The sequence below is a fragment of the Pseudomonas chlororaphis genome, assembly GCA_001023535.1.
Classification (GTDB): domain Bacteria; phylum Pseudomonadota; class Gammaproteobacteria; order Pseudomonadales; family Pseudomonadaceae; genus Aquipseudomonas; species Aquipseudomonas chlororaphis_E.
Genome location: CP011020.1, coordinates 288,357 through 400,800, shown reverse-complemented (window position 1 = coordinate 400,800; position 112,444 = coordinate 288,357). Strand labels below are relative to the sequence as shown.

Annotated in this window: 110 protein-coding genes and 4 pseudogenes (2 of these 114 only partly in view); 53 read left to right on the top strand and 61 right to left on the bottom strand. The window is 62.9% G+C overall.

From position 1 onward, the window contains the following. The 3 genes from VM99_01645 to VM99_01635 all read left to right on the top strand — a co-directional run. Positions 1–327, top strand: the final stretch of a protein-coding gene (locus VM99_01645; GenBank protein AKJ96813.1) for an amino acid ABC transporter substrate-binding protein. It extends 495 nt beyond the left edge of the window; the window shows 327 of its 822 coding nt (coding positions 496–822); its start codon lies off the left edge, out of view; it ends in the stop codon at positions 325–327. Further along, positions 324–1,160, top strand: coding sequence for an amino acid ABC transporter permease (locus VM99_01640; protein AKJ96812.1), 837 nt, complete (start codon positions 324–326; stop codon positions 1,158–1,160). The genes VM99_01645 and VM99_01640 overlap by 4 nt, the downstream gene beginning before the upstream one ends. Positions 1,161–1,368: 208 nt before the next feature. After that, positions 1,369–3,498: an autotransporter gene (locus tag VM99_01635; GenBank protein ID AKJ96811.1), complete on the top strand. Its 2,130-nt coding sequence runs from the start codon at positions 1,369–1,371 to the stop codon at positions 3,496–3,498. A 153-nt stretch (positions 3,499–3,651) separates the two neighbouring features. Here VM99_01635 and VM99_01630 read toward each other — a convergent pair whose 3' ends face one another. The 3 genes from VM99_01630 to VM99_01620 all read right to left on the bottom strand — a co-directional run bounded on the left by VM99_01630 (position 3,652) and on the right by VM99_01620 (position 7,129). After that, positions 3,652–4,857 carry a transposase gene (locus tag VM99_01630; GenBank protein ID AKJ96810.1) on the bottom strand — a complete coding sequence of 402 codons (1,206 nt, stop codon included), beginning with the start codon at positions 4,855–4,857 and terminating at the stop codon, positions 3,652–3,654. 212 nt (positions 4,858–5,069) lie between these two features. Further along, positions 5,070–6,422: a histidine kinase gene (locus VM99_01625; protein AKJ96809.1), complete on the bottom strand. Its 1,353-nt coding sequence runs from the start codon at positions 6,420–6,422 to the stop codon at positions 5,070–5,072. Continuing rightward, complete coding sequence (locus VM99_01620) at positions 6,419–7,129, bottom strand: chemotaxis protein CheY (GenBank protein AKK01666.1); 711 nt, start codon at positions 7,127–7,129, stop codon at positions 6,419–6,421. Before VM99_01620 ends, VM99_01625 begins: the two co-directional genes overlap by 4 nt. A gap of 226 nt (positions 7,130–7,355) precedes the next feature. On the opposite strand from VM99_01620, the gene VM99_01615 reads away from it, so the two are divergent. From VM99_01615 to VM99_01600, 4 genes are all read left to right on the top strand, one after another. Then, the gene (locus tag VM99_01615; GenBank protein AKJ96808.1) at positions 7,356–8,144 is read left to right on the top strand and encodes an ABC transporter; all 789 of its coding nucleotides are present in this window, start codon (positions 7,356–7,358) and stop codon (positions 8,142–8,144) included. Next, positions 8,137–8,364 (top strand): hypothetical protein, encoded by a 228-nt coding sequence (locus VM99_01610; GenBank protein ID AKJ96807.1) that lies wholly within the window; start codon positions 8,137–8,139, stop codon positions 8,362–8,364. The genes VM99_01615 and VM99_01610 overlap by 8 nt, the downstream gene beginning before the upstream one ends. 151 nt (positions 8,365–8,515) lie before the next feature. Next, positions 8,516–9,817 (top strand): Mn2+/Fe2+ transporter, encoded by a 1,302-nt coding sequence (locus tag VM99_01605; GenBank protein AKJ96806.1) that lies wholly within the window; start codon positions 8,516–8,518, stop codon positions 9,815–9,817. Positions 9,818–9,887: 70 nt separating this feature from the next. After that, positions 9,888–10,367: a 3-demethylubiquinone-9 3-methyltransferase gene (locus tag VM99_01600; GenBank protein AKJ96805.1), complete on the top strand. Its 480-nt coding sequence runs from the start codon at positions 9,888–9,890 to the stop codon at positions 10,365–10,367. A gap of 59 nt (positions 10,368–10,426) precedes the next feature. On the opposite strand, the gene VM99_01595 is transcribed toward VM99_01600, so the two are convergent. Further along, positions 10,427–10,831: an endoribonuclease L-PSP gene (locus tag VM99_01595; GenBank protein AKJ96804.1), complete on the bottom strand. Its 405-nt coding sequence runs from the start codon at positions 10,829–10,831 to the stop codon at positions 10,427–10,429. 141 nt (positions 10,832–10,972) lie between these two features. Between VM99_01595 and VM99_01590 the strand changes: the two genes are divergently transcribed. The 3 genes and pseudogenes from VM99_01590 to VM99_01580 all read left to right on the top strand — a co-directional run bounded on the left by VM99_01590 (position 10,973) and on the right by VM99_01580 (position 12,880). Next, positions 10,973–11,899 carry a LysR family transcriptional regulator gene (locus VM99_01590; protein ID AKJ96803.1) on the top strand — a complete coding sequence of 309 codons (927 nt, stop codon included), beginning with the start codon at positions 10,973–10,975 and terminating at the stop codon, positions 11,897–11,899. A gap of 39 nt (positions 11,900–11,938) precedes the next feature. Further along, positions 11,939–12,682 (top strand): abortive phage infection protein, encoded by a 744-nt coding sequence (locus VM99_01585; GenBank protein ID AKJ96802.1) that lies wholly within the window; start codon positions 11,939–11,941, stop codon positions 12,680–12,682. Positions 12,683–12,727: 45 nt separating this feature from the next. Beyond that, a pseudogene (locus VM99_01580) lies at positions 12,728–12,880 on the top strand (aldehyde-activating protein). Positions 12,881–12,884: 4 nt separating this feature from the next. On the opposite strand, the gene VM99_01575 reads toward VM99_01580, so the two are convergent. The 4 genes from VM99_01575 to VM99_01560 form a co-directional block, all read right to left on the bottom strand. After that, positions 12,885–14,333 carry an aldehyde dehydrogenase gene (locus tag VM99_01575; protein ID AKJ96801.1) on the bottom strand — a complete coding sequence of 483 codons (1,449 nt, stop codon included), beginning with the start codon at positions 14,331–14,333 and terminating at the stop codon, positions 12,885–12,887. 216 nt (positions 14,334–14,549) lie between these two features. Continuing rightward, entirely contained in the window at positions 14,550–15,734 is a 1,185-nt protein-coding gene (locus VM99_01570) for a sarcosine oxidase subunit beta (protein AKJ96800.1), read from the bottom strand. Next, positions 15,731–15,916, bottom strand: coding sequence for a hypothetical protein (locus VM99_01565; GenBank protein AKJ96799.1), 186 nt, complete (start codon positions 15,914–15,916; stop codon positions 15,731–15,733). The genes VM99_01570 and VM99_01565 overlap by 4 nt, the downstream gene beginning before the upstream one ends. Then, positions 15,906–17,042, bottom strand: a complete 1,137-nt coding sequence (locus VM99_01560) for an alanine racemase (GenBank protein AKJ96798.1) — start codon at positions 17,040–17,042, stop codon at positions 15,906–15,908. Before VM99_01560 ends, VM99_01565 begins: the two co-directional genes overlap by 11 nt. A 94-nt stretch (positions 17,043–17,136) precedes the next feature. Between VM99_01560 and VM99_01555 the strand changes: the two genes are divergently transcribed. The 13 genes from VM99_01555 (at position 17,137) to VM99_01495 (ending at position 32,787) form a co-directional block, all read left to right on the top strand. Further along, positions 17,137–18,021 carry a LysR family transcriptional regulator gene (locus VM99_01555; protein AKJ96797.1) on the top strand — a complete coding sequence of 295 codons (885 nt, stop codon included), beginning with the start codon at positions 17,137–17,139 and terminating at the stop codon, positions 18,019–18,021. A gap of 444 nt (positions 18,022–18,465) precedes the next feature. After that, on the top strand, positions 18,466–19,134 hold the full coding sequence (locus tag VM99_01550; GenBank protein ID AKJ96796.1) for a dehalogenase: 669 nt from the start codon (positions 18,466–18,468) through the stop codon (positions 19,132–19,134). A 35-nt stretch (positions 19,135–19,169) separates the two neighbouring features. Further along, positions 19,170–20,444, top strand: coding sequence for an FAD-dependent oxidoreductase (locus tag VM99_01545; protein ID AKJ96795.1), 1,275 nt, complete (start codon positions 19,170–19,172; stop codon positions 20,442–20,444). An 85-nt stretch (positions 20,445–20,529) separates the two neighbouring features. Then, positions 20,530–22,173 carry an ABC transporter substrate-binding protein gene (locus tag VM99_01540; protein ID AKJ96794.1) on the top strand — a complete coding sequence of 548 codons (1,644 nt, stop codon included), beginning with the start codon at positions 20,530–20,532 and terminating at the stop codon, positions 22,171–22,173. A 45-nt stretch (positions 22,174–22,218) separates the two neighbouring features. Then, positions 22,219–23,175 (top strand): ABC transporter permease, encoded by a 957-nt coding sequence (locus VM99_01535; GenBank protein ID AKJ96793.1) that lies wholly within the window; start codon positions 22,219–22,221, stop codon positions 23,173–23,175. Continuing rightward, a complete protein-coding gene (locus VM99_01530) occupies positions 23,172–24,047 on the top strand; it encodes a DNA-directed RNA polymerase subunit alpha (GenBank protein AKJ96792.1) in 876 nt (291 codons plus the stop codon). The genes VM99_01535 and VM99_01530 overlap by 4 nt, the downstream gene beginning before the upstream one ends. Position 24,048: 1 nt before the next feature. Continuing rightward, positions 24,049–25,893 (top strand): ABC transporter, encoded by a 1,845-nt coding sequence (locus tag VM99_01525; protein ID AKJ96791.1) that lies wholly within the window; start codon positions 24,049–24,051, stop codon positions 25,891–25,893. Beyond that, entirely contained in the window at positions 25,890–26,198 is a 309-nt protein-coding gene (locus tag VM99_01520) for an NAD(FAD)-dependent dehydrogenase (protein ID AKJ96790.1), read from the top strand. The genes VM99_01525 and VM99_01520 overlap by 4 nt, the downstream gene beginning before the upstream one ends. Further along, positions 26,195–27,571, top strand: coding sequence for a (2Fe-2S)-binding protein (locus tag VM99_01515; protein ID AKK01665.1), 1,377 nt, complete (start codon positions 26,195–26,197; stop codon positions 27,569–27,571). The genes VM99_01520 and VM99_01515 overlap by 4 nt, the downstream gene beginning before the upstream one ends. Next, positions 27,568–28,722, top strand: coding sequence for a sarcosine oxidase subunit beta (locus tag VM99_01510; protein AKJ96789.1), 1,155 nt, complete (start codon positions 27,568–27,570; stop codon positions 28,720–28,722). Before VM99_01515 ends, VM99_01510 begins: the two co-directional genes overlap by 4 nt. Then, positions 28,719–29,876, top strand: a complete 1,158-nt coding sequence (locus VM99_01505) for an acetylornithine deacetylase (GenBank protein AKJ96788.1) — start codon at positions 28,719–28,721, stop codon at positions 29,874–29,876. Before VM99_01510 ends, VM99_01505 begins: the two co-directional genes overlap by 4 nt. Before the next feature lie 324 nt (positions 29,877–30,200). Further along, entirely contained in the window at positions 30,201–31,658 is a 1,458-nt protein-coding gene (gabD, locus tag VM99_01500; protein AKJ96787.1) for a succinate-semialdehyde dehydrogenase, read from the top strand. A 40-nt stretch (positions 31,659–31,698) separates the two neighbouring features. After that, on the top strand, positions 31,699–32,787 hold the full coding sequence (locus tag VM99_01495) for a tartrate dehydrogenase (GenBank protein ID AKJ96786.1): 1,089 nt from the start codon (positions 31,699–31,701) through the stop codon (positions 32,785–32,787). A 102-nt stretch (positions 32,788–32,889) separates the two neighbouring features. Here VM99_01495 and VM99_01490 read toward each other — a convergent pair whose 3' ends face one another. The 4 genes and pseudogenes from VM99_01490 to VM99_01475 all read right to left on the bottom strand — a co-directional run bounded on the left by VM99_01490 (position 32,890) and on the right by VM99_01475 (position 36,926). Then, positions 32,890–33,597 carry a cupin gene (locus VM99_01490; GenBank protein AKJ96785.1) on the bottom strand — a complete coding sequence of 236 codons (708 nt, stop codon included), beginning with the start codon at positions 33,595–33,597 and terminating at the stop codon, positions 32,890–32,892. A 41-nt stretch (positions 33,598–33,638) separates the two neighbouring features. Beyond that, positions 33,639–34,496 (bottom strand): GNAT family acetyltransferase, encoded by an 858-nt coding sequence (locus tag VM99_01485; GenBank protein AKJ96784.1) that lies wholly within the window; start codon positions 34,494–34,496, stop codon positions 33,639–33,641. A 253-nt stretch (positions 34,497–34,749) separates the two neighbouring features. Then, a pseudogene (locus VM99_01480) lies at positions 34,750–35,238 on the bottom strand (hypothetical protein). A gap of 761 nt (positions 35,239–35,999) precedes the next feature. Next, the gene (locus tag VM99_01475) at positions 36,000–36,926 is read right to left on the bottom strand and encodes a 2-hydroxyacid dehydrogenase (GenBank protein ID AKJ96783.1); all 927 of its coding nucleotides are present in this window, start codon (positions 36,924–36,926) and stop codon (positions 36,000–36,002) included. Positions 36,927–37,213: 287 nt separating this feature from the next. Between VM99_01475 and VM99_01470 the strand changes: the two genes are divergently transcribed. From VM99_01470 to VM99_01460, 3 genes are all read left to right on the top strand, one after another. Further along, on the top strand, positions 37,214–38,506 hold the full coding sequence (locus VM99_01470; protein AKJ96782.1) for a 4-aminobutyrate aminotransferase: 1,293 nt from the start codon (positions 37,214–37,216) through the stop codon (positions 38,504–38,506). Positions 38,507–38,568: 62 nt separating this feature from the next. Beyond that, positions 38,569–39,225 carry a 2-haloalkanoic acid dehalogenase gene (locus VM99_01465; GenBank protein AKJ96781.1) on the top strand — a complete coding sequence of 219 codons (657 nt, stop codon included), beginning with the start codon at positions 38,569–38,571 and terminating at the stop codon, positions 39,223–39,225. 45 nt (positions 39,226–39,270) lie between these two features. Beyond that, a complete protein-coding gene (locus VM99_01460) occupies positions 39,271–39,759 on the top strand; it encodes an AsnC family transcriptional regulator (protein AKJ96780.1) in 489 nt (162 codons plus the stop codon). Position 39,760: 1 nt separating this feature from the next. Here VM99_01460 and VM99_01455 read toward each other — a convergent pair whose 3' ends face one another. The 5 genes from VM99_01455 to VM99_01435 all read right to left on the bottom strand — a co-directional run bounded on the left by VM99_01455 (position 39,761) and on the right by VM99_01435 (position 46,633). Continuing rightward, the gene (locus VM99_01455) at positions 39,761–41,926 is read right to left on the bottom strand and encodes a histidine kinase (GenBank protein ID AKJ96779.1); all 2,166 of its coding nucleotides are present in this window, start codon (positions 41,924–41,926) and stop codon (positions 39,761–39,763) included. A 230-nt stretch (positions 41,927–42,156) separates the two neighbouring features. Beyond that, positions 42,157–43,110 (bottom strand): chloroperoxidase, encoded by a 954-nt coding sequence (locus VM99_01450; protein ID AKJ96778.1) that lies wholly within the window; start codon positions 43,108–43,110, stop codon positions 42,157–42,159. 187 nt (positions 43,111–43,297) lie between these two features. Further along, complete coding sequence (locus VM99_01445) at positions 43,298–44,212, bottom strand: LysR family transcriptional regulator (GenBank protein ID AKJ96777.1); 915 nt, start codon at positions 44,210–44,212, stop codon at positions 43,298–43,300. Positions 44,213–44,309: 97 nt separating this feature from the next. After that, positions 44,310–45,227, bottom strand: a complete 918-nt coding sequence (locus tag VM99_01440; protein ID AKK01664.1) for a beta-lactamase — start codon at positions 45,225–45,227, stop codon at positions 44,310–44,312. Positions 45,228–45,811: 584 nt separating this feature from the next. Beyond that, positions 45,812–46,633 (bottom strand): AraC family transcriptional regulator, encoded by an 822-nt coding sequence (locus tag VM99_01435; protein AKJ96776.1) that lies wholly within the window; start codon positions 46,631–46,633, stop codon positions 45,812–45,814. 94 nt (positions 46,634–46,727) lie between these two features. Here VM99_01435 and VM99_01430 point away from each other — a divergent pair, with 94 nt between their 5' ends. Both VM99_01430 and VM99_01425 read left to right on the top strand, forming a co-directional pair. Beyond that, positions 46,728–47,939, top strand: a complete 1,212-nt coding sequence (locus tag VM99_01430; GenBank protein AKJ96775.1) for a Fosmidomycin resistance protein — start codon at positions 46,728–46,730, stop codon at positions 47,937–47,939. Between the two features lie 82 nt (positions 47,940–48,021). Next, positions 48,022–48,456 carry a hypothetical protein gene (locus VM99_01425; GenBank protein AKJ96774.1) on the top strand — a complete coding sequence of 145 codons (435 nt, stop codon included), beginning with the start codon at positions 48,022–48,024 and terminating at the stop codon, positions 48,454–48,456. A gap of 894 nt (positions 48,457–49,350) precedes the next feature. On the opposite strand, the gene VM99_01420 is transcribed toward VM99_01425, so the two are convergent. The 4 genes from VM99_01420 to VM99_01405 all read right to left on the bottom strand — a co-directional run bounded on the left by VM99_01420 (position 49,351) and on the right by VM99_01405 (position 51,438). After that, complete coding sequence (locus VM99_01420; GenBank protein ID AKJ96773.1) at positions 49,351–49,638, bottom strand: hypothetical protein; 288 nt, start codon at positions 49,636–49,638, stop codon at positions 49,351–49,353. 96 nt (positions 49,639–49,734) lie between these two features. Beyond that, positions 49,735–50,376, bottom strand: coding sequence for a lysine transporter LysE (locus VM99_01415; GenBank protein AKJ96772.1), 642 nt, complete (start codon positions 50,374–50,376; stop codon positions 49,735–49,737). Between the two features lie 47 nt (positions 50,377–50,423). Further along, positions 50,424–50,732 (bottom strand): branched-chain amino acid transporter, encoded by a 309-nt coding sequence (locus VM99_01410; GenBank protein ID AKJ96771.1) that lies wholly within the window; start codon positions 50,730–50,732, stop codon positions 50,424–50,426. Further along, positions 50,722–51,438: a branched-chain amino acid ABC transporter permease gene (locus VM99_01405; protein AKJ96770.1), complete on the bottom strand. Its 717-nt coding sequence runs from the start codon at positions 51,436–51,438 to the stop codon at positions 50,722–50,724. The genes VM99_01410 and VM99_01405 overlap by 11 nt, the downstream gene beginning before the upstream one ends. Positions 51,439–51,683: 245 nt before the next feature. On the opposite strand from VM99_01405, the gene VM99_01400 reads away from it, so the two are divergent. Then, the gene (locus tag VM99_01400) at positions 51,684–52,568 is read left to right on the top strand and encodes a LysR family transcriptional regulator (protein ID AKK01663.1); all 885 of its coding nucleotides are present in this window, start codon (positions 51,684–51,686) and stop codon (positions 52,566–52,568) included. Positions 52,569–52,592: 24 nt separating this feature from the next. Here the strand turns inward: VM99_01400 and VM99_01395 are convergent, their stop codons facing one another. Further along, positions 52,593–53,654, bottom strand: a complete 1,062-nt coding sequence (locus VM99_01395) for an aldo/keto reductase (protein AKJ96769.1) — start codon at positions 53,652–53,654, stop codon at positions 52,593–52,595. Between the two features lie 233 nt (positions 53,655–53,887). Then, positions 53,888–54,379, bottom strand: coding sequence for a hypothetical protein (locus VM99_01390; protein ID AKJ96768.1), 492 nt, complete (start codon positions 54,377–54,379; stop codon positions 53,888–53,890). 104 nt (positions 54,380–54,483) lie between these two features. Here VM99_01390 and VM99_01385 point away from each other — a divergent pair, with 104 nt between their 5' ends. From VM99_01385 to VM99_01375, 3 genes are read left to right on the top strand one after another with little or no spacing between them, the layout of a single operon-like run. Further along, a complete protein-coding gene (locus tag VM99_01385; GenBank protein ID AKJ96767.1) occupies positions 54,484–55,023 on the top strand; it encodes a periplasmic protein in 540 nt (179 codons plus the stop codon). A 2-nt stretch (positions 55,024–55,025) separates the two neighbouring features. Continuing rightward, positions 55,026–55,562, top strand: a complete 537-nt coding sequence (locus VM99_01380) for a lipoprotein (protein AKJ96766.1) — start codon at positions 55,026–55,028, stop codon at positions 55,560–55,562. Beyond that, positions 55,559–55,864 (top strand): metal ABC transporter ATPase, encoded by a 306-nt coding sequence (locus tag VM99_01375; protein AKJ96765.1) that lies wholly within the window; start codon positions 55,559–55,561, stop codon positions 55,862–55,864. The genes VM99_01380 and VM99_01375 overlap by 4 nt, the downstream gene beginning before the upstream one ends. 12 nt (positions 55,865–55,876) lie before the next feature. Here the strand turns inward: VM99_01375 and VM99_01370 are convergent, their stop codons facing one another. The 7 genes from VM99_01370 to VM99_01340 form a co-directional block, all read right to left on the bottom strand. After that, positions 55,877–56,365, bottom strand: coding sequence for a membrane protein (locus tag VM99_01370; GenBank protein AKJ96764.1), 489 nt, complete (start codon positions 56,363–56,365; stop codon positions 55,877–55,879). Then, positions 56,365–57,627, bottom strand: coding sequence for a cyclopropane-fatty-acyl-phospholipid synthase (locus tag VM99_01365; protein AKJ96763.1), 1,263 nt, complete (start codon positions 57,625–57,627; stop codon positions 56,365–56,367). The genes VM99_01370 and VM99_01365 overlap by 1 nt, the downstream gene beginning before the upstream one ends. Next, the gene (locus VM99_01360) at positions 57,602–58,411 is read right to left on the bottom strand and encodes a hypothetical protein (protein ID AKJ96762.1); all 810 of its coding nucleotides are present in this window, start codon (positions 58,409–58,411) and stop codon (positions 57,602–57,604) included. Before VM99_01360 ends, VM99_01365 begins: the two co-directional genes overlap by 26 nt. Beyond that, positions 58,408–59,655: an FAD-dependent oxidoreductase gene (locus tag VM99_01355; GenBank protein ID AKJ96761.1), complete on the bottom strand. Its 1,248-nt coding sequence runs from the start codon at positions 59,653–59,655 to the stop codon at positions 58,408–58,410. The genes VM99_01360 and VM99_01355 overlap by 4 nt, the downstream gene beginning before the upstream one ends. Before the next feature lie 6 nt (positions 59,656–59,661). Beyond that, positions 59,662–60,414 carry a short-chain dehydrogenase gene (locus VM99_01350; GenBank protein AKJ96760.1) on the bottom strand — a complete coding sequence of 251 codons (753 nt, stop codon included), beginning with the start codon at positions 60,412–60,414 and terminating at the stop codon, positions 59,662–59,664. Further along, complete coding sequence (locus tag VM99_01345) at positions 60,411–60,833, bottom strand: transcriptional regulator (protein AKJ96759.1); 423 nt, start codon at positions 60,831–60,833, stop codon at positions 60,411–60,413. Before VM99_01345 ends, VM99_01350 begins: the two co-directional genes overlap by 4 nt. Positions 60,834–60,937: 104 nt before the next feature. Next, complete coding sequence (locus tag VM99_01340) at positions 60,938–61,384, bottom strand: histidine kinase (protein ID AKJ96758.1); 447 nt, start codon at positions 61,382–61,384, stop codon at positions 60,938–60,940. A gap of 147 nt (positions 61,385–61,531) precedes the next feature. Between VM99_01340 and VM99_01335 the strand changes: the two genes are divergently transcribed. Next, positions 61,532–62,419, top strand: a complete 888-nt coding sequence (locus tag VM99_01335; GenBank protein AKJ96757.1) for a MerR family transcriptional regulator — start codon at positions 61,532–61,534, stop codon at positions 62,417–62,419. A 132-nt stretch (positions 62,420–62,551) separates the two neighbouring features. Continuing rightward, on the top strand, positions 62,552–63,187 hold the full coding sequence (locus VM99_01330) for a hypothetical protein (GenBank protein AKJ96756.1): 636 nt from the start codon (positions 62,552–62,554) through the stop codon (positions 63,185–63,187). Positions 63,188–63,231: 44 nt separating this feature from the next. On the opposite strand, the gene VM99_01325 is transcribed toward VM99_01330, so the two are convergent. The 8 genes from VM99_01325 to VM99_01290 all read right to left on the bottom strand — a co-directional run bounded on the left by VM99_01325 (position 63,232) and on the right by VM99_01290 (position 70,264). Next, complete coding sequence (locus VM99_01325; protein AKJ96755.1) at positions 63,232–63,777, bottom strand: hypothetical protein; 546 nt, start codon at positions 63,775–63,777, stop codon at positions 63,232–63,234. 173 nt (positions 63,778–63,950) lie between these two features. After that, a complete protein-coding gene (locus tag VM99_01320) occupies positions 63,951–64,721 on the bottom strand; it encodes an alpha/beta hydrolase (GenBank protein ID AKJ96754.1) in 771 nt (256 codons plus the stop codon). A gap of 76 nt (positions 64,722–64,797) precedes the next feature. Further along, positions 64,798–65,217, bottom strand: coding sequence for an organic hydroperoxide resistance protein (locus VM99_01315; GenBank protein ID AKJ96753.1), 420 nt, complete (start codon positions 65,215–65,217; stop codon positions 64,798–64,800). A 327-nt stretch (positions 65,218–65,544) separates the two neighbouring features. Next, complete coding sequence (locus VM99_01310; protein ID AKJ96752.1) at positions 65,545–67,563, bottom strand: sulfatase; 2,019 nt, start codon at positions 67,561–67,563, stop codon at positions 65,545–65,547. Then, the gene (locus VM99_01305; GenBank protein ID AKJ96751.1) at positions 67,563–68,162 is read right to left on the bottom strand and encodes a membrane protein; all 600 of its coding nucleotides are present in this window, start codon (positions 68,160–68,162) and stop codon (positions 67,563–67,565) included. The genes VM99_01310 and VM99_01305 overlap by 1 nt, the downstream gene beginning before the upstream one ends. Next, complete coding sequence (locus VM99_01300; GenBank protein ID AKJ96750.1) at positions 68,162–69,430, bottom strand: BNR/Asp-box repeat-containing protein; 1,269 nt, start codon at positions 69,428–69,430, stop codon at positions 68,162–68,164. Before VM99_01300 ends, VM99_01305 begins: the two co-directional genes overlap by 1 nt. A 22-nt stretch (positions 69,431–69,452) precedes the next feature. Further along, complete coding sequence (locus VM99_01295) at positions 69,453–69,998, bottom strand: cytochrome B561 (GenBank protein ID AKJ96749.1); 546 nt, start codon at positions 69,996–69,998, stop codon at positions 69,453–69,455. Then, positions 69,998–70,264 (bottom strand): signal peptide protein, encoded by a 267-nt coding sequence (locus VM99_01290; GenBank protein AKJ96748.1) that lies wholly within the window; start codon positions 70,262–70,264, stop codon positions 69,998–70,000. Before VM99_01290 ends, VM99_01295 begins: the two co-directional genes overlap by 1 nt. A 148-nt stretch (positions 70,265–70,412) precedes the next feature. Between VM99_01290 and VM99_01285 the strand changes: the two genes are divergently transcribed. Together VM99_01285 and VM99_01280 are read left to right on the top strand one after the other, a co-directional pair. Continuing rightward, positions 70,413–71,075: an XRE family transcriptional regulator gene (locus VM99_01285; protein AKJ96747.1), complete on the top strand. Its 663-nt coding sequence runs from the start codon at positions 70,413–70,415 to the stop codon at positions 71,073–71,075. After that, positions 71,072–72,415, top strand: a pseudogene (locus tag VM99_01280) (histidine kinase). Before VM99_01285 ends, VM99_01280 begins: the two are co-directional and overlap by 4 nt. Positions 72,416–72,533: 118 nt before the next feature. On the opposite strand, the gene VM99_01275 reads toward VM99_01280, so the two are convergent. Next, on the bottom strand, positions 72,534–73,199 hold the full coding sequence (locus tag VM99_01275; GenBank protein ID AKJ96746.1) for a (Fe-S)-binding protein: 666 nt from the start codon (positions 73,197–73,199) through the stop codon (positions 72,534–72,536). Positions 73,200–73,402: 203 nt separating this feature from the next. Between VM99_01275 and VM99_01270 the strand changes: the two genes are divergently transcribed. From VM99_01270 to VM99_01255, 4 genes are all read left to right on the top strand, one after another. Continuing rightward, a complete protein-coding gene (locus VM99_01270; GenBank protein AKJ96745.1) occupies positions 73,403–73,873 on the top strand; it encodes a MerR family transcriptional regulator in 471 nt (156 codons plus the stop codon). A 76-nt stretch (positions 73,874–73,949) separates the two neighbouring features. After that, positions 73,950–75,182 (top strand): 2,4-dienoyl-CoA reductase, encoded by a 1,233-nt coding sequence (locus VM99_01265; protein AKJ96744.1) that lies wholly within the window; start codon positions 73,950–73,952, stop codon positions 75,180–75,182. Between the two features lie 330 nt (positions 75,183–75,512). Next, positions 75,513–75,968 (top strand): hypothetical protein, encoded by a 456-nt coding sequence (locus VM99_01260; GenBank protein AKJ96743.1) that lies wholly within the window; start codon positions 75,513–75,515, stop codon positions 75,966–75,968. Positions 75,969–76,198: 230 nt separating this feature from the next. Next, positions 76,199–76,879, top strand: a complete 681-nt coding sequence (locus VM99_01255) for a phytanoyl-CoA dioxygenase (GenBank protein ID AKK01662.1) — start codon at positions 76,199–76,201, stop codon at positions 76,877–76,879. Between the two features lie 46 nt (positions 76,880–76,925). On the opposite strand, the gene VM99_01250 is transcribed toward VM99_01255, so the two are convergent. Then, on the bottom strand, positions 76,926–77,792 hold the full coding sequence (locus tag VM99_01250) for a LysR family transcriptional regulator (GenBank protein AKJ96742.1): 867 nt from the start codon (positions 77,790–77,792) through the stop codon (positions 76,926–76,928). A 102-nt stretch (positions 77,793–77,894) separates the two neighbouring features. On the opposite strand from VM99_01250, the gene VM99_01245 reads away from it, so the two are divergent. The 3 genes from VM99_01245 to VM99_01235 all read left to right on the top strand — a co-directional run bounded on the left by VM99_01245 (position 77,895) and on the right by VM99_01235 (position 79,995). Further along, entirely contained in the window at positions 77,895–78,824 is a 930-nt protein-coding gene (locus VM99_01245) for a transporter (GenBank protein AKJ96741.1), read from the top strand. A 194-nt stretch (positions 78,825–79,018) separates the two neighbouring features. Continuing rightward, a complete protein-coding gene (locus VM99_01240; protein ID AKJ96740.1) occupies positions 79,019–79,510 on the top strand; it encodes a hypothetical protein in 492 nt (163 codons plus the stop codon). Further along, positions 79,507–79,995, top strand: coding sequence for a hypothetical protein (locus tag VM99_01235; protein AKJ96739.1), 489 nt, complete (start codon positions 79,507–79,509; stop codon positions 79,993–79,995). The genes VM99_01240 and VM99_01235 overlap by 4 nt, the downstream gene beginning before the upstream one ends. A 40-nt stretch (positions 79,996–80,035) precedes the next feature. On the opposite strand, the gene VM99_01230 is transcribed toward VM99_01235, so the two are convergent. The 14 genes from VM99_01230 to VM99_01165 all read right to left on the bottom strand — a co-directional run bounded on the left by VM99_01230 (position 80,036) and on the right by VM99_01165 (position 94,519). Then, the gene (locus VM99_01230; GenBank protein ID AKJ96738.1) at positions 80,036–80,575 is read right to left on the bottom strand and encodes a hypothetical protein; all 540 of its coding nucleotides are present in this window, start codon (positions 80,573–80,575) and stop codon (positions 80,036–80,038) included. A gap of 71 nt (positions 80,576–80,646) precedes the next feature. After that, positions 80,647–81,285, bottom strand: a complete 639-nt coding sequence (locus VM99_01225) for a Nodulation protein W (GenBank protein ID AKJ96737.1) — start codon at positions 81,283–81,285, stop codon at positions 80,647–80,649. Further along, complete coding sequence (locus tag VM99_01220; protein AKJ96736.1) at positions 81,272–82,330, bottom strand: ATPase; 1,059 nt, start codon at positions 82,328–82,330, stop codon at positions 81,272–81,274. The genes VM99_01225 and VM99_01220 overlap by 14 nt, the downstream gene beginning before the upstream one ends. A 70-nt stretch (positions 82,331–82,400) precedes the next feature. After that, positions 82,401–83,705 carry a nitrate ABC transporter ATP-binding protein gene (locus tag VM99_01215; protein AKJ96735.1) on the bottom strand — a complete coding sequence of 435 codons (1,305 nt, stop codon included), beginning with the start codon at positions 83,703–83,705 and terminating at the stop codon, positions 82,401–82,403. Positions 83,706–83,715: 10 nt separating this feature from the next. Further along, positions 83,716–85,458, bottom strand: a complete 1,743-nt coding sequence (locus tag VM99_01210; GenBank protein AKJ96734.1) for a sulfonate ABC transporter permease — start codon at positions 85,456–85,458, stop codon at positions 83,716–83,718. A gap of 356 nt (positions 85,459–85,814) precedes the next feature. Beyond that, on the bottom strand, positions 85,815–86,888 hold the full coding sequence (locus VM99_01205; protein AKJ96733.1) for a chemotaxis protein CheY: 1,074 nt from the start codon (positions 86,886–86,888) through the stop codon (positions 85,815–85,817). A gap of 2 nt (positions 86,889–86,890) precedes the next feature. Next, positions 86,891–87,376 (bottom strand): chemotaxis protein CheD, encoded by a 486-nt coding sequence (locus tag VM99_01200; GenBank protein AKJ96732.1) that lies wholly within the window; start codon positions 87,374–87,376, stop codon positions 86,891–86,893. An 8-nt stretch (positions 87,377–87,384) separates the two neighbouring features. Then, positions 87,385–88,221: an SAM-dependent methyltransferase gene (locus VM99_01195; GenBank protein AKJ96731.1), complete on the bottom strand. Its 837-nt coding sequence runs from the start codon at positions 88,219–88,221 to the stop codon at positions 87,385–87,387. After that, a complete protein-coding gene (locus VM99_01190; protein AKJ96730.1) occupies positions 88,218–88,754 on the bottom strand; it encodes a chemotaxis protein CheW in 537 nt (178 codons plus the stop codon). The genes VM99_01195 and VM99_01190 overlap by 4 nt, the downstream gene beginning before the upstream one ends. Positions 88,755–88,793: 39 nt before the next feature. Beyond that, complete coding sequence (locus tag VM99_01185) at positions 88,794–90,452, bottom strand: chemotaxis protein (GenBank protein ID AKJ96729.1); 1,659 nt, start codon at positions 90,450–90,452, stop codon at positions 88,794–88,796. Between the two features lie 33 nt (positions 90,453–90,485). Beyond that, positions 90,486–92,582: a chemotaxis protein CheA gene (locus VM99_01180; GenBank protein AKK01661.1), complete on the bottom strand. Its 2,097-nt coding sequence runs from the start codon at positions 92,580–92,582 to the stop codon at positions 90,486–90,488. A 39-nt stretch (positions 92,583–92,621) separates the two neighbouring features. Further along, the gene (locus VM99_01175; GenBank protein AKJ96728.1) at positions 92,622–92,906 is read right to left on the bottom strand and encodes a sulfate transporter; all 285 of its coding nucleotides are present in this window, start codon (positions 92,904–92,906) and stop codon (positions 92,622–92,624) included. 15 nt (positions 92,907–92,921) lie between these two features. Next, positions 92,922–93,290, bottom strand: a complete 369-nt coding sequence (locus tag VM99_01170) for a chemotaxis protein CheY (GenBank protein ID AKJ96727.1) — start codon at positions 93,288–93,290, stop codon at positions 92,922–92,924. Between the two features lie 11 nt (positions 93,291–93,301). Continuing rightward, entirely contained in the window at positions 93,302–94,519 is a 1,218-nt protein-coding gene (locus VM99_01165) for a chemotaxis protein (protein ID AKJ96726.1), read from the bottom strand. A 396-nt stretch (positions 94,520–94,915) separates the two neighbouring features. On the opposite strand from VM99_01165, the gene VM99_01160 reads away from it, so the two are divergent. Continuing rightward, complete coding sequence (locus tag VM99_01160; protein ID AKJ96725.1) at positions 94,916–96,265, top strand: multidrug transporter MATE; 1,350 nt, start codon at positions 94,916–94,918, stop codon at positions 96,263–96,265. A 67-nt stretch (positions 96,266–96,332) separates the two neighbouring features. Beyond that, positions 96,333–96,998, top strand: coding sequence for a glycerol-3-phosphatase (locus VM99_01155; GenBank protein ID AKJ96724.1), 666 nt, complete (start codon positions 96,333–96,335; stop codon positions 96,996–96,998). A gap of 15 nt (positions 96,999–97,013) precedes the next feature. Here the strand turns inward: VM99_01155 and VM99_01150 are convergent, their stop codons facing one another. Continuing rightward, positions 97,014–97,904, bottom strand: a complete 891-nt coding sequence (locus tag VM99_01150; protein ID AKJ96723.1) for a LysR family transcriptional regulator — start codon at positions 97,902–97,904, stop codon at positions 97,014–97,016. Positions 97,905–98,070: 166 nt separating this feature from the next. Here VM99_01150 and VM99_01145 point away from each other — a divergent pair, with 166 nt between their 5' ends. The 4 genes from VM99_01145 (at position 98,071) to VM99_01130 (ending at position 103,301) form a co-directional block, all read left to right on the top strand. Beyond that, positions 98,071–99,153, top strand: a complete 1,083-nt coding sequence (locus VM99_01145) for an isomerase YbhH (protein AKJ96722.1) — start codon at positions 98,071–98,073, stop codon at positions 99,151–99,153. Positions 99,154–99,197: 44 nt separating this feature from the next. Further along, positions 99,198–100,523, top strand: coding sequence for a sodium:dicarboxylate symporter (locus VM99_01140; protein ID AKJ96721.1), 1,326 nt, complete (start codon positions 99,198–99,200; stop codon positions 100,521–100,523). Between the two features lie 131 nt (positions 100,524–100,654). Continuing rightward, entirely contained in the window at positions 100,655–101,959 is a 1,305-nt protein-coding gene (locus VM99_01135) for a damage-inducible protein CinA (protein AKJ96720.1), read from the top strand. Between the two features lie 88 nt (positions 101,960–102,047). Then, the gene (locus VM99_01130; protein ID AKJ96719.1) at positions 102,048–103,301 is read left to right on the top strand and encodes a porin; all 1,254 of its coding nucleotides are present in this window, start codon (positions 102,048–102,050) and stop codon (positions 103,299–103,301) included. 42 nt (positions 103,302–103,343) lie between these two features. Here the strand turns inward: VM99_01130 and VM99_01125 are convergent, their stop codons facing one another. After that, on the bottom strand, positions 103,344–103,883 hold the full coding sequence (locus VM99_01125) for a TetR family transcriptional regulator (protein ID AKK01660.1): 540 nt from the start codon (positions 103,881–103,883) through the stop codon (positions 103,344–103,346). Between the two features lie 181 nt (positions 103,884–104,064). Between VM99_01125 and VM99_01120 the strand changes: the two genes are divergently transcribed. From VM99_01120 to VM99_01105, 4 genes and pseudogenes are all read left to right on the top strand, one after another. Continuing rightward, positions 104,065–105,069 carry a saccharopine dehydrogenase gene (locus tag VM99_01120; protein ID AKJ96718.1) on the top strand — a complete coding sequence of 335 codons (1,005 nt, stop codon included), beginning with the start codon at positions 104,065–104,067 and terminating at the stop codon, positions 105,067–105,069. Positions 105,070–105,123: 54 nt separating this feature from the next. After that, positions 105,124–105,441 carry a hypothetical protein gene (locus VM99_01115; GenBank protein AKJ96717.1) on the top strand — a complete coding sequence of 106 codons (318 nt, stop codon included), beginning with the start codon at positions 105,124–105,126 and terminating at the stop codon, positions 105,439–105,441. Next, positions 105,438–106,223 carry a hypothetical protein gene (locus VM99_01110; protein ID AKJ96716.1) on the top strand — a complete coding sequence of 262 codons (786 nt, stop codon included), beginning with the start codon at positions 105,438–105,440 and terminating at the stop codon, positions 106,221–106,223. Before VM99_01115 ends, VM99_01110 begins: the two co-directional genes overlap by 4 nt. Before the next feature lie 318 nt (positions 106,224–106,541). Then, positions 106,542–107,173, top strand: a pseudogene (locus VM99_01105) (LuxR family transcriptional regulator). Between the two features lie 64 nt (positions 107,174–107,237). Here VM99_01105 and VM99_01100 read toward each other — a convergent pair. From VM99_01100 to VM99_01080, 5 genes are all read right to left on the bottom strand, one after another. Beyond that, positions 107,238–108,863, bottom strand: coding sequence for a histidine kinase (locus tag VM99_01100; protein ID AKJ96715.1), 1,626 nt, complete (start codon positions 108,861–108,863; stop codon positions 107,238–107,240). Between the two features lie 259 nt (positions 108,864–109,122). After that, positions 109,123–109,518 carry a hypothetical protein gene (locus VM99_01095; GenBank protein ID AKK01659.1) on the bottom strand — a complete coding sequence of 132 codons (396 nt, stop codon included), beginning with the start codon at positions 109,516–109,518 and terminating at the stop codon, positions 109,123–109,125. Between the two features lie 569 nt (positions 109,519–110,087). Next, positions 110,088–110,714 carry a hypothetical protein gene (locus VM99_01090; GenBank protein AKJ96714.1) on the bottom strand — a complete coding sequence of 209 codons (627 nt, stop codon included), beginning with the start codon at positions 110,712–110,714 and terminating at the stop codon, positions 110,088–110,090. 41 nt (positions 110,715–110,755) lie between these two features. Next, positions 110,756–111,118, bottom strand: coding sequence for a histidine kinase (locus VM99_01085; GenBank protein ID AKJ96713.1), 363 nt, complete (start codon positions 111,116–111,118; stop codon positions 110,756–110,758). A gap of 83 nt (positions 111,119–111,201) precedes the next feature. Next, positions 111,202–112,444, bottom strand: the 3' portion of a protein-coding gene (locus VM99_01080) for a serine/threonine protein kinase (protein AKJ96712.1). The gene runs 173 nt beyond the window's last position; 1,243 of the gene's 1,416 nt are visible here — the last part of the coding sequence; the start codon falls outside the window, past its right edge; its stop codon occupies positions 111,202–111,204.

Below are 112,444 nucleotides of genomic sequence, written 5' to 3'. Positions count from 1 at the left end.
GACACCCAGTTGAGCTACCCCTTCGACAATGTCCAGATCGCCCCGTACGACACCGACAACGTCGCGTTCCAGGACCTGGGCCTGGGTGCCGGCGTGCGCTTGGACGCGGTGCTGACCAACCTGGTGACCGCACAGCCACGCCTGACGCAGGACAAGCGCTTCAAACTGGCCGGCGAAGCGCTGTACGCCGAACCGAACTCGGTGGCCATCGAAAAAGGCGATGCCCAGTGGGACGCCAAGGTGCGTGAAGTCTTCACCCAGTTGAAACAGGACGGCACCTTGAGCAAACTCTCGCAGAAATGGATCGGCGCCGACATCACTCAATGACCTCTTTCCCGTCCCCTTCTCGGCCACCGCAACCGGTGGCCGAGTCGCGTCTGCAGAAAATCTTCGGTTTCCGCACCCGGCTATACCTGACCTGGGCCACGATGCTGGTGCTGTTCGCAAGCTTCTTCCTGAGCTTCGACCTGAAGTTTTCCATCATCCTCGACAAACTGCCGAACCTGCTGGGGCTGCACCTGGCCCCCAACGGTTTCCTGCAAGGGGCGGTGCTGACGCTGTTTCTGTGCCTGTGTTCGATCGTCGCCTCGTCGTTGCTCGGCTTCATCACCGCCCTGGCGCGCCTGTCCAGCAGTGCGGTGGCGTTCGGCATCGCCAGTTTCTATGCGTCGTTCTTTCGTGGTACGCCGCTGCTGATCCAGATCCTGCTGATTTACCTGGGCCTGCCACAACTGGGCGTGGTGCCCGGCGCCGTCACCGCCGGGATCATCGCCCTGTCGCTGAACTACGGCGCCTACCTGAGTGAAATCTTCCGCGCCGGCATCGTGGGCGTTCCCCACGGCCAGCGTGAAGCGTCCCTGGCGCTGGGCTTGAGTGAAACCGTGATGTTCTGGCGCGTCACCCTGCCCCAGGCCATGCGCACCATCATCCCGCCCACCACCAACCAGTTCATCTCCATGCTCAAGGACTCCTCCCTGATCTCGGTGATGGGCGTCTGGGAAGTGATGTTCCTGGCGCAGTCCTACGGGCGCTCCAGTTATCGCTACATCGAAATGCTCACCACGGCAGCGATCATCTACTGGCTGATGTCCGTCGCGCTGGAACTGATCCAGGCGCGGATGGAACGGCATTATGGGAAGGCGTATCTCAAGCGCGGTTGACGTTGCGCGGCGGGTCAAACCGATGGATCCGAGGATGCTGTAGGGCAAAGCTGCGGATCCTGGAGGCCAATGCGCAAATGCGTAAATGGCTTTATGAGTGGCCTACAGATTTCATCCGGTGTGTCTTGCTCCTGACTCGGAGTTGGCTGGCATCACGCTTCGGGCTGCGTTTTTACAGTGTGGACTCTGTTCATGAGGGTCCACACCGATGCCTATCCAACCTTTGTACGCTCCCCACTGCCTTGCGCTGGCGATTGCCCTGGCGCTCGGCCACGCCGACGTTTCAATGGCTCAATCAACCGCCGAAGGCGTTGCGTCGCCAGCCTCCGAAACCGCCGCCCAGATGCAGGCTCGCCTCAAGGCCTTCGCCAATGCGCCGCTCACACACCGCGACAAGATCACCCAAGAGGTCACCCTGGAAAAAGGCGACGACAACGATTGGGTCATCGTGAGCGACGGCGGCAAACTCATCGGCCCGAGCGAGGGTGGAGGCGGCATCAACGTCTTGCAACTGGATACCGGCGCGGGAGGCCTGCTGGACGAAGTCCGAAACTTCCAGGACTTGCATGTCAGACAGGGAGAATGGACGAACACCGTGAGGTTCGACGGCAAAAGCCTGGTCGAACCGAAAGCCAGCCTGATCAACACCGGGCATATGGGCGGCGAGGTACAGGTGCTGGGCAAGTTTGATAACTCAGGCACTGTGGAGGGGCCTGTGTTCGTGAAGGCCAAAGGCAGGTTCAGCGGCGCCGGAACGGTCGAATCGCTGAACGTAGCGGGTGAGCTGGTGGTCAACCCGCAGAACGGCGCCCCAACGGTTATCAGGAACCTGGCGCTGTCGAAGAGCGCAACCCTGGTCTATGGCGTCAACCCCGAGGGTGGCAGCGCCACGATCAAGGTCGGTGGTGTCGCGACACTGGGCAACGCGACCCTGAAGGTCGTCACCGCACCGGGCGAATACGTGGGCAGCCGCCAGCATGTGGTGATCGATGCGAAGCAGGTCGTGGGGAAATTCGCAAAGGTAGACAGCGACCTGGCATTCATGACGGTGACACCTGACTACTCTGCCGAAACCCAAGTCAGCCTGACCTATGCTCGTAACGACGTACCGGTCATACAGGCCGCGACGACTGAAAACGGGCAATCGTTTGTGGAGGCTATTGAAGACCTGCAGCAGGTCAAGCCGACAGCACCCGAGCCTGTCGCAGTGCCCAGCGTTGCCCAGGCGGCGGTCCAGCCGGAAACGGCCGCAACGGCAGCCCCACTCATCGAACCCTTGCAAACAACCGCTCAAGCGTCCGTCGCCCCAGCACAGACAGACACCCCGGAGTCAAAACCCAACACCGCCATCAACGCCCTGCTCGGTACCAACCTGACGATCGCTGCCGGCGCCATCGATCAGTTGGCGGGCTATGACGCGGCAGACTTGGGCAGCGCCACCCTGAGCAGCATCGCCCCCATCAGCACCGGGATGCTCGCGGCCATGGGCCAGAACACTCTGCAAGGCACCGATGGCAACGGCCAGGTCTGGATCCAGGCCATTGGCAACAGCGGCCGCATCGGCAAGCACCTGGATGACTACGCCCTGAAGCATTCGACTACAGGCGTGCTGTTGGGGACCGATTGGGCAATCAGCCCGACTTGGCGGCTGGGAATCGCCGGTGGCAAGAGCGAGACGCGGCTGGACGGTCATCGATTCGATGGCCGGCTCGACAGCTGGCACGTGGGCGCCTACGCCCTGCGTCAGGACGGACCGCTGGCGCTGCGCCTGGGCGCGGTGTATGGCAGCCACGACGGCGGCACCAAGCGCCACGTTGCCTTCAACGGTTTCAGCGATCGCCTCAAGGGGCGGTACGATGCCACGACACAGCAGGTCTTTGGGCAAGTCGGCTACAACCTGGATATCGGCCATTTCGATGTCGAGCCCTATGTCCAAGTGGGTTACCAGCGCTACCAACGCGATGACTTCAGAGAGAAAGGCGGTGACGCCGCGCTGCATTACGAGCGCCAGGCCCAAGACCATTACAACAGTGACCTGGGCCTGCACCTGACCCGCCCCTTCGTGCTTGACCAGGGCGCGCGGCTGACACCCCGCCTGAGCGTCGGCTGGAAGCACACCTATGGCGACCTGAGCGGCCACTCCCGTCAACGCCTGGTCAGTGGCGGCAAGACCTACACCGTCGACGGCATCGAGTTGGACCGCGATAGCCTGCTCCTGGAAGCTGGGCTGGACCTGACGGTTTCGCCACGCCACACAGTGGGGCTCAGTTACAAAGGTGAAACCGGCCAGGACAACCGCAACGGTGCAGTAATGGGGCAATGGCGAATGATGTTCTGACTAGCTTAGTGACAGCGCCGCAATCTTTGTGGGAGCGGGCTTGCTCGCGAAAGCGTCGGTACATCCGACATTTGTGGTGGCTGTCACACCGCCTTCGCGAGCAAGCTCGCTCCCACAGGGGGCCGCGAAAAATCCAGGCAAAAAAAAGGTTCATCACGGATTGCCGGGAAAGACGCTCTTGATCTTCATGAAAAAGAATTCGCTATCCCGGTAACCGTACGCCATCCGCTTGATGACCTTTATTCGATTGTTTATTCCTTCCAACTGACCGGTGTGCATCGGCCAGCGAACCCGGCTCACGATGCCCCGCCAGTAACCCTTTAGCCGTTTGGCGAACTGGATCAGAGCCGGTATTTCGCTTTCATGCGCATGACGCAGCCATTGCTTCCAGGCCGCTCGCCAACCCCAGGCAGTACTCGGCGTCCAGAGTGTTTTGAGTTCAGCCTTCATCAAATAGACCGTCATCAACGCTTGGTTGGCCGCCAGCAGATCCTCCAGGCGGACCTGTTGCTCCGGTGTTTTCAAGTTCTGCGGATTGCGCAGCAACAGCCATCGCGCCTGCTTGATGACCTTGCGGGCAGGCTTGTCGTGACGCAACCGGTTAGCCTCGTCGACGCGGACCCGATCAATCACCTCTCGGCCATATTTGGCCACCACATGGAAAAGGTCGTAGACCACTCGCGCGTTGGGACAGTGCTGGCGAACCTCCAGGTCAAAAGCGGTGTTCATGTCCATCGCCACCGCTTCGATGCGAGCACAACCCTCGGGTCCCAGTTCTTCGAAGAAAGGCCTGACCGCCGCTCGGCTGCGGCCTTCACCGATCCACAGCACGCGTCGTGTGTCCGCATCCAGGACCACGCTGGCGTAACGATGACCTTTGAACAGGGCGAACTCGTCCATCACCAGGCGTCGCGGTTGCGCCTTTGGCAAAACGCTCAACGCCGCTTGCAAGGCTCGACGCTCCAGCAACCGAACGGTGTCCCAATGCAGCCCGAACAGTTGAGCCACGTGCAGTGTGGGGAGGCGTTCGCAGGCCTGAATGACCGCCTCGGCCAAACGGCGCGTCATGCGGGCATAGCGGTCCAGCCAACTGACGGCCTCCATGCGTTTACCGCAGTCACGACAGCCCACCCGCCTGAGCAACACGCTCAGGCGTACCGCACGACCGAGAATCGGCAGGTCACGAACGGTACGCTCGCAATACTCATGAGTGGTTGAACAGGGTTTCTGGCACCCGCCGCAGGATGGGAATCGGGTGGGATGGGGAATCAGATCGATTTGTAGATCGTCGCCATCAGGCTTGATCGTGACGACAGAAAAGCCCTCCCAAAAAGGAAGGAAAGTATTAATATCGCGCATAAGAACGCCGGTTTGTTAGATGTGTTTGCTCGCACGAACATCATCAATCAAATCGGCGTTCTTGTTTCTGTGTTTCCCGGGATTCCGTGAAGAACCAAAAAAAAGCGCCTTCCCGGACAGGGTCGGGGCAGCGGGGCCGGACATCCTATCGAGGAAGGCGCCGATTGTTTAGCGCATTATTCGCCGTGGGGTTTTTTCCAGCCGTTGCCGGGCTAACCATTCAAGGGCAGCAGGACCTTGGCCTCCAGGCCGCCACCGTGACGATTGTTCAGGCTCAGCGTCCCGCCATGCTCCAGCACGGTGGCCCGGGCTGCTGACAGGCCCAGGCCGACACCGCCGGTGTTTTTGTTGCGTGAGCCTTCGAGGCGGAAGAACGGAGCGAATACCCGCTCCTGGTATTCGAGGGCAATGCCTGGGCCGCGGTCGAGGATGCGAATCTCGACGTGATCGGTCCAGGCCTTGAGTTGCACCGCCGGTTCGCTGCCGTACTTGATCGCGTTGTCGATCAGGTTCACCAAGGCGCGCTTGATCCCGATGGGCCGGCCGACATAGACGAACCGCTGGGCGCCCTCGAAGGCCACCTCGATGCCGGCGTCCTTGAAATCATCGACGACGGTGTGCAGCAGTTCGGCCAGGTCGAAGGCGGTGGCATGCTCCAGCCGGGCGTCGTCGCGGAAGAACTCCAGGGCCGAGTTGACCATCGCCTGCATCTCGTCCACGTCCCTGAACAGCCGGGATTGCTGCTCGGCATCGTCGATGAACTCCCCGCGCAGGCGCATGCGGGTCAACGGTGCCCGCAGGTCATGGGAGATGGCGGCGAGCATTTGCGTGCGGTCTTCGATGAAGTGCCTGAGCTGGGCCTGCATGGCATTGAAGGCGAGGATCGCCTGGCGGATTTCGTAAGGGCCGATCACGGGAATGGGCGGGGCCCGGTGATCCACGCCAAAGCGCCTGGCCCCTTCGGCGAAGCGTTCCAGAGGCGCGGCCAGGTGCCGGGTGGCGACCAACGCCACGATGAAGGTCGACAGGAGGATCAACGCCAGGATGATCAGGTTGCGCTCCCAGTCTTCCAGCCCCCAGTTGCGCGCGGGCATGGAGAACATCACCCACGAATGATCACTCAACTCGATCAGTGCGGCGTAGCGCCCGCCGGGTTCGCCAGCGGGCCAGTCGCTCGGCTCGTAGCCTTCTATCCGCGCATCCGGCCTGCCCAGTTGCTGGCGCAGCCGCGCCGCGCCGTCGTTGTACTGCGGGTCGTCGTCGATCACCGGCACTCGTGCGTCGTCGTGGTGTTGCAGCCATTGCGTGTTGAATGCCTGGTCGCTGGCGGCCCTGGCGATGGCGGGGCGCTGTTCGGGCGTTGCCGAGTCGATGATGCGGCTGATGGCGGAGATCTTTTCGAACAGGCCGGTTTCCATCAGGGGCGGGCGCGCCCAGGCATCGGCCAATTGGCTGAACAGCGCGTTCAGGGCCAGCAACGTCAGCATGGCACCGAGGGTCGTCAGGGCGATCCAGCGCGCCAGGGTGTCCCGTGGGCGCTTGGCGCCCGAGCGCGGCGGTTTCATCGTTTTACCACCTGGGGCGTGAACAGGTAGCCGCCGTTGCGCACGGTGCGGATCATCGACGCGCCGGTGCTGTCGGTTTCCAACTTGCGGCGTAGCCGGCTGACTTGCACGTCGATGCTGCGGTCGAACGCGTCATAGGTCTCGCCACGGGCCATGTCCAGCAACTGCTGGCGGCTGAGCACCCGGCGCGGGTGCTCGACAAAGACTAGCAACAGTTCGAACTCGCCGGTGGAGAGCGGGATCATGACGTTGTCCGGTGAACGCAATTCGCGGCGGGTGACGTCCAGTTGCCAGTTATCGAACGCCAGCACCCAGCGGGACGTGTCGTTGGCGGGGCTCCTGGTTTCGCCGGTGCGCCTGAGGACGGCGCGGACCCGGGCCAGGAGTTCGCGGGCATCGAACGGTTTGGTCAGGTAGTCGTCCGCTCCCAGCTCCAGGCCCACGACGCGATCACTCAATTCGCCCATGGCGGTGAGCATGACGATGCCCACGGTGTGCTCGGCCCGCAGTCGCTGGCACAGCACCAGGCCACTGTCGCCCGGTAGCATGACGTCGAGGATGATCAGGTCCGGCAACCGGCGTTCCACCGCTTGCCAGAGGGCGCGACCGTCGGCGGCCACGTCCACGCTGTAGCCATGTTGTTCGAGGAATTTGCGCAAGAGGGCGAGGACTTCGAGGTCGTCGTCCACCAGTAGTAAATGGCTCACGGCGGGCACGCTGGGCAAGGAATACAGGCGTCGATACTAGGGTCAATCCAGGGCCCGCGTCATATATTTCAATTCGGAAATAAAGTTGCCGCTGGGCAATGTTGCGGAAATCTTCGGGCAAGAAAACGGCGGCAGGATTGCGCCGGTGTCAGTCAGTTTGCCTGCGACCACACTCGCCACGGGCATTCAGGCAGCACTTCCTCAATTCCTTGCGAGACAGCCCCGTATGCCGCTCACCGATCCCGCTTCGTTACGTGTTCGATATTCCCTGGTCCTGGCACTCGCCGCCTTCGCCAGCGGCTGTGCCCAGACGCCGGCGGCCACGCCCGGCCGTTGCGAGCATGCGCGCTATGGCGTCCATGATCCCGCCGAGCCCATCAATCGCGGCATCTTCGCCTTCAACCGGACGGTGGATGACTATGCGCTGGCCCCGGTGGCCCGCGGTTACCGCAAGCTCCCTGGGTTCTTCCAGGCCGGGGTGCACAACTTCGTGGCGAACTTCGGCGAGCCCAAAGTGTTCGTCAACGACCTGCTGCAAGGCAACGGCCAGCGCTCGGTCAACACCCTGGGCCGTTTCGTGATCAACACCACGGCGGGCATCGTCGGCCTGGTCGACGTCTCCGGCAAACTGGGTATCGAACGCCACGAGGCCGATTTCGGCCAGACGTTCGGCGTCTGGAACATCGCGGCGGGGCCGACCGTGGAACTGCCGATACTGGGCACGGCCAACCTGCGGGACGCCACGGGCAAGGTGATCGATTTCATGGTCAGCCCGTTCGGTGACAACAGCAGCACCGTCGACACCCTGGGCACGCTCAACACCGCCGGCGGCATCGTCGATGGACGTGCGCAGGCGTTGCCGCTGACAGACGAACTGCGGACCCGACCGGACTATTACGCGGCCCTGCGAGAGGCCGTGGCACAGCGGCGCGCCGATGTTGTCGCCGAGGGCAAGCTGGGCGCCGTGGTGACCGGTCAATCAACATGCCCGGACGAGGAGAACGCCGATGAGTAGGGGCGCGCTGGTCTTGCATCGACGGATGCGCACGCTTGAGCAGGGGGCCTTGCACTGCCGCGAGGTGGAGCTGCACCTGGCCGAGGATGGGCGCCATGTGGTGCTCAGCCGCTATGTCGAACGGTTCAGCCAGGACCACGCCGGTTGGTGCGCCGTGCACCAGCATCGAGTGGCGTTGGTGGACATGGTGCGCTGGATGGTCGAGAACGGCGAGCGCTGAGGGCGCTGGCTGTCAAATTGCCAGCTTTTCCGGCCGCGGATCAATGAAACATTTCTACATACTTGAGGCTCAAGAATGGTTGTACGATGTCGTATCTAATGTGTTCGACTGTGGCCCGTTTCTCACAAAAAAAATAACGGAGATTCCATCCATGTCGAGCATTCCGTCCGTCGAAGGCAAGGCCGCCGCGCCCGCCCAAGGCCGCTTTGTACGAATACTCAAGCTTCTGGGCCCGGGCATCATCGCGGTCCTTTCCTGGCTCGGCGCCGGCGACCTGATCACCTCTTCGGTGGCCGGTGCGAACTACGGCTACGCGATGATGTGGGTGCTGGCGGTGTCGCTGCTGCTCAGGTACCTGATCGTCAACATCATCGCGCGCTTCCAGCTCTGCAATAACCAGGGCATGACCATCTTGCAGGGGTACGCCCAGCTCAACCCGTTCTTCGCCTGGTTCCTGCTGGTCTACGCGCTGCTCATGGGCCACTTGATGAACGCCTACATGATCAAGGGCGCTGGCGAGTCCCTGGCGATGCTGCTGCGGGTCGACTACCCGTTGCTGTGTTCGGTGGCGGTGGTGCTGGCGGTGTGGCTGCTGGTGGGGCGCAACATCTATTCGATGATCGAAGGGGTGATGAAGGCGCTGCTGGCGATCATGACCCTGGCGTTCATCGCCCTGGCCGTGATGTCCGGACCGGATGTGGTGGGGATCGTCAAAGGCACCATCGGCTTCAGCATTCCTGCGGACGAAGGTGTCCACGGTGCGCTGCTGGTGGCAGTCTCGGTGATTGGCGCGGTGGCCGGCTCGATTGCCAACTTCGTGCATCCATACGTCATGCGCCAGAAGGGCTGGACCGGGCCCGAGCACAAGCGCATCCAGCGCAACGACCTGCTGTTCGCGGTGTTCGTGGGGATTGTCATCAACCTGGCGATCTGGATCGTCGGTGCCGAGATCCTGCGGCCCAACGGCATTGAAGTCAAAACCCTGGGTGACCTGGGCAAGGCGTTGGAAATCTTCTTCGGCCCCATCGGCTGGTATGTGTTCTTCGTCGGCGTATTCGCCACGCTGTTCGCCAGTATTTCCGGCAAGACCACGGCGTTCCCGATGCTCATTACCGATGCCTTCCAGCACGTCCTGCCCAAGCGTCGGGAGCGCTACGGCAAGGAGTTCCACCGTGACCCGATGCACAAGTGGTTCATGCTCTTCATCCTCGTCACACCGTTGATCTGGTCGATGCCCGGCATGCCGGACTTCGTCACCCTGACCATCGGTGTCAGCGCGCTGAACATCGTCGGCCTGCCGGTCATTTCCCTGGGCCTGTTGATCATGTCCAACCAGAAATCGTTGCTGAGCAAGCAATACCGCAACAACCTGTTCGAGAACATCGCACTGCTGTTCGCGACGGGGCTGGCGCTGTGGGTGGCGTTCCAACTGGGGGTCGATCTGTTCACCTGATGGACGATGGGCCCGGCTCGATAGGGGACTGCTAGACTTCACCGTCCAGTCCCTCTCTCGGAGAACGCGGATGAACAACAAGAACACGATCTGTCTCTGGTACGACGGCGCTGCACTGCAAGCGGCCCAGTTCTATGCGCAGACCTTCCCGGACAGCAAGGTGCTGGCCGTGCACCGTGCGCCGGGCGATTTCCCTTCGGGTAAACAAGGCGATGAGTTGACGGTGGAGTTCACGGTGATGGGCATCCCGTGCCTGGGGTTGAACGGAGGGCCTTCGGTCAAGCACGGCATTGCGTTTTCCTTCCAGGTGGCCACTGATGACCAGGCCGAGACTGATCGTCTGTGGCACGCCATTGTGAGCAACGGTGGGCAGGAAAATGCCTGTGGCTGGTGCACGGACAAGTGGGGCATCTCCTGGCAGATCACCCCTCGGGTCCTGAGCGAGGCCGTCACTCACCCGGACCAGGCGATCGCCAAGCGCGCCTTCGACGCCATGATGACGATGACCAAGATCGACATCGCGGCGATCGAGGCGGCCGTCAGGGGTTGATCACGGCTGATCCACCGCCTTCGCGAGCGAGCTTGCTCGCGAAGGCGTCGGCCGAAGACTTACCCCTTGCCACCCTCCGGCAACTTGGCAATCACCTTGATTTCAAACTCAAACCCATACAACCAGGTCACACCGACCGCCGTCAGGGTCGGATGCGGAGCGTTGCCCCAGAATTCGGGCACAACCTCCCAGATGGCCTCGAATTTCGCTTCGGGGTCGACGATGAAAACGGTGACGTCCACCACGTCGTCGAAGGTGCAATCGGCGGCCGCGAGAATCGCTTTCAGGTTGTTGAATGCCTGCCGCACCTGGGCTTGTAGCTCGGGCACCGGCGAACCCTCCTCGGTGCTGCCGACCTGCCCTGACACGAACAGAAACCCGTTGGAACGAATGGCCGGCGAATAGCGATTGCGCTCATAAAGCGCCTGGCGTCCGGCGGGGAAAACAACGTCACGCTGTGTCATGCAGACCTCCATCAATGGGCCGTGAGCGACCCGAAATCAACGATGAAGTCACTCTAGGGACTTGTGCCCAGGCGATAAACGAGCAACCTTGGCGATCACTGTTTGTAAAATCCAAACAATCCGACAAGTGCCGAGGCAGATATGGATCGTTTCGATGCGATGCAGGCGTTCGTGCGGGTGGTGGAGGCGGGCAGCTTCACCAAGGCTGCCGAGACCCTGCACATGAGCAAGACCACCGTGACGCAACTGGTCCAGCAACTGGAGGCGCGCTTGCGGGTCAGGTTGCTCAATCGCACCACGCGCAAGGTCAACGTCACCGCTGACGGCGCGGCCTATTACGAACGGGTGATCCGGCTGCTGGCGGACATGGACGATGCCGAGACCAGCCTCGCCGGTGCGCAGACCTTGCCCCGTGGACGGCTGCGGGTGGACGTGCCGAGTCCGCTCGCTGCCATGATCCTGGTGCCGGCCTTGCCTGCGTTCTATGCGCGGTACCCGGACATCCAGATCGACCTGGGTGTCAGCGACCGGATTGTCGACATGCTCGATGAAAACGTCGATTGCGTGGTGCGTGGCGGCGAGCTGGTGGATCAGTCACTGGTTGCCCGGCGCATCGGCGATCTGGCCCTGGGCATTTTCGCCGCGCCGGGTTACCTGGCGCGTCACGGCCCGCCGGATCATCCGCAGGCGCTGGAAGATTCCCTGCACCGTGTCGTTGGTTTCCTCTGGGCGCGCACGCGCAAACCCATGCCGTATGCGATGCATCGCCGGGGCGAGCGCTTGCAGGTCAAGGGCCGCTACGCGCTGGCCGTCGACGATGGCAACGCCTACCTGGCGGCGGGCCTCGCGGGGCTGGGGGTGCTGTGGCTGCCTCGGTACATGTCCAGGCCATACGAAGCGCAAGGCCAGCTCGTGCCGCTTTTCGAAGACTGGCGCATAGACCCCATGCCGCTCTACCTGGCCTATCCGCCGAACCGCCACCTCAGTGCCAAGTTGCGGGTGTTCATCGAATGGGTCGCGGAGTTGATGGCGTTGCATGCGCCCGTTATCAATCGTCATGATTCGTGACTACTGACCGCTGCATGCATTTCCAAGCAAGGAAGACGGATGATCGCCCAGGCAATTGTGATACTGCTGGACTACGCGTTGTACCTGATACCCGGCCTTGTGCTCTTCGGGCTGTGGTTCGGCTTGACGCCCAAGGCCCTGACGGGAACGCGTATTTTGATTCTGCTGATGGCGTTCGTGCTGATGCGCGACGTGATGACACCGCTGCGCCTGTGGTCGCTCAAGGGTGACTTGCAGATCAGCTTTCTCGCCAACCCGTTCGTGCTGGCCACACTGGGGCTGTCGTCGCTGGGGCTGATCGCACTGAGTGCTCGCTTGTTGCCCGATCTGTGGCAACTGGTGGTGTTGTCCAAGGGGCGTCGATTGACGGGCGTTGCCCTGGGCGTCGGCGTGGGAGGCTTGATCGGCTTGCCGCTGCGGCTTTGTCAAGCGACTGATGCGGCAATGCTGCCAGGCTATTGGGCATGGTTGCCGGGCATGGTGGTGCTGGCCTATGGTGCCAATATGCTGGAAGAAGTGCTGTTTCGCGGTCTCCTTCAGGGCCATCTCGAACAGCATGTCAGCCCCCTGCGAGCGGCGCTGATCAGTGGTGTGGCGTTTGCGGCGTGCCATGGGTTCCTCGCCTTGAGCGTGACGTCGCTTGGCTGGCCAATTCTTCTTTTCACGTTGGTGGAGGGGTTGGCTTGTGGGTGGGTGCGCATGCGCCACGGGGTCGTGGCATCGACCGCGACGCACGGTACCGCGATCTTGCTGATGGCGGTACCGATGGTGGGCAACGGCTGAAGCAAACCAGATGCAAGAGGGGTCGAAGGTGTATCGATACCTTGAATCGAGGTGAACCTGGGCGCCCTGGATGCCCCTGATCAGTTGATGCCGACCTACGAGTGCTGGACCCGGCGGCGCGAGGCCTGGTTGCCGGCGTTCGTGCACATGAAACCGTACGCAGGCGACCGTAAGGGCCCTGGGCGGTCAGAGCCGTAGGCGATCAACCGAAGCCGACAATCGCCTTGGTCTCCAGATACTCCTCGAACCCATGGACGCCATACTCGCGGCCATTGCCCGAGCGCTTGTAGCCACCGAACGGCGCCATCGGATTCCAGGCCGGGTAGTTCAACAGCACCTGGCCTGCGCGGATGCGCGACGCCACGCTGCGCACCTGGTCGAGGTCCTGGCCCTGGACATGGGCCCCGAGGCCGTAGACGGTGTCGTTGGCGATGGCGACGGCTTCGTCCAGCGTGTCGTAGGGGATGATGCACAGCACCGGGCCGAAGATCTCTTCCTGGGCGATGCGCATGGCACTGTCCACCTGGGAGAATACCGTCGGCCGGGCATAGAAACCTTTGTCAAAGCCGGGCACGCGGCCTGGCCCGCCGCACAGCAATTTTGCGCCTTCCTCCAGGCCGAGGGCGATCATGCCTTGCACGCGGTTGAACTGCGCTTCGTTGGCGATGGGGCCGAGGACGGTGGCTTCCGATTGCGGATCGCCAACGATGATCGCGTTGGCGGTCGCGGCCGCGAGGGCTTCGACCTCCGCCAGGCGACTGCGCGGTACGATCATCCGGGTCGGTGCGCTGCAGGACTGGCCGACGTTGCGAAATGCCGACATCACGCCTGGCGGCACGGCCTTGGCCAAGTCCGCGTCCGGCATCAGCAGATTCGGTGATTTGCCGCCCAGTTCCTGGGTGACGCGCTTGACCGTGGGCGCGGCGGCCTGGGCCACCAGCGCGCCGGCGCGGTTCGAACCGGTGATGGAGATCATGTCGATGTCCGGATGTGCCGCCATGGCCGCGCCGACGTCGGCACCGCTGCCGTTCACCAGGTTGAAAACGCCTGGAGGGAGGCCGGCGTCATGCACCAGTTGGGCGAAGAGCAGGGCGCTCAACGGCGACAGTTCGCTGGGTTTGAGGACCACCGTGCAGCCGGCGGCAATCGCCGGGGCGACCTTGGCGGTGATCTGGTACAGCGGCCAGTTCCACGGCGTGATGAGGCCGCAGACGCCAATGGGCTCGCGGTCGATGGCGGTGCCGTTCTCGACCTTGCGAAACGCATAGGTGGCGAGCAGGTCACGGGCCACCCGGACATGTTCGGCCGCCAGCGGCACCTGCATGGCCCGGGCGAAACCGATGGCGGCGCCCATTTCCAGCGAGAGCGTCTGGGCCAATGCCTCCTTGTGTTCAAGGATCAGCTCATGGAGTCTGCCCAGGATCGATGCGCGCGTGGCCACCGGGGTCGCGGCCCACCCCGCAAAGGCCCCACGGGCGGCGGCGACTGCCCGGTCGACGTCCTCGCTGGAACCGCGGGCGACTTCGGCGATTACCGCTTCGGTGGCCGGGTTGACCACCGGTAGCGTGGCCGGGTGGGCCGCAAACGACCAGTCGCCGTTGATGTAAAACTGCCCATGCTTCAGCGGGCTATTCGAAGATCGGGTGGTCATCCAACGGGCTCCCATGGGGCGTAATGCGATGGCCGGCAGCAGATCGCGATGCCGTTTCTCATCAATAAACTATCAAAGCCGTTGCGATGGCTTGTGCCGTTGTTGAGCCTGGCAAAGGATAATCTGCTGTATCTGCCGGGCAGACTGGGCAAAACGTAGCGACGCAGGTTTCATGGCGCAAAAAACCTCGGGTCGTCAGCCGATGGCTTGGGCGGTTCAGACAAGCTTGCCGGTGCTCGCGATGCTGGCCGAGAGCGGCGTGGCGAGGGCCATCGGGTCGGTGAAGCGGCGGATGTCGAACGGGCTGATCAAGGTGCCGGTGCTGCCGGTGCTGATCAACTCGGCCATGACATCGCCGACGCCTGGGCCGAGCTGGAAACCATGCCCGCAGAACCCGAAGGCATAGAACAGCCCCGGCACCCTGCCGCTGGGGCCCATGATCGGCAGCGAGTCGGGGGTATAGCTCTCGATGCCGCTCCACACGCGGATGATGTTGAGGTGGCCGATCCCCGGCAGCAGGCGACTCATCTGGTGCATCTGGTTGAGCAGGCTTTCCGGCCGGAAGTAGGCGCGACGGTTGATCATGTCCGGCTTGCAGCGGTTGCCACCGCCGATGATGAGATTGCCCCGGGGGATCTGCCGGAAGTAGATCACTTCTTCCTTGATCTTGGTGAACACTCCAATCACTGTCGGCAACGCATAGGGCACCGGTTCAGTGACCGACATCTGTGGCCCGTTGGGCTCCAGGGGCACGGCTTCGTCGAACTGTTCGGACAGCCTGGCCCCCCAGGCGCCCGCCGTGATCAGCAACTGCTCGCCGATGAACTGCTGGCCGTCGGTGGTGGTCACGTGGAATTCGCCGTTGACCTTTTGCACGTCGGCCACTTCCGTGCGCTCGCGGACGTGGGCCCCGGCCCGGGTTGCCGCGCGGGCAAAGGCCGGGGCCGCCAGGCGCGGATTGGCGTGACCGTCGTGGGGGGCGTACGAGCCGCCCTTGACCTCGGGGCCGAGGAAGGGAAAGCGCTCGTGCAAGGCTTTGCCGGTGATGATCTGCAAATCCAGCGCCCGGGCCTCGGGGGCGTCGGCGTAGGCCTGCAGCTCGGCGATCTCGTCTTCGCGATAACACACGCGCATGTGGCCGCTGGGAATGAATTCCAGGTCGTCGCCGATCAGTTCGGGTAGCCGTTTCCATAACCCGTAGGAGCGGTTGGACAGCTCCAGTTGGCCAAGGAATCGCCCTTGGCGCCGCACGTTGCCGAAGTTCACCCCACTGGCGTACTGGCCGATCAGGTCGCGTTCCAGCAACGTCACCGAACGCCCGCGCTGGCGCAGGAAAAACGCCGACGCCGAGCCCATGATGCCGCCGCCGATAATCAGTACATCGCTTTTTTGTGGCTTCATGATGTGTGCTCGATGGGCCCATGGGGCGAGGGTGAACAGGTGCCCTCGGGGACACCGGCCAGCGCTTCGATTTCGATGAGGTAACCGAGATGCAGGGCCGGCACCGGGACCACGGCCTGGGGGTAATGCCTACCCGGCGCGGCAGGCTGGGGGGTATGAATCAAGTCGATTTCACCAGCCATGCAGGCGACTCCAGGTCTGGATTTCGCCGCTGGCCTCACAGGCGCTGTACTGAGGAAACTGCGCGCCCGTGGCGCACGCGTGGTTGGGCAGGATGCGCAGGCGGCTGCCGATGGGAAACCGTGTCGTGATGTCCACGTTTTCGGGCCGTTCCAGGGTGATGATGCCGTGCTCCTGATTGGCGCCGGTGAGCCGCGCGCCGTCGATCCAGTCGCCGGCCTCGCTGCACACCTGGCCGTAGCCAAAGTCGCGCCGTTGGCGCTGCGTCCCCCGGTCGCGACTCATGGCCATCCAGCCGGCATCGGTGATGATCCAGCCTTTGTCTTTCTGATGACCGATCACGGTGGTCAGTACGCTCAGGGCCAACTCGTCGGCGGAGCAAACACCGACGTTGTGCATCACCAGGTCGAAGAACACATACACCCCGGCGCGAACTTCGGTGACGCCTTCCAGGTGCTGCGCCGACAAGGCCGTGGGTGTCGAGCCGATGCTGACCTGCGGGCAGGCCAGGCCGGCTTCGCGGATGCGCTGGGCGGCGCTGACACAAGCGTGCCGCTCCTGTTCAGCCAAGGCTTGCAGCGCCTGGGGCGTGTCGAGTTCGTAGCTGGATCCGGCGTGGGTCATCACGCCGCACAGGTGCATGCCGCCGTCGCTGAGTGTCCGCGCGATGTCGACGAGCGATGGGTCCTCGACCCGCAGGCCGGATCGATGGCCGTCGCAATCGATCTCGATCCAGACGGCGAAACGTTCGTCGTGGTGCCCGCCGAAATCAACGACGGCCTGGGCGGCGGCCAGGCTGTCGACCAGGAGGCTCAGCTGGCAGCCCTTGCGCCTGAGGGCCAGGGCCTGGGGCAATTTGCCAGGAGCCATGGCGACCGCATAGAAGATGTCCTGGATGCCGTTGGCGAAACAGTGTTGCGCCTCCTTCAAGGTGGAGACGGTGATCCCGCTGGCGCCGGCCTGGATCTGCGCCTGGACCACGGGCAGGCATTTGCTGGTCTTGATGTGCGGGCGCAGGTGAACGCCCAATGCGTCCATGCGTTGCTGCATGCGTTGGATATTGCGTTGCATTCGCGGCACATCGATGAGCGCAACGGGGGTGTCGAGAGAGGCAAGGGAGGCAGGCATGGGCAGGGCTCGGTGAGGGGAGACAGGGCGACTCTACGCAGCCATCGTGAAGTTATGGTTCAATGCTTCGTCATCTATCATTAAGTTGAATTGAATGATTGCCATCGAAGACCTGCGCATGGCCGTGACGCTGGCGCGTTCCGATTCGTTGAGTGCCGCCGCCAGGGCCCTCAATGTCTCGCCACCGGCGCTATCCATGCGTTTGCGCAAGCTGGAAACGCTGCTCGGCCTGACCTTGGCCAACCGCGACGCCCGGCGCCTGAGCCTGACCGCCGACGGCGAGCGGTTCTCGCGCCAGAGCGCACTGTTGCTGGAGCAGTTGGAGGCGCTGCCCGAGTCGTTCAAGCAACAGGACGATCAGCTGGCCGGCACTCTCAGGCTGGCGGCGCCGTTCGGCTATGGTCGACAACGCATCGCGCCGCTGCTGGCCCGTTTTGCCCGGCTGCATCCGCACCTGTGCCTGCACCTGGATTTGCGCGAGACGCCCTGGCCTGATCGCCATGACAGCGACGCGGTGATACACGTCGGCGCCCTCAGTGACAGCCAGTGGGTGGCCCTGCCCCTGACCCAGAATGACCGATGGCTCTGCGCAAGTCCGGCCTATCTGGAGCAGTACGGTACGCCTGCGTTACCTGAGCAACTGGCCGAGCACCGCTGCATCTGTATTCGGGAAAACGATGAAGACGTCACGCTGTGGCATCTGCGCAACGGGCAGGGGCGCAAGACGTTGCGCATCAAGCCCGCGCTATTGAGCAACGACGGCAGCGTGGCCCGGCGTTGGGCCGAGCAGGGGCTGGGCTTGGTGCTGCGCTCGCAATGGGACGTCAGCAAAGCCATCGCCGAAGGCCGCCTGGTGCGGGTGCTCGCCGATTGGCAATTCGACAGCGCCCCGATCAACCTGCTGGTGCCCTCGCGCAAGCTCCGCAGCGCACGGGTACAGGCCTTGGTGAGCTTCTTCGAGGCTGAATTGAAGGCCTGAGTTCTACAGGCCTGCCGCCTTCGCGAGCAAGCTCGCTTCCACAGTGGTTTGGTGGTGTGCATCCAGTGCAGCAACACCCGATACCTCCTGTGGGCGCGAGCTTGCTCGCGAAAGCGATCGTCCATTCCACACAGCCGTCAGCACTGCCTATTCCAGGCGTAGATTCTGCCGTAAAGCACCCTTTGCAGCGCCGGTTTGCGCACCATAACTGCCCGCAAAGCCTCAGAAACACGGGTGCAGCGCCCACGCCTGGAGCATCCCGCAAAGTCTGCTGAGGGAGCCCCGCAAAACGGTGGTTTGTACCAAGCGGCCAGTATTTTTAACCGTTTTTCCACGGTCTCATGGTGTTGTAATGAAAACGTGATGCAGCGATGCCGCGACGCCTCACGACCCGCAGCAATGTTTGCCACGTCAGGCCCTCAACCATCATCAGGACCCGCACTCATGAGCTTTCTTCGACCCAAGTACATCACCTTCGACTGCTACGGCACGTTGACCAATTTCCAGATGGGCACCATGACCCGCGAGCTGTTTGCCGACCGTGTCAGCGCCGGGCAGATGGACCAGTTCGTCACGGACTTCGCCGCCTATCGCCTGGACCAGGTGATGGGTGACTGGCGGCCCTATGATGAAATCATCAAGACCTCCCTGATGCGGGTCTGCAAGCGTTGGGGCGTCGAGTACCGGGGCGAAGGCCAGCTCTATTACGATGCCGTTCCCACCTGGGGCCCGCACGCCGACGTACCGGCGGGCCTGTCGAAGATCGCCGACAAGATCCCCCTGGTGATTTTCTCCAACGCGATGGACGAGCAGATCATGTCCAACGTCGACAAGCTCGGCGCGCCTTTTCATAAAGTCTTCACCGCCCAGCAGGCCCAGGCCTACAAGCCGCGCCTGGCGGCCTTCGAATTCATGCTCGACAACTTAGGCTGCGGGCCGGAGGACGTGCTGCACGTCTCGTCCAGTTTCCGCTATGACCTGATGCCCGCCCACGACATGAAGATCAGGAACAAAGCCTTCGTCGCCCGTGGCCATGAACAACCAGGCAACGCCATCTACGGCTACCACCAGATCGCCGATATCGGTGGCTTGCCCGGCCTGGTCGGGCTCTGAGGCGCACGCATTCTTCAAGGTCAAAGGGGTTAGACATGGGCAGTGAGTCCTATTGGCTCGATACCGCACCGGCGTTCACCGGTGCCCAGCTCGGCGGGTTGCCGGGGCAGGTCGACGTCGCCATCGTGGGTGGTGGCTTCACCGGCCTGGCGGCGGCCCGCGCCTTGGCCTTGAAGGGCGCCAGCGTGGTAGTGCTGGAGGCCGGCAGAGTGATCGGCGAAGCGTCGGGGCGCAACGGCGGCCATTGCAGCACCGGCGTGGCCCAGGACTACGCCGCACTCACCGCCAGCCTTGGCGCCGATAAGGCGCGTGCCTATTACCAGGCCTACGAAAGCGCGGTGCAAAGCGTCGTTTCACTGGTGGAGCAGGAGGGGATTGCCTGCGACCTCAAGCGCAACGGCAAGCTCAAACTGGCCGCCAAGCCGATGCACTACGAAGGGTTGGCGCGCACTTGCGAGCTGATTCGCAAGGAGGTCGATGCCCAGGTCCAATTGCTGTCTGCGCAAGAGGCCCGGGCGGAGGTCAACTCCAGCCAGTTCCACGGCGGCCTGTTGCAGCGCAACGGCGTGCAGATGCACGTCGGGCGCTTCGGGATCGGCCTGGCCGAGGCGGCGGCGCGTCACGGCGCGCTGATCTTCCAGGGCGTCACGGTCAAGGACTGGAAGGCCAGCGCCGGCGGCTATCGGGTCAACACCAGCAAGGGCACGTTGCACGCCTCGCAGGTCTTGTTGGCGACCGGCGCCAGCCAGCAGGGCGGCTTGGGTTGGTATCGGCGGCGCATTGTCCCGGTGGGCAGCTTCGTGGTGGCTACTGAGGTGTTGCCTGACGCATTGATCGACAGCCTGCTGCCGGCCCGGCGCTCCTATGTCACCAGCCGGATGATCGGCAATTACTTCCGGTTGACGCCGGACAATCGCCTGCTGTTTGGCGGCCGCGCGCGGTTTGCCATGTCCGACAGCGTGTCCGATGCCAAGAGCGGCAAGGTGCTGCAAGCGGCGATGGTGCGGATGTTCCCGCAACTGGCGAACACCCGGATCGATTATTGCTGGGGCGGCCTGGTGGACATGACGTCCGATCGCCTGCCCCGGGCCGGGCAGCATGGCGGGGTGTTCCACTCCATGGGCTACAGCGGCCATGGCGTGCAGATGTCGGTGCACATGGGCCAGGTCATGGCCGAGGTCATGGCCGGCAAGGCCGAGGCCAATCCTTGGCGTGAACTCGATTGGCCGGCCATCCCCGGCCACTTCGGCAAGCCTTGGTTCCTGCCGTTGGTGGGGGCGTACTACCGGCTGCAGGACTACCTGCACTGAGTTTCATGAAGTTGCTTGGCGTTCCATTCACGTTGCGTCAACCGTGCGCAACCGAGCCCTTATCACTTGGAAAGGTAGAACTGACATGACTGACAATAAGAACAGCATCGACAGCCAGTTGATTACCGGCACAGAAAGTCTGCGTGTTTTCGAAGGGCTCAACCGCGGCATGTCGCGTCGCCACGCCTTGCAGATGCTGGGGCTGGCGGGTGTCGCGGCAGCGGGGGCCGGCAGCCTGTTCGGCGCCGCTGGCAAGTTGTTCGCCGATGAACAGGCCAACCCCGGCAAAGGCAAGCCCGGCGGGCGTATCCGCGTCGCGGGCATCTCCAGCTCGACCGCCGATACCCTGGACCCGGCCAAAGGCTCGTCGTCCACCGACTACGTACGTCACTACATGTTCTACAACGGCCTGACCCGTTTCGACAGCCACATGGTGCCGCAACTGGAGCTGGCCGAACGCATCGACACCACCGATGCCACGCTCTGGGTCGTCACCCTGCGCAAGGAAGTGACGTTCCACAACGGCAAGGGGCTGACCGCTGCCGATGTGGTGTATTCGCTGATGCGCCACAAAGACCCGATCACCGGTTCCAAGGTCATGTCGCTGGCGGAGCAGTTCGCCGAGGTCAAGGCCACCGGCACCCACGAGGTGCAGATCCGCCTGAGCGGCCCGAATGCCGAACTGCCGTCGATCCTCGCCGTTTCTCACCTGCTGATCGTCCCGGAGGGCACCAGCGACTTCAACCAGGGCATCGGGACCGGGCCGTACAAGGTCAAGGAATTCAAGCCTGGGGTGCGTTCGATCGGTGTACGCAACACCGGCTACTGGAAACCCGGCCTGCCGTACCTGGACGAGATCGAATTCATCGGCATCGGCGACGAGCCGTCGCGGGTCAACGCGCTGCTGTCGGGCGACGTGCAGATCATCAACGAGGTCAACCCGCGTTCGACCACGCGGATCAAGGACAGCAGCGGCCATCGTGTGGTGGATTCCCCGTCGGGCAACTACACCGACCTGATCATTCGCCAGGACCAGATGCCCGGCCAGAGCGCCGAGTTCACCGAGGCGCTGAAACTGCTGCTGGACCGCGAGCAGGTCAAGTCGGCGATCTTCCGTGGCTTCGCCCGGGTCGGCAACGACCACCCCATCGCCCCCGGCGCACGGTTCTACAACGCCGACCTGCCTCAGCGGGTCTACGACCCGGAGAAGGCCAGGTTCCTGCTCAAGAAGGCCGGCATGGAAAGCATCAGCATGCCGTTGATGTGCTCGCCGGCCGCCACCGGTTCGGTGGACGTGGCCGTGCTGTTGCAGCAATCGGCCAAGGAAGCCGGGCTCAAGCTCAACGTCAACCGCCTGCCGAGCGATGGCTACTGGTCCAACCACTGGGCCAAGCACCCGCTGAGTTTCGGCAACATCAACCCGCGTCCCAACGCCGACATGCTGTTTTCGCAGTTCTTCCAGTCCTTGGCGCCGTGGAACGAGTCCGGTTGGAAGAACCCGCAGTTCGACCAACTGTTGGTGCAGGCCCGGGGGGAAACCGACGAGGCCAAGCGCGGCAAGATGTACGCCGACATGCAGACCCTGGTGCACGACCACAGCGGCATCGGCATTCCGGTGTTCATCAGCAACATCGACGGCGTCGACCAGCGCGTCAAGGGCTATGGCACCAACCCGCTGGGCGGTTTCATGGGTTACATGTTCGCCGAGCAAGTCTGGCTGGACGCCTGATGAGCGTCGGGTATCGGCCGGGTGACCGGGCAGGAGGGCAGGGTGATGAATAGCAGCACACTGTGGCTGATCGGCCGGCGCGCAGGCGCCGCGATCGTGACGCTGTTGATCGTCTCGATGGTGGTGTTCGCCATCACGGCGGTGTTGCCGGGAGACGCGGCGCAACAGGCCCTTGGACAGTTCGCCACGCCGGAGCAGGTCGCGGCGCTGCGGGTGAAGATGGGCCTCGATCAGCCGGGTGTGCTGCGCTACCTGCACTGGTTGACGAGCCTGCTCAGTGGCGACCTCGGCGTGTCGGTCTCCAATGCCGTGCCGGTCACCGAGCTGATGGCAGGCAGGGTGCCCAACACGCTGATGCTGGCGGCCACCACGGCGCTGGTCTCGGTGCCCGTGGCATTGATCCTGGGCATTGGCTCGGCGATGTGGCGTGGTGGCCGCGTCGACGGTTTCATGAGCTTCTTAACCCTGATGATGGTGGCGGTGCCGGAGTTCCTGGTCGCGACCCTGGCGGTGCTGATTTTCGCGGTGAACCTGGGTTGGCTTTCGGCGCTGTCCTACGCCAGTGAAATCACCTCGCCGTGGCAGTTCATGCGCACCTACGCCTTGCCGGTGATGACGCTGTGCTGCGTGATCGTTGCGCAGATGGCGCGCATGACCCGGGCCGCGGTGATCGATCAATTGGACAGCCCCTACGTGGAAATGGCCCGCCTCAAGGGCGTGAGTGCGGTGCGGGTGGTGTTGCGGCATGCCTTGCCCAACGCGATTGGACCGATCGCCAACGCCATCGCCTTGAGCCTCTCCTATCTGCTGGGCGGGGTGGTGATCGTCGAGACGATTTTCAACTACCCCGGCATTGCCAGCCTGATGGTCGATGCGGTGACCAACCGTGACATGGCGCTGGTCCAGGCCTGCACCATGCTGTTCTGCACGGCGTACCTGATGTTGGTGCTGATTGCCGATCTGTGCGCGATCCTTTCCAATCCGAGGCTGAGAAACCAATGAACAATCCCATTGTGAAATCCCCGACGGCGGCGGTCGCACTGGCATTGGGCAAGGACGCTCACGGTTCGTCCTGGCTGGGGCTGATCGGCGCCGTGATGTGCGCGGCCTGGCTGCTGGTGGCGATCTTCGGCCCCTGGCTGGCACCGCACCCGGTGGGCGAAGTGGTCTCTGACAATATCTTCGACAGTTTCAGCGCGGCCTACCCGCTGGGCACCGATTACCTGGGGCGCGACATGCTCAGCCGCATTCTCGTGGGGGCGCGCCTCACGGTGGGCCTGGCGCTGGTAGCGGCGGTCCTGGCCAGTGGGCTCGGCACCAGTTGCGCGCTGCTGTCAGTGGTCTCGCCCAAGTGGCTGGATGAACTGATCAGTCGGCTGATGGACGCCTTCATTTCGATCCCGAGCAAGATGCTGGCGCTGATCATGGTCTCGGCCTTCGGTTCGTCGGTGACGCTGCTGGTGTGCACGGCGGTGCTGAGCTACACGCCGGGCGCGTTTCGCATCGCCCGCAGCATGGCGGTGAATATCGAGGCGCTGGAGTACGTGCAAGTGGCCCGCACCCGGGGCGAGCGGCGGCTGTACGTCGCCTGTGTGGAAATTCTGCCGAACATGCTCAACCCGGTGCTGGCTGACCTGGGGTTGCGCTTTGGCTTCATCGTCCTGCTGCTCAGCGGCATGAGTTTCCTCGGCCTCGGCGTGCAACCGCCGGACGCCGACCTGGGATCGCTGGTGCGCGAGAACATCGGTGGCCTCAACCAGGGCGCACCGGCCATCGTGATCCCGGCGTTGGCCATCGGCACCCTGACCATTGGCGTCAATCTGTTTATCGATCGCCTGTCGTCACGGCGCAATCGACGTTCGGGAGGCCATTGATATGAGTGAATTGATCCGAGTCGACAACCTGCGGGTGGTCGCCAGTGGCGAGCGCGGTGACGTGGAGATCGTCAAGGGCGTGAGCTTCGCCCTGGAAAAAGGCGAGGTGCTGGCCCTGATCGGCGAGTCCGGCTCCGGCAAGACCACCATCGCCCTGGCGCTGCTCGGCTACGCCCGGCGCGGCTGTCGCCTGGCGGGTGGGGTGGTGCAGATCGGCGAGCACGACATGCTCGCATTGAGCGAAAGCGAGTTGCAGGGCTTGCGTGGCAACCGAGTCTCGTACATCGCCCAAAGCGCCGCGGCGGCGTTCAACCCGGCCAAGAGGTTGATCGACCAAGTGGTGGAAGGGGCACTGATCCATGGCCTGGGCAGTCGGGCCACGCTGGAAGCCAAGGCCATGGAGTTGTTTCGCGACCTGGCGTTGCCGAACCCCGAACGCATCGGCCGCCGCTATCCTCATCAAGTGTCCGGCGGGCAATTGCAGCGGGTCATGGCGGCCATGGCGCTGATCAGCGACCCGCTGCTGGTGGTGCTCGACGAGCCGACCACCGCCCTGGACGTGACCACCCAGATCGATGTGTTGCGTGCCTTCAAGCGCGTGGTGCGTGAGCGTGGCGCCACGGCGGTCTACGTGTCCCACGACCTGGCCGTCGTGGCCCAGATGGCCGACCAGATCGTGGTGCTCAACGGCGGGCAGATCTTCGAGCAGAGCGCCACCGCGCCGTTGCTCAAGGGCCCGGCCCACGCCTACACCCGCAGCCTGTTGGCGGCGGCGCGACCGGACACGACCCTGCGCCCGCCGTGCGGCGTGGCGCAAGACACGCCGCTGCTGACCATCCAGGGCTTGACCGCCGGCTACGGCAACAAGGATGCGCGCGGCATGCCGACGATCCGCGTCCTGGAGGACATCGACCTGACGGTGCGCCGGGGCCAGGCCATCGGTGTGATCGGTGAGTCGGGTTCGGGCAAGTCGACCCTGGCGCGGGTGGTGGCGGGGTTGCTGACCCCGGCGGTCGGCGGGCTGGCGTTCGACGGGCACCCCTTGGGTGGCAGCCTGTCCGAGCGCACCGATGAGCAGTTCCGACGGATCCAGATGGTGTTCCAGAACGCCGACACCGCGCTCAATCCGATGCACAGCATCAGCACCATCCTGGGCCGGCCGCTGAAGATGTATTTCGGCCTCAAGGGCGCGGCCCTGCGTGAGCGTATCGGTGAGCTGCTGGACCTGGTACGCCTGCCGCGGGACTTGGCCGAACGCCGCCCCGGCGAGCTTTCCGGCGGGCAGAAACAGCGCGTCAACCTGGCCCGGGCGCTGGCGGCCAAGCCGGACCTGATCCTGTGCGATGAAGTGACCTCGGCCCTCGACACCGTGGTCGGCGCGGCGATCCTCGAACTGCTGCGCGACCTGCGCCAGCAATTGGGGGTTTCCTACCTGTTCATCAGCCATGACATCTCCACGGTGCGGGCGCTGTGCGACGACATCGTGGTGATGTACAGCGGCTACAAGGTCCAGGCCGGTGCGCGGCAAGCCTTCGCCCAGGCGCCGTTCCATCCCTACACCGACCTGTTGATCCATTCGGTGCCAGAAATGCGCCAGGGCTGGCTGGAAAGCTGCGGCGCCACGACTTGCGGCTCGCTGCCCGCCCTGGGGCCGAGGGCCGATGTGCCGGGGTTGTGCACCTTTCTCGAACGTTGCCCGGTGCGGGTCGATGGCGTGTGCAATCGCACCGCGCCACCGCGACGAATCATCGACGGCGGCAGCGAAGTGCTCTGTCATCACGACAGCGGCGAGCTGCTCAAGACCCAACAGGATTCAAACAGCATGATCGTGGGAGCCTACGCATGAACGCGCGTTTTGTGAGGTTGGCCGAACAGGGCCGGCCCGTTGTCCGATTGAAGGTCGATGGCGAACCCATCGAGGCGTTGCAGGGCGACACGCTGATGGTCGCGCTGTTGACCCATGGCCCGGCGCTGCGCCAGTCGGAGTTCGACCCCGGCAGTCGCGCCGGCTTCTGCCTGATGGGCGCCTGCCAGGATTGCTGGGTCTGGACCCGCGGCGGCGAGCGCCTGCGCGCTTGTTCCAATGAAGTGCGCGAAGGACTGGACATCATCACCCGGCAACCGGAGGCGATATGGCCACTGCGCGGATGAACACTCATCGAATTGCCATCGTCGGCGCGGGCCCGGCTGGCGTGCGGTGCGCCGAGACCCTGGTGGCGGCGGGCTTCAGGCCGATCCTGATCGACGAAAATCGTCGCGACGGCGGGCAGATCTATCGCCGCCAGCCCGAAGGCTTCACCCGCAGCTACGCGACGCTGTACGGCACCGAGGCGGACAAGGCCAGGGCCTTACACGACAGCTTCGACCGCCTGCGCCCGCAGATCGACTATCGCCCGGACACCCTGGTCTGGAACCTGACGCCGGGCCAGCTGTGTTGCGTCAGCCAGGGCGTGCATTCGACGGTGGAGTACGACGCCCTGATTCTTTGCACCGGTGCCACCGACCGCTTGATGCCGGTCGAAGGCTGGCAACTGGGCGGCACCTACAGCCTCGGCGGGGCGCAGATCGCGCTCAAGGCCCAGGCCGTTTCCATCGGCCATCGCGTGGTGTTCATGGGCAGCGGGCCGTTGCTGTACCTGGTCGCCAGCCAGTATGTGAAAGCCGGGGCCTCGGTGGCCGCTGTGCTGGACACCTCGCCCCTGGGCCATCGACTCAAGGCCTTGCCCAAGCTCATGGCACGCCCGGGGTTGCTGTTCACCGGGCTGAAACTGCTGGCGCAACTGTATCGGGCGAAGATCCCGGTGCACCTGGGCATTTCTCCCCTCGGCGTGCTCGGCGAGGCCAGCCGTGGCGTCAGCGGCGTGCGGGTGCGCCGCGCAAATGGCGAGACGTTGACCGTGGCATGCGACGCGCTGGCGCTGGGTTACCACCTGCGGCCGGAGACCCAACTGGCCGACCTGGCGGGCTGTCGCCTGCGCTTTGACGAGGCGAGCAGTCAATGGTGGCTGGACACGGACGCCGAGGGCCGGACCTCGGTCAGTGGCGTCTACGCGGCCGGCGATGGGGCGAAGGTCCGCGGTGCCGATGCCGCCGAACATGCCGGTCGCTTGGTCGCCATGGCGCTGCTCCGTGACCTGCAACAGCCGGTGGAGGCGACACTCCTGGCCGATCAGCAGCGTGCGCTCAAGGTCATGGATGCGTTTCGCCTGGGCCTGGCCGAGGCATTCCCCTGGCCTGCCGAACAAGCCGGGGCCTTGCCGGACGAGGCCATCGTCTGTCGCTGCGAAATGATCAGCGCCGGCGAGTTGCGCCGCACCGTCAGCGAGAAGGGCGCCTGCGAAGTGAACCGGGCCAAGGCGTTCAGCCGGGTCGGCATGGGCCGCTGCCAGGGTCGTTACTGTTCCCAGGCCGGGACCGAAGTGATCGCCGCCGCCGCTGGCATCCCGGTGCAGGAGGTGGGGCGCCAACGTGGCCAGGCACCGGTGAAACCGCTTTCGATGCTGACCCGGGAGGTAACCCCATGACGGTGCAACGAGCCGATGTGGTGATTGTCGGCGGCGGCCTGATGGGCTCGGCCACGGCGTTTTTCCTGCGGCAGCGGGGGCAGTCGGTGATCCTGCTGGAGCGTGACCAGGTCGGTCAGTACGCCAGCGGTGTGAACTTCGGCAATGTGCGACGCCAGGGGCGTTTTCTCGGGCAGTTGGAACTGGCGAACCGTTCGTGGGCCTTGTGGAAGCGCCTGCCGGAGTTGATCGACGATGACCTGGAATTCATCGCCAGCGGTCACATGCGCGTGTGTTATCGCGAGGATGAAATTGCCGAGCTCCAAGCCTACGCGGCGGCGCCTGAGGCGGCGCAGCTGGATTTGCAGATCTACCGGGGCGCCGACCTGCACGAGCGCTTCCCGTTTCTGGGCAAGGATGTCAAGGGCGGCTCCTATGCGCCGCACGACGGGCATGCCAACCCCCGCCTGGCGGCACCTGCGTTTGCGCGGGCGGCCCGGCGGCTCGGGGCGCGGATCGAAGAGCGCACCGAGGTGGCCGACGTGCACAAGAGTGGCGACGGGTTTGGCGTGACCACCACCGATGGCCGCCAGTTCAGCGCCGCGCAGTTGCTGATCACCGCCGGTGCCTGGGGCGAGAAGCTCTCGGCGCAATTCGGCGAACCGGTTCCCCTGGAAACCAACGGCCCGCAGATGGCCGTCACCGAACCGGTGCCGTATGCCTTGCCGACGGTGATCGGCGTGTACACCAAAATCCCCGAAGAGGTGATCTACTTCCGCCAGATCCCGCGGGGCAACATCATCATTGGCGGGGGATATCGCAGCAAGCCGGACATGCTCAACCGCCGGGCCTACGTCGAGCCGCGCAGCATCCTCAACCAACTGGAGCAGATGCGGCGCCTGGTGCCGGGCATCGACAACCTCAACATCATCCGGGTGTGGAGCGGTATCGAAGGCTACCTGTCGGATGCTTTGCCGGTGATGGGTCGCAGCGGCAATGTCGACGGTCTGTTCTATGCTTTCGGCTTCAGCGGCCACGGCTTCCAGCTCGGCCCGGGCGTCGGCGACGTCATGGCCGAACTGATCAGCACCGGCAGCACCAGCACTTCCATCGAGCCGTTTTCCATTCGCCGGTTCGCCTCATCCGCCGAGCAACGGAGCAAGGCCTCATGAAACCTCGGGTACTGGCCATCCTCGAACGCCTGCTGGCCTTTGAAACGGTCTCCTCGCAGTCGAACCTCGCCTTGATCGAATATGTGCGCGACCTGTTGCTGAGCAAGGGCATCGATTCACTGATCGTCGAGGATGAAAGCGGCAAGAAAGCCAACCTGTTCGCCAGCACCGGGCCACGGGAGTTGCCGGGGATCCTGTTGTCCGGGCACACCGACGTGGTGCCGGCGGCCGGGCAGGCCTGGACGGTCCCGGCGTTCCAGGCGACGCTGCGGGACGGCCGGATCTACGGCCGTGGCAGCTGCGACATGAAGGGCTTCATCGCCCTGGCCATCGACGCCATGCTCGATGCAGCCGAGCATCCGTTGAGCCGGCCGTTGCAGCTGGCGTTGTCCCACGACGAGGAAATCGGTTGCGTGGGGGTGCGACGCTTGCTCGATGTGCTGCACCTGGCGCCGGTGCGACCGTTCCTGTGTGTGATCGGCGAGCCGACCAACATGCAGTTCGTGCTCGGCCATAAGGGCAAGGGTTCCTACCGCACCTACTGCCGTGGCCTGGAGGCGCATTCGTCGCTGGCGCCGCGCTCGGTGAATGCGATCCACCTGGCCTGCGACTTCATCGCCGCCTTGCGCCAGAGCCAGCAGCGGTTGCAGGCGCACGGAGCGCAGGATGCGGATTACGACGTGCCCTACAGCACCGTGCATGTGGGGCAGATTGTCGGTGGCAAGGCGCTGAACATCGTGCCGAACCTGTGCACCCTGGATTTCGAGGTGCGCAACCTGCCGGCCGATGACCTCGACGGGTTCCTGGAGCAGTTGCGCGAACACGCCGAATTGATCGTCAGGGAGGCCAGGCAGTTGTCCAGCGTGGCGGCCATCGAGATCGAAACCGTGAACGTCTACCCGGGCCTGGACACTCACCCGAGCGTCGAGGCGGTGCGTTTCCTCAAGGCCTTCGCCGCCCCGGACACCGGCACCGCCAAGGTCTCCTTCGGCACCGAGGGCGGCCTGTTCAAGCAACGCCTGGACGTGCCGGTGGTGGTCTGCGGCCCGGGCTCGATCGAACAGGCGCACAAGCCCGATGAGTTCATCGAGATCAGCCAGATGGAAGCGGGCGAGCGATTCCTGGATGGGCTGCTGGGATCGCTCAAGCGCTAGATTTCTGTGGGAGCTTGCTCGCGAAAATGGTGTGTCAGCCGCTGCCTAGGTAGCTGATCTGACGCCTTCGCGGATAAGCCCGCTCCCACAGGGTTTCTGCTTGCCGCAATTATCGCAGCCACCCCAAAAACAACTGTGCGAGCTTGCCCCCATTCGGGATTCTCCAACAAAGGGAATCATCAGGATCAGGTTGATTCCGGCGGTCGGTAGAGCCTGCCGTCCCGTCGCGATTTTCAGCATCCAACACTGCGCCAAAATACCCTTTCAGCATCCTGCCCCGTGGCATCTCCCTAGACTGGAATGACCTCGGAACAGGACACGACCATGCTCAAGAATCGCCTGAAAGATCCCAGCCTGCTGGTAGAACTCGCCTACATCGATGGTCAATGGGCCGCCGCTGATGACGCGGCCACCCTCGACGTGCTGGACCCGTCCAGCGGCCAGTGCCTCGCGCGGGTGCCGGCGATGCAGGGCGGCGAAACCCACCGCGCCATCGAGGCCGCCGAGCGTGCCTGGCCAGCCTGGCGTGCGCGCCCGGCCGCCGAGCGCGCGGCGCTGCTGGAGCGCTGGTACCAAGCCATGATCGACAACCTCGACGACCTGGCGCTGATCATGACCTGTGAACAGGGCAAGCCGCTGAACGAAGCCAAAGGCGAAATTCGCTACGGCGCCAGTTTCGTCAAATGGTTTGCCGAGGAAGCCCGCCGGGTGTACGGCGAGACCATCCCGACACCCAGCGGCGACCGGCGCCTGCTCACGCTCAAGCAGCCGGTGGGCGTCTGCGCGGCCATCACACCGTGGAATTTCCCCAACGCGATGATCACCCGCAAATGTGCGCCGGCCCTGGCGGCGGGCTGCCCGGTGATCGTCAAGCCGTCGGACCTGACCCCGTTGTCGGCGCTGGCGCTGGCGCTGCTGGCCGAGCGGGTGGGGATTCCGGCCGGGGTGTTCAACGTCGTCACCGGCCTGCCGACGGCCATCGGCGAAGCGCTGACCAGCAACCCGGTCGTGCGCAAGATTTCCTTCACCGGCTCAACCGCCGTCGGCCGTTTGCTGATGCGCCAGAGCGCCGAGCACATCAAGCGCCTGAGCCTGGAACTGGGCGGCAATGCCCCGTTCATCGTGTTCGACGACGCCGATCTGGAACAAGCCGTGGCCGGCATCATGCTCAGCAAGTTTCGCAATGCCGGCCAGACCTGCGTGTGCGCCAACCGCATCCTGGTGCAGGACGGCATCTACGAGCGTTTCGCCGCGCGCCTGGTGGAAGAGGTGGGCAAGCTTAAGGTTGGCAGTGGCCTGGAGGCTGACGTGACGATCGGCCCGCTGATCAATCCGGCCGCGGTCGACAAGGTTGCCCGGCACATTGACGATGCCCTGAGCCAGGGCGCTCGGCTGCTGTGTGGGGGCGTGCCTGACGGCGACAGCCAGTTCGTCCAGCCGACGGTGCTGGGGGAGGCCCACGCCGGCATGTTGTTGGCCAGCGAAGAAACCTTCGGCCCGGTGGCGCCGCTGATGCGCTTTAGCACCGAGCAAGAAGCCCTGGCCCTGGCCAATGCCACCCCCTATGGCCTGGGGGCGTACTACTTCACCCAGGACTTGCGCCGCTCATGGCGGGTCGGGGAAGCGCTGGAGTTCGGCATGGTCGGCCTCAATACCGGGATCATTTCCATGGAGGTCGCGCCGTTCGGCGGGGTCAAGCAATCCGGCCTGGGACGCGAAGGCAGCAAGTACGGCCTGGATGAATACCTGGAAGTCAAAGCCTTCCACATCGGTGGGCTGTGAACCGGTCACCGTTCGAACCAACACCGTGGAGCCACGATAGATGAATAGACCCTTTCGAATCGCCGCCATTGCCGGCGATGGCATTGGCAAGGAAGTCCTGCCGCAAGGATTGCGGGTACTGGAGCAGGCCGCAAAAACATGGCAGCTGGCGCTGAGCATCGAAGTGCTCGACTGGGCCCACTGCGACTACTACCTGGAGCACGGGCAGATGATGCCCGCCGACTGGTTCGAGCGCCTCAAGGGCTTCGACGCGATCTACTTCGGCGCCGTGGGTTGGCCGGACAAGGTCCCGGACCATGTGTCGCTGTGGGGCTCGCTGCTCAAGTTCCGCCGCGACTTCGACCAGTACGTGAACATCCGCCCGGTGCGCCTGTTCCCCGGCGTGCCGTGCCCCCTGGCCGGACGCGAAGCGGGGGACATCGACTTCGTGGTGATCCGCGAGAACACCGAGGGCGAATATTCTTCCGTCGGCGGCAAGATGTTCGAAGGCACCGAGCACGAGTTCGTACTCCAGGAGTCGGTGTTCACCCGGCGCGGTGTCGATCGCATCCTCAAGTTCGCCTTCGACCTGGCCCAGGCCCGGCCGCGCAAGCGCCTGACGGCGGCGACCAAGTCCAACGGCATCTCCATCAGCATGCCCTACTGGGATGAGCGTACGGCGCTGATGGCCGAGCAGTACCCGCAGGTCCAATGGGACAAGCAACACATCGATATCCTGTGCGCGCGTTTCGTCCTGCAACCGGATCGGTTCGACGTGGTGGTGGCGTCCAACCTGTTCGGCGACATCCTCTCCGACCTGGGTCCGGCCTGTGCCGGCACCATCGGCATCGCGCCCTCGGCCAACCTCGATCCGCAGCGGCGCTTTCCGTCACTGTTCGAACCGGTGCATGGTTCGGCGCCGGACATCTATGGGCAGAACATCGCCAACCCGATCGCGATGATCTGGTCCGGGGCATTGATGCTCGACTTCCTCGGCAACGGCGATGAACGTTACCGCGCCGCCCACGACGGCATTCTCAAGGCCATCGAGCAGGTGATCGCCGAAGGCCCAATCACCCCCGACCTGGGCGGCCAGGGCTCGACCCAGGACGTCGGCAGGGCGATTACCGAGGCGCTCCGGGCCGGTTGAACGCCATCCACTCGCAGCACCTTTGCCCGCGCACACTGCGGGCTTTTTTTATGGAACTGCGCAGGTAAACCCTGTGGGTGGGGCGGGGGGATTCAACCTGTCCTACCTGACGACATACACCTTGCGCACATAGACCAGGCTCTTCCAGGCACACGGCGCATTCAGCGGCACGAACACTGTATCGCCCGTGCCGACCAGCAGTTCGCGGCCATCGGCGACTTGGAGGGTGACGCTGCCTTCGAGCAGGTGCATCAGTTCATGCAGCTTGTGCGGTCGTGAGCCGCGGGTGTAGGGCGTCGAATCCCAGAGGCCGACGCGCAGGTCGGTGGCCTCCTCGACGAACAGATTGTGCGAGCGACATTGCGGCGTGGCACTGAGCAGGATCTGCGCATCGGGCGCCGCCGAAGGCGAGAGCAGGGTGTGGGCGGGCAGTGCAGTGAGCCCGGGCATCCGCGTATCGATCGCCTGCGCATCGGCACAGAAGGCCCAGAGCGACTGAGGGTGTGCCTCGACCTCCAGTGACGTCCCGCGGCCGATCACCGCGCCGTCCCCTGGTTTGAGCTGCAGCGTGTGCGCCGGGCTACGCAGGGTGACGTCGCCGGCGTGCACCACGATCGTTTCACTGAACGGGTAATCCTCGACGGTCAATCGTCCGCTCGCCCGGACCACCCCGGCTGCCATGCCATCCGCGCCATGGTAGGCAATGAGCCTGTCGAACGGATCGTTGGGCCCCAGGGTGCCTTCGGTGAACGGGGTCGAGGGGAGGCGGCCGTCGGCGTGGGCCAGCAGCATGGCGGTGGGTTCGAGCATGGCGATGACTCTCTTGGAATGTTGTTCGGAACGGTAAATGCTCAGCCGACGGCCTGGGTCGCCAACGCGAACTGCTGCACGCCGCCGCTGGGCTGTGGCGGCGTGCCCCGGGCCATCTGGGCGACGCTGTCGACCTGCTTGAGCCCGGCGTCTTCCAGCCAGGGCGCCAGGTCCGTGTGGACGGGAATGTCGATGCGCACGAAGGCGTCCGGCACCCGGGCCAGCAATTGAGTGATCAAGTGCCGGGCCTGCTCGGCGGTTTGCGCCACCACCGGGCCAATGCAGCGGCCACGGCCAAAGGGGCGCAACAGGGCGAAGGCGCACAACTGGCCGTCGCGTTCGATGCCCACCGAATGCTCGACGACCTCGAACAGGTCCGTCAGCAGGGCTTCCCGGTCCAGCCCGCTGCCGGCGTTGGCCAGCTGGATCAGGCGGGCGTTGTCGGCGCTGGTCAACGCCCGGCAATGCTCACCGGCGGCCAATGCTTGCAGGGCCGGCACCCGCGCCTGCCCTTGATGCTGCTGGACATGCCCGAAGTCGACGAAACCCTGGCTGGCATACAACGGCGCGCCGGCCAGCGTGGCATTGAGGATGGCCGTCCGCGTGCCGCAGGCCTCGATGGCCAGTTCCATCAACTTGCGCCCGATTCCCTGGCCCTGGTACTCGTCGCTGACAATCACCAGGCCGATGGTGGCATGGCCGCCCTGAGGGCAGGTGAAGGCCGAACCGATCACGCGGCCTTGGTCTTCCACGACGAACCCGTGGGCGACACGCTGCAACATGGCCCAGTCTTCCAGCCGATGAGGCCATTTCAACTGCACCGACAATGCGTGCGCCGAAGGGACATCGGCGGCCGTCATGGAACGGTAGGAATAGGTGGGGCGTTGCGCATTGGACATGGCGAGTCACCGCTGGAAAAGGTGCTTGATGGGGGCGGATTCAACCGCTGCTGGTGCTTGTATCTCACCTGCAACGGGCCCTGACAAGCGCCAGCAATTGATTCGGCAGGTTAGGTAAGCCGCGGCTTTTGCCGCCACATTTCTTGCTCAAATGCGCGGCTTGGCCAGCAGTAAATACCGGGCCGTTTTTCAGTGGCCCGGCGCAAGGCTCGTAGTGTATCGCCTGTCACGCGACGGGCCTTTGGGCGGGCGATCAGCCTTTTTTCAAGGTCGACAACAGGTCGGTCAGCCCGGGCATGGTCGGGCCGGACTCGTTGGAGATGAGCCCGGTTTCCGAACGACTGAACAGCGACTGCAGGATGATCTTTCGCGACTCTTCGTCCACTTGCGTGTCGTTGTTCAAGGACAGGTACAGGTGCGTGAGCTGTTCTCGTTCCTCGGCATCCCGTTGCAGGTGAAACGCGCTGAAGATCAGCTTGGAGAGCGTCCTGACGGTGAAGGCCAGCGTTGACAGGAGCGAGACGAAAATCAGCGCGCCTTCAATCTGACTGAGCCCCACCGGAGTCCGCGCGCCACTCAACCAGATGTTGAAAGACGTCCACAGCCAGATGACAGAGACGAACAGGATGACGCCGAGCACGCCGGTCCAGATGTAGCCGCGGGTCTGGTGCTCGCTGGCTTTCTTCGCCCAGTAGGTGGCCGGCCCCTCCAGACGCAGCTTTTCCCGGTAGGTGGCTTCCAGCGTGGTGAAACGCTGGGTCCAGTCCTCTTTTTCGGTCTTGTGCCAGTCGGAAAACGTATTCAGCTCTTTTTCAGCTTTGCGGGTGAGCCTGGCTTTGGCTTTGAAGAACTTGGAATGGACGTCGCGCAGGGCCAAGGTTTGCGCAGCGGCGCGGCCGGTGAAGGCGCTTTCCAGGGGCAGCTTGAATTCATAAGCCGCCAGGTAGCCCGTCAGGTGATCGAATGAATCCAGGTGCTCGCTTTTTCCAAGGAAGATCCCGTCATAGAAGCCTTCCGCCACCGCCGGTTGTTGTGCGTGCAACTCCAGCCATTTGCGCGTTGCGGGGGACTCGCTGTAGAGCCAGACATCCGAGAGTCTCTCTTCGGGCTGGTCATCGTAGATAAAGTCGTTCTCATTGACCTCGATCTGGTATCGGAGGACGGCCAGGCTGCTGGCCAGGTTTTCGAAGGCTTGGTGCTTCGCGGACATATTTTTGACCTGGAGCGCTTCATGTTGCGCTTTCCAGAAGCTCAGTTCGTTTTTCATGAACTCGCATTTGGCGGCGATGCTTTCGAACACATAGCGTTCGCCGTTCAAGGTGATCAGCGTCCTTGCAGCTTCATTCATGCAGGCGGTCCATCAGAAGTTGAAGGCTAAATGCTATCACTTCGGTGGAGGCCAGAGGTAGTTGGCGTGCTGTGGGGCAACAGCGCAGCCCGGCGGGATAAGCGCCTTGCCACGGCTGCACGCCTCTTGTCGGCCTGGTCTTGCGCCCGTCGCGGTCAGTAACTGCGCGCTCGGTCCACGCATCCCAGCATCGGTTCGCCCCGTTGATGCCGACGAATGTTTTCCAGCAACCCCGCAAAGGCGCTGTCGGGTTGCGTCATGGCGGCGATGTGGGGCGTCAGCAGGATCTGCGGATGAGTCCAGAACGGATGGTCCGGCGGGGCCGGCTCCTGTTCCAGGACGTCGAGCACGGCAGCGCTCAGTTGGCCGCTCGCCAGGGCTTGGAGCAGGTCCGCTTCGACCAGGTGCCCACCGCGGCCCATGTTGACCAGCGCGGCCCCCTTTGGCAGGTGCTGGAACAACGAGCGGTCGAGGATCCCACGGGTCTGCTCGGTCAGCGGCAGCACGCACACGACGATGTCGCACTGGCCGAGAAAGGCCGGCAGTTGTTCGGCGCCGGCAAAGCAGGTCACCCCGTCGATGCGATGTTCGCTACGCGCCCATCCCGACAAGGCGAAGCCGAAGGCCTGCAAGGTGGCGAGTATCTGCCGTGCCTGCAAGCCCAGGCCCATGACCCCGACCCGGCGTTGTTGCGCGGGCACCAGCCGGTGCGCCTGCCAGTTCCCCTGGGCCTGTTGCTGGCGGTAGCGCAGCATGTCGCGGTGCAGGCCGAGCACGGCGAAGCTGGCGTATTCGCACATGCCCTGGGTGATGCCCGGGTCGAGCAGGCGCACCACCGGCAGCGTGGCCGGCAAGCGGTCGAGGTTGAGCTGATCGACCCCCGCCGACAGGGCGAACAGCACTTGCAGGTTCGGCAGCAGTGTCTGGATGTCGTCCGGTGCCTGCCAGGCCGCGAGGTAGCGGATTTCCCGAGGATCGCCGATGTCTGGCCAGGCACGCCATTGGATGTCCGGCGCGTGTTCGGCGAACAGCCGTTGCCAGTGTTCACCGCGTACCGGGTCAGCTTTGTAGAGCAGGGCCATGGATCGCTTCTCGCCTGAAATCAAGGAGCCTCAAGCATGCCTCAACGGCGGAGCAGGATCTGTCGAAAGGGGCGGCGATAAAACCCGGCGCTGCGTTGCAGGGCCCTCGGGGCGGCAGATTCGATGGGCCTGGGGCGCCTTGGCGGATTCTGCTGTTTGCCGACGTGTAAACAGTCGATCCGAATTTCTCAGTGACCAAGTTCGGCTTAGACAATCGTGTCGAACGCTTAACCTGTGATCACACCGCAGCCGCTTCCCGGGTGCGAGGCTCACGATGGGAAATGCCAATGAACAGTAAAGTCGAAGAAACCCCAAGTCTGCTCCGTCAACGTGATCAATTCGTGCCCCGTGGCCTGGTCACCGCTCACCCCTTGGTGATCGACCGGGCCCAGGGTGCGCAACTGTGGGACGTGGACGGCAAGCGTTACCTGGACTTCGTCGGCGGTATCGGTGTGTTGAACATCGGCCACAACCACCCCAAGGTCGTCGCGGCGGTGCAGGCCCAGTTGCAGAAGGTGTCCCATGCCTGCTTCCAGGTCGTGGCCTACACGCCTTACCTCGACCTGGCCCAGCGGCTGTGCCGGATGATCGGCGGCGAGCAGGCCTATAAAGCGGCGTTCTTCACCTCCGGCGCCGAAGCGGTGGAAAACGCCGTGAAGATCGCCCGGGCCCACACCCAACGCTCGGCGGTGATCGCCTTTCGCGGCGGGTTCCACGGCCGGACCTTGCTCGGCACCACGTTGACCGGCATGAGCCAGCCGTATAAACAGAACTTCGGACCGTTCGCCCCGGAGGTCTTCCACACGCCTTATCCGAATGCCTATCGCGGCGTTACCAGCGAGATGGCGCTCCAGGCCCTGGACGAATTGCTGGCGACCCAAGTGGCGCCCGAGCGCGTCGCCGCCATCATCATCGAGCCGGTGCAGGGCGACGGCGGTTTCCTCGCGGCCCCCGCCGAGTTCCTCCAAGCGCTGCGGGCGCTGACCGAGAAGCACGGTATCGTGCTGATCCTCGACGAGATCCAGACCGGGTTCGGTCGCACCGGTAAATGGTTCGGTTACCAGCACGCCGGGATCCAGCCGGACCTGGTCACCGTCGCCAAGAGCCTGGCCGGAGGCTTGCCCTTGTCGGGCGTGGTCGGCAAGGCGCAGATCATGGATGCGCCGCTGCCGGGCGGGTTGGGTGGCACTTATGGCGGCAACGCGCTGTCGTGCGCGGCGGCGCTGGCGGTGATCGACGCCTACGAGCAGGAGCATCTGCTGGCCCGTGGCGAAGCCCTGGGCGAGCGCCTGCGCCAGGGCTTGTTGCGCTTGCAGGCCCGCTACCCGCGTATCGGCGACGTGCGCGGCAGCGGTTTCATGCTGGCGATCGAGCTGATCCAGGACGACGAAGCCCGCACGCCGGATGCCGAGTTGAACCAGCGGCTGATCGACGAGGCCCGGCTGGGCGGGCTGCTGGTGATCAAGTGCGGGGTCTACCGCAACGTCTTGCGCTTCCTGGCGCCGCTGGTGACCGACGAGGCGCAGGTCGACGAAGCGCTGCAGATTCTCGAGGGCGCGTTGGCGCGGGTCATGAATTGAATCGCCACACTCGGCGCAATTCCTTGGAAGAACGGCATTAGGGACTCATCAGAGGTTTACCCATGAGGCTGACTGAATATCGAGCGTTGTTGATCGACTGCGACGAGGTTCTGGTGGACCGCGATTCCGGTGTCTGGACGGCGTTGCAGCCGCTGTTGGAGCAGCGTGGCGAGCCGCAGGACAAGGCCCGGGTGTTGGCCGAGTTCGACGAGGTGTTGCAAGCCTTGTACCCGCGTTTCGGCGAGCTGGGCTTCAGTGGCCTGCTGTGCTTTGCCCACCGTCAACTGGCCGAACGCTGGAGGCTCAAGGTCAGTTGGGAGGAGGGCATGAGTTTCGCCCGCTCGGCCGCCAGTTGGTCGTTGTTCGAGGATGGGCCGGGTGCGATGCTCTACCTGCGCAAATTCTATCGCCTGCTGGTGCAGGGAGACCGGGATGCCGAAGATCGCGGTGTGTTGTGCGAGCGGCTGGGCATCGAGCCGGAAGATTTCATTTCCCTGGCCAGCGATCCCTTGCAGGATCACGCCTGGTTGCAGGCCAATGCCCTCGACGCCGAGGCGGTCCTGCGGGTGACCCGCCCGGGCGCCCGTGCATTGGCCGTCGGGGCGGCCTGCCTGATCTGTCGCGACCCCGACAAAGCGTCCCGGCCGTGCAGCGCGGACTACTGCATCGACAGCATGGCTGACCTGGTGGCTCAGCATCAGCTGTCTTTACGACGCTGATTTTGTTAGAAGATTGTCTTACAAACGGCAGGCAAGAGGTATGCGATGGAAGGTTTAGCGAAACTGGACCGGATCGACATCAGCATTTTGGTAGAGCTTCAAAAAGACGGTCGCATGACCAACGTCAGCCTGGCCGATGCCGTTGGCCTGTCGGCAAGTCCCTGTCTGCAACGGGTCAAGCGGCTGGAATCGCTGGGCTATATTTCCAGCTACAAGGCCCATCTGAACCTGGCCAAGATCACCGATTCGGTGACGGTCTTCACCGAGGTCACCCTGAGCGACCACAAGCGCGAGGATTTCGCCAAGTTCGAATCCAATATTCGCCTGGTGGATGAAGTGCTCGAATGCCACCTGATCAGCGGCGGCTACGACTACCTGGTGCGCTTCATGACCCGCAGCATCCAGGATTACCAGGACGTGATGGAAAGTCTGTTGGACCGCAACATCGGCATCTCCAAGTACTTCAGCTACATCGTCATCAAGTCTCCGGTGCGCAAGGACGAGATTCCGCTGCGCAAGCTGCTGCGCCATTGAGTCAGCGCTTGGCCGACTGGATCAGCGAGCGCACCCGGCGCCCCAGGTCGGTCAGGCTGAAGGGCTTGGTCATGATCCAGGTCGTCGCATTGGCGCTGACCAGGCTTTCCCCCTCGGCGAAGCCGGTGATGAACAGCACCTTCAGCCCCGGGTCGCGCTTGCGCAATTCGTCGGCGAGGCCGATGCCGTTCATGGCGCCGGGCAGGCCGATGTCGGTCAGCAACAGGTCGATGGCCCCGGCTTTTTCGGCTTGCTGCAAGGCCGAGACACTGTCCAGAGCCTCGACGACGCGATAACCGGTTTCCGCCAGGTACTCCGAGACCATCTGCCGGATGGCCGCTTCGTCGTCCACCAGAAGGATCGTTTCGTTGCCGCCGGGTTGCACCGGCGCCACGCTGTCGGGCGCGGCGGTTTTCGTGCGTTGGGAGGCGCGGCGCGCCACCGGGAAATACATCGTCACCGTCGTACCTTCGCCGACATTGCTCTGGATCCTGACGTGCCCTGCGGACTGCTGGGCAAATCCGTAGATCATCGACAGGCCCAGCCCCGATCCCTCGCCCAGGCGCTTGGTCGTGAAGAAAGGGTCGAACACCCGGGACAGGATGTCGGCACTGATGCCCGTTCCCGAGTCCGAGACCGCGATCGCTACATACGGCCCCGGCGGCAACAGTTTTGCGTCGGCGCCGTTTTCCTCGATCACGTAGCGGTGGACGTCGAGCTTGAGGACACCGCCTTCGGGCATGGCGTCCCGGGCGTTGATCGCCAGGTTGAGCAGGGCATTCTCCAGTTCGTTCGGGTCGCACTTGATCGGGTCGTTGTTGCGGAACGAACACTCCACAACGATGTTCGGCCCCACGGAGCGGCGGATCATTTCTTCCAGGCCGGCCACCACCTTGCGCGGTTCGAGGACGGCCGGTTGCAGCGATTGCTGCCGGGAAAAGGCCAGCAGCCGCTGGGTGAGGGCGGCGGCCCGGGTCGCCGAGGTCAAGGCAACGGCGTTGTAGCGCGACAGCTCGGCGTACTGCTGGTTGTCGATGCGCCGCTGCATCAGCTCCAGGCTGCCCGTGATGCCTGCCAGCAGGTTGTTGAAGTCGTGGGCGATGCCGCCGGTGAGCTGGCCGACCGCTTCCATTTTCTGGCTTTGCCGCAGCTTCGACTCGGCCAGGGCGCGCTCGTGCTGTTCGGCCTCCAATTGTCCGGTACGCTGGGCGATGCGTGCTTCGAGCTGGTCGTTCCAGTCTCGCAATGCGGCTTCCAGCTGCACCCGCTCGTTGATGTCTTCGACGGTGCCATACCATTGTTCGCAGTGCCCGGCAGCGTCGAGGCTGCACAACGCCCGGACCCTGAACCAGCGGTATTCGCCGGTGTGCCGGCGCAGGCGAATCTGCGCGTCGAAGGGTTGCAGGCTCGCCAGGGACTGGTTCCACGCCCGGGCGATGGTGAGCTTGTCGTCGGGGTGCGCGGCGTTCAACCATTGGCGCCCCAGCGTCTGCTCCGGGGTCCGGGCGGTGTAGTCGTACCAGCGCGGATCCAGCGACAGCAGCGCGCCATCGCTGGTGGCCGTCCAGGGCCAGAGTGGGTTGAGCTCGGCCGCGATCCGGTAGTGCCTTTCACTCTCGCGCAGCTTTGCCTCGGTCAGGCGCATGGCGTGCAAGGTCACGGAGCGCTTCAAGGCCGCCCCGATCAGGTTGGCGTAGCCGCGCAAAAAATCGATATCGCTCTGGGTAAACTGTCGTGGATGGCGACAGTCGACCTCGAAGATCCCGAACGGTCGCGCTTCGGTGGCGCCATGGACCAGCACGTTGACGAAAGCCTGGACGCCGTTCTGGATCTGGAAGTCGTGATAGCGAAAACGGGTTTCGGTGGCGATGTCCGTGGAAATCACCGCACTGCCGGTGTCCAGCGAGTGGCGTTCGGGGGTGCCGTCCAGCGCCTGCACCCGGACCTGGCCCACCACGCCCGGGGCCCAACCGACTCCGTTGCGCACGGTCAGCGTGAGCCCGTCCTCTTCCAGCAGCATGAATTTCGCCATGTGGGTTTCGAGTGCATCGCCCACCAGACGGCACGCCTCGTCGAGGATGTGCTCCAGGTCGTCCGACACCAGCGCCAGCTCACCGAGTTCGGCCAGCACCTTGCGTTGGCGCAGTAACGTATCTTCCATTGCCATGTGGGTCACCCTTGCTCCGTCTTCCATATCCGAGGGCCGGGCGCGGGCTAGGTTCACACGAATCGATGACCGTGCCTGTTCACTTCATCTGTGGGAGTGAGCTTGCTCGCGAAGGCGGTAGGTCAGGCGCTGCAACATGGCTTGATCCACCGCCTTCGCGAGCAAGCTCGCTCCCCCATGGACTGCCTGGTTGCGGGCCATCCCTGGGGGAGCGAGCGGCTTGCGCAGCGTTATTGCTGAAGAAACTTCAACAAGTCCTGGTTCAGGCGATCCTTGTGGGTCTCGGTCAGGCCATGAGGGGCCCCGGCGTAGACAATCAGTCGGGCGCCCTTGATCAGTGCGGCCGAGGCTTTGCCCGAGGCGTCGATGGGGACGATCTGGTCGTCGTCACCGTGGATCACCAGGGTCGGCACGTCGAACTTCTTCAGGTCGGCGCGGAAATCGGTGGCCGAGAACGCCGCGATCGAATCGTAGGTGTTCTTGCTGCCACCTTGCATGCCTTGCGCCCAGAACGACTGGATCAGGCCTTGGGACGGTTTGGCGCCCTTGCGGTTGTAGCCATAGAACGGCCCCGAGGCGATGTCCAGGTACAGCTGCGAGCGGTTCTCCAGGGACGCTTTGCGCAGGCCGTCGAACACCTCGATGGGCAGGCCGCCGGGGTTGGTGTCGGTCTTGAGCATCAACGGCGGCACGGAGGACACCAACACGGCTTTCTTCACGCGTCCGGTGCCGTGGCGACCAATGTAGCGTGCCACTTCACCGCCGCCCGTGGAGAAACCGACCAGGGTCACGTCCTTCAGGTCCAAAGCTTCGATCACGGCTGCCAAGTCATCGGCGTAGTGATCCATGTCGTTGCCTTCCCAAGGCTGGCTGGAGCGACCGTGGCCGCGACGGTCGTGGGCAATCACGCGATAGCCCTTGGAGGCGAGGAACATCATCTGCGCTTCCCAGCTGTCGGAGTCCAGCGGCCAGCCGTGGCTGAACGTCACGACCTGGCCATCACGCGGGCCCCAGTCCTTGTAGTACAGCTGCACGCCATCTTTTGTGGTGATGTAGCTGGCGGACTGGATCACGCTGCCGACCGCGGACACCGGGGCGGTGGCCTGGGACGGGGTGGCGGCTTCGGCGCCGAGGGAGGTCAGTGCCAATGTGGCGACGGCCAGGGTGCGGTTCAGTGTGTTCATGGTCTCTCTCCTAAGGGGTTGGTCTGTCTGGTTGCGACCGTTGTCGATCGCTTGGTGTGCAGATTAGAGAGGGACGCCGATGTCGAGAACGGTGCGGGTATCGATAGCAACTATGCGCTTGACCGATAGCTGGGCTTCGCTCCGCTGGGTGGGTGCGAAACTGATGGGAAAGAGGCGCTGAGACCTGCTAGGCAGGCTCCACCTGCGCCGCCAGGTAAACTTGGCGGCGCAGCCATTGGTGCCCGGCATCCTTGTTGTTGCGCGGATGCCAGGCCAGCGACAGGCGCAGGGTCGCCAGTTCGATGGGGGGCTCGAACAGGTCCAGGCGGTCGCGGTACTGGGCAAGGAAACGCGCGGGCAGGGTGCACACCGCATCCGTTGCCGCAATCAACGAGGGCGCGAGGGCATAGCTTTGAATGGAAAACGCCACGTTGCGCACGCGGTTCAGCTCCACCAGTGCATCGTCGACCACACCTGCGAAGCGTCCGCCTTCGGAAGAGACGAGCACGTGGTCGAGGGCGCAAAAAACGTCGAGATCGAGCGGGCCGGTTCCCCGTGGATGGCCTTTGCGCTGGGCGGTCAGGAAACCATCCTCCCAGAGGGCGCGCTGCATGACATCGTCACGCAGGGCCTCCGGCACGGTGATCAGCAGGTCGATCTGCCCTTGCTCCAGGCGTTCGAACACATCGTGCGCAGGCTGAACGAAAGCCAGCCTGGCGTGCTTGGCCTCTCGCGCCAGGCCGGCGCAAAGCGCCGGTGCGAGGAGCGCTGCCGGCGTTTCGAATAACGCGATGACGAAGGTGCGGGTCGTTGTGGCCGGATCGAATGCATCGGGTTCACTGGCCAGGCGCTTGAGGCCTTCGAGTATCTGCAGCAAGTCTTGCTCCAGCGCTTGCGCCCGGGGCGTGGGCACGACGCCTCGGCCGTTTGCCGCCGGCACGAACAGCGGGTCGGCGAGGATGTCTCGCAAGCGTGCCAGCCGCGCTGACAGGGCCGGTTGGCTGATGCCCAAGCGGGCGGCGGCCCGGGTGACGTTGCGTTCCTCCAGCAGCGCCTTGAGCGTCAGCAGCAGTGCCGCGTCGAAATCCGTGTAGTTCATCATGATCTCCCGATCAGCGCCTTCAGGCAGGCGGCTGTACGGGCATCAAATCAAACCAGGCAGTGGTCTGTACAGGGCGGCCCGGGCTTGCTCGCCCGTCTCAGTCACGGTTGCGATAGACGGCCGGCACCCATTCATAGTGCCCGGCTTGCGCGCGAAGGTGGCCTATCCCCGGGAACGGCAAGTGCGCGGCCGCCGACAGGCGCGCTTCGTTGGCCGAGGCCTTGAACTGCTGTTGGCGCTGGGCGCGTGCGCGGTCCTGGTCGACGTCGAAAGTGACCGTCACGTCAGGTCGGGCAAACTGGACCGGGCCGACGTGGAGGAGATCGCCCCAGAAATCGATGCTCTCACCCTGGCTTTCGACCCGGTAGACGCTGTGGCCTGGGGTATGGCCAGGTGTCGGGATCGCCGTGATGCCGGGCCCTAGGGTCGTAGGGCCGCTGAAGGTCTTGACTCGGCCTGCATCGACGTAAGGCCCAACGGTCCTCTGGCTCTTCTCCAGGTCCTGGGGTTTGAGCCCCTTGGTCAGATTGGCCGGGTCGAGGAAGAAATCGACGTCGGCCTGGGCCACGTGGACGGTCGCATTGGGGAACATCATCTGCCGGTTGCGCGACAGCCCGCCGGAGTGATCGGCGTGGATGTGGGTGAGCAGGACGTCGCTGATGTCCTCCAGTTTATAACCGGCCGCCGCCAGGCTCTGGGGCAACTTGCCCGCCACCTGGCCAAACAGCTCGCCGGCTCCGGTATCCACCAGCAGCACCCGTGGGCCGGTGTCGATCACATAGGCGTTGATCGACGTCTCGACGGGGTTGCGAATAAAGCCTTTTTTCAGCAACGCATCGATCTTCTCGGCGCTGATGCCTCGCAGCAGCGGGTGCAGGTCCAGCGGCAGCGTGCCGTCGCTCAGGGCGGTGATCTGGAAGGCGCCGACCTGGAATCGGTAGACACCTGCCACCTGCGGTTTGTGGATGGGTAAGGGCTCCGCGACCGGTATCGCGGCGGCATTTACCGAGGTGATCGTCCCCGCCAGAACCAGGGTGGTAAACAGTGTCGCGAGCGGGAGGGGGACTTTGTTGAACATGTCGAAACTCCTTGATAGCGCAGGCTTCGTTGATCGCGCGAATCAGCGTAGGTCAGGTGCGCACCAGGGAGAACGGTTGTGTTGGTTATACGAGGCATCGGCCCGGTGGATGGCCAGCCGTTTCAAGCCGTGGGCTTTCAGTGGGACGCAGGCCACAAAGCCGGGCGGGGTGTCCGGCAGGCGAAAGTGTGAAGTGCTGGCGCCTTCGCGAGCAAGCTCGCTCCCACAAGGTTTTGTAGGGTCAATGACCTGGAGGGCAGTCCTTGTGGGCGCGAGCTTGCTCGTGAAGGTGGCGCATCAACCCCTCAATGCTCGACAGGCGCCTCCGGCGCTTGTTCAGCCTCGGCCGCCAGTTTCAGGCGATCCGCCTTGCTGATGTACTTGGGTTTCTGCGGGGCCAGTTTGGCGCTGGCCTTTTTCGCATGGGCCTGCAGCAACTGCTTTATTTTCTTGCGACGATTCATGACGGCTACTCGGTGTGTAAGCGCGCGGATGATATCAGCAGCGTGAAGCGCGCCGCTTTATTTGAAGAACGTGCTCGGTGTCTTGCCAAACTGCTTGCGGAACATGTTGGTGAACGCACTCGGGCTTTCGTAGCCCAGCGCCAGCGCAACGTCGATGATCTTCTCGCCCATTGCCATGCGCTCGACCGCCTGCAACAGGCGCACCTGCTGCCGCCACTGCCCGAAAGTAATTCCGGTTTCCTTGCGGAACAGCCGCTGGATGGTCTTCTCGTCAAGGTCCAGGCGGGCGCTCCAATCCGACAGCGTCGAGCCGTCGGCGGGGTCGCCTTGCAACGTGACGCAGATCTTCTTGATGCGCCGGTCCGCCGGCTGTGGCAAGTGCAGGGGCAGGGTGGGGAGCAGGGCGAGTTCATCGAGAATCAGCTGCATCACCCGGGCGGCTCGGGTGTTCGGGGCATAGGGGAGTTGCAGGTGCACGGCAACCTTGATCAATTCGCTCAAGAGGGCGGAAATGCTCACCGCCTTCGTTTCCGTCGGCAGGTCTGCGGCGGCATCGGGCCGGACAAACAGGCTGCGCATTTTCACGTGCCCGACGCAGCGCACCGAATGCACCTGCCCGCAGGGCATCCACAGCCCTCGATTCGACGGCACCGTCCACTGACTGGACGCCGTGTGCACCACCATCACCCCTTCGACAGCGTAGATCAGTTGGTGCTTTTCATGGGAGTGCGAGGCGATCAGCCAATTGTCCGGGTAATCGGTCGCCCTCCCGATCATCGTCCAGGCGCCTTCGTCGATCTCGAGCAATGCTTCATTCAACGGTTTGATCATGATGTCCTTTTTGCGACGGTTGATTCCCTTGTCCAGTGAGACAGACATTTTTGTGGATTCTAGGATGATGCCGCGCCTGTCAGAAAGTGCTGTCACCTTCTGCCTACGTTTTTTTTCAGACCCATCGCCTGGAAGCTTTGTCATGTCCACCACCGCCACAGCCTCGACCACGGCCTCCGTCGTCAATCAAACGAGCCCGCTTGTCATGCGGGTCATCGGTGCCTGCGCCCTCGCGCACCTGATCAATGACCTCATCCAGGCCGTGCTGCCTTCCATCTATCCGATGCTGAAGGCCAACTACGGCCTGACCTTCACCCAGGTGGGATTGATCACACTGACCTTCCAGCTGACGGCCTCGCTGTTGCAACCGTGGGTGGGCTATCACACCGACCGTCATCCCAAGCCCTGGCTGCTGCCCGCCGGGATGGTCTGCACCCTCATCGGCATTCTGATGCTGGCGTTCGTCGGCAGCTTCGGTGCCATCCTCCTGGCCTCCGCGCTGGTGGGCATTGGCTCGTCGACCTTCCACCCGGAAACCTCGCGCGTGGCACGCCTCGCTTCAGGCGGCCGCTATGGCCTGGCGCAGTCGACCTTCCAGGTCGGCGGCAACGCGGGTAGCGCCTTCGGCCCGCTGCTGGCCGCGGCCATCGTGATTCCCTATGGCCAGGGTCACGTCGCCTGGTTCGGCTTGTTTGCGGCATTCGCGATCCTCGTGCAGTACGGCCTGAGCCGCTGGTATCGCAACCACCTCAACCTGTTCAAGCTCAAGCAGGGCGGCAAGGCGACCCACGGCCTGTCCAGGCAGCGAGTGACCGCGGCCCTGGTGGTCCTGGCGTTGCTGGTGTTCTCCAAGTATTTCTACATGGCCAGCTTCACCAGCTATTTCACGTTCTACCTGATCGAAAAATTCCAGCTGTCAGTGACCAGTTCCCAGCTGTACCTGTTCCTGTTCCTGGGATCGGTGGCCGCTGGCACCTTCTTCGGTGGCCCCATCGGCGATAGGATCGGCCGCAAGAAGGTCATCTGGTTCTCGATCCTGGGCGTGGCGCCGTTCACCCTGGCACTGCCCTACGTGGATCTGTTCTGGACCGGCGTGCTGAGCATGATCATCGGTTTCGTCCTGGCCTCGGCGTTCTCCGCCATCGTGGTTTTTGCCCAGGAACTGGTGCCGGGCAATGTCGGCATGATTGCCGGCGTGTTCTTCGGCCTGATGTTCGGCTTTGGCGGCATCGGTGCCGCGCTGCTGGGTTACCTCGCCGACATCCACGGTATCGAATACGTCTACACCCTGTGTTCCTACTTGCCGTTGCTGGGTGTGCTGACGGTCCTGTTGCCGTCCACCAAGGGCGTCTGAACCGATTGAACGGGGCCGTGTTCCGGCCCCTGCGTACACCTCTGGTTGCGATATATAGGAGTCGCCGGCAAGTGGACCAAGCATGAATGAACTACCAACAGCCGGCGTCGGCCACGACGAGGCGATGCGCAAGAAGATCAACGCCGCCGTGGCTGCAAGAAACCTGGCGAGTGCGTCAAACAACACCAAATGGGATGAACTGATCAGCCATTTCCGCCAGCGCGAGGGATGGTGCCCGTCCTGGCGGTACAAGTCAGTCTCCGGCTACATCTCGGGGTGGGATGTGGAATGGTTCTACCATTTGCCGTTTCCATTCGCCTGCGTCGAATGGTTTGACATCGGCCTGACGCAAGAAGGCCCGTTCCGGGGACGGCTGCTGGCCCGGACAACCATCGACCACACCGACGAACTATCGGCAGTGGTCGCACGGATTGGATTCGAATTCGAAGTGCGTGGCGATGTGTTGAGGATCTGGGGTTATTTGCCTAAGTGCTATGAGGATTTTCCAGCGGCCTGATATCCGTGATCACGTATTCTTTCAATAGCCGCGCAAATAGCCTCAATCTAGTGACTTGTCTTTAATGGGTTACACCAGTGGACTGCACAGTTGTTATGGGAGTGCTTTTGCGTCCGGGGCATGAAGGGGGTGTCGAGTGACCCCAGCGCTATCGATATCCAGTCAGAAAACTCACCCTCAGTGCGCGACCAGAATAAGTTCGAACCACAGTGCGCGCAGAACTCGCGTACGGCTGTCTTCGAAGAAACGAATGCCTTGATACTGGAAGCCCCCTCAAGTATCCGTAACGCGCTACGCGGAACACTACCGTACGAAGCAAATGCAGCCCCATGGCCTTTGCGACATTGAGAACAGTGACAGTGAGTGACCGCTTTGGGGGATGTGATGAGCTCGTATCTGACGACTGAGCACAAGCAACTGCCCTGATATTTCTCGTCCATGGTCTAGTTCGTGCTATGAAGAGGCCTCAGCTTATCAGCTTGAGACTCCAGGTGTTGGTCGACCATCGTTGGTACCCTGATCAGGAGTTCAGGTCGGCCAAAGAGGCCGTATGGCCAGAGAGGCCTGCGAACGCAGGCATCTTCGACCCAGCTGTGTAACGTGCCCATGTCGTATGGTTGGGCGGTAAGACCGGCTCTACTTCAAAAAGTGATGACAATGACATTGACTGTCGAAGGATTGGTCAAGATAGCAATGACTAATCCGATAAATGCCGAAATCTGTTCTCGTTTGCCTGCACTCCACCTACGTCAGTGCTTTCTCACAGCAGGCTGCCTTTTCCAATCTGTCTGGAATCATCAAACAAACCTACCGAGTGAGTGGGGCGTAAAGGATTACGATGTTTTTTATTTTGATGATGACCTGTCTTGGGAGGCAGAAAATGAGGTTATCACCTCAGCTCAGCGTCTTTTCCGTGACCTTGAGGTAAATATCGAAATCAAGAATCAGGCCCGTGTTCACCTTTGGTACCACCAGCGGTTTGGCCGGCCTTATCCTCAGCTTCAGTCGGCAAGAGATGGCATCGATAGATACCTGGTTGCGGGTACGTGCATTGGGCTGGATGTTGAAACGAGCGGGGTCTATGCGCCGTACGGTTTGGCCGACGTAGCGGATGGGGTTCTGCGCATCAACCCGAGGAATCCTCAGCCAGATTTGTTCGGTCTGAAGGCCAGGAGTTACCAAGCTCGCTGGCCCTGGCTCCACATCGTGGAACCTTGTATCTGCGGAGGATAAATACGCTGCCTGGCATTGAGTCCTGACTGCTAGGGAGTCATTTCCTCAGGAAACAGGCCGACGCATCGCAAGGATGGCGGCGCCAAAACCGATGAACGTCGAGCCCACCAGCCGGCTGATCCATATGGAGAACGCTGGACGGGTCAGCAGGCCCTTGACCTGGGCCGCAGCGGCTGCGTACAGGCTCAGTGACACCAACGACAACCCCATGAATATCGAGGTGAGCAGCAGGAATTGCGGCAACAGCGCTGCGCCCTGGTCGATAAATTGTGGGAAGAGGGCGGTGAAAAACATCGTCGCCTTGGGGTTGGTGGCAGCGGTCAGGAACGCCGACTTGTAGAGCTTTTTGCGCGACGGGGCTTGGACTGTCCCGTCTGGCTGGATCTGCTGGGCGAGGATCGGCTGTCGAGTGAGCAACTGCCTGGCGCCCAGGTAGAACAGATAACCGGCACCCAGGACCTTCACCGCGTTGAACATCCATTCGGAGCTGGCAAGCAGGGCACCCAGGCCGGACATCGCCGCCGCCGACAGGCAGAACAACCCGCAGGCATTGCCCAGCGAAGACCATACCGCGTACCGCGGCCCGTAGGCCAGGCTGTTATTGATCGCCATCACGGTCGCAGGGCCGGGGCTTGCGATGGCAATCGCGGCGACCAGGGTAAAGGCCAGGATTGAGTGCAGGTCCATTGGTCTCATTCATAGGTGGTTGGAGACGGGCATAGTACAAGACAAACCTAGAATTGCCTGGATAAAGCCGCCATCAGGATCCCGGCGGCAATTGCTGGAAGCGGCTTGCGCAGGATCAGCATCATGACGGCGGTCGTCAGCAGGGCCAGCCGCGCACCGTTGTCACCGGTGACCGCCAGCGGCGTGAGCACCGCCACCAGTACCGAGCCGGACATGGCGTTGATGAACTGCTGCACCCGGTAGTTGATCGGGACGAATGACATCACGAACACGCCGCCCCAACGCGTCGCGAGGGTCACCACGGCCATGATCAGGATGATGAGGAATGTGCCGTAGCCTGAGGTCTCAATGCTCATGTTTTTTCTCCGTCCAGACCGCGCCCAGCACACCACCGGCCAATGCCCCGGTGACCACGTGGGCGTTTTCAGGCAGGTACCTGTACGCCAGCAACGACGCACCGGCGGCCACGCTCCAGATGATCAGCATGCGCAGGTTCTTTTGGCCTCCGAGTACCATGGCGAGCAGAAAGCAGCCCATGACCATGTCCAGGCCGAGGCTCACCGGGTCCTGGATGACGCTGCCGAACTTCAACCCCAGCCAACTGCCGAGCGCCCAGGCCGACCACAGCGCCAGGCCACCGCCAAACAGCAGGCCCAGGCCTGGCTTGCGGTTGCTGAACGCCTGCATGGACATCGCCCAGTTGGCGTCCGAGACCACCAGCATCACGCCATAGCGCCGGGCCCTGGGCAGTTCCCGCAGCCAGGGATACAACGTGGCCCCCATCAGCAGATGCCGGGCATTGATCGCGAATACCGTCACCACCAGCGGCAGCACCGGAACGTGCGGCCCCCACAGGTCAAGCACGGCAAATTGCGCGGCGCCGGCGAATACCAGCGTGCTCATCAGCAAGGTTGACGTTGCGTCCAGGCCGGTTTGCGCAGCGGCAAGGCCGAAGGCAACGGCGAAGACAATCACGAACAGGGAAATCGGTAACAGCTGCTTGAAGCCACTCCACACCAGGTTCCTGTCCAGGCTCACGGAGCCCGCTTCGACACTTAACACACTTCACCTCAAGTCGGACCGCGATCGGGCGCTATTGTGAAAGCAACCATTGGCTTCAGAAAAGCGAATAAGTTTCATGGGTAGCATTCGAATTTCGAATGCTGATGCCTGCGCTTCAATCGCGACCTGTCGGCCTTCGTTGACATGGCGACATGGCGTTAGCCGCAAGGTGATGATTTCTGTTGCCGGCGACATGGAAATCAACGAATGATGGGCACGGGACCCTGGCGAAATGACAGATGAGCATGGACTGGAACGACCTGAGGTATTTTCTCGCCGTGGCGCGAACTGGAAGCCTGACCCAAGCGTCCTCGGATCTCAGGGTCAGCCAGTCCACCGTTGGCCGGCGCGTCATCGAACTTGAAAAGGCCATCGGCATGACGCTGTTTCAACGTCACCCGACGGGCTATTTCCTGACCGATGACGGCCGTGAGGTGCTTCGGCATGCCGAGCTCGTCGAAGACCGGGTCATGGCCCTGGAACTCGGCGTCGCAGGCAGGGACGACAAGCCCGCCGGGACCGTGCGGCTCGCGACATCGGAGAACCTTGCAACGGACCTTGTCATTCCCGCGCTCCCGGCGTTCCGGGAGCGCTACCCGGGTATCTGCCTGGAAATCATCACCAGCACCGTCACGGCCGAGCTTGGCCGACGCGAAGCGGACATTGCGCTGCGCGTCGTTCGGCCCACTCGGGGCAATCTGAAGGTCAGGCGGGTGGGCCACATGACCTACTCGGTCTACGGCAGTCGGGATTACCTTGCGCGTCACCCCTGTATCGAAGGCGAGCCTTTGGGCGGGCGGCATTTCATTACCTGGGACGACAGCCACGGGTTCATGCCGGCCGCGGCCTGGCTCATGCGTGAGCACCCGCGTTGCAAGGTCGCGCTGGTGACGAGCAGTCTGCCGACCCAGATCGCTGCGGTGCGAGCTGGACTCGGCCTGGCGGTGATCCCTGACTTTCTGGTCGCCAAGGAAGATTTCATCCGCGTCGTCCCACCCGAGCAGATGTTCAGTGCCGAGGTCTGGCTGGTGACTCACGCAGACCTCGCTGCCTCTGCCCGTGTTCGAGCCGTCGCAGATTTTATCGCTGAGCATATGGTGGGCGCCGACCCCTGCCTTTCCGTCTTTTGAAAGGGCCTGGAGGGCACTGGACCGTCATGATGTCGGGGAGGTCTTGCCGGCCCACAGGTCGACGGGCCCCAGGCGATCCGCCGCCTGTGTCTCAAGCATCCAGCCGGGGTACTCGGGCGGTAGTTCGCTGACCGCGTCGAGCCGGGCGATTTCATCGTCACTCAGCACAATGTCGACAGCGGCGACGTTGTCCTCGAGCTGGCTGAGTCGTTTCGCGCCGACGAGCACCGAGGTGACGACGGGTTTCGACAGCAGCCAGGCCAAGGCGATGCGGGCCGGGCTGCAGCCATGGGCCTGGGCGATGGGCTTGAGGACGTCGATCACGTTCCAGGCGCGCGCCTTGTCCACAATCGGAAAGTCGAACGATGCACGCCGCGAATCTTCCGGTGCCTGGTTCTCACGGCTGAATTTGCCGGACAGCAGGCCGCCGGCCAGGGGGCTCCAGACCAGCAAACCCATGTTCTCCGCTTCCAGCAGTGGCTTGAGTTCGCGCTCCAGGTCACGCCCGGCGATCGAGTAGTAACCTTGCAGCGTATGGAACCGATCGAGGTTCAGGCGCGCAGAAATGCCCAGCGCCGTTGCAATCCGCCAGGCCTGCCAGTTGGACACGCCCAGGTAACGGACTTTGCCCTGCCGGACCAGGTCGTCCAGTGCGCGCAGGGTTTCCTCCAAGGGCGTCACGTTGTCGGTGGCGTGGATCTGGTAGAGATCGATGTGGTCGGTCTGCAGCCGCCGCAGGCTCGCTTCGACAGCGTCCATGATATGCCCGCGCGAGGCGCCGACATCGTTCCGGCCGGGGCCCATGCGGCTGTACACTTTTGTCGCCAGCACGACTTCGTTGCGCGCGATGCCAAGGTTTTTGAGCGACTGGCCGAGGGTTTGCTCACTCGCGCCCCCGGAGTAGACATCGGCCGTGTCGAAGAAATTGATGCCGGCATCGATACTTGCCTTGACCAGTTCGTCCGCCGCGGATTGGCCGACATCGCCGATGTGTTTATAAATACCGCTGCCGTCGCTGAACGTCATGGTGCCAAGGCACAGTTGAGAGACAAGCAGGCCGGTGTTGCCCAGGGTCTTGTATTTCATCGCGTTCTCCTCAAGACGCGGCAGTGTGATCGAGCCGATGAGCACGCTGCGCGTCCTTCATTGATGGTCGGTCACCAGGCGCGCTTGCCGTGCGTTCCTGGTGTCACGGACTAAGCTAGACGCTTCATTTTCGGAAGAGAACGCCAGAAAACGCAGGATGGTTTTCTGTTTTTGGAAAATCTGCGAAAGCGCCCGTGGCCTTTCAACGTCTACCGAGCGCGCAAACCGGCGCCTCAGATCAGGCAGTAGTCGCTGTATTGACCCATCCCCTTGTGAGCCCCCGTGACCAGATGGACGTAGTGGCCGTTTACCCAGTCCACCGGCAGGCAATCGTCCACCTGGAGCACGGCGTCGGTGTGGGCCTTGAGCCAATCCGCCGGCATGCGGCGCTTGCCCAATTGCTTGGCCTGGGCCTTGTCTCGGGCCACTACCAGCAGGTAGCGGTGGGCTTCACCAAACACTTCGCGCTCGTAGCCACCCAGGTTGATGAAAAACAGCTTGGGTTCGTCGGGGCCTGGGGCCATCGAGCTGAATTCGACGCGGTAGGTGTCGATGCCGTCGATTTCCAGCCAGGAATCGATATGCAAACCCTGACGGCTGCCGAACCACGCCTGGCGCAGTTGGGGGTACGCCTGTTCGAGTGAGTCCGCTTGGGCGAACACCACGTCGTGTACTTCGATGCTGGCTCGGGGGTGACGACCGCCGAGCATGACTACGTACAGCATGAAAACTCCTCACCAGGGGCTGCGCATAAATCTATACGAAGTTTGAATTTATCTGTACAAGAAACTAATCTTGTACAGATATTTTCGTATTCTACAGGTTCTCCATGGCGCACCCTGTTCGTTGGGCCTGCCTTTGCCTGATGCTGACGGTGATGGCCTCGGCCGCCGCAGACTGGCGAACGACGCTGCCCACCGCGCAACGGGTGGGGGAGGGCGATTTCACCTGGTTCGGCCTGCGCCTGTATACCGCCCGGTTGTGGACCGCCGGCCCGGTACAGGATTGGAACCAGCCCTTCGCGCTGGAGTTGCTTTATCACCGATCGATATCCCGGGAAACGCTGGTGCAGGCCAGCCTCGAGGAAATGCAGCGGCTAGGCCCCGACAGCGTGACAGCCCAATCCGTTGAGGCCTGGACCCAGGCGATGCAGGCCGCATTCGTGGACGTGCGCCCCGGCATGCGCATCACTGGCCTGTACCTGCCGGGCAAGGGTTGCCGCTTCTACGTGGACGGCAAGCTCAGCCATGAAGTAGCCGACCCGGTGTTTGCCCGGGCGTTCTTCGCCATCTGGCTGGATCCGCGGGCCCGCGACCCACAATTGCGCCAGCGCCTGCTAGGCCTGGCGGACAACGACCGAGGGACCTGAACATGTACAAAGCACTTTTGCTGGTGGCCTGTCTGTTTCTCGGCAGTTGCGGCAATGTCGGCGTCGAGCACTATGCCGGGGAACAACCGCGCTTGGACCTGGCGGCGTTCTTCTCGCGACCGGTGCAGGCCTGGGGGATGTTCCAGAAGCGGTCCGGAGAAGTGGTCAAGCGCTTCCACGTTCGCATCGACAGTCGCCGTGAAGGCGAGCGTCTGATCCTCGATGAACACTTCCTCTACAGCGACGGCACGCGACAGCAGCGTACCTGGACGATTGTGCCGGACGGCCCGGGTCGTTGGCGCGGAACCGCCGGGGATGTGATCGGCGAGGCCCGGGGCGAAGTGGCCGGTAACGCACTGCGTTGGCGTTACCGATTGGACTTGCCCGTGGAAGGACGGCATTGGGAAGTGGACCTGGACGACTGGATGTACCTGATGGATGAAGACACCCTGATCAACCGTTCGAGCATGAGCAAACTGGGGGTGGAGATCGGCCAGATCACCTTGTTCTTCCGCCGCTTGCCGGAGGGCACGCCATGAATTTGAGTCAACTCACTGAGCGAGTCACGGCCGGTGAAGTCGAAGCGCTTGAGTTGCTGTCGCTGGAAGGCGGCTTCTACCTCCTGCGCGCCATGACCGGTACCGGTCCGGTCACCCTGAGCGATGCCCAGGGCCAGCCTGTTCGATTGCGTTCATCCACCGAGCTGCGCCAGTTGCTGATCGATCTGCCACCCGTGCCGTGCACGTTGGTGCAGCATGTGGTGCATGATGAGATGTGTGGGCAGCGTGACGGCCCCATCGCGCCCTTGCGGCTGCCGTTGACGCTGGCTAGCCAGTGGTAGAGAGGCAGCGGCTCAGCGCCACGCCGCGAGGCGCACAAGCAGGGGAAAGGCCAATGCCCAGACCGCGCTCAACAGGATGCCCGTTTCCATGACGCCCAGCGGCAGCTCGACCTGCGCCACCCTGGCGCCGCCCAGGTAGGCCAACGGACCTCCCACTGCGCCGAGCACCGCCGCGCGCCAGACGGGCCGGCCGGTCCAGGCCAGGCTGTGGCGCAAGCCGCTGGCCAGGACCAGCCACAACAGCGCCAGCCACAGGGGCAGCGGCCAGCTGTCGAAGCGGAATACGTTCAACGCCCCTAGCAGGCTATCCAGCGCACAACCGACCAGGGCGGTGCGCAGCAGGGCCTTTACCTCGCCATTGAAGTCCGGACACAGCCACAGATGCAGGGCCAGGCCGACGGGCACCAGCAACAACAGCCAGGGATGCTGAGCCCCTAGTACGCAGATCCACCAGCCGACCTGCAACCAGAGGGCATTGGCGACCAGCCATCGCCTGGGCATCAAGCCTGTCCAGGCAAGGCCGCACGCCTTGCCTGGGGCGCGGCCCAGAGCAGGTGCGCCACACCAATGGCGCGCTCCTGGAAACCGCCCTGGCAATAACACAGGTAGAACTCCCACAGACGCTGGAACGTATCGTCGTAGCCCAGCGTCGTCAGTTCGGTACGCGCCTGTCGCAAGTTATCGCGCCAATGTTCCAGGGTGCGGGCGTAGTCCAGGCCGAAATCCTCCAGGTGCACGAGGTTGAGGGCGGTGTGACGGCTGGCGGTGTCGAGCATCACGCTCAGCGAGGGCAGGGCGCCGCCGGGGAAGATGTAGCGTTGGATGAAGTCCACCGAGCGCCGTGCCTGGGCATAGCGCTGGTCTCGGATGGTGATCGCCTGCAACAGCATAAGGCCCTCGGGTTTGAGCAGTGCCGCGCATTGGCGGAAATACACCGGCAGGTAGCGGTGGCCGACAGCCTCGATCATTTCGATCGAGACGAGCTTGTCGAAGGTGCCCTTGAGGTCGCGGTAGTCTTCGCGCAGCACCGTCACGCGCTGCTCCAGCCCCAGGGCCTGCACGCGCTGCACGGTATAGGCGTACTGCGCTTCGGAAAGGGTCGTGGTGGTGACCCGGCAACCGTGCCGGATGGCCGCGTGGATCGCCAGGCTGCCCCAGCCGCAGCCGATCTCCAGCAGATGATCGTCGGGGCGCAGTTCAAGCTTCTGGCAGATGTTTTCCAGCTTGTGCAACTGGGCTTGTTCCAGTGTTTGCCCGGCGTGCTCGAACTGGGCGGCGGAGTACATCATGGTCGGGTCCAGCAGCCGCTCGAACAAGGCATTGCCCAGGTCGTAGTGGGCCAGGATGTTGCGCCGGGAACCGCGTCGGCTGTTGCGGTTCAACCGATGCAGCAGTCGCAGCGCCGGGCGGCCCAGGCGCGCCAGGCCGCCTTCAAGGGCATCGAGCACGTCCAGGTTGGCGACGAACAGGCGGGTCACCAAGGCCAGGTCCGGGCTGCGCCAGAAGCCGTGGATATAGGCTTCGCCCGCGCCGATCGAGCCGTTGCCGGCGATCATGCTCCAGGTGGTGTCGTCGAGGATCTCCACTTCGGCCTGCAACGGGCTGGCGGCATCACCGAAGTTCCATTGCCGCCCATGGCTGAGCAGCCGCAGGTGACCGTGGCGCAGCTTGCCCAGTTGAGCGAGCACGGCGGTGCGGGCCAGCCCGCCGAGCAAAGGCGCCAGGCCCGTAGACTTGCTAACGCTCAGGGTGGAATTGGACATGGTCGGGGTTCTCGCAAGGTTGGCCGAGCGCCAGGTCGCCCGGGCGGGTCGTGTGGTCATGGATTGGGGTGCGCTTGAACAACAGGCGCAAGGCTTGCCAGTAAATGGCCGAGACAGTGCGCAGGCTCATCCAGGGGAACGCCAGGATGTATCGATGCAACGCCTTTCGATCCAGCGGCTGGCGGCGCAAGGCGAGGTCGGCCTCGAAAACCCTGTCGGTGCCTTGCCAGTTCTCCATGTGGATGCGCACGTGCTGTTCGTCCAGGGCGAATCGCAGGCGATAGTCCATGTCCATCGGCATGAACGGCGACACATGGAAGGCTTTGGCCACGGCGAACGGTTTGGCGAGGTCGTCTTGCACCGGCAGCACGTAGTGGAATCGCTCACGCCACGGCGTGTTGCGCACTTCGAGCAGGATCGCCGCCAGGTGCCCGTCGCGGTCGTGGCAGAAATAGAAACTCACCGGGTTGAACGACAGGCCCCAGCAACGCAACTGCGTGAGCAGGTGGACCGGGCCCTCGGGCGTTTGTCCCGTGGCCTGTCCGACCAGCAGGCGGGCGGCCTGGGCCAGTGAATCGCCTTGACGGGTCCGCGCCGGCAGGTAGTCGATCTCGCGCCAGCTCAGCGGTGCCAGGCGCCAGCGCCCCAGCCAGCGCGACAGGCCGAGCAGCCAGGCTTGCTCGTCCAGGTCCAGGTAGAACAGGCCGATCCGGTAGCGGAAGGCATGGCGCCGTGGCGACAGGCGACGGTGGCTGATCCAGCCCAGGCAAAGGCTGCTGTTCACAATGTTTCTCCGAAATGCTCAGCCACCTTCAGCGCGCTGACCACCCCGTCCTCGTGAAAGCCGTTGCCCCAATAGGCACCGCAGTAGTAACTCAATTGCTGGCCTTGCAGTTGCGCGTGGTCCGCTTGCGCAGCCGATGCGGCCAGGCTGTACTGCGGATGGGCGTACTGGAAGCGGGCGATGATCTTTGCCGGGTCCACCAACGCTGTCTGGTTGAGGCTTACACAGAAGGTCTCCGATGCCTGGATACCTTGCAGGATGTTCATGTTATAGGTCACGGCTGCCGGGGCCTGGTCGCTGCCGCCGAGACGATAGTTCCAGCTGGCCCAGGCCCTCCTGCGGCGCGGCAGCAGGCGGCTGTCGGTGTGCAGCACGACGTCATTGTCGGCGTAGCGGATGGCGCCCAGTACGGCGCGTTCTTGCGGGCTGGGCGCTTCCAGCAGCGCCAGGGCCTGGTCGCTGTGGCAGGCGAACACCACGCTGTCGAAGCGTTCCGGGCCGGCGGCGCTGGTCAGCGTTACGCCGACTTCGTCGCGGCTGACCCGGTGAACCTTGCAGTTGAGCCGGATACGTTGCGCGAACGGTTGGCACAACGGCGCGATGTAACTGCGCGAGCCGCCTTCGATGACCCGCCATTGCGGACGCTGATTCACCGACAGCAAGCCATGGTTGCGGCAAAAGCGCACGAAGAACTGCAGGGGAAAGTCGAGCATGTCCGCGGGGGACATCGACCAGATCGCCGCCCCCATCGGCACGATGTAATGCTCGATGAAGCGCTGGCCGTAGCCCTGGGCCCGCAGGTAGCTGCCCAGGGTGGTGCTGGCGTCGATACGCTGCTCGTCCAGGTCGGCGAGCGCCTGGCGATTGAAGCGCAGAATATCGCGCAGCATTCCCCAGAATCCCGGCGACACCAGGTTGCGACGCTGGGCGAACAACGTGTTCAGGTCGTGACCGTTGTATTCCAGGCCGGTGAGCGGGTCATGCACCGAGAAGCTCATCTCGGTCGGTCGTGAGGCGACCTTGAGCTGATCGAGCAAGCGGATGAAGTTCGGATAGGTCCAGTCGTTGAAGACAATGAAGCCGGTGTCGATGGCATAGTGCTCGCCACGCCAGGCCACATCGACGGTGTGGGTGTGACCGCCAACCCATTCGGCGGCCTCGAACACCGTCACTTCGTGTTTGCGTGACAGCAGGTGGGCGCAGGTCAGGCCCGCGATGCCGCTGCCGATGATTGCTATACGCATCGATCGTCAATCCTGTTCATGGCGGGCCAGGCGTTGGCCCAGCTTCAGGCGCAGGCACGCGGGCATGGCCCCGAGCAGGCGCAACACCAGGGTGAAAATGCCGGGGAAGTTGATCTCCAGCGGCCGTCGGGGCAGACGCTTGGCGATATGCCGTGCGGCGCGCTGCGCCGACCACAGTTGCGGCATGGGGAAGTCGTTGCGACGGGTCAGTGGCGTGTCGACGAAGCCGGGGTTGACCAGGGTGACGTCGATGCCCTCGCGGGCCAGGTCGATACGCTGCGACTCCACCAGATACCGCACGGCCGCCTTGGACGCGCCGTAGGCACCGGCGCGGGGCAAGGCCAGCCAGGTCACCGAACTGCCCATCACCACCAGGTGGGGTCGCTGGCCATTGCGCAGCAAGGGCAGGGCGGCCGCCAGGCAGTGGCTGACCCCCATGAGATTGGTGCGCATCACTCGCTCGACCACGGCGGGGTCGAAATGGCCCGGTTCCAGGTACTCGCAGGTGCCGGCATTGAGGATCGCCATGTCCAGCGCTCCCCAGGCAAGCTGGATCCGGGTGGCGATCCCGGCCACTTGCTCCGGGTCGTCGAGGTCGCCGATGGCCAGCAATACTTGGCCGGGAAACCGCTCCGCCAGAGGTGCGAGGCTATCTGCGTGGCGACCGCCCAATGCCACCTGATGGCCTTGCTCCAGCAGGTGTTGCGCGAGCGCGGCCCCGATGCCGCTACTGGCGCCGGTCAGCCAGCAACGGCTCATGCCAACCGGCCCTTGAGCCAGCGGATGGCGCCGCCCATGACCGGGATGTGTTCATAGAGCAGGGCGCCGGCGTCGAAATAATCCTGGTGGAAATGGACCCGGTCGCTCCACTGCAAATGACTGCAGCCTTGCAGGGTGATCTGCTCGCCGCGGGCCAGGCGTGGATGACGGAACTGCAAGGTCCAGCGCAGGTAACCTTGCCCAGGCTGGACTTCGTCGGCGCTGGTGAAGGCATAGCGGATGTCGTGGGCGTTGGCGTACAGCTCGGTGAAGTAGGCTCGCAGGTCCTTCAAGCCCTGGATCTGATGCAGGGGATCACGGAAGATGATGTCTTCGCTGTACAGCTTTTCCAGTGCATCGAGGTTGTCTCCCGTGAGACTGGCAAAGTCCTCGGCGAATTGCTGCAGGTAGGCTGACATACGGCACTCCAGGCAATCCTGTACAAAAAAGAAATGTTGTACAGGTATGGCTGAAGCGTACGGTTAAATCTGTACAAGTCAATCCTCTTGTACAGTTTTTTGTTTCAACGATTGATCTCGGCGAGTTGCCGACGCAGTTCCGCGACGTCTGCTTCCAGCGCGCGAACCTGTTCCTCGGCGGCAATCTGCGCCGTAACGTCGCGTTGGATGCCGATGTAGTACGTCAACTGGTCCGCCTCGTTGTGCACGGGCGTGATGGACAATTCATTCCAGAACAGACTGCCGTCCTTGCGATAGTTGCGCAGGACCTGACGGCAGGGCCGGCCCTGGCTGATCGCCTCGCGGATAGCGGCGATGCCCGCCTGATCATGATCCTGGCGCTGGAGAAAGCGGCAGTCTTGGTAGAGGATGTCGTCGGCGCTATAGCCGGTGAGGCGTTCGAAGGCCGGGTTGGTATAGATGAGGATGCTGTCGTTGCCCTCCTGCTCGGCGACGACGATGCCATCGTTGGAGTTTTCGACCATCAATTGCAGCAGCTTTGCGTCGATCATTGGGCCCACCCACGAAATTATGCAGCGGTCTGCGTAGCGCACCTGTGCAAAGCGTCGGTGCGGTTTGCCACATGATGACCTACGGATGCTCGCCGCAGAAAGACTGTATGGGTTTAGAATGTGCCACCTTTCGGATAAACCCCTCGTATGACTGAAGCCACCCCACCCGATTTGCTGCCCATGCGTGACGTGGTCAGCCTGACCGGCATCAATCCGGTGACATTGCGTGCCTGGGAACGACGCCATGGGTTGATCCGCCCGCAACGCACCGACGGTGGTCATCGGTTGTACACGGTCGAGGATGTGCAGCGCATACGCGACATCCTGCGCTGGACGGCCGGTGGCCTGCCCATCAGCAAGGTCGGCGAACTGCTCGAAGGCCAGCACGAGGTGGTCCCGCCCGAGGACAACGCGCTTGACGATTGGCGTGCCGCCGTCGTGCACGCCACCAAGGCCTTCGATGCCCGGGCGCTGGAAGACCTCTATCACCGGTTGTTCACGCTATTGCCCAAGGCTGTGGTACTGCGCAAGGTGTTGATGCCGGTCTGGCAAGACCTGGCGGCGGGCAGTGCGTTGGGGGCGTGCAGCCAATGGCTGTTTCTCGACACGTTCCTGCGCAATCGCCTGATGCTGCGCCTGCAGAGGGATCAGGTGGATGCGCCGCACGTACTGCTGGCCGGTACCGAAGGGCATGCCGAACTGCAGTTGCTGTGCGCCGCCGTGCTGCTGGGCGGCAAGCAGCAACGCATCGACGTGCTCGGTTGCGGGCAACCCTTGCAAGAGCTTGCCCTGGTGTGCGCGGCCATCCAGCCGGCGGCGCTGGTGATTGCGTTGCAAGCGCCGGTCAACCCCCTCCTGGCCACGCGCCTGCGTTCGTTACAAATGGACATCGCTTGCCCACTGGCCCTGACGGGGGTGGGGCTGGCTGGCTCGCAAGCCGCCCTGCAAGGCATTCCGCTGTGCCTGTTGAACGAGCAGGACGCCGATGTCGAGGGCGTGCTCAACGCCTTGATCAGAGGCACCCTGGATCTGTGACCGCTTGTTTGCACGATTGCATGCAGGCATTGAGGCCAGCCAAGTGATGGCCTTTTGATTTCGGGTGGATCCCGCTAGAATCCGCACCCCTCTTCGTGAGCGGCAACTAGAACATTACGCAAGGAAGTTGATATGCAATTTGCAAAAGCCATAGGTCTTGTCCTGGCCTTGAGCCTCACTGGCTGCGCCAGCTTCACCAAGGATGAAGTCGCCCCAGTGAACCTGCCTTCGATGGCCGGTTATTCGAACAAGCCGAACGTCTATGTCGACTTCGATTTCTATCAGGGCGAACCTGACAGTGCCAAGGCCACCGAAGTGCCGCAGGCCCGCGACATGCTCAAGCCCGAACTGAAACGTACCATCGATGAATCGGGGCTGTTTGGCCGCGTGGTTTTCGACGAATTCCAGAAGCAACCCGGTGACTACAGCCTGCGCCTGAAGGTCTACAACCACGCGCCAGGCGGCGGTCAGTTGGTCTTGGCGTTCATCAGTGGTTTCTCGCTCGGGATTATTCCTGCACTGGCAACGGACCAGTACACCATGAGCCTGGAAACCGTGGATGAGCGTGGCCAGCCACTGGGCAAAGCCAACAACCATGACGCGATCAACACCTGGATGGGCATCTGGTTCCTGCCGCTGGCAGGCAATACCCCCAAGGCAGCCGTCACTGACACCTTCAACCGCCAGGTCAATGCGCTGTTGAAGAACTGGGTCGACAACAACCGCACGAAATACTCCGCTGTCGACACCCGCATTCCACGGGGCTGACACCGCTGAAAAAAAGAGCCGCGATTGCGGCTCTTTTTTTTTGCTTACTTCAACGCTTGAGTGAACTGCGGGTCGCTGTACAAGTTTTTGAGCAGGTCCTGCACCATCGGGTTGTAGTTGTTCGCGGCCGCCGGGATGGCGATCGGGCCGAAGAAACTGCTGTCCCATTCGCGCTGCACGTCCTTGGTGGCTTCGTAGAGAACCTGGTCGCCTTTGCGCAGCGTGAAGCGTGCGGACAACTCGCCATGACCGCTGCCCATGCCGGCCGTGAGCTGGTTCTTGATCAACCGGACTTGCAGCTGACGGTCAGCGCGAGGGTCCAGCAGACCCGCCTGGCGCAGTTCGTCGTTGATCGCTGCCTGGATGTGCAGCGGAACGCTACCGGCAGGCGAAGAGATCGGGTTCATGCGCACCATCAGCGACCCTTGGCCGGAATCGGCATCGACCTGGGCTTCACGCACGGGCTGCATGGGCACCTGTTGCTTGAGCTGTTGAACGTTCTGGAAGTTGGGTTCGTAGCGGGTCATGGTCACACCGCAGCCTTGAAGCAGCAGGGCGCAGAACGGTAGAGCCAGGTAGAGCTTCTTCACAGCAAATCCTTATGTGCTTTTTAAAGAGGCGTGATTATCGACAGATAGCTATGAGCCATCAAGGATTAGACGTGTGCAGTGCCGATGGAATGCCTGCCGGGCCGTTGCAGCTTGCAGCAGATGAGCAAGGACCGCTGCCTGTTGCCAGCGGTCCCCGGTTGCCAGAGGGCGTGTTATTGCGCCGCTTTCTCGATCAGGTTGGCCACCACCTTCGGGTTGGAAACCATCACCACGTGTGAGGCGCCTTTCACCACGACGGTCTGTTTGGAATGGGCACGCTCTGCCATGAACGCCATGGCTTGAGGCGGGATGTTCTTGTCCTTGTCGCCGTACACGAACCAGGATGGAATGGTTTTCCAGGCCGGGTCGGTCGCGGCTTCGTTGAGCGCGGCGACGGTGACCGGACGCTGACCGGCAGCCATCAGGCGTGCTTCGGCCTCAGGTACATCGGCGGCGAACTGGTCGTGGAACTTGTCCTGCTGGATGTACAGATCCTTGCCGCCGTCGGCCAGGTCCACCGGGGCCGCCAAGGCCGAAGCTAGGGTGCCGCCCGGGAACCGTCCAGACAATTGCGCCGCCGTCTCGCCCGTCTCGGGCGTGAACGCTGCCACGTACACCAGGCCCTTCACGTTGGGGTTGCCGTACGCCGCCTCACTGATCACCGAGCCGCCGTAGGAGTGGCCGACCAGGACCACCGGCGTCTTGATGTTTTTGACGATGCTCGCCACGGCCTGGGCATCACTGCTGACGCCCCGCAAAGGGTTCGCCGCCGCAATGACCGGATAGCCGTCCTTTTCCAGAATTTTTACCACGCCGTTCCAGCTCGAAGAGTCGGCGAAAGCGCCATGCACCAGCACGACAGTGGGTTTGATGTCGGCCGCGTTTGCAAGACCGGCAGTTGCGAAAGCGGTGGCGAGGGCCAGGCCAGAAAGAAGCTTTTTCATGAGTCACTACCTTTAAAAAGAAGAAGCGGGTGGTTGCCTGTTGTGGCGGTGTGCACGTTCGGGAAGGCCCGTGACGTCAGACCGAGACGTGCAGGCGCACATCGACATTGCCGCGGGTGGCGTTGGAGTACGGGCAGACCTGGTGGGCCGCGTCGACCAGCGCCTGGGCATCGGCTTGATCAAGGCCCGGCAGGCTGATGTGCAGGTCGATGTCGAGGCCGAAACCGCCGGGGATCTGGCCGATGCCGACGTGGGCGGTGATCGAGGCGTCGTCCGGGATCTTGCGCTTGCCCTGGCTGGCGACGAATTTCAGCGCGCCGATGAAGCAGGCCGAGTAACCGGCGGCGAACAGTTGCTCAGGGTTGGTCGCCGCACCGCCGGCGCCGCCAAGTTCCTTGGGGGTAGTCAGCTTCACGTCGAGGATGCCGTCGTTCGAAACAGCGCGGCCATCACGGCCACCAGTGGCGGTTGCTACAGCGGTGTAGAGTGCTTTCATGGTGTTTCTCCTGAGAGTAGATGCGGACGGTGCTGGTTAGGTTTTAGCGCCTTAAATGTTTGCGCGCTAAGAAGTTGAGTGAAAATTATCGCATTGAAATTTAGCGCGCAAGCTAATTTTTGGAAATACATTGAAATTTCCATTAGCTCATTGTTTTTAAAGGGAATATTTTTTAAGGCACGAAGACGTCTGTCCCGTTCGCGAGACGACAGGGGTGGGCTTGGCTTCTGGACTGCTATCGAAAACGTGCTGATTTTCGCTGACGCTGCGCGCGACCTCGAAGGCGGAGGTCGCGCTGTTCTTCAGATCACCGCTTATTGGCCACGGCTAACGAACGTTGCGATGCAGCATCAGACGCGCACTTTCGTGAAGGCCGCGCGTCAGTTCCTGCAAGCGCAGGAACTCTTCAGGGTGTTGCGCGGCCACGTCTTCTCGGGGCGTTGGCGAGGCCAGGTCATGCAGGGTGGGTGAACTGCCGTCGTGCTGCATCTGCAGCAGGAAGTGCTGGGTCACGCCGCCGATGATCGGGAAGGTGCCTTCGCGCAACACCAGCGGCACCACGCGTTCGCCTTCGGGGGCGGGCTGCTGGATGTCCCGGCCCATGGCGCCGTTGGTGAAGGGGATGCCTGCCAGGCCCGCCACGGTGGGCAACAGGTCGGCCAGGCCGACGGCCTCTTCGATCACGCGGGGCGCGAGGCCTGGGGCGTGGATCAGCAACGGTACGTTGTTGCTTTCCAGGCCCAGCTGTTCGAAGGCGGGCGCCATGTGCGGGATCTGGCTGATGCGTGTGTTGTGGTCGCCAAAGAACACAAAGATGCTGTTGTCGTAGTAGCCGCCGGCCTTGGCGATCTCCATCAGACGGCCGATGTTGTAGTCCAGCAGGCGCACCGCGTTGTATTGCTCGACGCTGCGCGAACCGGCGGCCTGGGCTTGTTCCAGCGTCACATCACTCACCTGGAAGCCGTCGTTGTGCTTGGGGATGGTGAAGGGGCGATGGTTGCCGGAGGTTTGCAGGTAAGCGAAGAACGGCTGGTCCTTGGGGACGGCGCGCAGCCGTTCGTCACTCTCCTTGAACAGGTCCAGGTCGGAAATGCCCCACACGTCCACCCGTGGCGATCGCCAGTCGCTCTCTTCAAACAGCTGTACATCATCGATGCTCTGGCGGATCAGTGCATTGATATTGGCCCAACCGGCGTTGCCGCCGATCATGTAGAACTTCCGATAGCCCTCGAACGCGTTGATCAGTGTGTGCTGCCGGGTGATCAGCGGGTTGCGCGTGGCCGTTTCCTGGCGGGTGACGTCGGGTACGCCCGTGATGCTGGCCCAGACGGTCTTGGCGGTGCCCGTGACCGGCACGTAGAAATGCTTGAAGAACCAGCTCTGCGTGGCGAGTTTGTCCAGGTTCGGCGTGGGATTGAGTGGGTTGCCGTAGGCACCGACGGCGCTGGTGCCGAGGGATTCGAGCATCACAAAGATCACGTTCGGCGGGCGCTCGCCGGCCAGCCGATAGGGCTGTACGCCTTGATGGCGCTTGAAGTCCAACTGCCGGGCATCCGGCCGATCCACCCCCAGGTACTTGGCGATTTGCGGATAATACTGGCGCACCAGGGCTTCATCGAACTGCGATTGGCCAGTTTTCAGGGTGTCGTACAGAAACAGCACCGGGTTCAGCCCCACGGCGGCCACTTGGCTGTTGCCGGAAAAGAATGCATCGCTCCAGCGCAGGGGCACCGGGTTTTCCAGGTTGAGGTTGGCGACGCGGCCGAGCAGGGCCAGCAACACGGCGACCACGCCCATCACTGAGACGGATGCCAGCGCCCACCGGTTGTGGGAGGTGGGCGTGCGGTCCAAGGTCAAGCGCTCCAGGCGGACCAACGCCCACACCCACGCCACCACCGCTGCCAGCCAGCCGGCGGTGATCCATAGCACCGGGTAGGTTTCCCACACCATCTGTTGTGAAATCTGCGCGTCTTGCAGGTAACGCAGTACCGTCGCATTGATGCGCACGCCCAGGTAGGCGTAATGACCGAAGTCGATGATGTACACCAGGCCGATCATCGCCAAGGCCACAGCCAGATACGCGCGCGCCAGCCAGCGCAGGGCCGGGAGGGTGCTGAGGTTCCAGCGCGGTAGCCACGCCAGCACAGCCAGCGGCAGCAGGAGCAGCACGGCCAAGCGCAGGTCGAAGCGCAGGCCGATGCCCAGGGTTTCCAGCAGCGCCGGGGTGGTCAAGTCCAGACCTGAAAAGCCCAGCAGGAACACCAGCCGCAGCGCCACCAGCAACGCAAATACCAGCCCGATCGCGCCCACGCCGTAGCGCAAGCGGCGTGATTGCAACGCGCTCATCATTGACCTCTGTGCCATTTCAAAAGGGGACGCCAGGCGATGCCGATCAACAACCCTGCACCGGCGATCAGGCAGTAGCCGGCCAGCAACGGGTCCATCAGATAATCCCAATAGTTTTCCGAGGCCTTGAGCCGCAAGGCGAACGCCAACGTGCCGATCGCCAGCATCCCCACCGCCAACGCATGCCTCAGCCACAGCATCAGCAGCGTCGCCGCTGCCACCAGCACGATCATCGGTCGAGGGTTGAAGCCCCAGCGGTAGGGGTCGAAATAGGTCAGGCCCAGCGTGGCGGGGTAGAGCACCAGGCTCAACAGACCGAACAGCAGCCACATTTGCACCTGGTGCCGTCGAGCGAGCGGCGGCACCACGCCCAGGCGGTTGAGCACGACCCACGCCAGCAGCACCAGCGTGCTGATGGCCAAGTCATCGGTAAAACTGCGCACGTACGCCGCCAACGGCAGCTCATTGACCTGCACAAAACTCACCGCCGCCAGCATTGGCAACAGCCATGGCCGCCAGGGTGCGGTGAACCGGAGCGTGCTCAAAAGCACGAACCCCAGCAGCACGAAACTCAAGTGGGCCTGCCACAGAGAAACCATCACAGACGCTCCGCCAGCCAGGCTTCGTTGAAGCTGACATGTTTGATGAACGTGTTATTCCACGAGTACACCAGGTGATACATGCCGTCCGGGCTGCGGCTGAAGTACGGGTACTCGTATTCGAAATCGCAGCCTTGGGGCTTGCATACGCGGTAGTCGAGGTTGCTGAGGAAGCGTTGCGCCAGCGGTAACCGTTTCGCACCGCTGGAGGCGCGAAAGCCTTCGCCAATGATTGCTTTATAGGCTTCGGGGGAAAACGGCTGACCGAGCGGGTCGGGCGACTGATCCAGTTCCACCACGGTGCGCCACTGACTGAGCTGGGCGTCGGTGCTGTAGAGGCTGAGCTTGAAGCGGCCGTCCTGCAGGTCGTTCAGGGCCACCAGCAAACCGTCGTCCGCGGTGCCCACCGCCGCCAGCGACGAATTGGGGTTGGCGGGCTCCAGTGGGTACGGCGGGCTCCAGGTTTGCCCGGCGTCCGCGGTGCGGCTGGCCAGCACGCGGTGATGGGTGTCGCCGGCATAGCGCAACATCGCCACGGCGCGCTGGCCGTCCAGCGGCACGATGGTCGGTTGCAGGGCGTTCTTGCCACGGCTGATGCGGAATTTGTCGATCACGGCGCCGTCCGCGCTCAGGTACAGGTACTCGGCAAACTTACCCATGAACTCGTGGTACACCGGCAGGCCGATGGAGCCGTCGGCGTGGAACACCGGGGCGGCGCGGACCAGGGTGCTGATGTTGAAGAACGGCGACGTCACCAATTGCCGGGGCGCTGTCCAGCTGGCACCGAGGTCATCGGAGACCATCACGTTGATCGCGCTGGTGGCCCAGCCACCCACCGAGACCGACACGTAGAACATCCACAGGCGATTATCCGGCGCCAGGGCGATCACCGGGTTGCCGAGCTTGCGGATGTGACGTTGGGTGCCATCGCGGGTGCTTTCCCGCGTGGCCAGTACCTGTTCGGCGCCCCATTCGCCGCTGCGCGCATCAAAGCGGGCGGTGCGCACCTGCACATCGGCGGCGCCTTCGCGCGAACCGGCGAACCACACGGCCATCAGGTCGCCGCCGGGCAGGGCCGTGACCGACGAGGAATGCACGAAATCCGTGAGCTGGGTGGACACGAATCGGCTGCTGTACTGCGTCGGTGCATCGACGTTTGCGGTGTTCGAAGCGACCTGGGCAAACGGCGCCAACACATGGGGCGGATGGCTTTGCCAGGCCGCGAAGAACACTCCCAGCAAGAGGCCAATCAATAAGGTGGAGCGCATAGGGAACCCGTGGCAAGAGAAATTACTGCCCACGTTCATCCGGCAGGCGCTTCCTGCGACCGGTGAGCATGGATAACGGCAGGTTGTCCCGCACCAGGACACTTTCAAACAGCGCCGCCAGCACGTGGATACACACCAGGGCCAGCAGCCCATTGGCGGCCGTTTCATGGACCTGGAGCGGCCAATCGGCGCCCCACAAGGCGTCGACTTCCTGCATCAGGAAACCGCTGACGCCGATCAGCAGCAACGCCAGCAACATCGACAGCATCACCAGCGCGCCAATGGGCGAGTGGCCCAGGCGATGTTGCGGGCGACCGTTGAGCAACGAGCGCACGTGGGCATTGAGTCTTCTGGGGGTAGGCCAGAAGTCCGCCCAACGTGCACTGCGCGGTCCGACAAATCCCCACACGGTTCGTACCAGCAGCCAGGCCATGGCGTAGTAGCCCAGCCAGACATGCCAATCGTCGCCGGCTTCGTTGAAGAAGTAGTTGGCGACAAAGACCCCGGCAATGGAGGCATGGAACAGCCTCACCAAGGGGTCCCACAAGCGCAGGGATTCGCCGGGCATCAGCCTTTGATCTCCGTCTTCACCGCCTTGCCGGTGACCGGGTCGTGGTAGATTTCGACCTTGCGCTTGTCCTTGTCGAAACCGTAGATCTCGTAGCAGTTGCCGTCAGTGACCTTGAATTTGCTGATGGTGTAGCCGTCAGCCTTGAGTTTGTCCTGGAAGGCTTTTTCGTCTTGCCATTGCGAGCGCTCGGCGGTGGTGCATTGCGGGCCGGCGAAGGCCAGAGGGCTGGCGATGATCAGGGACAGCAGGAGAATTTTGCGCATGGAAAAGCTCTCAGCAGATGTGGGAGATTTCACAATGCAAAACCAACCTTAGGACAATCTTAGTTTGCAACGAGCCGTAACATCTTTGCCGAAATAACCCCGACCAGAACCCGGCATGATGCCGCCGGTTCCTCCAGAGACTTTTGCCATGCGCCTACTGCTTGTCGAAGATGACCGTGCCCTCGGCCAAGGGATTCGCGTGGCTTTGGCTGCCGAAGGCTACACCCTGGACTGGTTGCAGGATGGCGCCGCGGCCTTGCACGCCTTGCGCAGCGAAAGCTTCGATTTGCTGTTGCTCGACCTCGGCCTGCCACGGCTCGACGGGATTGACCTGCTGCAACAACTGCGCGCCGGACAGCATGACTTGCCGGTGCTGATTCTCACCGCTCGCGACGGCACCGCCGAGCGCATCGCCGGCCTCGACGCCGGTGCCGACGACTACCTGGTCAAACCTTTCGACGTGGAGGAACTCAAGGCCCGCGTCCGAGCCCTGTTGCGCCGCAGCCAGGGCCGCGCGCAACCGATGCTCGAACACGCCGGCGTCAGCCTCGATCCGGCCACCCAGCAGGTGCGCTACCAGGACGCCGACATCATCGTCACCCCCATGGAGTACCAGTTGTTGCACCAATTGATGGTGCGCCCCGGCAAAGTGGTGACCCGCGAGCGCTTGTCCCGCGCGCTGTACGGCTGGCAGGAACGGGTGGAGAGCAACACGCTGGAAGTGTTGATCCACAACCTGCGTAGAAAGCTGTCCACCGAACTGATCCGCACCGTGCGCGGTGTTGGCTATGTGCTGGCGCTCAAACCATGAATTCCGTACGAGCGCGCATCCTCGTTCCGGTGCTGGTGCTGATCCTGCTCGGAGACGCCTTGATCAGTTGGCTGGTGCTGCGCGACAGCCACCACGAAATCGAGGAGGTCTATGACGCCCAACTGGCCCAAAGCGCGCGCCTGCTGCAAGGCGTGCTGCGCCAGCGCGACCCCGGCGAAGCGGATTGGGACCGCTTGTACCAGGCCTTCGACCAGGCCATGAGCCGCGTGGGCGAGGACGGCGTGGCCCATCCTTATGAAACCCGGTTGACCTTCCAGGTCTGGAGCAGCGAAGGTGAGCTGCTGGTGCGTTCCGCGCAGGCCCCTGCGCTCGCGGCACCCCCGACGACCCTCGGCTCCCACGATCTGCTGCTCAATGGCAACGACTGGTGCGCCTTCCTCCTGGCCGACCCGCAACAGGGCCTGCTGATCTGGGTGGGCGAGCGCGATGACATTCGCCAGGACCTGATCCAGCGCATCGTGCGCCACACCCTCTGGCCCACCCTGATTGGCGTGCCGCTGCTGACCGTGCTGATCTGGCTGGTCATCGGCTGGGGGCTCAAGCCTCTGCGCGCCATGGCCCGCTCCATTCGCGGGCGCACGGCCGAAACCTTGCAGCCGCTTCATCTGAAGCCACTGCCCAGCGACCTGGAACCCATGCAGACCGCGCTCAACCGGTTGCTGGTGCAGGTGGACGAGTTGCTCGAACGCGAACGCCGCTTCATCGCCGATGCCGCCCATGAATTGCGCACGCCCCTGGCGATCCTGCGCATCCATGCCCAGAACGCCCAGAACGCCGACACGCCTGAACAGCGGTACGAGGCGCTGGACTTCCTGGTAAACGGTGTAGATCGCGCCACGCGCATCGGCAGCCAACTACTGACCATGGCCCGCATCGAGCCACAACTGAAAAACCCCAAGCGCAGCCGTGTGCAACTGACCGAACTGGTGCGCGAAGAACTGGCCGAACTGACGCCGCTGGCCATGGAAAAAGACGTGGAGCTGGTGCTGGAAGGCAATGAGGAATGCTGGGTAGAGAGCGAACCCGTGGCGTTGGCCATTGCACTTCAGAACCTGGTGACCAATGCACTCAACTTTTCCCCGCCGGGCAGCGAAGTGAAGGTGGTGATCGGCGCCCATTGCCTGAGCGTGGAAGACCAGGGGCCGGGGATCGATGAAGAGGAAATGGGCCGACTGTTCGAGCGCTTCTACAGCCGGGGCAATGCGAAGGGCGCCGGGTTGGGGCTGTCGATTGTAGAGATGATCGCCAACAAGATTGGTTGCGACTTAAGGCTCTACAACAAGCCTGGAGGCGGTTTATGCGCAGAGCTGACCTTGAATCGGGTCGCCCCTCGGGTGGATGGCCCGGTGAGGGTTGCGCGTTCGGAAGCGATGGATGAACCGGTCGGCTGAAGCCCGTGGCTGCTGTTCACGGGCATTCTTCGAGCATCGGGTTCGCTCAGATCAACAAGTCCTCATAAAACGCACCAAACGGGCGCTCAGGATGGGCCAATTGGATTTCCAGGATCCACAGGCCGGTATTGGGGTATTGCGCCAGGTTCCCGAGGTCGCCGCCGCGATGAATCGCATGGGGGAAGTCGCTGACCCGGTGGCCCTTGATGTCGAGGTTGAGCGTCCAGCCCATGGCTTTCGCCTGGGCGGCTGCGAAGTCGTAAAGCGCCACCCCGGATACCTGTTCACTGCGCCAGAAGCCCTCGACCTGGTCGAACAGTGTCTTGGCGGCTGCGGCACAGGCGATCATCTGCGGGTCGGAGCCCGTGGTGAAGGTCGCCCCGGCGTCACCCTCATGGCCTTGCCAGACGACGCCCATGTCGATGAAGAAAATATCGTCGGTTCCCAGCTCGGGATCGCCCTCGGAGCGCTGTTTGAACGTCTTGAGCGTGTTGGCGCCGAAGCGCACCAGCAAGGGGTGCCAGATCCGGTCCATGCCCATTTGCGCCAGGATCGTCTTGCCTTGTGCCTGCGCCTCGGATTCGCGCATGCCGGGGGTGATGGCGCGGGCGATCTGATCGATGGCCTTCCAGGTCATCTGCTGTGCATGGCGCATCGTTTCAAGCTGATAGCGCTCACCGACCGCTTCTTTGTTGTTGGAGACAGCATTCATCGTTCATTCCCTTGGCATGAAAGGCGCGGCTCAAGCGCTATATATTTCCATATATTGCGGTAGTCGATATCAAAAATAAAGTTTCCGGTTTCGCCCCCCTTACAGGGTTGCAGCGGCCGTCGCTGAAACCGTGAGTCACTTGGCCGCCCGATGCCTGCAGGGTTAAAGTCAACTTCAAGGTCAATGGGTGTTCTGGAGCGGCGATGAGGATTGGTGAACTGGCGAAAATCAGCGGGTTGGCGCCCTCGCGCATCCGCTTCTACGAGGCGAGCGGTCTGATCCGGTCGGTCGAGCGCAAGGCCAACGGTTATCGTGACTATGCGCCTGAGACCGAGTGGATCCTGCAGATCATCACGGGGGCACAAGCGGCAGGGTTTTCATTGGAGCAGATCCGGCAATTGATGCCGGTGGACGCCAACGGCTGGCAGGAGGAAGAGCTGCTTGGCGGGCTCAGGCAAAAGGTCGAGGAAATCGAAATCCTGCAGCAGCGACTGGCCCAGAACAAGGTCCAGCTGCTGCTGGTCATCAAGGGCATCGAGGGCAAGCCCGAGGGCGTGGCGTGTGCCGACAACGCGCAATTGTTGTTGCACCGCCTGCGTGAAGAAGGGGCGAGGGCAGCCCCAGCCCGTCAGGACGGGGTGACGTCCAAGGGGAAAAAAGCACGCAGGGTTTGAAGCTGAAAAAAATCTGTTGACCTTAAAGTTGACTTCAATCTTAAGGTGGCTGCCTCCCCCCGCTGAGGACTGCCCCATGAGTTTGTTCGACCGCCTGATCCTTCCCAACGGCTCGACCATCCAGAACCGAATCGCCAAAGCCGCCATGGAAGAGAACATGGCAGACGCCGACCAGGCGCCCTCCGAAGCCCTGATGCGGCTTTATCAGGCGTGGGCCGATGGCGGAGCCGGCCTGATCATCACCGGCAACGTCATGGTCGACGGTCGTGCCATGACCGGTCCGGGGGGCGTGGTGTTGCAGGATGACCAGCAACTGGACAAGTTCAAGCGCTGGGCACGTGTGGGTCGATCCGGCGGTGCGCAATTCTGGTTGCAGATCAACCACCCAGGTCGCCAGATGCAGGCCAATCTCGGGCAAAAGGCCTGGGCACCATCTGCTGTGCCGCTGGACCTGGGCTCCATGTCCAAGCTTTTCTCAATGCCTCACGCCATGACCCCGGCGGTGATTGAAGAGGTCGTCCAGCGCTTTGCCCGCAGCGCGCGCCTTGGCGAGCAGGCCGGTTTCACCGGGGTGCAGATCCACGCTGCCCATGGTTACTTGTTGAGCCAGTTCCTTTCACCGCTGACCAACCAGAGGACGGACGAGTGGGGCGGCTCCCTGGAAAACCGCGCGCGCCTGTTGCTCGACATCGTCAAGGCCGTCCGGGCGGTGGTGTCCGCGGAATTTGCGGTGGCGGTCAAACTGAATTCTGCTGACTTCCAGCGCGGAGGGTTCACGGCCGACGACGCCAGGAAGGTCGTCGAGTGGCTCAACGATCTGGGGGTGGACCTGGTGGAGCTGTCGGGCGGCAGTTACGAAGCCCCCGCCATGCAGGGTGATGCGCGCGATGGGCGTACCCTGGCGCGTGAGGCCTATTTCGTCGAGTTTGCCCGCGACATCCAGACCGTCGCCAAGATGCCCGTGATGGTCACCGGCGGTGTGCGCCGACGCCCGGTGGCTGAGAGTGTCGTGGCCAGTGGGGTGGACATGGTGGGCATCGGGACGGCGCTGGCCATCGACCCGGGCCTGCCTCGTGATTGGCGCCAGGGCAAGGACAGCGCCCCTCAACTGCCGCCGATCACCTGGAAGAACAAAGCCTTCGCGGCCCTGGCCAACATGGCGGTGGTCAAGTTCCAGCTGAGTAAACTCAGCCGCGACAAGCAGCCCGACCCGACGGTGTCGCCATTGCGCGCGCTGATCTTGCAGCAGCTCGCGGTGCTCTGGCGCACCCGGCAATATCGGCGTTGGGTACAGAAGCGTCTGGTGTGAGGTGTCGGGGCTTTTCGTGACCGCTGGCGACTGTGCCGGTGTCTTGCTGGGGGCCCTGAACCGGATTTCCCGATCCGCCTGGATGACACGCCGTTGGTTTCGAGAATCAGTTGTTCGGAATTTTTAGTGCCTCGCCGACCTCTTCCAATGTTGCAGCTTTCATCGATACCGTCCTTTTCTAGCGGCCTTGGCTATTGAATCAGCACCTCAATCGAGAAGTGGAACAAACTAACGTCGTGGTAGTCTTCAAGTGTGCCCCCTGGCAACGAACTGTTCTTGGCTGGGTGGCGGCCGGCAACGCTGGAGTCTTTTTTCCATAGGAGGTTTCGAGTGCCCTGGAAGTCAAACCTTGTAGTGCTTGCCCTGTCTGCCGTTGCCTTTTCGGCGCAGGCCCAATCCGATAATCAAGTGGTCGAGGACATGGTGACTCGCTCGGCCAATGTCTGCCCTGGCCACAGCACTGAGCGCACCACGCCCACGGTGAAGGCGGTGCCTGTCGGCGCGTTGCGGGTGATGCTCGATCGCGGCTTGGTCATGTGTCCCGATCGGCGTCTCGATGCCGATGCGCCGGCGGTGTTCTACGGCAGGGTCGGCGTATTCGAATGGAACCCCGAAGTGCCTGCAAGCTCGCAAGTGATCGCCAAGCAGATCGACGCCATGACCCGCAAGGACGAGTACCCCTCGGACACCTTGGTTTGGGACGCAACGGGGACGCCCCTCCAGCAGCGCACGGTGCCGGCTTTCGAACCCAAGCCAGGGGCTGCTGTGCTGTATCAGATACGGTAAGCGCTCTGCATCCACACGCCCGCGGGACGAACCTTTCCAGAGAGAGAGGCAGAATCGGCGTGGCGCAGCACCATCTTGGCTTCCCGGGGACGATTCAGGGCCTGGTGCAAGCGGTGCAAGCCATCAGCCGCGAGTCCATGGCCGGCTGAACTTGGATGTCACGAGGCGAAAAGTCTCGTGTCGGGCTAGCCTGGAGAAGGCCCCCTGAACATAAGGAAATGGGCGTCACCATGACAGACCGCGAACGGCTCCACCTGGATGGCTATGTCCTGCTGCGCCGGGCGATCCCGGCCGAATGGCTGGCAGGCCTGCGCGTCGTGTTCGATGCGGGTGTCCGGCCCTCGGATCAATGGCCGACACCGCGGGGCTGGGACTGGCGGCATTCGCTGCTGGAGGGTGATGCGCAGATTCAGGCGGTGTGCCGCTTGCCGCCGTTGCTGGCAGCGGTGGGCGAAGTGATCGGCGAACGGTTCTTCCTGGCCCAAGTGGAAGGGCGCGAGCCCCTGGCGGGCGGCGGCCACCAGCAGTTGCACCGCGACCTGTCGGCCCAGCGTCCCGGCGACACGGCCGTCGCCCTGGCGTTCTTCGACGACTATGGCCCCGAGAACGGTGCGACACGCCTCGTGCCCGGCAGCCATCGCCCCGACCCGCAAGCCCCCACCTTCGATTTCACTGACGAGTCCCGCTCCGTCCAACTGTCGGGTTTCGCCGGTGACATTCTGGTTTTTGACGCCGAACTGGTTCACGCCGCTAGCCTGAATGTGAACGGTGCGCGTCGTCGCTCCATCCTGATCGGGTACTTTTCAGAGCAGCTCTATGCCTCGCACCTGGAGACCGCCGCGCTGCGCAGCATCCAGATGGACACGAGCGAGCGATTCGAACCTTCCGGGGTTGCCTTGGGCCCGCTGTAGCACGACTTCTGCCCAACGCGGCGGGAAGGCTGTCCGGTCGCTCGGCTCATGGCTCGAATTCCGTTTGCAGCATGGCCAGGAATGCTTCCCTGGCAGGGTGCGGGCCGGCGTTTTCATGCCAATAGAACAGGTTGTCGATGCCCGTCAGTTCGGCGAACTCATACCCGCTCCAGCCGGCGCCCTGACGGTATTGTTCATAGATCCCGCGCGGCACCAGCGAGACGCCGGCACCCGCACTGACACACCCGACGATGGCGCCATAACTGGCGATGCTGACGATGGGTTGCACTTGACCGTGACGCAGCAGCCATTGCTCCAGCGCCAGGCGATAAGGGCAGCCCGAAGGCCACATGAAGATCGCCTTGCCTCGAAGGTCTGCGGCGCTGCGCAACGGTCCGTGGGATTCGGACGCGATCAGCACCAGGTCTTCGCGATACGTCACCACCCGTTTGAGCCCAGGCCGCTCGATGTCGACGGCGACGATCACGCCGTCGAGGCGGTGGTGCTGACTATTATCCAGCAGCTGGGACCAGGTTCCCGTGCTCAGTTCCAGGGACACTTGCGGGTATCGGGCGTGGTATTTCGCCAGCAGTTGCGGCAGGCGCCCGCTGGCGCTGGACTCAATGGCGCCAATGCGCAGCGGCCCGCTCGGCGTACTGTCAGGGCCAACCGCGTGACGCGCCTGTTCCGTCAAGCTCAGGATTTTTTTCGCATAGTCCAGGAACACTTCGCCCGCCGGGCTGATCCGCAGGCCGCGACCTTCACGAAAAAACAACGCGGTGCCCAGTTCCCGCTCCAGCGACTTGAGGCGTGCAGTGATGTTGGACGGTACGCAGTGCAGCACTTCGGCCGCACGGGCAATGCTGCCGGTGTCGCAGACCGTCTTGAGCATGCGCAGTTGGGACAGTTCCATGGCTCACCCAAAGTGAATGATGGATTGAGTTTAAGTCACTTGTGCTGAGGTGGGAGAGGTTTCGATACTCCCAGGCAAATAGGCCCTGTGCAGGAACTCAGGATGCAAACCCGTGGCATGTCGTTCGAAGGCGCCAAGAGCCTGCGCAAACCGAACGTGAAGGTTCTACTGGCGACGCTGTTCGTGATTGTCTGCTGGGCCTATTCACCGATTGGTATCCACATTGGCTTGCAGGCCTACGCGCCCGGTCAACTGGCGTTGATGCGGTTCCTTATCGCTTCGCTGTTCATGGCCCTCATGGCGACGGTGAAGGGGATTGCCCGGCCGCGGCTCAGGGATTTTCCGCTGCTGGCGGTGTTGGGTTTTTTGGCCGTGAGTCTGCACCACATTGCTCTCAATTACGGACAGCGGGGTATCAGTGCCGGTGCGGCCAGCGTGCTGGCTCAATCCACGCCGCTGTTCAGCACGTTACTGGCGCAATGGGTCTTCAAGGAGCGCGTCTGTGGTTGGCGCTGGGGCTGCGTGTTGTGCGGGCTATTGGGCGCCGCCGTGGTGGTCGCGGGGGATCATGGCTGGGGAGCGATGGACGCCCATGGGCTGTTGATCCTGTTGGCGGCGCTGTCCTGGAGCCTGTATTTCTCTTTGCAAAAACGCCACGCCCATCGTTACGACGCATTGACCATGGTGTGCTACACCCTGTGGTCAGGCACCCTCCTGCTGTTCGTGTTTGCACCGGGCTTGGCGGGCGCGGCTCGCCAGGCCTCGGCATCGGTGAACCTGGCGGTGCTGACCCTCGGCGTTTTCCCCAGCGCGCTGGCCTATCTCGCCTGGGCCTATGTGCTGGCGCACAGCAACGTGAGTCGATCAACAATGGCGCTTTACCTGATACCGCCCACCGCGATGTCGATGGCCGCCCTGGTGCTGGCCGAGCGTCCCTCGATAATGGTCATGACAGGAACCGTCATCGTGTTGGTGAGTGTGCTTGCGTTGAATTTCGAGCCGATAACGAAGAAGTCTCCGACAGCTTTTTAGGGTTGGCCCTCGGAAGTGCTCCCCTTACGATCTGACTCTGCCACGGCGCCCCCCTCGGGCATCCGATGCCCAGTCTCTATCGTGAGGACAGTTCGATGCCTGAAACCGTATTCGCCAAGACCGACGAACGGAGTTACCGCGCTTGCGACATTTGGCGTTAACATGGCGACAAATGTCGCAGAAAGGTCAATGCCATGTCCGTAGCCAAGCAAGCAGACGCTTCAATCGTCAAAACCACGGCGAGGGCGAAGAAGGCCAGCAGGAAGCCTACCGAAGTGTTGTTACAGGGCCGCAAGGGGGATGAGCGCTTGTTGATCATCCGCTACGCGCAGGAAGGTTTTTACCTGAGCGACGTCAAGGAGATGCTGTCCACGTCCACGTTGTACCTGGAGCATGATCTGGTTCAGCGCATTACCGGCAAGTCCGTCAGGACCGTCCAGCGCCTGGCGAAGGAGACCCAGCCCATTCGCCTGAACCCGCAGCAGAGCACGGTGGCTTTCCAGTACGCACAGGTCCTGGAACAGGCCATCAATGTCTTTGGCAGCCAGTCGTTGGCGGAGGACTGGTTGAGAAAGCCCTGCAAGTACCTGGACGGCCACGTGCCACTGGAACTGATCGACAACGCGCTGGGCTTCCAGGTGGTGGAGGATTACCTGACCCGGATCGAACACGGGGTTTACCAGTGAATCCTTTGCCCTGGGAGGGGCGATGGCACGCTTGGCGCCTTGATCGCGAGGTCTACAGGCAGACGTGGGACAGCGGCATTGGTGCGCAACGAAGCGGTGGCCGTTGGAACCCGCCCGGACGACGGGTCATCTACGCTTCGGCTGACCCGGCCACGGCCATTCTTGAGGTGGCGGCGCACCTGGGGTTCGATGCCCTGGACACGGTGCCCCATCTGCTGACCTGCTTCGAGGTGCTGGATCCGGCGCTCATCAAAGTGGTCCAGGCCGAAGACGTGCCCAACCCGAACTGGCTGGCTCCGGCTCGACCCTCGCCCAATCAGCAGCAGTTCGCTGACGCGTTGCTGGCGCAGCACCCCTTCGTGCTGATTCCTTCGGCGGTGACCCAGCATTCCTGGAACCTGCTGGTGAGCTGCGACCTGGCGGCGGATCAGTTCAGGCTGGTCTCGCAGGAGCGGTTCGGCCTGGATACTCGCTTGGTCAAGTGAGCACCGGCCCTGTTCGATGGGGAGGACGGTGCGTCCTTGCTCATTTCTTGAGTGGATAATCCTTGCCCCACAACCGCACGGTGGTCATCGCTTCGTTCATGCCTTCGAACACGAACTTCTGCCGCACGGCGGTTTTCGGCGGGATGGTGACTTCGTCCGGGTTGTCCAGGCCAGTGAGTTTGTTGGCGTAACCGGCCTGGTCGATGGCCAGCAGCACACCGGTCTGGCCGAGATTGATCAGGCGCAGCTGGGTGTCGGTGCTGTTCTTGAAACCAAGGGTAATGGTGTAGATGTCTTCGCTGGATTCCAGTTTCAGCACCTCCACCTGGATACGGTCCTTCATCTGCTCGCCAGAGGCAACGATCGCCGCGCCGTCAGTGCCCTGGACCGATTCGCGACCATCGAGCACGCCTTCGCTGACACCGCCCAACAGGTTCTTTCCTGCCGTGATGAACGTCGAGACGGCGGACTTGGTGGAGTCCTTGATGACGCTGTCCGTCGACTCGCCTTCGGCCAGGCACAGCGAGCTGAACAGGAGGCTGGAGACGAGGAGGGTGGCGCGTGACGGTGGAAGGGTCATACCTGGGTCCTTGAGGTGGTCTGCAACGCCCGTGAGCAGGGCGAAAGGCATGATAGCCGCGACAGGTGCGGCTAGCGATCCACGTCCTTGAGTTTTTCCGACATTTTGACCAGGGTTGCCAACGAATCCGCATTCATCTTGCGCATCAGGGCGCCACGCCGCACTTTCACGGTCACCTCGCTCACGCCCAGCCGGGCGGCCACCTGTTTGTTCAAGAGGCCCGATACCACCCACGCCATGACCTCGCGTTCCCCGTCGGTCAGGGTGTCGTGGCGGCGCTTCAATTCGTCCAGGGCCGCCGCGGCCTGGCGTCGTTGCCGGTCACGGTCCAGCCCCTGGGTGATCGCGTCGAGCAGGTCCTGCTCGCGAAAGGGCTTGGTCAGGAACTCCAGCGCGCCAGCCTTCATGGCTTTGACCGACATCGGGATGTCGCCGTGGGCGGTGATGAAGATCACCGGGACCAGGATGTTCAAACGGGCCATGTCTTGCTGGAAATCCAGCCCGCTCACGCCCGGCATGCGCACGTCGAGGACCAGGCAGGCCGGTGCGTCCGGCAACCGGGCTTGCATGAACTCGCGGGCCGAACCAAAGGCCATGCTTGCCAGGCCCACCGAGGCCAGCAGGTCTTGCAGCGAGGCACGCACCGAACTGTCGTCGTCGACGATGTAGACCATCGGTTCGGCGGTGTCGTGGACGTCAGTTCTGCTCATCGGGCTCCCGTGTCACGGCAGGCAAGGTGAAATGAAAGGTCGCGCCCGATTGCGGGTTGCTGGCGACCCAGATCCGTCCGTCATGGGCCTCGATGATGGAGCGACTGATGGCCAGGCCCATCCCCATGCCGTCCGGCTTGGTGCTGTAGAAAGCGTCGAACACCCGTTCGTGGTCGTTGCCGGCGAGGCCCTTGCCCTGGTCGGACACGGAAAAATGCAGTTGACCCGCTTCCAGCCCGGCACGGACATCGAGGGTCCGGCGATCGTCGTCATCGACCTGGCGCAGGGCGTCGATGGCGTTCATTGCCAGGTTCAGGAGCACTTGCTGGATCTGCACCTCGTCCACCAGCATCGGCGGCAGTCCTTCCTGGATCTGCACGCGCAAATGGATGTTCTGCTCATTCAACTCGCCGGCCAACAGCCGCAGCGCGGCGTTCACCGTGTCGGCCACGTTCAACCACTGCTTGGTCGGCGCCTGGTGACGGGCCATGCCGCGCAACCGGGCAATGATGTCACTGGCCCGATGGGTGTCGGCGAGGATGCGTTCCACGGCTTGTCGGGCCTTGGGCAGGTTGGGCGGGTCATTGGCCATCCAGCGCAGGCACGCGCTGCTGCTGTTGGCGACGGCGGCCAGTGGCTGGTTCACTTCGTGGGCGATGGAGGCCGCCAGTTCGCCGAGCATGTTCACGCGGGCAATGTGCGCCAGGTGCGCTCGGGTCCGATGCACGGTGCCGATGGCGGCCGACAGGCGCAGCGCCAGGTAGGTCGTGCCGGCGATGGCCGCGAGGCTGATCAGCACGTTGATCAGGCCGGCTTCCGAGTCACCGAAGCGGGTGTACCGGTAGCTTAAGATCGTCAGCACCATGCAGGCGACCGACACGCCTGCCACCGCTCGCGCCGGCAGGAGCCTCACGGCGATCAGCACCACCACGATCTGGAACACGCCCACCGCGATTTCCAGGTCGGTGACGGTGTCTATCGCGGCGATGCCGAGCGCCAGGCCCAGCAACAGCAGCAAGCGAAGCGTCAGCTGGGTTCTTCTCATTAACGGTTCATCCCACGGTTGTGTCGGCTGCCAAGGCTTCAGTGACGCAGTGTATACCGCCCAAAACGCTTCAGGAGGGGTTGTCCAGGCTGAACTGGTCGGCCACTTCATCGTAGGCGAACAGCTCGGCGTAGCGTCCCCATTGGGTGACACAGTCCAGGGTATGGACGGCGTCGTGCTCGGACATGAAGTCCTCCAACTGGTCACGGAAGCGCCGGGCCGGTGCGGTACGGGTGGGCCGGTCATCCAGCACCCGGCGCACGAGCCCTGCCAGCGGCACATACCGGAGCAGGTGCTGGGCGAACAATTGCTTGCGCTCATCGACGGTCGAGTCTGCATAGCGGTGCCCGGCCGGCAGCAGGGTGATGTGGCCGTCGTGCATGTTGGCGAAGCGCATCAGTTGCAGCACCTCGGCCACCGGGAAAAGATCGCTGGCGTTGTAGCGCAACGCCTTGGCCAGTTCACGCAAATCCGCCTGGCCGTCGTAAGGGTGATCCTGGACCGCCTCCATCAACCCGGCCAACGCGTTGGTGGAAATCGACGGCAGGACCATGCCCACGCCGCTGCCCGCAAACACGTCCCGGCGCGCGGAACCTGTCGCGCCGCCGCCGGCCATTTGCACGTAGATGTGCTCGACCAGCGCCTGGAAGGCCGGGTCGCTGCGGTTGCGTGGTTGGCTGAGGTCCACGTTGATGTGCGTCATCACCCGCCCCGGGTTGGAGGAAAAGATCAGGATCCGATCACACATCAGCACCGCTTCTTCGATGTTGTGGGTGACCATCAGTATCGATTTGATCGGCATGCGCCTTTCTCGCCACAGGTCCAGCAGGTCGGTGCGCAGGGTCTCGGCCGTCAGCACGTCCAGGGCGGAAAACGGCTCGTCCATCAACAGCACATCCGGCGCCACCACCAATGCACGCGCCAGGCCGACGCGCTGGCGCATGCCGCCTGACAGCTCCTTCGGGAAAGCGCTTTCGAACCCGTCGAGGCCAATCAGGTCGATGGCGGCCAGGGCCCGGCGCCGTCGCTCAGGGGCCGCCACGTGCAAGGCTTCGAGGCCGATCTCGACGTTTTGCAACACCGTCAGCCAGGGGAACAGGGCAAAGCTTTGGAACACCATGCGCACCGAACTCGCATCCCCTTGTGCATCCGCCGGGAAGTCGACCACGCCCGCGGTGGGGGCAATCAACCCGGCGATGGCGCGCAGCAAGGTCGACTTCCCGGACCCCGAGCGCCCCAGCAGGCCTACGATCTCCCCTTCGTCCAGGCGCAGGCAGACGTCGTCCAGCACCAGTCGCTCGGCACTGCCTGCCGTACCGTATACGTGCCCCAGTTGCCGCACATCGACGAGGCAACGTTTGTCGATCACATGCATCGCTCTCTCCTCAATCAATTCGAAGCCGGCGTTCGGCGTAGCCGTACAAGGGACGCCACAGCAGCCGGTTGAAGCCCACCACGAACATCGCCATGACCGACACCCCCAGGGCCACGCGCTGCAAATCCCCCGCCGAGGTGGCCAGGGCGATGAACGACCCCAGGCCCGAGGCATACAGGTGCTCATGACCCCAGGACACAGCTTCGGCGACGATGCTGGCGTTCCAGGATCCGCCTGCCGCCGTCAAGGCGCCGGTGACGTAGTAGGGGAATACCCCCGGCAGCGCGACCTGGCGCCACCACTGCCAACCGCGCACCTGGAAGCTGCGCGCCGCTTCCCGCAGGTCGGTCGGCAAGGCGCTGGCGCCGGCGATCACGTTGAACAGGATGTACCACTGCGTGCCCAGGACCATCAGCGGCGACAGCCAGACATTGGGGTTGAGCTTCAGGGCAACAATGGCGACCACCGCGAACGGGAACAGCACGTTGGCCGGGAACGCCGCCAGCAACTGCGCGATGGGCTGCAAGCGCTCGGCCCAGCGCGGGTTCAGGCCGATCCAGACGCCGATGGGCACCCAGACCACGCTGGCAAGCACGATGAGTACGGCGACGCGCAACAGGGTCGCCAGGCCCAGGCCGAAGACCTCAATCACGTCGCCCAGGCCCAGGGTGCTGCCAATGAAGCGCGACAGTTGCACCGCGCCGACCAGGCAAGCGACCGCCACCAGGCTCCTCCAGGCTAGGTCGACCAGGCGGTTGAAGCGGGCGCCGGGGTGGAAGCGGAGGCGGCGGGCAAACCGCGCAAGCCTGTCCAGTGGCAACGCAGCCATGAGGTCTTCCAGCACGAGCAACACCCACGGCACCAGTCGGGTCGCGCGCAGCAGGTCGTAGACCCTGGAGCGTGGGCGTTTTTGCGAGGCGGTCTGTTCGAAGCGAAAGCGGTCCGCCCAGGCGACGATGGGGCGGAAGAACAGCAGGTCATAGAGGATGATCACCACGGCCATGGCGAATACCACCCAGGCGATCGCCACGGTGTTCTTCTGCGCGATCGCCAAGGCCAGCCATGAGCCGATACCCGGCAAGCTGACGGTGGTGTCGCCGACGGTGATGGCTTCGGACGCGACCACGAAAAACCAGCCGCCGGACATGGACATCATCATGTTCCACACCAGGCCAGGCGTGGCGAAAGGCAACTCGAGCCTGACAAAGCGTTGCCAGGGTGAAAGCGCGAACTGCCGGCTGACTTCCTGGAGGTCGTGGGGCACGGTTCTCAGCGACTGATAGACGCTGAACGTCATGTTCCAGACCTGGCTGGTGAAGATGGCAAAGATCGCCGCGCATTCCACGCCTGTTTCCTTGCCCGGAAACAGGCCCATGAAGAACACCACGGTAAAGGTCAGGAAACCCAGCACCGGCACTGACTGAAGGATGTCCAGCGCCGGCAGGATAACGACGGCCGCCTTGCGGCTCTTGGCGGCCAATGTGGCGACGACCAGGGAAAAGACCAGCGAGGCGAAGAGGGCGATGAACATGCGCAGGGTGGTGCGCAAGGTGTAGGCCGGCAGGTGACTCAGGTCCAGGGACAACGGCGATGAAACCAGGGCGCCGAGAGGCTGGTTCATCTGTTCGACGCCATAGAAAATGAACGCCGCCAGCAAGGCGATGAGGCTGAGCAGGGTGACGTCGGCCCACCAGGATGCGTGCTCGTTGTCGTTCAGGGAGGGCAATGCGGGGGCACGGAATGAAGAGCGCATCGAGCACCTCGTTCAGGGTGTCGGTATTGACGTGCGCTGAGGTTAAGGCGGGGCCTGGGCGATGACCACTGAGATTAAGGGCGCGAAACGATACCTTGGTATAGCCGTGGCGAAGGCCTGCGTTCTGATCCGGTTTTTTTGCCGGCAGGTGGCCCTGTCATGCAACGGCAGGCCCACGCCAGAATAGGGCAGGCACGCGGTGCCCAATTCACACGTTCATTGGTTGCAATTCTTTCAGGAGGGCTCATGGCGAAGATGGCGATGTTCTTGGGTGGTTTTTTGGCACTGACCTTGTTGATCGGTGTGCTTGCGACGATTTCGCCGGTGTGAGCCGGCGAGGGTAAGGGCTGCCGTGGCTAGCGGTGCAGGATCACCTGGGCGATATCCTGCAAGCCGATGATGCGCTGGGCGGCGTTGAGCTTGATGGCTTCCTTGGGCATGCCGAAGACCACGCAACTGGCTTCGTCCTGGGCCACGGTGCTGCTGCCGGCGTCGAGCATTTCCTTCAGGCCGCGGGCGCCGTCGTCGCCCATGCCGGTCATGATCACGCCGGTGGCATTGCGTCCGGCGAACTTGGCCACTGAGCGAAACAACACGTCCACCGACGGCCGGTGACGGTTGACCAGCGGGCCGTCCACCACCTGCACGTGATAGAACGCGCCGCTGCGGGTCACCATCATGTGTTTGCCGCCCGGAGCGATCAACGCCAGGCCCGGGTGGATGCGGTCGTTGTTGCGCGCCTCGCGCACTTCGATCTGGCACAGGCTGTTGAGCCGGGCGGCGAACGAAGCGGTGAACTTTTCCGGCATGTGCTGGACGATCACGATGCCCGGGCACACACGAGGCAGGGCGGTGAGCACCGCTTCCAGGGCCTGGGTGCCGCCGGTGGAGGTGCCGAGGGCGACGATGCGCTCGGTGGTCTGCGCCATGGCGTGGCCATTGGCGGCGGGCAGCATGGCGTCGGCCGTGAGTTTGGTGGCGGGCGTCAGTGCGACCGGGGCGGCGCGCTTGCCCAGGTTGCGTACATTGACCTGGGCGGCGGCGCGGATCGCCGCCACCAGTTCCGGTGCCGATTCCAGCAGGAAATTCTTCAGGCCGGTGGTGGGCTTGGTGATGATTTCCACTGCCCCGGCGGCCATCGCCTGCAAGGTGGTTTCCGCGCCCCTGGGGGTCAGGGACGAGCAGATCACCACGGGCGTGGGGCGTTCGCTCATGATTTTCTTGAGGAAGGTGATGCCGTCCATGCGTGGCATTTCCACGTCCAGCACGATCACATCGGGCCACTCACGGGCCAGTTTGTCCATGGCAAAAATCGGGTCGGACGCGGCGCCCATGACGTGGATATCCGGGGTGTCGCTGAGGATCGCCAGCAACACCTGGCGGACCACGGCCGAGTCATCCACCAGCAGTACATTGATCTTTTTTGACATGGTTAATGCCGAGTCCTTATCGGTTGGTGCCTGACCCACACGTCGCCATTGCACAGGTCGAAGATGATGCTTCGGTAGCCGGTGCTGCCCATGTCCTGGGCAATCAGGTCGAGGCGGTAGAGGGCGGTCATTTCCAGGGCGGCGTTGATGTTCAGCCGTGCCACATCACCGTAGGGAATGTGGCGTTGCAGTTCGGGGAACATCTCGCCGCCGCCGAACAGCTTCAGTTGGTAGTCTTCGGGGGCGGTCCGGTAGGCCCGCGCCTGGCGAATGAACAGCTCGATGGCCTCGTCGGCGTACAGGCCGTTGAGGGCCGTGGAGCAGCGTGAGCGGCTGGGCAACATGAAATGGCACATGGCGCCGATTTTGCGTACGGGGTGCCACAGGGTGATTGCCACGCAGGAACCGAGGATCGTGCGCAGCCGGGTCGGGCAGGTGGCGAAGCGGAACTCCCCGGGCGCCAGGTACACCTCCTGCACTTCCCTCATCAAGGCGCTCATGGCTTGCGATAGATCGAGGGGGCCACCAGTTTCAACGCATCGGACACGCCGTTGAGGCTTTCCGAATGGCTGATGATGAAGTAGCCGCCGGGCTTGAGTCGGGGAATCAGGCGGGCGACGACCTTGCTCTTGGTGGCTTGATCGAAATAGATCATGACGTTGCGCAGGAAGATCACGTCGAACTCTCCCAGGTCGGGCAACGTGTCGTTGAGGTTGACCTGGATGAAGTGGACCCGGCTGCGCAACGTCCTGTCGATGAGGAACGTGCCTTGCTGGCTGCCGGTGCCCTTGAGGCAATATTTCACCAGCAGTGGATGGGGCAGGGTGCGTGCCCGTTCCATCGGGTAATGCCCGGAACGGGCCTTGGCCAGTACTTGGCTGCTGATGTCCGAACCGATGACTTCCCAAGGCGTGGTCCCCAGCCCTTCGGCCAGGGTCATCGCCAGGCTGTAGGGTTCTTCTCCCGACGAACTGGCGGCGCTCCACAGGCGGAACGTCTTGCCCGGCGTGGCGTTGGGCAGCACCTGTTGGCGCAGGAAGTCGAAATGCTTGGGCTCGCGGAAGAAGTAGGTTTCGTTGGTGGTGAGCAGGTCCAGCGCCACCTGCAATTCATCGGTGCGCTGGCCGTTCATGATCAGCTTGAAATAGTCGCCGTAGCTGTCCAGCTCATAATGCTTGAGGCGCTTGAACAGGCGCCCGGCGACCAGGGCTTTCTTGGCCTCGGACAGGTTGATGCCAGCGGCCTGGTACAACCAGGACTGGAACTGGCTGAACTCCCGATCGCTGAGGGCCACTGAATTCACGGTGCGTTCCTTGCAACTGTCGACGTTCACGGGGCCTCGACTTCCAGCGCGCTCGGGCTGGCTTCGGCGAGTTGCGACATTTCGTCGATGGACAGCACGCGCCCTACCTCCAGCACGATGACGAACTTGCCATCGACCTTGGCCATGCCGCTGATGAAGTCGGCGCGGATCTTCGCCCCGAAGCTGGGCGGCGGTTCGATCTGCGACGACGGGATTTCCAGGACGGCCGACACCGTGTCCACCAGCAGGCCGATGTCCTGGGCGTGGCCGTCCTCGGTGTTGGCCTCGATGATCACCACGCACGAGCGTCGGGTGATCGTCGAGTTCTGCCGGCTGAACCGCGCCGACAGGTCCACCACCGGCACGACCGCGCCGCGCAGGTTGATCACCCCGCGCACGAAAGCCGGCATCATCGGCACGACCGTGAGGTTGCCGTACTCGATGATTTCCTTGATGCACAGGATGCCGATGGCGAACATCTCCGTGCCGAGCATGAATGTCAGGTACTGCGCTTCTTCCTCGACCGCGGTGGCGGTTTGACGTGTCGTAGCGATGGCGCCCATGCCTGTATCTCCTTTAAGCGAGCTTGTGAAAACCGACCGTCAGAACCGGGTGAATTCGGATTCGTCCGGAGCGCTCGCCATGCTGTAGGCAAAGGCCTTGGGCAGGGCGGGCACGGCGGCGCGCGCCGGTTTGCGACTGGACGGGCCCGGGGTGTTGTCGACTTTCAGCGGCTGGCTGGCCGACTTGGGCGGCGTGTCCAGGGTGAAGAAGCTCATGGCCTGCTGCAGTTGTTCGGCCTGGCTGCTCATCTCCTCGGCGGTGGCGGCCAGCTCTTCGCTGCTGGACGCGTTCTGTTGGGTCACCTGGTTGAGTTGGGTCATGGCGGTGTTGATCTGCGCCACGCCAGCGGCTTGCTCCTCGGAGGCCGCGCTGATTTCCTGCACCAGGTCCGAGGTCTTGTTGATGGACGGGACCATCTCGTTGAGCAAGTGCCCGGCAGTCTCGGCCATGTCGACGCTGCTGGAGGACAGCTCGCCGATTTCCTGGGCCGCCACCTGGCTGCGTTCGGCCAGTTTGCGCACCTCGGCGGCGACGACGGCAAAGCCCTTGCCGTGTTCGCCGGCGCGAGCGGCTTCGATGGCGGCGTTGAGGGCCAGCAGGTTGGTCTGGTAGGCAATGTCGTCGATGATGCTGATGCGCTGGGCGATTTTCTTCATCGCCACCACGGTCTGCTGCACCGAGTCGCCGCCTTCGGTGGCTTCCTTGGCGGCCTTGCTGGCCATGCCATCGGTGACCTTGGCGTTCTCGGTGTTCTGGTTGATGCTGGCGCTCATCTGTTCGATGGACGCGCTGGTTTCCTCGACGCTGGCCGCTTGTTCGCTGGTGGCCTGGCTCATGGATTGGGCCGTGGCACTGACCTCTTCGGAGGCGCTGGCCAGGTTGTCCGCCGCGTTGCGCACTTCACCGATGATATGGGAGAGCTTGCCCACCATGTTCTGCATGGCGTTGAGCACCATGCCGGTTTCGTCCTTGGAGCCGGCTTCGATTTTCGCGTTCAGGTTGCCTTCGGCCAGTTGTTCGGCCACCGATGCGGCTTGCTTCAGGGGGCGGGAAATGATCCGCGAGATGAACAGCGCCAGGCCCAGGCCGGTCAGCAGGGCAGCCGCCAGCACGACAATGATCGACAGGCGCGATTTCTCGAACAGCGCGGTGCCGCGTTCGCTGGCCGCGCCGGCACCGACGTCATTGAGGTCCACCAGTTTCTGCAGGTCGGCGGTCACCAAATCGAAGCGACGCTTGGACTCGCCCCGCAGCAGTGCATGGGCCTGGTCCGACAGGTTCTGCCGGGACAGTGCCATCAGGTCCTTGCTGACCGCCAGGTAAGCGACCCAGTCAGAGCGGGTGGTCTCGAACAGCTGGCGGTCTTCGGCATTGGAGAGCAGTTTTTCGTACGTGGCCAGGCGGCTCTCGAAGGCCTTTTTGGATTCTTCGGCTTCCTGTTCGACGGTGTTGCGTTCCTGCTCGGAATCGGCGGTGATGTGGCGGTTTTCCTTGAGGCGATAGTTCGCCGCATAGAACCGCATGCCCGAGGCGGCGCGCATGGACGGCATCCAGTTGTCGCGGATCTCCTGGGTGGTGCCGTTCACCTCGCCCAACTGGATGATCGAGAACACACCCATGGCAGCGGTCAGGGCCAGCACCATCAGAAATGACGTGATCAGTTTGGTGGCGATTCTAAGATCGTAGAACCATTTCATCGGGAAGTACCTCTCCATGGAATTGCTAAAGCGTCAGCGAGCAGTGGCTTGTTGAAATTGAGTGGTGTAGCGGTTTTCTATCTGGGCGATCTGGGTCAGCAGCGCGGGGATGTCGAGAATCAACGCCACGGCACCGCTGCCCAGGATGGTCGAGCCGCTGATGCCGCGCAGGGCGCCGAACAGCTTGCCCAAGGGCTTGATGACGGTCTGGAATTCACCCAGCAGGTCATCCACCACCAGCCCGGCCTTGAGTTCGGCGTAGCGCACCACCACCACGTTCTGCCGGCGCGAAGCCGGGCCTTCGTGGTTGAAGTGGTCGCGCAGGTAGACCAGCGGCAGGACTTCACCGCGCAGGTCCAGGTAACCCTGCTCGCGGCTGGCGATCCCGTCGTCCTCGCTCAGTTCGACGCACTCCTGGACCATGTCCAGCGGGATGACGTAGGTGGACTGGTCGATGCCCACCAGAAAGCCGTTGATGATTGCCAGGGTCAGCGGCAGGCGGATGCGCACCACGGTGCCTTGGCCTGGCTGGCTGTCCAGGTCGACGGTGCCGCGCAGCAGGGTGATGTTGCGCTTGACCACGTCCATGCCCACGCCCCGTCCCGACAGGCTGGTAACGGCCTGGGCGGTGGAGAAGCCCGGTTCGAAGATCAGGTTGTAGATCTCCTGGTCGGTGGGGTTGGCGCCGGGGGACACCAGCCCGCGTTCCTGGGCTTTTTCCAGGATTCGGTCGCGGTTCAGGCCTGCACCGTCGTCGGCGATTTCCAGCACGATGTTGCCCGAGTCGTGGTAGGCGTTGAGGTGCAAGTGCCCCTTGGCCGGCTTGCCGGCCGCCAGCCGCGCCTCGGCGGTTTCGATGCCGTGGTCCATGGCGTTGCGCAACAGGTGCATGAGCGGGTCGCCGATCTTTTCCACCACGGTCTTGTCCAGCTCGGTTTCGGCGCCGTTGATGATCAGGTCGATGTCCTTGCCCAGTTCCTGGCTGACGTCGCGCACCACCCGGCGGAAGCGGTTGAAGGTCTCGCCAATGGGGATCATGCGCAGGCGCAGGGCACCGTCGAGGATCTCCTCCACCAGGGCGGACACGCTGGAGGTGGACTCCTGCAACGGCGCGTTATGGCAGGTGCGCGCCAGCAGGCTTGCGCCGGCGCTGGCGATGACCAGTTCGCCCACCAGGTTGATCAACTCGTCCAGCTTGTCGGCGTTGACCCGCACATAGGCGCCGTCCTTGGCCTTGTTGTCGGTTGTCGTCGGTTGTTTGTCGAGGGCGACCCGGGAGGCCGTCCGCGGGGTTTTGCGCTGGTCCGGCAACAGCTCGCCGGTGGTGACCAGCGCGGTGTTTTCCTCGGGCTGTTCCGGCTGGGTGGTGACCAGGCCGGTATTCGCCGCAGGCGCGGCATCCTCAAGGGCGATGATTTCGATGACGCAATCTTCGCGGACAAAATCGAAGACTTCGTTGATCGCCTGATGGCTGGCCGCCGAGCTGAACTCGATGTCGAAGCCCAGGTAGCAGGATTCGGCGTCCCAGGCTTCGATGGCGGGCAGGGCGTCCGTCAGGGTGCTGAGGTCGACGACTTCACCGAGGGTTTGCAGATAACGCAGGAACGACAGCGGGTCCATGCCATTGCGAAATACCTCCTGGCCGAAGCGCAGGGAAATGTGCCAGAGGCGCAGTTCGCCGGGGGCGTGCGCGGCGCTGCTGCTGGCTGCCGTGGGTGTGTCGGTGGAGGGAGGCGCCTGGTATTCCTGCAGCACCTGGCACAGCTCCATCTCGCGTTTCAACGCTGGGGGCGTCAGTGTCCCGCCCTGGTTGGCCACCACGTTGATCAGCTCCAGCATGTGATCGCTGGACTTGAGCAACACGGCGATCAGGCCGGTGTCCACCTCGACGCTGCCATTGCGCAGGCGATCGAGCACGTCTTCGACGATGTGGGTGAAGCTGACGATCGGTTCCAGGCCAAACAGCCCGGCCGAGCCCTTGATGGTGTGGGCTGCGCGAAAGATCGCGCCGATGGCGTCATCGTCGCCCGGGTTGGTTTCCAGTTGCAGCAACGACTCTTCCATCGCCTGCAACTGTTCCCGTGCCTCGACGATGAAGGTCTGTTGTGCCTGATCGAGATTGATGCTCACGCTCATATCCTTTGTCGTGTCGGGCCGCAATGCAGGGGCCTAGGCCGGCAGGTTGCACAGCTCGAGTGTTTCGGTGACGGCTTTGCTGCGACCGGTAACGGTCAGGTGGGTGCCGGCCTTCGGCGCCTCGCGCAGCACCATCAGCAGCAGTTGCAGACCGGCGCCGTCCATTTCAGTGACCTGTGACAGATCCACCTCCATGCGCGGCGTGGCCCCCAGGTGGGGCAGCCACTGTGCGGACAGGTCGGCGGCGGTGTAGATCGTCAGCTCACCGTCAATCTGCACCTGCGCGGTGTCATCGACGGTTTCGTACAACAACGGCATTGCAGCCTCCGGCCTTCAGGGCAGAATCAGTTTGGACACCGCCGCCAGCATCTGCGCCGGTTGGAACGGCTTGACCACCCAGGCCTTGGCCCCGGCCGCCTGGCCTTCCTGCTTCTTCGATTCCTGGGACTCGGTGGTCAGCATGATGATCGGCGTGAACTTGTAGCTGGCCAGCTTCTTGACCTCCTTGACGAAGGTGATGCCGTCCATGTTCGGCATGTTCACGTCGCTGATGATCAGGTGGACTTTCTGACCGGTCAGCTTGCCCAGCGCGTCCTTGCCATCGCTGGCCTCGATCACGTCGTAGCCGGCACTTTTCAACGCGATGCCGACAACCTGCCGAACGCTCGCCGAGTCGTCGACAACCAATACACTTTTAGCCATGAACGGCTCTCCTAGAAGAAGGTTATTTCCTGTGAAGCTTGCTGCACGCTCGAGTCGCCGTGGTGGTTGCGGCGTTGCTCGTCGGTGGCATAAGTGGTTTCCATGCGCGCCAGCCATTGGGGGGCATCGATGGCGACGGCTTGGTCGGGCGACTGGCTGGCCTGCTGCAAGTGCACATGCAGGTCTTCGATGTTGTCGCGCACGTGGCTGAGGATCTGGCTGACCCGATCCTGGAATTGCAGGCTGACCAGCACTTCGGTGAGTTCGTCGCGGATCCCGAAGCTTTCCTGTTGCAGCAGCTCGGCCGAATCGGCCAGGCGCCCGGTCACGCTCTTGAAGCGCTCCAGCACGCGCTGGATGCTTTGCTCGGAGGCGCTGACCGAATGACTGTCCTGGTCTGCGCCGCTGGAGGCGGCCTGGACCAGTTGGGTAATGGCGGTGTTGATGATGTCGACCTTGGCCGACATCTGCTGGCCGGTCTCGCTGGACTTGCTCGACAGGCTGCGCACGGCGTCGGCCACCACCGCAAAACCACGCCCGGCTTCACCGGCACGGGCGGCTTCGATGGCGGCGTTGAGGGCCAGCAGGTTGGTCTGGGCGGCAATCGCCGCGACGTCGGCGGCCATGGTCCGCAGCTCGCCAGTGTAGGCGGTCAGGTTGCGCACCTGGGCCAGGGTTTCATCGCGGCTGGTCTGGGCTGTTCTCAAGATGTCGATGAGCTGGACCAGCTCGCTTTCACTTTGGGCGAGCACCTGCACGGCACCGCCGCTGCCACTGCCGGCCAGTTCGCCGGCGGCTTGCTGCGAGGCTTGCACGGTGTCTTCCAGGCGGGAGGAGATACCGGTGAAGCGGCTGGTCAGCGAGACGATCGCGGTTTCGGTCTGCTGCCGGGAGCTCTCCACTTGCTTGGCCCAGATCGGCATGGCGCCCAGGACCACTTCGTTGAGTTGCGTGTTGGAGTGGTGGGAGCGCTGCTCGCTGGCGTGCCGTTCATGCTGGGCAGTGGCCGCGGCGAATGCACGGTCGAACTGCCGGCGCTGCGTCCGCGCGCCCCACACGCCCGCGGCAATACCCAAGGCCAGGATCACCGCGCTCAACGCAATGTTCTGCCCGCTCAGGCCGTTGAGCAGCAGCACGCCGATGCTTGCGACGGCGGCCACGAGCACGGGGTTCCAGAGCAGGCGTGGTTGGATAGAGGTAAAGGAATGACCGTGTGAATACGACGTCATGGTTCGGTCCTTGAACAGTGTTGCTACAGGTTATTGGCGAATAACTGGTTATCTGCGACCCCTGGTCAGACTTGAAGACCAGTCGTCCGATTCCGACCGCTGTAGGCAATGACCTACGCAGCGCGTGGCACTGTGCTATCTCAGACTAGACGCTGTCTCTCAATTGTCGAGCCGGACCGACGAAGCCATTTGTGCACGCGATCCCCTGTGGCGAGGGGATTTATCCCCGATGGGCTGCGAAGCGGCCCCACACCTGACGACTCGGTACGAGAGATGTATTGATTTCAGCTTGTCAGGGTCGCTTCGCAACCCAACGGGGATAAATCCCCTCGCCACAAGTGCCGATTGCGCTAAATTACCTGGCATTGGATTTTGAACCTGCCCTCATGAGTTCCCATGCTGCCAACCCCGCCCCTCTGGAAAACCTACCTGCTGTTCCTGGCCCCCATGGTCCTATCCAACTTCCTGCAATCGATGTCCGGCACGTTCAACAGCATCTACATCGGCCAGATGCTGGGCACCCAGTCCCTGGCGGCGGTGTCGGGGATGTTCCCCATCGTGTTTTTCTTCATTGCGCTGGTGATTGGCCTGGGTGCGGGGGCAGGGGTGCTGATCGGGCAGGCCTATGGCGCCGGCGAAACCGGAACGGTCAAGGCGGTGGCCGGTTCGACGTTGCTGCTGGGGGCGATCATCGGCTTGGTGGCGGCAGTGCTCGGCAGTGTTTTCGCGCGTCAGGCGTTGCAGGGGTTGGGGACCCCGGCGGATGTGCTGGACGAGGCCGTTTCGTATGCCCGAGTGATGATGTGGCTGTTGCCGATGCTGCTGGTGTTCGTGCTGTTCACCCAATTGCTGCGTGGCGTGAGCGATACGCTGTCGCCGCTGTTGGCGTTGCTGGTGTCCACCGGCGTCGGGCTGCTGCTGACCCCGGCATTGATCCGGGGCTGGCTGGGGTTGCCGCAGATGGGCATCCAGAGTGCGGCCATGGCGGGCCTGGTGGGCACGGCCTCGGCCATGGTCATGCTGGCCTGGCGCCTGAACCGCCGTGAGCACCCTTTGGCGCCGGATCGCGCGTTGTTCGCGGCAATGCGCCTGGACCGCGAGATCCTCGGCAAAGTGTTGGGCATCGGTTTGCCCACCGGGTTGCAGATGGTGGTGATCTCGGTGTCGGAGCTGGTGATCCTGGCGCTGGTCAATCGCCACGGTTCCCAGGCCACGGCGGCGTATGGCGCGGTGACGCAGATCGTCAATTACGTGCAGTTCCCGGCGCTGTCGATCGCCATCACCGCGACGATCCTGGGCGCCCAGGCCATCGGCGCCGGTCGGCTGGAGCGGCTTGGGCCGATCCTGCGCACGGGGCTGCTGGTCAACGTCTGGCTCACCGGCGGGCTGGTGGTGCTGGGGTATCTGTTGTCCCATTGGCTGCTGGGGTTGTTCATCACCGATCCGGCGGCGCGGGTCCAGGCCGAACACCTGTTGCACATCATGCTCTGGAGTTTGCTGGTGTTCGGCTTCCAGGCGGTGGTCGGCGGCATCATGCGCGCCAGCGGCACGGTGCTGGTGCCGGTGGCGATCTCGATCTTCTGCATCGTCGGGGTGGAGGTGCCGGTGGCCTACCTGCTGGACGCACACTTCGGCCTGCAAGGCGTATGGATGGCATTTCCGGTGGCTTACCTGAGCATGCTGTTGCTGCAAACGGTGTACTACAAGCGGGTCTGGCAGCATCAGCGGATCGAGCGGCTGGTATAGCCCAGGCAACCCAAGGCCCCCACAAGGGCGGCGCTTTTTTTTGCAGTTTGATAACCCAAGGATTCCCATGTCTGTACAGCACTCATCCACGGCCTACCGCGCATTCCTTTTCGACATGGATGGCACGCTGCTCAATTCTATTGCCGCCGCCGAGCGGATCTGGACCCGCTGGGCCCAACGTCACGGTGTGGACGTGGTCACGTTCCTGCCGACGATCCATGGGGTGCGCGCCATCGACACCATCGCCCGCCAGCACCTGCCGGGTGTGGACGCGGCGGCCGAGGCCGAGCAGATCACCCGGGAGGAAATCGAGGACGTCGAGGGCGTGGTGCCCGTGCCCGGTGCGCTGGCGTTCCTGCAAAGCCTGCCGCCGGCGCAATGGGCAATCGTCACTTCGGCGCCCATGGCCTTGGCCTTGCGTCGCATGGAAGCGGCTGGGATACCGCGCCCGGCAGTGATGGTCACCGCCGAAGACGTAAGCGATGGCAAGCCCGACCCCACCTGCTACCGACTGGCCGCAGAACGGCTCCAGGTGAATCCAGGGGAGTGCCTGGTGTTCGAGGACGCCGAGGCCGGCATTCGCGCGGGCGAGGCGGCGGGAGCGGACGTGATGGTGGTGACGGCGACCCATACGCACCCGATGGACACTGTCCACGGGCAGATCCGCGACTATCGCGGGCTGGGCGTTCGCCTGGAGGACAACGGATCGATGCGCCTGAGCACCACCCCATAACCCACAGAGGCAGGATCATCGTTCCCATTGTTCGAGCAGGATCGAGACGAATTTTTCCGCCGCCGGTGACAGCGATGCTCCCCGTCGATACACCAGCCCCAGCGACCGGTTCACCACCGGTTCGATCAGCGGGACACTGACCAGCGTGGGGTGATCCTCGGCCGGCATCGCCAGGCTCGGCATGGCCGAGACGCCGAGCCCGGCCTCCACCAGGCCCAGCGATGTCGACAGGTGCTGGACCTCATAGAACCACTGCGGGCGCCAGCTCAAGCCCGATAGCGCGTGGTCCAGCAGCATCCGGTTGCCGCTGAGGCGACCGACGCCGATAAGGCGGTAATGACTCAGTTCCGACCAGGTCACCGCGCTGCGCTTGGCCAATTCATGATCGCGGCGGCACGCCAGGACAAAGGGCTCGTTGACCAATGGCACGAACTCTATGTCGGGGTGCTGGCCGCTCATCATGTTGATGCCGAAATCGGCTTCGCCCCGCAGGACCGCCTCCAGCCCTTCGTTGGCGCTGAGATCCAGCAGGCGGATGCGGATCTGCGGATAGCGTTCGTTGTAGAGACGGATGACCGAGGGCAGGAAGTAGAAGGCCGCGGTCGGGATGCAGGCGAGGGTAACCCGGCCACTCTGCCGCTCGGCGAGTTCGCGGATGTTGAGGATCGAGTCGTCGAAATCATCCAGCAGGCGCCGGGCCTTGGGCAAAAAGTCCCGGCCCACGCTGGTGAGGCTGACCCGTCTTGTGGTGCGGTCGAGCAGGGCGGTGCCCAATCCTTCCTCGAGTTTTTTCATCCGGCGGCTTAACGCCGGCTGGGACAGGTGCAACGCATCGGCGGCTTCATGAAAGCTTCCCAGTTCGGCGATTTTTACGAAAGAACGAATGTCGTTGAGTTCATATTGCATCGTTTTGTCCCGCTGAAAAGACTTGTTCGCGCGTGGGAGAATCGCCAGTAGTCATGCATGAAATGAAATAATGGCGCTGATATTTGCATTGGAAACAATTTTTAAAGGCTGCGACTCTTGCAATCAAGACATCAATTGCTCCGATTGATCAACAAGAGTCTGTGTTATGCAACGAATTCCCTGTGTGCTGATGCGCGGTGGTACCTCCAAGGGCCCGGTGTTCCTTGCCTGGGATCTGCCCGTGGCAATCGAAGAGCGTGACGAGCTGCTGCTCAATCTGATGGGCTCCGGCCACGAGCTGGAGATCGACGGTATCGGCGGTGGCAGCCCGCAAACCAGCAAGGTCGCCATCGTCAGCCCCTCGCTTCACCCTGACGCCGATGTCGATTACCTGTTCGTCCAGGTAATGGTCTCCCAGCGGCGGGTCGACACGGCGCCCAACTGCGGCAACATGCTGTGCGCCGTCGGCCCTTTTGCTGTGGAGCAGGGGTTGGTGAAGGCGTCTCAGGAGCGTACCCAGGTGCGCATTCGCAACCTCAACACCGGCACGTTCGTGAACGCCGAAGTGCTGACCCCCGGCGGGAAAGTCAGCTACGAAGGCGACACCGCCATCGACGGCGTCCCTGGCACGGCTGCGCCGGTGCAGCTGACGTTTCTCGATGCGGCGGGCAGCAAGACCGGTAAGTTGTTCCCGACCGGGAACAGACAGGACGTGATCGACGGTATCCCCGTGACCTGCATCGACATGGCCATGCCGATGATGATTGTCGAAGCGGGCCAATTGGGTAAGCGCGGCGACGAAAGCCCGGCTGAGCTGGATGCCGACAAGGAGTTCCTGCGCCGCCTGGAGTCCCTGCGCCTGCAAGCGGGTCTGGCGATGGGCCTGGGTGATGTCAGTGACAAGGTCATCCCCAAGCCGGTGCTGGTCTCGCCGGCCAAGGCGGGCGGCACCGTCCAGGTGCGCTACTTCATGCCACACAACTGCCATCGGGCGCTGGCGATCACGGGCTCCATTGGCCTGGCCACCGCTTGCGTCACCGAGGGCAGCGTGGTTGCGCAGTTGCTCGGCGAGGCCCGCGAGCCGCGCTTGAAGCACGTGCGCATTGAACACCCCAGTGGCGGTATCGACGTTGTATTGTCCTACACCGGCGCCCGGGGTGAGACGATTCGTGCCTCGGTGGTGCGGACGTCACGCAGGCTGTTTTCCGGTTATGTCTACGCCACGGCGCCTCAACGACTCGTCGGATAGCTTCCCCGATCGTTGCCGTTTCCTGCATCAGCACAATTCTAAAAATGGGTGATGCCATGAAAGTTGTAAAATCGCTCTACTTCCAGATTCTGCTCGCCGTGCTGTTGGGTGTGCTGGTCGGACATTTCTGGTCGCAGCAGGCGATCGCCCTGAAGCCGCTGGGGGATGCCTTCATCAAGTTGATCAAGATGATGATCGCGCCCGTGGTGTTCTGCACGATCGTCACCGGCATCGCCGGCATGAGCGATAAACGCTCCCTGGGTCGCTTGTTGAGCAAGACCATGCTGCTGTTCCTGGGTCTGACCGTGATCAGCCTGATCATCGGCCTGGTGGCGGTGTACCTGTTCAAGCCCGGCGTGGGCATGAACATCGACCCGACCCAACTGAGCACCAAGGGTCTGTCGCAGTACACCGATTCCGCTGCGAAGCTGGGCGTCGTCGAGTTTTTCATGCACATCATTCCCGACACGTTCCTCGGCGCCTTCAACAAGGGTGAAGTGCTGCCGGTGCTGTTCATCGCGGTGCTCTCGGGTTTTGCCTTGTCGGCCATCGGCGAGCGCGGCAAGCCGGTACTGGACGTGCTGGAATCCGCCTCGCACATGGTGTTCAAGATTTTTTCCTACCTGATGCGCTTCGCCCCGATAGGTGCCTTCGGCGCGCTGGCGTTCACCGTTGGCCAATACGGCATCACCTCGCTGGGTTCCCTGGCCAAGCTGATCATGACGCTGTACATCGCCTGTGCGTTCTTCGTCATCGTGGTGCTGGGGGGCATCTGCCGCGCCCACGGGTTCAGTCTCTGGAAACTGCTGCGCTACTTGCGCGAAGAATTCCTGGTGGTGCTCGGGACATCTTCCACCGAACCGGTCATGCCGCGGATGCTGGAAAAACTGCAGGCGCTGGGGTGCAAGAAAGGCGTGGTGGGCCTGGTGCTGCCAACCGGGTACTCGTTCAACCTCGACGGCACGGCGATTTACCTGTCCCTGGCGGCGGTGTTCATTGCCCAGGCCTGCAACATCGACCTCACGCTCGGGCAGACCGTGACGATGCTCGCGATCATGCTGTTGTCCTCCAAGGGCGCGGCAGGCGTGACCGGTTCCGGTTTCGTCGCCCTGGCGTCGACCCTGACGGTGATCCACGACATTCCCTTGGCGGGCCTGGCCTTGCTGATCGGCATCGACCGCTTCATGTCGGAGGCCCGGGCCTTGACCAGCCTGGCCAGCAACGCGGTCGCCACGGTGGTCATCTCCATCAGCGAAAACGCCTGCGATCGCGACCGGTTGCTTCGCACGCTGGACGGTAAGCCGGGAGCCTCGGTCGGCCAGGTCCAGGCTCACACCTGGGAACAGCCGAAGGTCAGCAAACCCGTCTAGCCGTTTCCGCCAGCCCTTTTCCCTGCCTCATAAAACTTCCGCCAGGCGCCGTTCATCGTGCCGCCTGGCGGGTTAGGGGCCGTGCGCCTTGGCGTCGGCCACGCTACTCATAAGAACAAGAGATCAAACCTATGCTCGCATTGCTTGGCTTGGCCATGGTGGTCGTCTTCACCGTTTTGATCATGACCAAACGGCTGTCACCGATTGTCGCCCTGACCGTGGTGCCCATCGTTTTCGCTGTCCTGGGTGGGTTTGGCGGCACCACCGGCAAGATGATGCTCGACGGCCTGAAAATGGTCGCTCCGTCGGCGGCGCTGCTGCTGTTCGCGATTCTGTTCTTCGGCCTGATGATCGACGCCGGACTGTTCGATCCGCTGATCCGCAAGATCCTCAAGCGGGTCAACGGCGACCCGATGAAAATTGCCGTCGGCACTGCGCTGCTGTCGTTGATGGTGGCCCTGGACGGCGATGGCACCACCACCTACATGATCACCTGCGCGGCCATGCTGCCGCTCTACAAGCGCATCGGGATGAACCCGATGATCCTGGCGACCATTGCCATGCTGTCGCTGAGCATCATGAGCGGCATGACGCCCTGGGGTGGGCCTGCCACCCGCGCGATTGCAGCGCTGGGTCTGGATGCCGGCGAATACTTCGTGCCCTTGCTGCCCACCATGATCGGCGGAGCGATGTGGGTGGTCTTCACCGCATTCCTGCTGGGGCGCGCCGAGCGCAAACGCATCGGCAATATCCAGTTGGAGAGCGGCGGCGGTAACTGCTACATCAAGGCGATCCTCGAGGACACTCCTTACAAGCGCCCGAAATTGGCCTACGTCAACCTGCTGCTGGTCATCGCGGTGATGGTGGCGTTGGTGATGGGGATCATGCATTCGGCGATCCTGTTCCTGATCGGCTTCGTGCTGACGCTGATGATCAACTACCCGCAGCTGGATATTCAGAAAGAACGCATCCTGGCCCATTCGGGCAATGCCATGACCGTGGTGCTGCTGGTGTTTGCGGCAGGCATCTTCGCCGGCATCTTCTCCGGCACCAAGATGGTCGATTCCCTGGCACAAACCCTGGTCGACTGGATCCCACCGTCCTGGGGCCACCTGTTCCCGCTGGTGGTGGCGATTACCAGCATGCCGTTGACCTTTGTGCTGTCCAACGACGCCTATTACTTCGGTGTGGTGCCGATCCTGGCGAATGCGGCGGCGGCCTATGGCATCGATCCGGTGGAAATCGCCCGGGCCTCGATCCTCGGTCAACCGGTGCACCTGATGAGCCCGCTGGTGGCGTCGACCCTTTTGTTGGTCGGTATGGTCGACCGCGACATCGGCGACTTCCAGAAAGCCACCGTCAAGTGGGCCGTGCTGACCTCGCTGGTCATTACCGCGCTGGCCCTGCTGACCGGAGCGATCAGCCTCTTCACCTGATTCACCCAACCTGCTGTTTTTTCTGCGCGCCTGCCCGGTCAGGCGCGTGCTGTCCTGCACCCCAAATAACAACAATGAGTAGTGAGCCATGAGCACTTTGCATACCCAACGGGCGCTGTTTTCCCTTCTTGGCCTGTTGCCGCTGGCGAGCGCCAGCGCCGAAGGATTGATCGATGACAGCAAGCTCAAGCTGCAACTGCGCAACGTCTATTTCAATGAAAATTTCCGCGACGAACACGGCATGAGCGCGCGCGCGGCGAGGACGGCGAAAAGCAAGCGAACCGAATGGGCCCAGGGGTTTTTGCTGGACTACCAGTCAGGGTTCACCCCCGGCACCCTCGGGGTGGGTGTTGATGCTTTGGGGCTGCTCGGGGTCAAGCTGGATTCCGGTCGCGGCCGCAGCGGCACCGGCTTGTTGCCCGTGCATGACGATGGCCGCGCGGCTGACGAATTCGCCAGCCTCGGCCTGACAGCCAAAGCGCGCCTGGCCAAGACCACCGTCAAGTACGGCACTTTGTTGCCGAAGACGCCAGTGTTGATCTACAACGATGCGCGCCTGTTACCGCAGACGTACCGAGGCACCCAGGTCAGCAGCATCGACATCCAGGATCTGACGCTCACTGGCGGCTACCTGGATCGATTCAAGTTGCGTGATTCCAGTGACAGCATGCCGATCGTCCCCGACGGCTACAGTGGCGACAAATCGGGCGACTTCAGCTACGCCGGCGCCGAATACAAGCTCGGGAAGAACGTTCGGCTGAGTTACTTCTACGGTGAGCTGGAGAACTTCTACCGACAGCACTTCGCCGGGATCCAGCACGACCTGCCCTTGGGTCGCGGCGTGCTGACCAGCGACCTGCGCTATTTCAACAGTGTCGACAGCGGTTCTGCCTACGGCGGCAAGATCGACAACACGATGCTGAGCGGGCAATTGTCCTATGCGATCGCAGGCCATACCGTGGGCGGCGGCTACCAGGTGCTCAATGGCGATGCCGGCCTGCCGTACATCAGCGGTGCCACGGTCTATTCGTTCAGCAACGCAGGCATCGGGAAGTTCATCGAAGAGGATGAAAAGACCTGGATGCTCAACTACGGCTACAACTTCGCCGCCCTTGGCGTCCCTGGCCTGACCTTTTCGACCCGCTACCTGAGTGGCAACGACGGCCAGTCCGACACGGCGATCAAAGAGTGGGAACGAGACGCCGAACTGGCTTATGTCGTGCAGCAAGGTACGTTCAAAGGCCTGGGCGTGCGGTTGCGCAATTACGTCTACCACGCCGACTACGCCCGTGGACGAGACAGCAACCGGATCTACTTCACCTACGACATTGCACTCTGGTGAATGCGTTGCGGCCCGCGACGCCGGCGGGCCGTGATTACGCTGTCATTCGGCCTCCCGCAACGCCCCTCGGATAAGCGAAGCGAATGCCTGCGTCACGTCATCCTTGTCATGCCGTCCTCGTACCAGGGCCCCCGCCAGCGCTTCGCCCGCGCCGACCAGCCCGGTGCAGCGACGCTCCAGCTCAACGGCTGACAGCGCGGCGTGGGGCTTGAGCACGCTCGTGAACATCTGCACGCAGTTATCCAGCAGCTCCTGGAAAACCGCTGCCTTTTCGTCGCTGCCTGCCAGCGCCGCGCCCACGGCATAAAATTCGTCAGTGTTGTCAGCCGCGCACTGGATGTAGGCACTGGCCAGCAGTTGGGCAGTGTCTTCCAGCGTCCGGGCGGAACCGGCCATGGCGTCACGGAATGCATTGACCCGTTCGGTATCGATCCATTTATAGAGTTCGATCAGCAGGAGCGAACGGGTACTGAAATGATCGTAGACCACCGGTTTCGACACCCCCGCACGCACCGCCAGATGCCCCAGGGTCAGGCGGTCGGCGCCTTCCTCGCGCACGATCAGTAAGGCGGTGTCCAGCAACTGTCGCCGTCGTTCGGCCTTCGAAAGCCGGCGGGTGGAAGACGTGGCCGGGGGCTCGATGTCTGTTTGCACTTCGTCGCTCCAGGTGAAAAAACCTACCAATGGTAGGTGGCGAGGTGTAAGGTCATGGTTGTTCGCCTACCAATGGTAGGTTTGGTTCCCAACGCTAGGAGAACATACCATGTCTATTGATCCTATTCTGTTTATGGGCGGCTCTGGCGCCATCGGCCATCATTCTGCCCAAGCACTGCGCGCGGCCCATCCCGGCGTACCGCTGCTGATCGGAGGGCGCGACCTGGGCAGGGCCCAGCGGGCCGCAGAGCAGATCGGCGGGGCCCAGGGCGTGCTGATCGACGCTGCTGCGGATGACCTGGGACTCGGCGATCGTCCCGTGAGCGCGGTCGTGGTGTTCTACATGGATCATGCCCTTGCGGGGTTGCGCTTCGCCCAGCAACGGGGTGTGCCGCACCTGAGCATATCGTCCGGCATCTTCGAGATCGCCCCGGAAATAGCCACCTACATGCACAGGCCTGATGCCGCGCCCATCGTCCTCGGATACGAGTGGATGGCCGGCGCCACGACAGTGTCGACCTTGAGTGTCGCCAAGGGGTTCAGCCGCGTACGCGACATCAGGATCAGCGCGTTGATCGATGAGCAGGACACGGGCGGCCCGACGGTGGCAACCGACTTCGAACACTTGAACAGGATGCTGCCAGCCGCGCTGACACGGCGCGAAGGGGTGTACGTCTGGCGTGAAGGCGAGGAGGCCAAGGCGCGTTTTCAAGCGGTGGACGGCAGGGCGATCGACGGCAGCGGTTTTTCATCCATCGACGTCGTCGGTCTGGCGGCTGCCACGGGCGCAGCCGATGTGCAATTCAACATGGCCATCGGCACGAGTTCGACCCGGCACCAGGGCGGGCCGATGTCGACCGAAATCATCATCGAACTGGCGGGCGAGGATCAGCAGGGAAAGGCGCTGCGTACCCGGCATGCGCTCGTGCACCCGGCGGGCACTGCACCGCTGACCGGCCTCAGCGTGGCCTTGCTCCTGGAACGGCTGTTGGGGCTCGATGGGCAACCACCCACTGCGCCCGGCCTCTATTTCCCTTATCAACTGCTGGACGCCGTGACGTACCGGCAGCGCCTGGAGAAGGAGGGCGCAACGCTGCGAGAGTTGCCCTTGTAACGGCTGTCTGGGGACGGGGCAACCTGGAGACACCTTGAGGCCGCTTGCCGCCCCATGAAGCTGTCAGTGTTGCCTGATAGCGTGGGTTTGCGGCTAACGCTGCCCAGGGGCAATAGTACAGTTGGACTATTGCCGGACTGGGAGTGGTCTGGCCTGATGGAGCGCCCATCTCTCGACCTGAGGTCAGGACAAGGATATGGCAGCACGCCGGACATCGCCGATTTCGACCAGGTGCCATTCTGGAGCGGCCAGCGCCTGGAACCCGTGGAAGGCCGGGTCTGGTCGGCGCATATCAGCACCGCACCAGACAAGGCATTCTCGGACCTGGAGTTGGCTGCTTGCACGCTGAACCCAACAAGGAAACGTTCTTGAAAAACTCACCCGCCAAACAATCTGATCTGGATGCTGCTCACTCCAAGCGTACCTCGACGGCATTGGTCTGCTTCGCCCTTGCCGTTTGCGGCGCGGGAATCCCTGGTCTCGTCATGGCTGACGCGACAGCGACGTCGACTGATTCATCTTCGGCCGCGTGTGTGAACGAAGCAGACTTTCGTGCCGGTACGGTGGTGGAGTCTGAAAGCCGTGACAACCTGTCGCCCGCGCTCAGCCGCAGCAAGACCGAGACGCTGGGGCCGCAAGCGTTTGCCGGGGTCACGCCGGTGGCTTCCTCACACACGTCATACCTGAACGGCGCGCCGTTCTTCTTGACGACGACATTTGCCGAAGTCAGGGACGGCCAGCTGATTCGCTATGGCGATCGGCATGGCGCGGGCGCCTCGCTGGTGACCACCACCTACCATCCCGCAGCCGCCGTGCCGATTGATCTGCAACCCGGGCAGACGGTCGACGTTCGCTACAAGAGCCAGGCAGTCAGTGCCGGCGCGACGGTTGAGTATGACGTCACGGAGCAACTGACCTACAGCGGCCGTGAGACCCTAACCACGGCACTCGGCACGTTCAACACCTGCAAGTTCACCAATCGGATTTCGGTGGGCTCGGCGGCGGGAGCACAACCCGCGCCGGTCGTCGTCCATAACTGGTTTCCTGCCGAGGGGCCTTATCGAGGACAATCGATCAGGGCTGTCACGCCCGCGGCCAATGGCGTGCCGGAGCGGATCACTGAAGTTGTAAAGATGCAGTATCGAGCGCAATGACTTTGGCTTGCCCCAAGGCTGAATTATCTAACGCTCACTTCACTGGATTAACAACGCTATTCGCCTCGACCGGGTGTTGTGAACTGAACAACAACCGGTAAAAGGAATGCCCCCGGTCTGCGCAATGATAGGGCAATAATGCGAGCGGATAATCAATTGCCTGGACGGCATGATGGCACTTTAAGTTCATGTCGTTTCACTAATTGAAAGCCTGACTAGTACAAGTGTGCTAGTTCAGGTGTTCTATATCTTAAGTCACAAGACTCGGACATCATCGGATCGTTTTTCTATTCGAATGGATGTCGTGTGTTGTGTGATATGAATTGCCGAATTATCGTGGCAGATGAGCATCCGCTGTTTCGCGAAGGCCTGATGGTATTGCTTGAACGTTTGATACCCGCTGCAATGATCGAGCAAGCAGGTAATCTGGAAGAAGTACGAACGTTGATCGCGCAAGGGCGCCCCGTCGATACATTAATTCTTGAAATTCGTCTTCCCGGATTAAACGCCATTAGTGAGTTGGCTCAACTGCGTCAGGAGTTGAGGCATGTCAAATTAATAGTGGTGTCGACCATTGATGACGGTGATGTCGTTGGCCAAGTCATGGATGCCGGCGTAGATGGGTTTGTTGGCAAGAGCCTCTCTTCGGAAGAGGTGGGCAAGGCCATTGTCGACATCCTGGAAGGCAAAGTGTTGGTCAAGTACGAGTCCTCCAGCCTGCTGCCCCTGGATGTGAACGATGATATGAGCCGACTGACCTCCCGGCAGAGGGAAGTCTGGCGGCTGATCGCCCAAGGCAAGACAACAAGCAGATCGCCGCGCTGCTTGAAATCTCGCCTTTCACGGTGCGAATCCACGTTTCGTCCCTTATCCGTGCGTTGAACGTTCCCAACCGGGCGGTGGCCGCCGCCCGTTATGCCGGGCGCCAGACGCAGGACGCTTCGCCTTAGCCGAGGGGTAGGCCTTGAGTCGTCTTTGGCGCCCACAAGCCCGGGGCCGCCACCGGCCAGCTGACTAGGGGCGAATCGGACTCCCGTCCTGGCGATCCATGAGCTTGACCAGTTCGAGCAAGACACCGCGCAGCTCCGGCGGGCGCACGGGCTTGGCCATCACCGAGATGTTCAGGTTGTGCAGCGACTGGCGTATCCGCTCGATCTCATGCCCGGTGATGACCAGCGCCGGGACTTCCCAGCCGCGCTGCTCGCGTATGGCGGCGATGCATTCTGAGCCGGAGATTTTCGTCCCGAGGTCAAAGTCGGCAATGATGATGTCGCAGTCACTGGTCAGCCCCTCGCCATCGCTGTGGCTTTCCACCTGGCAGCCCCATTTCTCCAGCAGCGCCGAGGTCGCCATCAGGACGTTGGCGTCATCCTCCACCAGGCAGACCCGCAATCCATTCAGGCGCTCATGCAATGGGGCCGCCCTGGGTGTGTTCGGGGTCTTGGGCGTGGCGGGCTCCAGGCCGCCGATGGTCACCCTGGTGCCTTGTCCCACGCGGGAACGGATGTGGATGTCGACATCGAGCAATTGGCTGATTCGCTTGACGATGGACAGGCCCAGGCCGAGGCCTTCGACGTCCTTGTCGCGGACATGGCGCACGCGATAGAACTCGTCGAACACGTGGGCCAGGTGCTCGCTGGCGATGCCGCGCCCCTTGTCGTAGATGACCACCGCCAGGCGGCTGGCCTGGCGTCGCACGCCGATCAATACGGGCTGGCCGGGGGCATATTTGAGGGCGTTGGACAAGACGTTCTGGACCATCGTCGTGAGCAGCCCGGGATTCACCGCGACCCAGTAAGGGCAGGGGCGCAACCGCAACTCGACGCCCGCCCAGCGTGCGGCTTCGGTGTTCTGCTTGACGACATCCTGCAACAACGCCCCCAGGTGGACGGTGTCCGCCTGGGGCACCAACTTGCCGTGATCCAGGGTGTAGATGTCCAGGATCGAACGAAACAGCTGCGACACGGTATGCAATGAGCGGTCGATGTTATCGACCAGGCGCAGCTCTTCCAGCCCCAGTTTGGCGTCGCGCAGGCAGGCGGTGAACAGGCCGATCGAGTGGATCGGCTGGCGCAGGTCATGGCTGGCCTGGGCCAGGAATCGGGATTTTTCCTGGTTGGCTGTGATCGCTTCCTCCGAGGCGATGCGCGTGCGCTTGAGCAGGATGTGCGCATAGGCGGGTACCACGATGGTGGTCACGATCAACATCAGGAACATGTATGGCTGGGTGCGCCAGAAGGCGTTGAGCCAGAAAATCAACACCAGGGTCAACAGCGCGATGGCCGTGGCGAGCGCCAGGTAGCGGGAGCCGAAGCGCATGCCGTTGCCCAGGGTCACCCAGAGCAGTGCCGCATAGATAGGCAAGGCGCCTTCGCCGCCCAGCACCATGGCGAAGGCGATGCCGGCGTAATCGTGCAGCATCGTGAAAAGGCGCCGCCAGAAGAAGTGCCCCGGCCAGCGCTTGATGATCATGCGCAGGAAGATCGAGACGACGAAGAACGTCGAGATGTAGATGATGATGGGGATGTAGCGCGCATTCCCTCCGCCATCCAGTCCCTCCAGGACGACGATGTACAACCAGGCGCAGGCACTGACGACCAGGCGGAGCGTGGCTTGGTCGAGTTCGCTGTTTTTTTCCATTGGCCTTGATCCCCTCATGAACATCGACAGGTGCGTTCGGCGATGCTCGGCATTATGGTTTAGCCATGGTCGATGCAGGTAGGCGCACGGGGCCGCGGATGGACAGCCGGCGTCATGACCCGGACTGGTCGGGGGAGGCTGGCCAGTGGTTCGGCTGCCAGGTGTGCAGTGGGAGACGGCAGGTTCGCCGTCCCCAACGTTCGATGAGGGTGCTGACGGATACCGGTCGTTCGGGGGCGGGGCCCGAACAGATCACTCCTTAATAGACCCGGTAGTACTTCACGACATCGTCGATGAAGTAGATGATCAAGGTCGAACCTTGGCTTTGGCTCTGTGGCTTCTTGTTGCCGGTCACGCTGGTGACATCATTGGCCACGCCTTGGGCTTTCGAGAGCTGCGCCGAGGTGTCGTACATTTTCAAGCTGGTTTCGGTGGAAACGTATTTATGGGCCAGCTTCATGTACTTATCCAGACCCTCTTCGCTCTTTTCGTATGTCCAGTTCGACTCGTTGCTGGTACTGGTCGAGTTGAGCTCTTCACTGCTCGGAGCGCCAAACATTTGATTGATCTGATTTTTTGTTGTCTTGCCCGGCGTGATCTTTTGCTTGAGGTAAGCAATGTCATATTTATTAGCGCCCGAGTTCAAGGAGTTCATCGAACTCATCAAGTCACCGGTGTTGGCGCAACCGTGGAGGGCGCCGACCAACACGCACAGGGCTATTCCGTTCTTTAATGTTTTTCCATACGTGAGGGACATAATACTTACCTTAGTGATTGCCAGCCTTTCCATTTGAACCGGGTAGGCGTTCAAGTTACGCCAGGCGTGCGAACCTGGCATCGATTGTGATTAATCGAATTTGCCCGACCTAACGTTTTAATCGCGCAGCACCGCGCGCCACGATCATCAGTGCGTTGATTGGTTTTTATACGCGGTTGACTGTTTGGCAGCGCGTTGCGGAGCCTTTACAGCTTAGGGGGGGAGATAGGCCTGGCGCCATAGTACAAGTGTGCTATGGAACGAGGCAGGGGGAGGGGCATCAATATCCTGGCCAGGCGTCTTTCACGCTTGAAGTTGCATGGCCATTAAAGTGCTAGTTATCAGGTTGTTGTGTGAGTAATCCCGTATGCATGGAGCGTGAGTATGCTGGCGATCAAAGACAAAGCGTGTTGGCGTCGTTCCGGCATCTTCGTCTTGCCGCGGCGCTGCTGTCCGTGGGACAACCCTCAAGCGAGACGGCCGATGGCGCGCGCCAGATTGGCCCGTGCCTGCTGCTCGAACGCATCGAAGTACGCCGCGTTGGTGTAGATGCGCTCGCGCGCCAGAAACCCCTCCAGGACTTGGCGCCGCTTCCGGCGGTATAAAAACGAGGGCACATGGCGGTATTCGCGCCGCACTTGTTGGTCGTATTCCTCGAAGCGCTCGAACGGGGCGCCAAGGATCGCCAGGTCCGTGTCCACCAGCACCGCTTCGTCGACCGTCGCGGGGGCGCCGTCGTGTCGCGTCACCATGATCAGGTCTTGAAGCCTGCGTCGGGTGGCTTCGTCCAGACCGCTATCGCGTGCCACCGTGTCCAGCCATTGCGCGCTGCGCAGTTCGTTGTCGTGGCGAAGAGGGTCGTAGATCGCGTCGTGGAACCACAAGGCGAGGTCAACCTCGGCAGGGGCCTGACAGGCTGCGTCCACGCAATCGCGCACTTGAAGGCATTCCTCCAGATGCTGGCAACTGTGGTACGCGCGGTGCGGTTCGCGGTAGTGGCGAATGAGCGCTTCGTGCGTCTGGCGCGACGCGCATTCGACTCCAAGCTGCGCCCAGACACGGGCCCAGGCGGCAAAACCCAAACGCTCGGACACGTCGGGCTCGGCGCTTGCCTGACCAGAAGTCGATGGCGGCTTCAATCCAGTGTCACCAGGGATTTTACGATGGAGATGATGCCGTCGATCTCAAAAGGCTTGGCGACGACACGGGCAAACAGATCGGCACGCTCCAACCCCAGGTGAGCCTGTGCACCGCTCATCAATATGATCGGTATGGCGGTGAGGTGCGCTCTGTTTTTAACGGACTCGGCAAACTCGATCCCGGTCATGGCCGGCATCATGAAGTCCGTGATGATCAAGTCCGGCCGTTCCCTTTCCAGGATTTCCAGTGCCTTGACCGCGCTACCCGCGGTAATCGCAGCAAACCCTTCGTCCTCAAGGGCAAAGCTGAGGATGTCGGCGATCAAGTACTCATCATCGATAATCAGGATCGTCTTCATTTTTCAACCACGCGCCAAGGCCACCCTCGAAACCTGGAGCGAAACACATGCGTTGATCGCCAGCTCGTTGCCACTCGCATTTTTCAGACCTTTCTGACGACGATTCCGGCATTGCCCATGACCACCTCAAGCAACGAGAGGTCATAGGGGTTATCCCTGATCTTGAGAATCGAGAGTTGCCGTTGAAGTTCAGTACCGTTGCGTCCGAACTGGATGAGTAACAGGTTATCCATCACGCTGGAAAGTTCGGGCACTGCCAGGACGAACTGATCACTGAACATGCGCTGGATTTCCCACGACGCGATGACCGTCACCCCGCGAGAGCGCAATTCGCCCAGCACGGCGGTGAAGACTTCGAGCACGCGTGTTTGATCGACGGCGACCCTGCCCATGGCCACCAGGCTGTCGAGGAACACACGCCTGATTCGCTTCTGCTCGACGAGGGCGAGCAGTTCGTACGCCACGCGGTCGATCAGGCCCGTCGAAGCGGAGTTCCACACCAGGTGCAATGCCCCGGTTTCTTCCATCCCGGCAAAATCGTGGCCGAGCGCCCTGGCCTTCATGCGCATGCGTTGCGGAGATTCGTGGAAGCCAAAATACAGGCCTGGTTCCTGGGGGGTGGAGCCGGCCAGGAATTGCGCGCCGACGGAGGTTTTGCCCGCACCGGACGGGCCCATGATCAGCGTGACCGACGACGTCATCAGCCCACCGCCGATCTGCGTGTCCAGCGATGGAATTCCGCTGCTGATCGTCTCCATGTGGTCGCTGTCCCTGAGGGCGGGGTGGGTCAGGACACTTTCGATGCGAGGGTAGATGGTGATGCCTTTCTCGGTGATCTCGAATTCGTGGGGACCGGTGATCGCGCCGCTGCCGCGGGTCTTGCGCAGTTTTATCCGGCGAACGGATTTGCAGTCGATGATCTCTTCGCCCATTTCGATGACACCGTCGACCATGGTGTGTTCGGGGCTGCCGTCGTCGAGCTGGGAACTGGTGAGGAACAGTACGGTGCAGCCGGCAAAGGCTGCATGCCCTTGCAGCTCGGAGATGAACTGCTTGGTGTCCAATGGCGTTTCCGCTTTCGAGCGGGCGTTGAGCAAGCCATCGAGGATCAGCAGGCTGGATTTCTGCCGGCTGATTTCCCGGCGCAACAGCTTGACCACTTCGTCCAGCCCTTCGTTTTCCAGCGTATCGAACGCGCTGACGAACTGGATGTTTTGGTTGACCTCTTCCTTTTTGTAGAAGGTCAGCGTGGACAGGAACTGGAAGAGCCGGTCATGGGGTTCGGCCAGCAACGTGGCGAAAAGCACGCGGCCGCCATGGTCGATA

What these genes read in the sequence shown, in the direction of transcription:
- VM99_01560 (AKJ96798.1), bottom strand. Translation starts at nt 17,042, where the DNA reads ATGCCTGCCTCCCTTGCCTCTCTCGACACCCCCGTTGCGCTCATCGAT.
- VM99_01490 (AKJ96785.1), bottom strand. Translation starts at nt 33,597, where the DNA reads ATGCTCGAACCCACCGCCATGCTGCTGGCCCACGCCGACGGCCGCCTC.
- VM99_01570 (AKJ96800.1), bottom strand. Translation starts at nt 15,734, where the DNA reads ATGAAGCCACAAAAAAGCGATGTACTGATTATCGGCGGCGGCATCATG.
- VM99_01605 (AKJ96806.1), top strand. Translation starts at nt 8,516, where the DNA reads ATGTCGAGCATTCCGTCCGTCGAAGGCAAGGCCGCCGCGCCCGCCCAA.
- VM99_01545 (AKJ96795.1), top strand. Translation starts at nt 19,170, where the DNA reads ATGGGCAGTGAGTCCTATTGGCTCGATACCGCACCGGCGTTCACCGGT.
- VM99_01150 (AKJ96723.1), bottom strand. Translation starts at nt 97,904, where the DNA reads ATGCAATATGAACTCAACGACATTCGTTCTTTCGTAAAAATCGCCGAA.
- VM99_01355 (AKJ96761.1), bottom strand. Translation starts at nt 59,655, where the DNA reads ATGCGTATAGCAATCATCGGCAGCGGCATCGCGGGCCTGACCTGCGCC.
- VM99_01630 (AKJ96810.1), bottom strand. Translation starts at nt 4,857, where the DNA reads ATGCGCGATATTAATACTTTCCTTCCTTTTTGGGAGGGCTTTTCTGTC.
- VM99_01575 (AKJ96801.1), bottom strand. Translation starts at nt 14,333, where the DNA reads ATGACCACCCGATCTTCGAATAGCCCGCTGAAGCATGGGCAGTTTTAC.
- VM99_01185 (AKJ96729.1), bottom strand. Translation starts at nt 90,452, where the DNA reads ATGAAATGGTTCTACGATCTTAGAATCGCCACCAAACTGATCACGTCA.
- VM99_01155 (AKJ96724.1), top strand. Translation starts at nt 96,333, where the DNA reads ATGTCTGTACAGCACTCATCCACGGCCTACCGCGCATTCCTTTTCGAC.
- VM99_01530 (AKJ96792.1), top strand. Translation starts at nt 23,172, where the DNA reads ATGAACAATCCCATTGTGAAATCCCCGACGGCGGCGGTCGCACTGGCA.
- VM99_01610 (AKJ96807.1), top strand. Translation starts at nt 8,137, where the DNA reads ATGAGTAGGGGCGCGCTGGTCTTGCATCGACGGATGCGCACGCTTGAG.
- VM99_01585 (AKJ96802.1), top strand. Translation starts at nt 11,939, where the DNA reads ATGATCGCCCAGGCAATTGTGATACTGCTGGACTACGCGTTGTACCTG.
- VM99_01635 (AKJ96811.1), top strand. Translation starts at nt 1,369, where the DNA reads ATGCCTATCCAACCTTTGTACGCTCCCCACTGCCTTGCGCTGGCGATT.
- VM99_01535 (AKJ96793.1), top strand. Translation starts at nt 22,219, where the DNA reads ATGAATAGCAGCACACTGTGGCTGATCGGCCGGCGCGCAGGCGCCGCG.
- VM99_01505 (AKJ96788.1), top strand. Translation starts at nt 28,719, where the DNA reads ATGAAACCTCGGGTACTGGCCATCCTCGAACGCCTGCTGGCCTTTGAA.
- VM99_01300 (AKJ96750.1), bottom strand. Translation starts at nt 69,430, where the DNA reads ATGCGCTCCACCTTATTGATTGGCCTCTTGCTGGGAGTGTTCTTCGCG.
- VM99_01525 (AKJ96791.1), top strand. Translation starts at nt 24,049, where the DNA reads ATGAGTGAATTGATCCGAGTCGACAACCTGCGGGTGGTCGCCAGTGGC.
- VM99_01640 (AKJ96812.1), top strand. Translation starts at nt 324, where the DNA reads ATGACCTCTTTCCCGTCCCCTTCTCGGCCACCGCAACCGGTGGCCGAG.
- VM99_01170 (AKJ96727.1), bottom strand. Translation starts at nt 93,290, where the DNA reads ATGGCTAAAAGTGTATTGGTTGTCGACGACTCGGCGAGCGTTCGGCAG.
- VM99_01400 (AKK01663.1), top strand. Translation starts at nt 51,684, where the DNA reads ATGGACTGGAACGACCTGAGGTATTTTCTCGCCGTGGCGCGAACTGGA.
- VM99_01255 (AKK01662.1), top strand. Translation starts at nt 76,199, where the DNA reads ATGACAGACCGCGAACGGCTCCACCTGGATGGCTATGTCCTGCTGCGC.
- VM99_01290 (AKJ96748.1), bottom strand. Translation starts at nt 70,264, where the DNA reads ATGCGCAAAATTCTCCTGCTGTCCCTGATCATCGCCAGCCCTCTGGCC.
- VM99_01285 (AKJ96747.1), top strand. Translation starts at nt 70,413, where the DNA reads ATGCGCCTACTGCTTGTCGAAGATGACCGTGCCCTCGGCCAAGGGATT.
- VM99_01130 (AKJ96719.1), top strand. Translation starts at nt 102,048, where the DNA reads ATGAGCACTTTGCATACCCAACGGGCGCTGTTTTCCCTTCTTGGCCTG.
- VM99_01600 (AKJ96805.1), top strand. Translation starts at nt 9,888, where the DNA reads ATGAACAACAAGAACACGATCTGTCTCTGGTACGACGGCGCTGCACTG.
- VM99_01140 (AKJ96721.1), top strand. Translation starts at nt 99,198, where the DNA reads ATGGGTGATGCCATGAAAGTTGTAAAATCGCTCTACTTCCAGATTCTG.
- VM99_01380 (AKJ96766.1), top strand. Translation starts at nt 55,026, where the DNA reads ATGTACAAAGCACTTTTGCTGGTGGCCTGTCTGTTTCTCGGCAGTTGC.
- VM99_01385 (AKJ96767.1), top strand. Translation starts at nt 54,484, where the DNA reads ATGGCGCACCCTGTTCGTTGGGCCTGCCTTTGCCTGATGCTGACGGTG.
- VM99_01455 (AKJ96779.1), bottom strand. Translation starts at nt 41,926, where the DNA reads ATGGCAATGGAAGATACGTTACTGCGCCAACGCAAGGTGCTGGCCGAA.
- VM99_01085 (AKJ96713.1), bottom strand. Translation starts at nt 111,118, where the DNA reads ATGAAGACGATCCTGATTATCGATGATGAGTACTTGATCGCCGACATC.
- VM99_01135 (AKJ96720.1), top strand. Translation starts at nt 100,655, where the DNA reads ATGCTCGCATTGCTTGGCTTGGCCATGGTGGTCGTCTTCACCGTTTTG.
- VM99_01315 (AKJ96753.1), bottom strand. Translation starts at nt 65,217, where the DNA reads ATGAAAGCACTCTACACCGCTGTAGCAACCGCCACTGGTGGCCGTGAT.
- VM99_01165 (AKJ96726.1), bottom strand. Translation starts at nt 94,519, where the DNA reads ATGACGTCGTATTCACACGGTCATTCCTTTACCTCTATCCAACCACGC.
- VM99_01415 (AKJ96772.1), bottom strand. Translation starts at nt 50,376, where the DNA reads ATGGACCTGCACTCAATCCTGGCCTTTACCCTGGTCGCCGCGATTGCC.
- VM99_01330 (AKJ96756.1), top strand. Translation starts at nt 62,552, where the DNA reads ATGCAATTTGCAAAAGCCATAGGTCTTGTCCTGGCCTTGAGCCTCACT.
- VM99_01595 (AKJ96804.1), bottom strand. Translation starts at nt 10,831, where the DNA reads ATGACACAGCGTGACGTTGTTTTCCCCGCCGGACGCCAGGCGCTTTAT.
- VM99_01445 (AKJ96777.1), bottom strand. Translation starts at nt 44,212, where the DNA reads ATGATGAACTACACGGATTTCGACGCGGCACTGCTGCTGACGCTCAAG.
- VM99_01590 (AKJ96803.1), top strand. Translation starts at nt 10,973, where the DNA reads ATGGATCGTTTCGATGCGATGCAGGCGTTCGTGCGGGTGGTGGAGGCG.
- VM99_01435 (AKJ96776.1), bottom strand. Translation starts at nt 46,633, where the DNA reads ATGTCTGTCTCACTGGACAAGGGAATCAACCGTCGCAAAAAGGACATC.
- VM99_01495 (AKJ96786.1), top strand. Translation starts at nt 31,699, where the DNA reads ATGAATAGACCCTTTCGAATCGCCGCCATTGCCGGCGATGGCATTGGC.
- VM99_01310 (AKJ96752.1), bottom strand. Translation starts at nt 67,563, where the DNA reads ATGAGCGCGTTGCAATCACGCCGCTTGCGCTACGGCGTGGGCGCGATC.
- VM99_01190 (AKJ96730.1), bottom strand. Translation starts at nt 88,754, where the DNA reads ATGGGCGCCATCGCTACGACACGTCAAACCGCCACCGCGGTCGAGGAA.
- VM99_01345 (AKJ96759.1), bottom strand. Translation starts at nt 60,833, where the DNA reads ATGTCAGCCTACCTGCAGCAATTCGCCGAGGACTTTGCCAGTCTCACG.
- VM99_01425 (AKJ96774.1), top strand. Translation starts at nt 48,022, where the DNA reads ATGAATGAACTACCAACAGCCGGCGTCGGCCACGACGAGGCGATGCGC.
- VM99_01340 (AKJ96758.1), bottom strand. Translation starts at nt 61,384, where the DNA reads ATGATCGACGCAAAGCTGCTGCAATTGATGGTCGAAAACTCCAACGAT.
- VM99_01305 (AKJ96751.1), bottom strand. Translation starts at nt 68,162, where the DNA reads ATGGTTTCTCTGTGGCAGGCCCACTTGAGTTTCGTGCTGCTGGGGTTC.
- VM99_01295 (AKJ96749.1), bottom strand. Translation starts at nt 69,998, where the DNA reads ATGCCCGGCGAATCCCTGCGCTTGTGGGACCCCTTGGTGAGGCTGTTC.
- VM99_01275 (AKJ96746.1), bottom strand. Translation starts at nt 73,199, where the DNA reads ATGAATGCTGTCTCCAACAACAAAGAAGCGGTCGGTGAGCGCTATCAG.
- VM99_01410 (AKJ96771.1), bottom strand. Translation starts at nt 50,732, where the DNA reads ATGAGCATTGAGACCTCAGGCTACGGCACATTCCTCATCATCCTGATC.
- VM99_01465 (AKJ96781.1), top strand. Translation starts at nt 38,569, where the DNA reads ATGAGGCTGACTGAATATCGAGCGTTGTTGATCGACTGCGACGAGGTT.
- VM99_01100 (AKJ96715.1), bottom strand. Translation starts at nt 108,863, where the DNA reads ATGGAAAAAAACAGCGAACTCGACCAAGCCACGCTCCGCCTGGTCGTC.
- VM99_01115 (AKJ96717.1), top strand. Translation starts at nt 105,124, where the DNA reads ATGAAGCTGTCAGTGTTGCCTGATAGCGTGGGTTTGCGGCTAACGCTG.
- VM99_01515 (AKK01665.1), top strand. Translation starts at nt 26,195, where the DNA reads ATGAACACTCATCGAATTGCCATCGTCGGCGCGGGCCCGGCTGGCGTG.
- gabD (AKJ96787.1), top strand. Translation starts at nt 30,201, where the DNA reads ATGCTCAAGAATCGCCTGAAAGATCCCAGCCTGCTGGTAGAACTCGCC.
- VM99_01430 (AKJ96775.1), top strand. Translation starts at nt 46,728, where the DNA reads ATGTCCACCACCGCCACAGCCTCGACCACGGCCTCCGTCGTCAATCAA.
- VM99_01175 (AKJ96728.1), bottom strand. Translation starts at nt 92,906, where the DNA reads ATGCCGTTGTTGTACGAAACCGTCGATGACACCGCGCAGGTGCAGATT.
- VM99_01460 (AKJ96780.1), top strand. Translation starts at nt 39,271, where the DNA reads ATGGAAGGTTTAGCGAAACTGGACCGGATCGACATCAGCATTTTGGTA.
- VM99_01220 (AKJ96736.1), bottom strand. Translation starts at nt 82,330, where the DNA reads ATGAGAAGAACCCAGCTGACGCTTCGCTTGCTGCTGTTGCTGGGCCTG.
- VM99_01625 (AKJ96809.1), bottom strand. Translation starts at nt 6,422, where the DNA reads ATGAAACCGCCGCGCTCGGGCGCCAAGCGCCCACGGGACACCCTGGCG.
- VM99_01550 (AKJ96796.1), top strand. Translation starts at nt 18,466, where the DNA reads ATGAGCTTTCTTCGACCCAAGTACATCACCTTCGACTGCTACGGCACG.
- VM99_01245 (AKJ96741.1), top strand. Translation starts at nt 77,895, where the DNA reads ATGCAAACCCGTGGCATGTCGTTCGAAGGCGCCAAGAGCCTGCGCAAA.
- VM99_01210 (AKJ96734.1), bottom strand. Translation starts at nt 85,458, where the DNA reads ATGCGCTCTTCATTCCGTGCCCCCGCATTGCCCTCCCTGAACGACAAC.
- VM99_01390 (AKJ96768.1), bottom strand. Translation starts at nt 54,379, where the DNA reads ATGCTGTACGTAGTCATGCTCGGCGGTCGTCACCCCCGAGCCAGCATC.
- VM99_01160 (AKJ96725.1), top strand. Translation starts at nt 94,916, where the DNA reads ATGCTGCCAACCCCGCCCCTCTGGAAAACCTACCTGCTGTTCCTGGCC.
- VM99_01510 (AKJ96789.1), top strand. Translation starts at nt 27,568, where the DNA reads ATGACGGTGCAACGAGCCGATGTGGTGATTGTCGGCGGCGGCCTGATG.
- VM99_01350 (AKJ96760.1), bottom strand. Translation starts at nt 60,414, where the DNA reads ATGAGCCGTTGCTGGCTGACCGGCGCCAGTAGCGGCATCGGGGCCGCG.
- VM99_01375 (AKJ96765.1), top strand. Translation starts at nt 55,559, where the DNA reads ATGAATTTGAGTCAACTCACTGAGCGAGTCACGGCCGGTGAAGTCGAA.
- VM99_01565 (AKJ96799.1), bottom strand. Translation starts at nt 15,916, where the DNA reads ATGGCTGGTGAAATCGACTTGATTCATACCCCCCAGCCTGCCGCGCCG.
- VM99_01450 (AKJ96778.1), bottom strand. Translation starts at nt 43,110, where the DNA reads ATGAACACACTGAACCGCACCCTGGCCGTCGCCACATTGGCACTGACC.
- VM99_01205 (AKJ96733.1), bottom strand. Translation starts at nt 86,888, where the DNA reads ATGTCAAAAAAGATCAATGTACTGCTGGTGGATGACTCGGCCGTGGTC.
- VM99_01320 (AKJ96754.1), bottom strand. Translation starts at nt 64,721, where the DNA reads ATGAAAAAGCTTCTTTCTGGCCTGGCCCTCGCCACCGCTTTCGCAACT.
- VM99_01095 (AKK01659.1), bottom strand. Translation starts at nt 109,518, where the DNA reads ATGAACTCCTTGAACTCGGGCGCTAATAAATATGACATTGCTTACCTC.
- VM99_01120 (AKJ96718.1), top strand. Translation starts at nt 104,065, where the DNA reads ATGTCTATTGATCCTATTCTGTTTATGGGCGGCTCTGGCGCCATCGGC.
- VM99_01335 (AKJ96757.1), top strand. Translation starts at nt 61,532, where the DNA reads ATGACTGAAGCCACCCCACCCGATTTGCTGCCCATGCGTGACGTGGTC.
- VM99_01475 (AKJ96783.1), bottom strand. Translation starts at nt 36,926, where the DNA reads ATGGCCCTGCTCTACAAAGCTGACCCGGTACGCGGTGAACACTGGCAA.
- VM99_01520 (AKJ96790.1), top strand. Translation starts at nt 25,890, where the DNA reads ATGAACGCGCGTTTTGTGAGGTTGGCCGAACAGGGCCGGCCCGTTGTC.
- VM99_01470 (AKJ96782.1), top strand. Translation starts at nt 37,214, where the DNA reads ATGAACAGTAAAGTCGAAGAAACCCCAAGTCTGCTCCGTCAACGTGAT.
- VM99_01615 (AKJ96808.1), top strand. Translation starts at nt 7,356, where the DNA reads ATGCCGCTCACCGATCCCGCTTCGTTACGTGTTCGATATTCCCTGGTC.
- VM99_01540 (AKJ96794.1), top strand. Translation starts at nt 20,530, where the DNA reads ATGACTGACAATAAGAACAGCATCGACAGCCAGTTGATTACCGGCACA.
- VM99_01225 (AKJ96737.1), bottom strand. Translation starts at nt 81,285, where the DNA reads ATGAGCAGAACTGACGTCCACGACACCGCCGAACCGATGGTCTACATC.
- VM99_01215 (AKJ96735.1), bottom strand. Translation starts at nt 83,705, where the DNA reads ATGCATGTGATCGACAAACGTTGCCTCGTCGATGTGCGGCAACTGGGG.
- VM99_01485 (AKJ96784.1), bottom strand. Translation starts at nt 34,496, where the DNA reads ATGTCCAATGCGCAACGCCCCACCTATTCCTACCGTTCCATGACGGCC.
- VM99_01145 (AKJ96722.1), top strand. Translation starts at nt 98,071, where the DNA reads ATGCAACGAATTCCCTGTGTGCTGATGCGCGGTGGTACCTCCAAGGGC.
- VM99_01240 (AKJ96740.1), top strand. Translation starts at nt 79,019, where the DNA reads ATGTCCGTAGCCAAGCAAGCAGACGCTTCAATCGTCAAAACCACGGCG.
- VM99_01200 (AKJ96732.1), bottom strand. Translation starts at nt 87,376, where the DNA reads ATGAGGGAAGTGCAGGAGGTGTACCTGGCGCCCGGGGAGTTCCGCTTC.
- VM99_01555 (AKJ96797.1), top strand. Translation starts at nt 17,137, where the DNA reads ATGATTGCCATCGAAGACCTGCGCATGGCCGTGACGCTGGCGCGTTCC.
- VM99_01230 (AKJ96738.1), bottom strand. Translation starts at nt 80,575, where the DNA reads ATGACCCTTCCACCGTCACGCGCCACCCTCCTCGTCTCCAGCCTCCTG.
- VM99_01250 (AKJ96742.1), bottom strand. Translation starts at nt 77,792, where the DNA reads ATGGAACTGTCCCAACTGCGCATGCTCAAGACGGTCTGCGACACCGGC.
- VM99_01395 (AKJ96769.1), bottom strand. Translation starts at nt 53,654, where the DNA reads ATGAAATACAAGACCCTGGGCAACACCGGCCTGCTTGTCTCTCAACTG.
- VM99_01365 (AKJ96763.1), bottom strand. Translation starts at nt 57,627, where the DNA reads ATGTCCAATTCCACCCTGAGCGTTAGCAAGTCTACGGGCCTGGCGCCT.
- VM99_01270 (AKJ96745.1), top strand. Translation starts at nt 73,403, where the DNA reads ATGAGGATTGGTGAACTGGCGAAAATCAGCGGGTTGGCGCCCTCGCGC.
- VM99_01370 (AKJ96764.1), bottom strand. Translation starts at nt 56,365, where the DNA reads ATGCCCAGGCGATGGCTGGTCGCCAATGCCCTCTGGTTGCAGGTCGGC.
- VM99_01265 (AKJ96744.1), top strand. Translation starts at nt 73,950, where the DNA reads ATGAGTTTGTTCGACCGCCTGATCCTTCCCAACGGCTCGACCATCCAG.